Below are 113,372 nucleotides of genomic sequence, written 5' to 3'. Positions count from 1 at the left end.
GATCGAGCCGGGCGACACGCTGCCCGACGAGCATCACCGCGCGCTGTTGCTCAACGCGTTCGCTCAGGGGGCGGCGTTGATGGCGGGCAAGCAGGTCGAGGATCCGGCGCGGAGCTATTCAGGCGACCGGCCGTCTTCGACGTTGCTGCTGGATGATCTGGATGCGCGGACTTTGGGGGCGCTGATCGCGTTTTATGAGCACCGGGTGTTCGTGAATGGCGTGCTGCTGGGAATCAATTCGTTCGACCAGTTCGGGGTCGAGCTGGGGAAGGAAATGGCGAAGGCTGCGGAGAAGGGCGGGCAGACGTTCGATCCTTCGACGGACGATCTGATCAAGCGCGCGTTTGGGTGAGAGTTGGGAGGCTGCCCTCCCCTCACCACCTAAATCTTGCTCCCCCGCGGAGGCGGGGGCCCAGGATACCATCCACAGCGATTGTGATCCTGGGCTCCCGCCTTCGCGGGAGAACAAGCGAAGGTGGCGCGTTCAATCGTGATGACCGTCCTTCTTGCCGTCGCACTCGCCGCTTCCCCTACCCTCGCGCAGATGAAATGGGAGCGGCGCGTGCTGATTGTAGCCGCCGTCTCCGGCGAAAACGTGGCGCTTGCCGAGCAGCGCCGCATCCTCGCCAAATGGAAGGCAAACAGCGACGACCGCGACCTCACCGTTGTCGAAGTGATCGGCGACCGGGTCCAAGGCGCCGGTGACACCGCTGCAACGATCCGCCGTAAATACCGTCTCCCCGTCACGTTCACCGCGATCCTGATCGGCAAGGACGGTGGCGAGAAATTGCGGAGCAGCAAGCCCTTCCCCGCCGCCGTGCTGGAGCAGACGATCGACGCGATGCCGATGCGCAGGGCCGGCCAGCGATAGACCCGGCCGATCAGCGTGATCGCCGCGCCGGGGTTGTGGCGTCGCGCGCCCTGCCCCAGATGGCATGCAAAGCCGCTCCCAAGCGGCGCGTGACCTGCAAGGACTGCCTGTGACCGATACCCAATTCGACTATGACCTCTTCGTCATCGGCGCAGGCTCGGGCGGGACGCGAGCGTCGCGCGTCGCCGCGGCTCATGGCGCGCGCGTCGCAGTGGCCGAGGAATACCGGGTCGGGGGCACCTGCGTCATCCGCGGCTGCGTGCCGAAGAAACTGCTGATCTACGGCGCGCATTTCGCCGAGGATCTGAAGGACGCCAAGCGCTTCGGCTGGCAGGTGCCCGACGACTGCGCGTTCAGCTGGCCGACGTTGCGCGACAACGTCATGGAGGAGGTCGACCGGATCAACGGCGCCTACACCACCACGCTCCAGAACAATCACGTCGACATCATCCACCAGCGCGCGGTCGTCTCCGGTCCCAACGAAGTCACGCTCGCCGACGGCAGCGTGAAGACGGCCGCGAAGATCCTGATCGCGGTCGGCGCGCATCCGCTGACCCCCGAGTTCCCCGGCTCGGAACACGGCATCACTTCGAACGAGGTCTTCCATCTCGACGACGTGCCGAAGCGCGTGCTGATTGCGGGCGCGGGCTATATCGCCAACGAGTTCGCCGGGATCTTCCACCAGTTCGGGGCGCACGTCACGCTGGTCAACCGGACCGACGTTATCCTGCGCGGCTACGACGAGTCGATCCGCGACCGCCTGCTCCAGATCTCGATGAGCAAGGGCATCGACTTCCGCTTCAACGCCGCGTTCGAGAGCATCGAGAAGGATTCGAACGGGTGTCTCACCGTCCGCATGAGCGGGCACGAGCCGATCACCGTCGACCTCGTGATGTTCGCGACCGGGCGCCTGCCGAACACCAAGGGCCTCGGGCTCGAAACCGCGGGCGTCGAAATGGACGCGGCGGGCGCGGTGATCGTCGATGAGGACAACAAGTCGAGCTGCGACTCGATCTTCGCAGTCGGCGACGTCACCAACCGGATCCAGCTGACCCCGGTCGCGATCCGCGAGGGGCAGGCGTTCGCCGACACGTTCTTCGGCGGCAAGTCGACGCGCGTCGATTACGCCAACGTCCCCGCCGCCGTGTTCAGCCACCCACCGATGGCCGGTGTCGGCATGACCGAGTCGCAGGCCAAGCAGGCGCTGGGATCGGTGAAGGTGTACACGTCCGACTTCCGGCCGATGAAGAACGTGCTGGCGGGGCGCAACGAACGCTCGCTGTACAAGATGATCTGCGACGGCGAGACCGACCGGGTCGTCGGCATCCACATGATCGGGCCCGACTGCCCCGAGATCTTGCAATCCGCCGCGGTGGCCGTGAAAGCCGGGCTGACCAAGGCCGACTTCGACGCGACCGTCGCACTGCACCCGACGATGGCGGAAGAGCTTGTCTTGATGAAGTAAGGCGGTGTTTTCGCCTGAAACAACGATCCTTCCTGACAATAATACTGCCGAAATGACGTCAGCGCCGCCGCGAACACATCCCGTTCGTAAGGGCCGGAACCGAAATACTGCCGACGCCATTCTGCATCGCGTCGGCAGTCGTTCAGGCCGTTGCTGTCGAATGAGACACGGGAAACATGGATTGTGGCGATAATGACACGGACTGTCGCCGAATCGGTCACTTGCTTGGACAAGCCATTGGCAGGCGTCGGAAACCGGGCGTAGAGCCTCCCTCCCGGCAGCCATGCAAACATGCGTGCTGCCCAACCGACTCCATCAGGAGCGGTTAATGGAGAGGTCCAGGGCATGGGGTCGCGACCGTCGCGAGCATTACGATCGGGCGCTGCCATGGCTTTGGGCAGAACCGCCACGATCGTGCCCAAGCCATTTGCCGATCCCGCGATCAAACGCAGGGGACTATTCGACATGAAGACCATGATGGTCGCGGCGCTGCGCGCTGCGCTGGTGACGACGACGATCCTCGGATCGGCTGCGGCTCTCACGACGGCCGCGACCGCCCAGACGACGATCGCCTCGATCCGCGGGCAGGTCCGCGATGCGGCGGGCGCGGCAGTGGCAGGCGCGACCGTGGTGGCGGTGAACGGGGGGACCAACCAGAGCTTCCGCACGGTGACGGCAGCGAACGGGAGTTACATCCTCAACGGGCTGCGGCCGGCGCAGTACACGATCACCGTCACGGGCACGAACGGGGACGTCTCGGTACAGCGCATCATCGTCTCGATCGGCCAGTCCGCGACGCTCGATGCGACGCTTGCTCCCGCGGCTGCGGCGCCGGCCCCCAACGGCGACGCGACCGCCCCCACAACTGGCGCCGTGACAGGTGATGCGACACCGGCCACCGGCGATGGCCAGGAGATCGTCGTCACCGGCGGGCGACTGGTCGAGACCAGGACCAGCGAAGTCGCGACCAACGTCAGCCAGCAGCAGATCCGTAACCTGCCGCAGACCGATCGGAATTTCCTGTCGTTCGCAGCGCTGGCGCCGGGCGTGAAGTATAACGACAGCGAAACCAACAAGGGGTTCCAGTCGGGTGCATCGACCGCCAGCCAGGTGAACGTGTTCATCGACGGCGTCAGCCTGAAGAACAAGCTGCGCGAGGGCGGTGTCGCGGGCCAGCAGAACAGCCGCGGCAATCCGTTCGGCCAGCTCGCAGTACAGGAGTTCCGCGTCCTGACGCAGAACTACAAGGCCGAGTACGAGCAGGCCGGCGCCGCGATCATTACCGCCGTCACCAAGTCGGGCACCAACGAATTCCACGGCGAGGTCTTTGGCCAATATACGGACAAGAGTCTCAGCGCGAAATCGTACCTCGACAAGGTCAACAACCGCGCCGAACCCGCCTTCGAGCGCAAGCAATACGGCGTGTCGCTCGGCGGCCCGATCATCAAGGACAAGCTGTTCTTCTTCGCGACGTACGAGGGCAACGACCAGGACCGTGCGTTCAACGTCGACAGTACCGGATCGACCGCGGCGGTCGCCGATTTCGAAGCCAATTCGGGGCGCCGCCTGAGCGACTTCGAGGGTGCGTTCGTCAGCCCGTTCCGCGGCGATTTCTACTTCGGCAAGCTGACCCTCACGCCCGACAGCAACCAGGTGATGGACCTGTCGTTCAGCCGCCGCCAGGAAACGGACATCCAGAATTTCGGCGGCAACGTCTCGTACGAAAACGCCGAGAACAAGATCAACGTGGTCGACACGTATCTGTACAAATGGACCTATACCGGCAGCAACTTCATCAACGAGTTCAACGCCAATTATCTGAGCTACACGTTCAATCCAACGTCGCTCAACCCCGACCTGCCGACCTACGACTATGACGGCGTGATCATCTTCGGCGGCAAGGATTCGACCCGTCGCGAGGTCCAGCAGGGCTACACGTTGCGCGACGACGTCACCTACACCGGCCTTCAGAATCATTCGTTCAAGGCGGGCGCCCGCGTCGAGATCACCGATATCGAGTTCGACAACCAGTCGTTCATCCAGCCGCGCTACACCTACCGCCGCGAGCCGCAGAACGGGCTGACCTTCGCGTCGCCGGCCGAAGCACGACTGGGACTCGGCAGCGGCAAGATCCTCGCCTCGAACACCCAGGTCGGCCTTTATCTGCAGGACGACTGGGACGTGACGAGCAAGCTCCAGCTCAACGTCGGCGTACGCTGGGATTACGAGACGAACGGCTTCAACAACGAATATCGCACGCCGGCCAACGCCGCGGCCGCGCTGCGCGCGCTGCCCCGGACGGCCTATTTCGACCCTGAGAACTACATCACCGACGGGAGCAATCGCAGCCCGTTCGCCGGCGCGATCGCGCCCCGGTTCGGCTTCTCGTATGACGTGAAAGACGACCAGTCGACGGTCATCTTCGGCGGGATCGGGCGCTATTACGATCGCAATAATTTTAACAACACGGTCGACGAACTCAGTCGCACGATCAATCCGATCGGCGTGTTCCGCTTTTCGCCGACCGGTACGCCGCGTGAGGGCCTGCCGACCGTCCAGTGGGATCCCGCTTATCTGACGCGCGACGGTCTGCTGCAGCTCGCCGCGACCTCGACGCAAGGGCTGCCGGAGCTGTTCGCCGTGAAGAACGACGCCCGCCCACCGGTCAACGACCAGGCGAGCATCGGCATCCGCCAGAAGGTCGGCATCTTCCAGGCCGCGTTGACCGCCTCCTACATCCGCGGGCGCAACGGCTATACCAACATCTTCGCGACGCGGACCCTGAACGGGCTCGGCGGCTGCTGCGACACCGCGCCGCTGCAACCGTTCGGTTATGCGAACGCGATCGTCGGCCTCGACGGACTCGATACGCGGTACAAGGCGATCTATTTCACGCTCGACAAGAATTACACCAAGTCGTCGGGCTGGGGCCTGAACGTCGCCTATACCTTCTCGAAGGGTGAGCAGAACGGCGGCGACCTGTTCAGCCTCGATGCGATCACGCCGGACGATTATGGCTGGCGCCCGCGAACCGGCGACGAACGTCACCGGGTTGTGATCTCGGGCATGGTCGACCTGCCGCTCGGCTTCCAGTTCTCGATGCTCAACACGCTGGGTAGCGGCCAGGCGTTCCAGGTCACCGATGCGACCAACGGCGCGGATTCGGGCTTCAATCGGTTCACCGCGCGTTACCCCAGGAAGAACTGCATCAAGGGCGTGTTCGCCTATTGCGAGGTCAATCTGACGCTCGCCAAGCGCTTCAGCGTGCTCGGCAAGGAAGATCAGTTCGAGGCTGCGGTCGACCTGCTCAACGCGTTCAACAACAAGAACTTCGAGGGATTCGACGCGTCGTTCAACGACACGATCGACCCCGCCACTGGCCAGGCAACCGATCCGCTCGAGCCTGCCCGGATCGGCACGAGCACGCTAACCCTCCCGCGTCGCATCCAGTTCAGGGTGGGTTATAGGTTCTGATGCATTTATGGGGGCGGCCGTTCTGGCCGCCCCGCCAGCCTTCCATGGTCAATGGCGGTGACCCTCGACCAGGAGTTCGGATGCTCGATCGACGGCAGTTTCTCGGCACCGGGGCGATCTCGCTCGGGGGACTTACCGCGGGATGCACATCGGTCGGGCGGCCGCTGATGGAGGCGATCGAAAGCGTTACCCGCACGCCGCCGCCCGAACCGCCGCCATCCGCCAACCCGCTGATCGACAATCTGCAGGAGCGTGCGTTCCTGTACTTCTGGGACACGACCGACCCGGTCACTGGGCTCGCCCTCGATCGGTGGCCGACGCCGTCCTTCTCTTCGATCGCCGCGGTCGGGTTCGCGCTGACCGCGTATCCGATTGGCGTCGTCAACGGCTGGGTCACACGCGAGCAGGCGCGCAAGCGGACTCTGGCAACGCTGGAGTTCTTCGCGATCGCACCGATGGGCCCCGAGCCGACCGGCAAAAGCGGATACAAGGGATTCTTCTACCACTTCCTCGGCATCACCAAGGGCCAGCGGTTCGCGCGCGCGGAACTGTCGACGATCGATACCGCGCTGCTGCTCGGCGGGATGCTGTTCGCGCAGAGCTGGTTCGATGGCGACCATCCTGAGGAACAACGGATCCGTGCCCTGGCGGACCAGATATACGGCGCGGTGGACTGGACGTGGATCACGCCGCGTGCGCCGTTCCTGTCGATGGGCTGGCATCCCGAAAGCGGCTTCATCCCAAGCGACTGGAATATCTACAACGAGGGGATGCTGATGTATCTGCTTGCGCTGGGGTCGCCCACACATCCGCTGCCGCCGTCGACCTGGGGTGCGCTAACTGAAAAGTTCGAGCCGTCGTGGCGCGGCGATCATCTCCATTACCCACCGATGTTCGTGCATCAATACAGTCATGTCTGGGTCGATTTCCGTGGCATTCGCGACGCCTATATCGCGACCAAAGACATGGATTATTTCGAGAACAGCAAGCGGGCGACGATCGCTCAGCGCGACTATGCGATCGCGAACGCAAGTGGATTCGCCGGCTATGGCCCCGACGTCTGGGGCCTGACCGCGTGCGACGGGCCGGGCGATTTCAAGGCGGCGATCGGCGGGCGGCCGCGCGAGTTCTTCAGCTACTCCGAACGGGGCCCCGGCGCGCGCGACGACGGGACGCTGGCGCCGACCGCCGCGGTCGGATCGATCGTGTTCGCGCCGGATCTCGTCGTCCCCGCGATCACTGCGATGCACGATCGTTATGGCAAGGGGATTTATGGCAAATACGGCTTCTTCGATGCGTTCAACCCGACGCTGACCGAGGTGCGCGAGCCGCTGAAGCATGGCCGGATCGTACCCGGTGTTGGCTGGGTCGACGTCGATTATCTCGGCATCGACCAGGGACCGATCGTCGCGATGATCGAGAATTGGCGGACCGGCATGGTGTGGAACACGATGCGGCGAAACCCGCATATCCGCCGTGGGCTGGACCGCGCGGGATTTACCGGTGGCTGGCTGGCGCGGGTGCCCTAAGGCCTTTCCCCGACGCTGTGGACCGTATAGATCTCACGCATACCCGATCCTCGAAAGGTTCCAGCATGCGTGAAGCCGCCATCGTCTCGACTGCCCGTACCGCCATCGGCAAAGCATATCGAGGCGCGTTCAATGCGACCGAGGCGCCGGTGCTGGCGGGCCACGTGATGAACGCGGTGGTCGAGCGTGCGGGGATCGACCCGGCGCGGATCGACGAGGTGTTCTGGGGCGTCGGCAACCAATGGGGCACGCAAGGGGGGAACGCGGGGCGGATGGCGATCTTCGCCGGCGGGCTGCCGGAGTCGGTGCCGGCATTCACGCTCGATCGGAAATGCGGATCGGGGCTGACCGCGGTGGCGCTCGCGGCGCGTACGATCATCTGCGACGAGGCCGACGTGGCGCTGGCGGGCGGGATGGAGTCGATCAGCTACACCGTGACCAAGGACGCACCGCGCTTCGTCAATGCGAGCGTCGTGGCGAAGGAGCCGACGGCGTATATCCCGATGATCGAGACCGCGGAGATCGTCGCGGAGAAATACGGCATCAGCCGCGAAGCGCAGGACGAATATGCCGCGATGAGCCAGCAGCGTGCTGCCGCTGGCCTCGCAAGCGGGGCGTTTGCCGAGGAGATCGTGCCGATCACCGTCGAGAAGGCGTTGTTCGACAAGCAGGGCGCACACGCGGGGATCGCGAGTGTCACTTTGTCGCAGGACGAGGGTATCCGGGCGGGCACCACGCTGGAGGGTTTGTGCGGGCTGACGACGGTATGGCCGGGCGGTGAATTCTCCGGGCCCGGGTCTAGCGTGACGGCGGGCAATGCGAGCCAGTTGTCGGACGGGGCTTCGGCGCAGTTGCTGATGGACCGCCGGACTGCGGAGGCCGAGGGGAAGGACATTCTCGGCATCTATCGCGGGTTCCAGGCGGCAGGGTGCGGCCCGGCGGAGATGGGGATCGGGCCGGTGTTCGCGATCCCGAAGCTGTTGGAACGCGTTGGGTTGTCGGTGGGCGATATCGGGCTTTGGGAGCTGAACGAGGCGTTCGCGTCGCAGTGTTTGTATTGCCGGGATTTCCTCGGGATCGATCCGGAAAAGTATAACGTCAACGGCGGCGCGATCGCGGTCGGGCACCCGTTCGGGATGACTGGGTCGAGGCTGGTTGGGCATGCGTTGATTGAGGGGCGCAAGCGCGGCGTGCGCTATGTTGTCGTGTCGATGTGCACGGCTGGGGGCATGGGTGCGGCGGGGCTGTTCGAGATCGTTTGATGTTGAACCCGACGCAGGCGTGCCCTCACCCTTCCCACAGCCAAGACGCCGTGGGCCCCTTCCCTCTCCCCGACGGGAGAGGGAGATGTTGCCGGGACATTCGTGGCGGCGCAGGTTCGTGGCTTCTCGGATAGGGGTGTGGGGCTATGACAACGGCATTGATCACCGGCGCGTCAGCGGGGTTAGGCGAAGGCTTTGCCAGAGCGCTGGCGGCTCAGGGCAACGCGCTGATCCTGACCGCGCGTCGGGTCGATCGGCTCGAGGCACTGGCGGCCGAACTGCGGGCGGCGCACGGCGTCACGGTGCATGTCTTTGCCGCCGATCTTGCGGATCAGGATGGTCCGGCTGCGCTCGTTGATACCATTGCGACCGCGGCGTTGCCGATCGACGTGCTGATCAACAATGCCGGGTTTGGTGCGCGGGGCGATTTCGCGGAGCTGGATAGCGCACTGCAACTGGGCATGATTGACCTCAATTGTCGGGCGCTGGTGGCGCTGACGCACGCTGTGTTGCCGCAGATGATCGCGCGCGGGTCTGGCGGGATCCTCAACCTCGCTTCGGTCGCGTCGTTCCAGCCGGGGCCGTGGATGGCGGTCTATTATGCGAGCAAGGCGTTCGTGCTGAGCTTTTCCGAGGCGCTGCACGAGGAGGTGAAGGGCAAGGGCGTGCGGGTCGCGGCGCTGTGTCCCGGCCCCACGCGGACCGAGTTCGCGGATGTTGCGGGGCTGGGCGATACCGCGCTGTTCCAGCGATTGGCGAGCGACCCGGCGGCGGTGGTGCGCGACGGGTTGGCGGCGCTGGCGGTGAACCGCGCTGTGAAGGTGTCGGGTGCGCTTAACTTTGCAATGGCCGAGGGCATACGGTTTACCCCGCGGAGTCTTGCGCGGCGGATCGCGGGGTCTTTGCAGAAAACGCGGGGGTGAGGTGGACCTAAACGCTGGTCCCGCTTGCCGCCCCCTCCGTCAGGGTTTGCCTGCCACCTCCCCCTCGCGGGGGAGGATTGTTTGGGCGCTTCACCTCTGAAACGGAGCGCGCTCGACGGCTAGCGGCCTAGCATTCCGGTTACGGTGATGTGGCCGCCGCGATCGATGATATTCCCGTCGACCATGCCACTGATAAGGACGGTCGCGCCCGGCTCGACGATCAGCGTACCGTCGATCATCCCAGCGATCTCGGCGGTGGCGCCGGGCCGGGACGATCGCGGTACCGTTGAGCATCCCCTCAAAACGACCTTCGATCGTCAGGTCGCCGTGGTGAATGCCCTTCATGCTCGTTCAGTCCGCGAAGAGAAGGACGGGCGTTTCGAGGTACTTCTTCAAGCCCTGGACGAAGCTTGCCGCATCCCAGCCGTCGACGACGCGGTGGTCGCAACTGATCGACAGGTTCATCAGCTTGGCGCGGACCACTTCGTCGCCCTTGAAGACCGGGCGTTCGACGATCTTGTTGGGGCCGATGATCGCGACTTCGGGACGGTTTATGACCGGGGTCGTAGCGATGCCGCCGAGCGGGCCGAGCGAGGTTACGGTGATCGTCCCGCCGCCCATTTCGCTTGGGGCGAGCTTGCCGGCGCGGGCGGCTTCGGCGAGGCGCGTGATCTCGGTTGCGAGTTGCCAGACGTTGCGGTCCTGTGCGTCGCGGATCACGGGGACGGTGAGCCCCGCGTCGGTCTGGGCGGCCATGCCGAGGTGGATGGCGCCGTGGCGCGTGACCACGCCGGCTTCATCATCGTAGCGCGCGTTGAGCATCGGGAAGTCGGGGATGGTCTTGCAGATCGCAACGATCATCAGCGGGAGCATCGTCAGCTTGGGACGGCCGCCGCGGTTGGCGTTGAGGTCGGCGCGCATCGCTTCGAGCGCGGTGACGTCGATCTCGTCGACATAGGTGAAGTGCGGGATCGCGCGCTTGGATGCGGCCATGTTCTCGGCGATGCGACGACGCATGCCTACGACCTTGATGGGCTGGTCTTCGCGGGCGCGGCTGGCGCGCGGGGGGTGGTAGCCCTCGCCCGAGCCGTAGCGGAGATAGGCGTCGAGGTCTGCGTGGCGGACTCGGTCTGAGTCGGTTTTGACCGAGGCTAGGTCGATGCCGAGGTCAAGGGCGCGGGCGCGGACTGCGGGGGATGCGAGGGCGTGCGGCTTCTGCTCGGTCTCAGCCGCAGCGAGGGCGTGCGCCTTCTGCTCCCTCTCCCCTGCGGGGAGAGGGCTGGGGTGAGGGGTTGTTCCGGGCGCAGCACTGCTTGGCTGCCCCTCACCCCGACCCTCTCCCCGGAGGGGAGAGGGAGTTGCTTCCATCACCTCTTCGACGCCCGGGTTTTCGGCTTCGTATTGTTCGGCGGTTTCGACCTGGGCCGAGGTCAGCGGCGCGGCGACGACTTCGTCCGCGGCGTCAACCGCATCCGTCTCGATCACCACCAGCGCGGCGCCGATCGACACCTGGTCGCCGACTTCGCCCGCGAGTTCGACGACGACGCCCGTCACCGGCGACTCCATCTCGACGGTGGCCTTGTCGGTCATCATGTCGGCGATCGGCGAATCCTCCTCGACGCGGTCGCCGATGGCGACGTGCCACGCGACGATCTCGGCTTCGGAGATGCCTTCGCCGATGTCCGGCAGCTTGAAGGTGAAGCGGGCCATTATGCGTCCTTCATGATCTTTTTCAGGGCTTCGCCGATGCGGACGGGCCCTGGGAAATACGCCCATTCGAGGCTGTGCGGGTACGGCGTGTCGAACCCGGTCACACGCTCGATCGGCGCCTCGAGATGGTAGAAACAGCGTTCCTGGACGATCGCCGATAGCTCGGCGCCGAAGCCGCTGGTGCGAGTCGCCTCGTGGACGATCATGCAGCGGCCGGTCTTCTTCACCGACGCCTCGATCGTCTCGATGTCGAGCGGGACGAGCGTGCGCAGGTCGACGATCTCGGCGTCGATGCCTGCCTCGGCAACCACGGCCGTGCAGACGTGCACCATCGTGCCGTAGGCGAGGATCGTCAGCGCTTCGCCCGCCCGGACGATCTTCGCCTTGCCGAGCTCGATCTTGTAATAGCCGGTCGGGACTTCGCCGGCGGGGTGCTTCGACCAGTTCTGCGACGGGCGATCCCAATAGCCGTCGAACGGGCCGTTGTAGATGCGCTTGGGTTCGAAGAAGAGCGTCGGATCATTGTCCTCAATCGCGGCGATCAGCAGGCCCTTGGCGTCGTAGGGCGTCGACGGGATGACCGTCTTGATCCCCGACATGTGGGTGAAAAGCCCCTCCGGGCTTTGGCTGTGCGTCTGGCCGCCGAAGATGCCGCCGCCGAACGGCGAGCGCACCGTGATCGGCGAGGTGAACTCGCCAGCGGAGCGGTATCGGAGTCGCGCGGCTTCGGATACGAGCTGGTCGAGCGCGGGGTAGATATAGTCGGCGAACTGGATCTCGGGGACCGGGCGCAGGCCGTACGCGCCCATGCCGACCGCGACGCCGATGATCCCACATTCGGTGATCGGGGTGTCGAACACGCGGGTCTTGCCGTGCTTGGCCTGGAGGCCGGCGGTCGCGCGGAAGACGCCGCCGAAATAGCCGACGTCCTCGCCCATGACGATGACGTCGGGGTCGCGCTCCATCATGATGTCCATGGCGGAATTGATCGCCTGGATCATGTTCATCCGCGCGGTGGGTTCTGCGCCCGCTGCTTCGGACCCGGGTGCCTCGATCATGTCGCTCATGCCTTGATATCCCAGGGGCGGCCGCTCGCGGATTCCTCGTCGAGCATCTGCTGGCGTTGCTCCTTCAGATGCCAGGGCATTTCCTCGAAGACGCCGTCGAACAGCGATTCGAGCGGCTGGTGGAGGCCGTGACCGAGGATGCCGTTCTTCTCAGCTTCCTTCTGCGCGGCCTTCACCTGCTCGGCGAGTTCCTTGTCCTGTGCCGCGTGGCGCTCCTCGTCCCATTCGCCGATCGCGATCAAATGGTCCTTCAGGCGCTTGATCGGATCGCCGAGCGGCCACGCATTGGGCTCGCCTTCGCTGCGATACTGGCCGGGATCGTCGGAGGTAGAATGGCCTTCCGCGCGGTAGGTGAAGTGCTCGATCAGCGTCGGGCCCTGGTTGGTGCGGGCGCGTTCGGCCGCCCACTCCGTTGCGGCGTAGACCGCCAGCGCGTCGTTGCCGTCGACTCGCAAGCCAGCGATGCCGTAGCCTACCGCGCGCGCCGCGAACGTCGTCGCCTCAGCACCCGCGAACCCGGAGAAGCTCGAGATCGCCCACTGGTTGTTGACGATGTTGAAGATCACCGGCGCGCGGTAAACCGTCGCGAAGGTCAGCGCCGAGTGGAAGTCGCCCTCCGCGGTCGAGCCTTCGCCGCACCACGTCGCGGCGATCCGCGTGTCGCCCTTGGCGGCGGACGCCATCGCCCAGCCGACCGCCTGCGGGTACTGCGTCGTGAGGTTGCCCGAGATCGAGAAGAACCCGGCTTCCTTGACCGAATACATGATCGGCAGCTGCTTGCCGCCGAGCCGGTCCGCCGTGTTCGAGTAGATCTGGTTCATCATGTCGACGAGGCTCCAGCCCCGCGCGATCAGCAGGCCCTGCTGGCGGTACGAGGGGAAGCACATGTCCTCGTAATCGAGCGCATAGGCCGCCGCGACCGCGACCGCCTCCTCGCCGAGCGCCTTCATGTAGAAGCTGGTCTTGCCCTGCCGCTGCGCGCGGAACATGCGCTCGTCGAACGCACGGAGCAGCGCCATGCTGCGCAGCATGCGGCGCAGCACGTCGGGCGACAATTTCGGATCCCAAGGGCCGACCGCGTTGCCGTCGTCGTCGAGCACGCGGACCAAGGTGTAGGCGAGATCGATGAAGTCGGACGCCTTGTCCGCGGTATCGGGGCGGCGTGCTTCACCTGCGGGGGGCACGTCGACTTCGGCAAAGTCCACCGCGTCGCCGGGGCGGAACTTTGGCTCGGGGATATGCAGCGTGAGCGGCTGCAAATTGGCGCGCGGATGCTCGCTTGCCATCGTCATTCCATCTCCATGAGGCCGCTGTGATCGCGGAACACTCTTACCGAGGCTTGTTATTAAATTTCAACGGCGATTGCGAGGGGATTTTCGGGCGGGCCGGTTTTCAGCCTAAGTCAGATACCTGCATCAACTGCTCCGCCACATCCTGTTCTCCCGCGAAGGCGGGAACCCAGTCTGGGCCCCGCCTTCGCGAGTGCACCTACTCGACGGTCTGCTCAATTACGCCGAAGATCGGATGGCGCTTGTCGTCCTCGGCCCAGATGCGGACGGTGTCGCCCTTCTTAAGGAACGGCGTGACCGGTTTGCCACCCTGGATGGTCTCGATCGTGCGCACTTCGGCGAGACAGGAATAGCCGACACCGCCCTCGGCGACGGACTTGCCCGGGCCGCCGTCGGGGCCGCGGTTGGAGACGGTGCCCGAGCCGACGATCGTGCCCGCGCCGAGCTTGCGCGTTTTTGCGGCATGCGCGACCAGCGTGCCGAAATCGAACGTCATGTCCTCGCCCGCCTCGGCGCGACCGAGCGGCTGGCCATTGAGATCGACCATCAGCTTGCGGTGCAGTTTGCCGTCCTTCCACCAGTCGCCAAGCGCGTCGGGCGTGACGAAAACCGGCGAGAACGCACTTGCCGGTTTCGACTGGAAGAAGCCGAACCCCTTGCCGAGCTCACCGGGGATCAGGTTGCGGAGCGAGACATCGTTGGTCAGCCCGACCAGCAGGATCGCCGCCAGCGCCTCGTCGCGACTCGCGCCGAGCGGTACGTCGCCGGTCACGACGACTACCTCGCCCTCCATGTCGCACCCCCAGGCCTCGTCGGCGAGCGGGATCGGATCGCGGGGTCCCAGGAACCCGTCCGAACCGCCCTGATACATCAGCGGATCGTGCCAGAAGCTGTCGGGCATTTCCGCTGCCCGCGCCTGCCGCACGAGCGCAACATGATTCACGTACGCAGAGCCGTCCGCCCACTGATACGCACGGGGTAGCGGCGACTCGGCGTCATGCTCGTGGAAGCGCCGCATCGGGATCATCTCGTGCTCGAGATCGGTCGACAGGTTCTTCAGGTCGATCGAAAGCCGGTCCCAGTCGTCGAGCGCGGCCTGAAGAGTCGGCGCGATATGGCTTGCATCGGCATACCAGGCCAGGTCGTTGGAGACGACGACGAGCCTGCCGTCTCGCCCTTGGGTCGCATTGCCACGCGTAGCGTCGGGATGCTTCAGGCTGGCCAGTTTCATGGGCGGATCCTCTCTATGGTTGCTCGCATCCTACGCCCGTGACGGAGTTCAAGTCGAGCATCCACCGTTCGGCAAACCTGATTTTGGTAAGAGCGGAGCCAATGTCGACCTGATAGGTTCGAACTCACGAAGCGATCGAGGAAGGTGAGCATGCCCAGATACTTCTTCGATATCGACAACCATAAACACGTCGACGACGACGAAGGCACGAACCTCACGGATGACGAGGATGCCCGCGTCCAGGCAGTCATCTTCGCGGGCGATTACCTCAGCGATCACCCGGCGATCGCGCGCGGCGGTACACGGTTCAGCGTTGCGGTGCGGGACGAAGGGGGCAGCGTTCTGCTGACGGTCATGGTGACTATCGACGAACCCGGTGACGAACTCAGCTAGCCGGCCCCGTTGTTCGCCGCATTCCGAGGACAGCGTGCATGATTGTCATAACATGGGTTTTGTCGCCTCGGTCAATCCTGGGATAAGGTGCAGATTGTTGCAACGCGCTATCCCAGAGAGGGTGACAGCGAGAAACGAGTGCTCCTGCACTGGATGCGGAGAGTGCACGTGGATATCTCCATCGTGACTGAACAGGTTATACGGAAGTTCGAGTCGCGGACGGCGATGAGTGCGGATAGCCGTGCCCAGATCGCCGCGTTGCCGTTCAAGGTACGGACGATCGATGCGTCGACCTATATGCTGCGCGAAGGTCAACGCCCGACGCGGTGCGCGTTCATTGTCGAAGGGCTTGCCTATCGGCAAAAACTCACGCCGAATGGCGAGCGCGAGATCGTGTCGATCCTGATGCCCGGCGCGTTCGTCGATCTGCAGAACCTGTTCCTCGACGAATCCGATCACGACATCCAGGCGCTGACCCGGCTAACGCTCGCCGAGGTGCCGATCGCGGCTCTTCGTCAGTTCATCGAGGCTTGCCCGGCCGCGGGCCAGGCCCTGTGGGTCGATGCGCTGGTAGAAGCGTCGATCCACCGCGAATGGCTGCTCAATGTCGGGCGGCGCAACGCGCGCAGTCGGCTGGCGCATCTGCTGTGCGAATTCTCGGTCCGGCTGAAGCAATCGACGCCGGGCGACGCGATGGCGTACGAGTTGCCGATGACGCAGGAGCAACTCGGCGATGCACTCGGCTTGACGCCGGTGCACGTCAACCGCGTGCTAAAGTCGCTTGAGACCGACGGGCTGATCGCGCGCAAGAAACGACAGGTCAGCGTCATCGACTGGGCTGGTCTGCGCGATGCCGCCGAGTTCAACGAGCGCTATCTACACCTCGGTCAAACCCGAGCCTGATCTCCGTTCCGGCTTCGCACAGTGCGCGAGGTTGACTTTTCGACGTCGATACACGAGATAGCGGCCATCGAGGTGTCATGCAGCGTGATCGGACCTGAATAAGGTCCAAGCTCCGCCTCGGTCGTTTCCAACGGGCTTCCCTTTTCACGCGGGGTGTCAAAACACCACCGCCCCTCGCGCGTCCTTGTGTGGATTCGCGAGCCCGGCATCTATTGAGAGACTATTCATGTCATTTGCAAACCTCGGCCTTGCCGAGCCGCTCGTCCGTGCGCTCGAAGCCAAGGGCTATACCGAGCCGACGCCGATCCAGGCGCAGTCGATCCCGATCCTGCTCGAGGGCGGCGATCTGCTCGGCATCGCGCAGACCGGCACCGGCAAGACCGCGGCATTCGTGCTGCCGTCGATCCAGCGGCTGACCGAAAACCAGAAGCGCGTCCTGCCGACGCATTGCCGTATGCTGGTGCTCGCGCCGACGCGCGAACTTGCCAGCCAGATCGCCGACAGCGCCCGCGCCTATGGTCAGTTCAGCAAGATGTCGGTGACGACCGTCTTCGGCGGCACCAGCATCAACAAGAACCGCCAGGACATGAGCCGCGGCGTCGACATCCTGGTCGCCACGCCGGGCCGCCTGATCGACCTGATTGAGCAGGGCTTCGTGAACCTGTCGATGATCGAGATCCTCGTGCTCGACGAAGCCGACCAGATGATGGACCTCGGCTTCATCCACGCGCTGAAGAAGATCGTCCGCATGCTGCCGAAGAAGCGCCAGACGCTGTTCTTCTCGGCGACGATGCCGGTCGCGATCCGTGAGCTGGCGTCGCAGTTCCTGCTCGATCCGAAGACGGTGTCGGTAAAGCCCGCTGCGACGACCGCCGAGCGCGTCGACCAGTATGTCACCTTCTGCAACCAGTCGGAGAAGCAGGCGCTGCTGACGATCACGCTGGCCGATCCGGCGATCGACCGCGCGCTCGTGTTCACGCGCACCAAGCATGGCGCCGACCGCGTCGTGAAGCTGCTCGCGGGCAACGGCATCGCCTCGAACGCGATCCACGGCAACAAGAGCCAGGGCCAGCGCGAGCGGGCATTGGGCGAGTTCAAGCAGGGCAAGGTCAAGGTCCTGATCGCGACCGACATCGCCGCGCGCGGCATCGACGTCTCAGGCGTCAGCCACGTCATCAACTTCGAGCTGCCGAACGTCGCCGAGCAGTATGTCCACCGCATCGGCCGTACCGCGCGGGCTGGCGCGAGCGGCATCGCCGTCGCGTTCTGCGCGGATGATGAGAAGGCGTACCTGCGCGACATCGAGCGGATCACCCGCCAGAAGGTCCAAGTCCGCTCGCTGCCGGAAGATTTCGTGAACCTGTCGAACCAGATCAAGCAGACGCGGGTCAAGACAATGGGCGCCGATCCCGAGGTTCGGATCGATCGTCCGCGCGATCCGGCACGTCCGCGTGCGACGCATTCGCCGAGGGCGACCGGGTCGACCGGCCGCAACTATGCGGGCGCCAGCCGTGGTGGCCAGGGTGGCGGCGGCGGCCAAGGTGGCGGCGGTCGTCCGCAGGGCGGTGGTCGTCCCGGTGGGCAAGGCGGCGGTCGTCCGGCTGGCGGCGGCGGCCGGGGTCCTGCGCGTGGCGCGGGTTCGGGCCCGGCACGCTAAACGGAGCATTCGTTCGCCTCGCGGGTTTGGTATAGACCAGTCCCGCGAGGAGAATGCTCATGGACGTTTCCACTACACCTGTTGCCGAACGCGTCGCGCGCGTGTTGGCGGGACAGCGGATCAGCGCGAATGCCGGCGGCGATGCCGAGTCGGCGTCGCGGTTGATCGATGCGGCGTGGGCGGATTATTTGCCCGATGCGCTGGCCGTGCTGAAGACGTTGCGCGAACCTGACAAGGCGATGGCCGCAGCGGGTGATCCGGCGGTTTGGGAGGCTATGATCCTTGCGGGGATCAAGGGTGCGAAGCCGGTTACGGTGGTTCTCTAGTCCCATCATTCTGACGAAAGTCAGGCTGACGGCTTGATAGTCGTTAGCCATTCCGCTTCGTTTGCGCGCTCGGTCCGCAGGGCGTTGGCCGGGGCGGTCTTGTCCTCGTAGCCGATCGCCATACCGCAGAAGAGTGTGCGGTCTTCGGGGATGTCCAGGAAACTCCCGATGGTTTCGGGATACATCGCCCAGCATTCCTGCGGGCAGGTGGCGAGGCCGGCGTCCACCGCAAGCAGCATCAGATTTTGTAGGTACATTCCCAGGTCCGACCATTGCGGCGGGCCCATGCGCTTGTCGACCGTGCAGAAATACGCGGCGGGGGCGCCGAAGAATTCGAAGTTTCGGGCGAACCATTCTCGGCGGGCCGGCTTGTCGTCGCGGGAGATGCCGAGGTGGGCGTACATCGCTTCGCCGACTGCGTAGCGGCGGTCACGGTAGGGGGCGGTCAGGTCTTTCGGGTAGATGTCGTAGGCTGGGGTTTCGGTGGCGCCTGTTGCGATCTTTTCGGCCATTATTGCCTTGAGGCGGGCCAGCGGTTCGCCTTGGACTATGGCTATGTGCCAGGGCTGGAGGTTGCCACCGGTTGCCGCTCGGGATGCTTTTACTGCGAGGTCGTGGAGTAGAGTCGGGTCGACGGGGGTGTCGAGGAAGCCTCGGACGGAGCGGCGAGCGGCTATGGCTTCGGTCACGTCCATGGTTTTCTCCTTGTAGTCCCCACCTACCCCGTTCGCCCTGAGCGAAGTCGAAGGGCCTTTGCCCCATGTGCTTCGACTTCGCTCAGCACGAACGGAAGGTGTAATTACAGCACGAAGCGGCTTAGGTCGGTGTTGCGGGCTATTTCCTTGAGCTGGCTGTCGACGTAGGCGCCGTCGATGACGAGGTTCGAGCCGCCGCGGTCTTCGGCGTTGTAGCTTACCTCTTCGAGCAGCTTTTCCATTACCGTCTGCAGGCGGCGGGCACCGATGTTTTCGATCTCCGAATTCACTTCGGCGGCGATGCGCGCGATCGCGGCGATGCCGTCTTCGGTGAATTCGATGCCGACGCCTTCGGTGGCGATCAGCGCCTTGTATTGCAGCGGCAGCGACGCCTTGGTGTCCGACAGGATCGCGACGAAATCGGCTTCGGTCAGGCCCTTCAGTTCGACGCGGATCGGGAGGCGGCCCTGCAATTCGGGGAGCAGGTCGCTCGGCTTGGCGACGTGGAACGCGCCCGAGGCGATGAAGAGGATGTGGTCGGTCTTCATCGGGCCGTACTTGGTCGCGACGGTCGTGCCCTCGATCAAGGGCAACAGGTCGCGCTGGACGCCTTCGCGGCTGATCGAGCCGCCGCGGCCATCGGAGACCGCGATCTTGTCGATCTCGTCGAGGAAGACGATGCCGTTGGCTTCCGCATCCGCCAGGGCAGCGCGGCTGACCTCGTCCTGGTCGAGGCGCTTGTCGGCCTCTTCCTCGACGAGCTTGTCCCACGCCGCGTGGACGGTCAGCTTGCGTCGCTTGAGCTGCTGACCGCCGCCGAACGACTTCATCATCTCGCCGAGATTGATCATCTGCGGCGCGCCGCCGGGGATGTCGAACGGCATGGCGGGGGCCTGCTCGATCTCGATCTCGACTTCGGCGTTGTTGAGGTGGCCGTCGAGGAAGCGCTGCTTGAAGCTCTCGCGCGTCGCCTCGCTGGCGTTCTTGCCGGTGAGCGCGTCGAGCAGGCGCGACATCGCCGCCTCCTCGGCCTTGTCCTTGACGGCGACGCGGCGGCGTTCCTTTTCGAGGCGGATGGCTTCCTCGACGAGGTCGCGGGCGATCTGCTCGACGTCGCGGCCGACATAGCCGACCTCGGTGAACTTGGTCGCCTCGACTTTCACGAACGGCGCGTCGGCGAGCTTGGCCAGACGGCGGCTGATCTCGGTCTTGCCGCAGCCGGTCGGTCCAATCATCAGGATGTTCTTGGGCGTGACCTCGTCGCGGAGGTCTTCGCTGAGTTGCTGGCGGCGCCAGCGGTTGCGCATCGCGACGGCGACCGCGCGTTTGGCGGCGGCCTGACCGATGATGTGGGCGTCGAGCGCGGCGACGATTGCCTTGGGGGTGAGCTGGTCGTTCATTCTGATCTCGCTCCCCGCCCGCTTGCGGGAGGGGTTGGGGGTGGGCTCGCGCTTCCCTCGAACGGTAGCGCTGGAGGTGAGCAGGCGCCCACCCCCTGCCCCCTCCCGCTTGCGGGAGGGGAAGAAGGGATTACGTGGTCGAATCCATCGTTTCGACCGTGAGGCGGTCGTTGGTGTAGACGCAGAGTTCGGACGCTATGTGCATCGCCTTGCGGCACAGGACCTCCGCGTCGGTCTCGTACTCGACCAGCGCTCGGGCGGCGGCGAGGGCGTAGTTGCCGCCGGAGCCGATCGCGGCGACGCCGTTTTCGGGTTCTAGCACGTCGCCGTTGCCGGTAAGAATCAGCGTCACATCCTTGTCGGCGACGATCATCATCGCCTCGAGATTGCGGAGGAACTTGTCGGTGCGCCAGTCCTTGGCGAGTTCGACCGCGGCGCGCAGGAGCTGACCCTGATGCGCTTCGAGTTTGCGTTCGAGGCGTTCGAACAGCGTGAACGCGTCGGCGGTGGCGCCGGCGAACCCGCCGATGACGCTGCCGTCACCGAGGCGGCGGACTTTGCGGGCGTTGGGTTTCATGACGGTCTGGCCCATCGAGACCTGGCCGTCGCCGATGACGACGACCTTGCCGCCGCGGCGGACCGAGAGGATCGTGGTGCCGTGCCATGTCGGCATGGCGTGGGGGTCGTTGCTCATGCGAGCGATGTAGGGTTTGGTTTTGGAGGTGCAACGGTCGGGGGTCGGAGAGACAACACAGGTATACCACCGCCACTGCCCCAACGCCGTCATCCCCGCGCAGGCGGGGATCCAGACCCTTGGACCTCAGCCCTTCATCGCCGAGTTCAGCCAATATGGGTTCCCGCCTCCGCGGGAATGACGGAATCGGTGAGTCTGCCGGCTCCAACGGTTTGGGTGGTCACCGTCCCTTTCCCCATTCCCGCGCCACCGTGTAGCCGAGGTAGCCGGTGCCGAAGAGGGCGTAGAGGGGTTCGGGGATTGCGTTGAGGTATGCCGCCATTCCTGCCGCGATCGCTTGGGCCATTTGCGGGCGGACGGCGGCGATCAGGCCTGCGGGAATTGCGCCGAGAAGCAGCGTGTACATGACGTAGAGGAAGGTCGGGCGGGCTCTGGTGACCCACAGGTCGGCCGGGGCGGGATTTGGTGCTGGATCAAGGGGTTGCGGGGTCATTGGCTGCCTCCGGCAAAAGTGAAGTATAGGAAGTATAGACGCTGGGAGCGTTTCGTTCCGCGGTCTCAGGTGCGGTTGGCGAGCCAGCCGTAGAGGAAGGCTTCGTTGGCTGGGCGGGTTTCGGCGAGGGCGACGTAGCGTTCGCCCTGGAGCGCCTCGATCGCTTTTAGGAGCACGGTTTCTCCGCCGGGTTTTCGGCGCGCGAGGAAGGCGTCGAGGGCGGTGAGCGTGGCGGGGCCGATGCGGCCGTCCAGGGTCATATCGGGGTAGTCGGTGGCGCCGCGGTTCAGTGCGTTGAGCGCGCGTTGGAGGAAGGTGGCGGCGACCGCGGGGCCCATGTTTACGCCGGTGTCGAAGAGTTCTTCGGCGATTTTGGGGGCTCGGGGGGCGATCTGGTCGAAGCCTGGGCGGGTCCAGTAGAGGCGGCGGTAGATGTCTTCGGCTTGGTGGCGGGGGAAATTGCGCATGTCGCCGGGGTAGCCGTTGGTGCGGGCTACGCTTTCCGTGATGCCGTAGCGGGTGGGGCCGCCTCGGTCTGCGGGGTGGTTGGTGTAGCCGCCTTCGCGGTCGATTACGGCTTCGATTAGGGTGTGGATGGTCATGGTGTGGTCCCCGGCTTTATTGGGGGGGAGCGAACCATATTGGTTCGTTGTAGGACAGGGGTTTTGGTGTTTGCCTCCCGCCTTCCTTGCTCCCCTCCCTGGAGGGGGGGGGTTGGGGGTGGGTTGGCCTGCTTGGGTCGCGACGGGTTTGTATGCGGAAGCCGACCCACCCCCGGCCCCTCCCTTCCAGGGAGGGGTGAAGTCTAGGAGCTTGCCCGACCCTTTCCGCGTCTGCCCCGCCCCGGCGGAGGCCGGGGTCCAATTGGGGGACGGGGCTGGCTGAGGGCGGCGCTTCGTTATTTCCGACGTTCCAATTGGGCCCCGGCCTTCGCCGGGGTGGTGGTAGGGTTGGGGTGACGGTGCGCCTCCCCCCCCCGCCTATCCAAACCGACGCTACGTCCGCGCGGGGTTGGCGGATTGGTGCCCCTAAGGCTATGCGCTCCCTTGAACATTCGATGCCGCGGGTCCTGCCCGTGCGCTCTGGATCCACCCGGTCGCCGCCGCGGCCGACAGGTTAGGAAGACCATGGAAGACGATTTCCGCAAGGCCGCGCTCGATTATCACCGCTATCCGAAGCCGGGGAAGCTCTCGGTCGAGGCGACCAAGCGGATGGCGACGCAGCGCGATCTGGCGCTCGCCTACTCGCCGGGCGTCGCCGCTGCGTGCGAGGAGATCGCCGCGGATCCGGACAAGGCGCGTGATTATACCGCGCGCGGCAATCTGGTCGCGGTCATCACCAACGGCACTGCGGTTCTGGGGCTCGGGGCGATCGGCGCGCTGGCGTCGAAGCCGGTGATGGAGGGCAAGGCGGTGCTCTTCAAAAAATTCGCCGGGATCGACTGTTTCGACATCGAGATCGACCAGCTCGATCCGCAGGCGTTCATCGAGGCGGTCCGCGTGCTGGAGCCGACGTTCGGCGGGATCAATCTCGAGGACATCAAGGCGCCCGAATGCTTCGAGATCGAGACGAAGCTGCGCGAGGTGATGAACATCCCGGTGTTCCACGACGACCAGCACGGCACCGCGATCGTGTGTGCAGCGGCAGTCCGCAACGTGCTCGAACTGCGCGGCAAGCGGCTCGACCAGATGAAGCTCGTGACGTCGGGCGCGGGCGCCGCGGCGCTGGCGACGGTCGATCTGCTGGTGTCGATGGGGCTTAACCCCGAGAACGTGACGCTGACCGATATCGCCGGCGTCGTGCATGCCGATCGCGGCGACGTGATGCCGCCGAACATGGCGCGCTATGCACGCAAGACGAATGCGCGGACCTTGCCGGACGTGCTGGAGGGGGCGGACATCTTCCTCGGGCTGTCCGCGCCGCGCGTGCTGAAGCAGGAATGGCTGCATCTGCTCGCGCCCGATCCGCTGATCCTGGCGCTGGCGAACCCGGAGCCCGAGATCCAGCCGGCGCTGGTGCATGCGACGCGGCCCGATGCGATCATCGCGACCGGGCGTTCGGATTTCCCGAACCAGGTCAACAACGTCCTGTGCTTCCCGTTCATCTTCCGCGGTGCGCTCGATGTCGGCGCAACCGAGATCAACGAGGCGATGAAGGTCGCTGCGGTCGATGCGATCGCTGCACTCGCGCGCGCTACGGCTTCGGACGTGGTCGTCACCGCATACGGCGGCGCGACGCCCGTGTTCGGGCCGACCTACATCATTCCCAAGCCGTTCGATCCGCGGCTGATCCTGCACGTCGCGCCGGCTGTGGCGAAGGCGGCGATGGAGTCGGGCGTGGCGACGCGGCCGATCGAGGATTTCGACGCGTACCTGCGTGACCTCGAAGTGTTCGTGTACCGCTCGGGCCAGCTGATGCGGCCGATCTTCGCGCGTGCCAAGCAGGCGGGGCGCTCGATCGCGTATGGCGAGGGCGAGGACCCGCGGACGCTGCGCGCGGTGCAGACGGTGATCGACGAGGGCATCGGTCGGCCGGTGCTGATCGGGCGGCGCGAGGTGATCGCCGAGAAGATCGAGTCGAGCGGTCTGCGCATGACGATCGGCACCGACGTCGAGGTGCTCGATCCGGCTACCGATCGCGAAGTCTTCGAGCCGCTGCTGGCGGGCTATAGCGCGCTGGTCGGCCGTCGCGGCACGCCGCCCGACAGTGCCGAGCGTGCGCTGCGGACGCGGCCCAGCGTGGCGGCAGCGATGCTGTTGCGCGAGGGGCGCGTCGATGCGGCCTTGTGTGGCGGGATCGGCGACTGGTGGACGCAGATGACCTACGTCATGCCGCTGTTGCCGCGGATGCCGGGCGTGTCGCGGCTGTATGCGATGTCCGCGGTGATCCTGCGCACCGGAAGCCTGTTCTTCTGCGATACGCACGTGACGGTCGATCCGACCGCCGAGCAGATCGCCGAGATGACGATGCTGGCGGCCGAAGCGGTCCGTGCGTTCGCGATCGAGCCGAAGGCGGCACTGTTGTCGCATTCGAGCTTCGGTGCGTCGCGGTCGCCGTCCGCACAGAAGATGCGCGCGGGGCATGCGTTACTGAAGGAGTTCGCGCCGGAGTTCGAGTTCGACGGCGAGATGCACGGCGATGCGGCGCTGTCCGAGGCGCTGCGGCGGCGATTGGTGGGGGATAGCCCGCTGACGGGGTCGGCGAATTTGCTGGTGATGCCGAATATCGACGCGGCGAACATCGCGGTGTCGCTGTTGTCCGCCTCGACCGAATCGGCGCCGATGGGGCCGATGTTGCTGGGGCTCGCCAAGCCGCTGCAGATGCTGGTGCCAAGCGTGACCGCACGCGGGATCGTGAATTTGAGCGCGATCGCGGTGGGTCAGGCGGCGACGGTGAGCGAGACGGCGTAAGTCCTCGTTCCTTCTCTCCTTCTCTCCTTCTTCGCCCCTCCCTGGCAGGGAGGGGTTGGGGGTGGGTCGGTTTCCGCGGGTTCGAACGGGGGTGGCTCAAGCTGGTCTACCCACCCCCAGCCCCTCCCTTTCAGGGAGGGGAGCGCGTTGTGGAAGTGCGAGCGTGGCGCACGATCAAGGGAATGGCCGCCTTGGCAGCGCCGCGTCTTTTTTACCGATGTAAGAAAATGGTCGGAGCGACAGGATTCGAACCTGCGACCCCCACACCCCCAGTGTGGTGCGCTACCAGGCTGCGCTACGCTCCGACCGAACGGGCCGCATAGCAGCCCGAGCCGCGCGCTCTACGCAGGGTCGGCGCGCGATGCAAGTCGCAACGCCGCTTGCCCGCGAGAATTGCCTTACTCGCCCATCAGCGTGCGCCAGAAGCTGCCGTCATAGGCCTTCACGCTGACCTGCTCGATGGTGAACCCGCCGAGCGCGCGGCCGAACGCCTTCTGGTGATCGGCCTGGCCGTGCGCGGCGAGGGCCTCGGGGCTGGCCCAGCGTTCGGATATCCGGATCAGGTCCGGATCGACGAGATCGAGCGCGAGATTGTAGAACTCGCATCCGTCCTCCGCGGCGCAGGCGGCCATGTGCGCGATCAGAATATCGGCGATCTTGGCGCCTTCGCCGGCGGCCAGCTTGATATGTCCCATCACCAGAATCATCGCGTCTCTCCTGTTTCGTAGCGGTTTCGCCCGAACTTCGTCGTGGTCTCTACACGAACCGTCCGCCGCCACCTCAGTTGCACGCGACACCAAGCGATGATAGCGGGCGGACCATTGCGACCGGCCGCGCGGCGCGCGAACCGAGCCACCCTTCACAGATACGGAACTCCATGTTCATCTCACCAGCATACGCCCAGGCCGCAGACGGCGCCGCCACGGCCGGGGGCGGGATCGCCTCGTTCCTGAGCCTCGCGCCGCTCTTCCTCGTGTTCGTCGTGTTCTATTTCCTGATGATCCGCCCGCAGCAAAAGCGCATGAAGGCGCTGCAGGCGTCGGTCGCCGCGGTCAAGAAGAACGACAGCGTCGTCACGTCGGGCGGCATCCTGGGCAAGGTCACCAAGGTCGAGGATAACGTCGTCGAGGTCGAGATCGCGCCGAACGTCCGCGTGCGAGTCGTCAAGGCGACGCTGACCGACATCACCAGCCCGAACACGAAGCCGGCAAACGACTGATGCTGGATTTTCCGCGCTGGAAGGTCGGGTCGATCATCGGGTTGCTGGTGGCATTGTGCCTGCTGGCGGTCCCGAGTTTCCTCCCCGAGAGCACCACGAGCAAATGGGGGTGGATCCCGCATTCCCGCGTCAATCTCGGACTGGATCTCGCCGGCGGCAGCTATCTGCTGCTCGAGGCGGATACCGCCGACCTCGCCGCGACGCGGATCGAGGCGATGCGCGACAGCGTCGCGGGGACGATGCGCAACGGAACGCCGCGGATCGAGATCGGGGATATTTCGACGCGGGGCGGCCAGCTGACCTTCCTGCTTCGTGACCCGAGCCAAGTCGATGCGGCACGCGAGCGCCTACTGGCGATCACCGGCGGTGGCGCGGGCATGAGCGGCCAGCGCGAATGGGACATCAACGTCGTCGACACGAGCCGCTTCGTGCTCAAGCCGACCGAAGCCGGCCTGACCCAGGCGATCGACACGGCGATGAACGATGCGACCGAAGTCGTCCGCCGTCGCATCGACGAACTGGGCACCAAGGAGCCGACGATCGTCCGCCAGGGCGCGACTCGGATCGTCGTCCAGGTGCCGGGGTTGAAGAACCCGCAGGCGCTGAAGGATCTGCTCGGCAAGACCGCCAAGCTGGAATTCAAGCTGGTCGACGAGACCGCGAACCCGGCCGATCTGGTCAAGGGCATCGCGCCGATCGGCAGCCAGGTCCTCCCCTACCCTGGCAATCCGCAGGGCGTGCCGTTCATCGCGGTCAAGCGCTCGGTGATCATCTCGGGCGATCAGCTCGCCGATGCGCGCCAGGAGTTCGAGCCGCAGACCAACGCGCCGCAGGTGGCGATCACGTTCAACGCGGTTGGCGGACGTCGCTTCGCCAAGGTCACGACCGAGAACACCGGCAAGCCGTTCGCGATCATCCTCGACAATTCGGTGATCTCCGCACCGAACATCAACGAGCCGATCCTTGGTGGGCGCGCGTCGATCTCGGGCAACTTCACGGTCGAGTCGGCGAACGCGCTGGCGATCACGCTGCGATCGGGCAAGCTGCCGGTCGCACTGAAGACGATCGCCGAGAGCACCGTCAGCCCCGACCTCGGCAAGGATTCGATCCGTGCGGGCGTGTTGGCGTCGATCGTCGCCGCGCTGCTCGTGATCGTGTTCATGTTCGTGACCTATGGCCGGTTCGGCCTGTATGCGAACCTCGCGGTGGTCATCAACATCCTAGTCATCGTCGCCGTCATGGCGATGCTGAACGCGACGCTGACCTTGCCCGGTATCGCCGGCTTCGTGCTGACGATCGGTACCGCGGTGGATGCCAACGTGCTGATCAACGAGCGGATCCGCGAAGAGCGGCGACGCGGGCGTAGCGTCGTCCAGTCGGTCGAGCTCGGCTACAAGGAAGCGAGCCGGACGATCTTCGAGGCGAACGTGACGCACGCCATCACCGGCGTGATCATGCTGCTGCTCGGCTCGGGTCCGGTGAAGGGCTTCGCGGTCGTGCTGTTGATCGGGATCTGCACCTCGGTGTTCACCGCCGTCACGTTCACCCGGATGATGGTCGCGCTGTGGCTGCGGAAGAACCGCCCCACCACGATCAATATTTGAGGCGGGAGATTACCATGCGCCTGCTGAAACTCGTACCCGACAACACGAACCTGAAGTTCGTTTCACTCCGCAAATGGGCGTTCGGGCTGACCCTGCTGCTGTCGTTGCTGGCGGCCGGACTCGTCGTCACCAAGGGCCTCAACATGGGCGTCGACTTCGTCGGCGGCGTGCTGATCGAAGAGAAGTTCGCAACCGCGCCGTCGATCGACGCGGTCCGTACCGAAGTCGACCGGCTCGGCGTCGGCGAAGCCTCGATCCAGTCGTTCAGCGATCCCAAGACGCTGTCGATCCGCCTGCCCGTCCCCGCCGGTGACGAAGGCGCGACCAACCGCCTCGTCAAGAAGGTGTCGGACGACCTCGCCGTGAAGTTCCCCGGCGCGACGTTCTCGAAGTACGACACGATCTCGGGCAAGGTTTCGGACGAGCTGATCAACAAGGGCTTGCTGGCCGTCGGCCTCGCGATCCTCGGCATCGCATTGTTCGCGGTGGTGCGGTTCGAGTGGCAGTTCGGCGTCTCGACCGTCGTCGCGATCGTCCACGATCTGTTGATGACGCTCGGTTTCTTCGCGCTGACTCAGTTCGAGTTCGACCTGAACATCGTCGCGGCGGTGCTGACGATCATCTCCTATTCAATCAACGACAAGATCGTGATCGACGACCGTATCCGCGAAAACATGCGCCGGTATCGGAAGATGGACATGCGCGAGATCATCGACCTTTCGGTGAACGAGACGCTGCCGCGGACCGTGATGACCTCGGTGACGATCCTGCTCGCGCTGTTCGCGATGCTGATCCTCGGGGGCCACGTGCTGCGCGGGTTCACCGCGGCGATGATCCTGGGCATCGTCGTCGGGACGTACTCGTCGATCTACGTGTCGTCGTCGCTGCTGATCACGCTGGGTCTGCGCGCCGACCCTGCCCCGCGCAAAGGCGGCGTCCAAGACGGGGCGGAGCGCGTGGGTCCAAAGGTCGAGCGTTGATTTCCACGCCCCTGTCATTCCGCGCAGGCGGGAACCCATAGTGGCTGCCGTCTCGATCGAGTCGCTGGCGGTTGCCAATCTGAGTCCCCGCCTCCGCGGGGATGACGGACGTTATTTGACCAAAACGGTGGCGTTATGAGGATGGACCGCGAGAAGACCGATGGGCCGATAATCTCGGCGATCGGTCCGGCTGGGTTCAAGGTCGACGACGGCTATTACACCGCGTTGTCGATCAGTCCCGAGCGCGCGGACGGCTGGGAGCCACCGGCGTTCGAGGCGCTCGGCGAGGCGGATGTTGCGGCGTTGCTGGCGCTGGATCCGGCGCCGGAATTTCTCTTGCTGGGGACCGGTTCCGCGCTGCGTCAGCCGCCGCTTGCTTTCAAGCGGGCGGTCGAGGCGCGAGGGTTCGGGATCGAGGCTATGGACAGCCGTGCTGCCGCTCGGGCTTGGGCGGTGTTGCGTGGCGAAGGGCGTTGGATCGTGGCGGCGCTGTACCCGCTCGAGGGCTGATCTGAGACTGTTGATCCCCCCCCGCGGGGGAGGGTTGTTTAGAAGCGTCTCGCGGCTAGCGTCGCGAGGTGTTCGTAGAGTGCGGCGGTGTTGGTTTCCCAGGTGAAACTGGCGACCGTGGCGCGGGTCGCCTGGGGCGATGGTGGGTCGGCCAAGAGCGTGCCGATCGCGGCGGCGAACGCTAGCGGGTCGGCGATCGTTACGCGGCCTGCTTCGGCTGATGTCACCATGTGGTGCGCGCCGCCGACGTCGGTGATGACGATCGGGGTGCCGCAGGCGAACGACTCGATCCAGGCGTTGGCGAGGCCCTCCGAACTCGACACTAGCGCGGTGACGTCGGCGGTTGCGATCAGCCTGGGGACTTCGGAGCGGGCCGAAGATGCCGAGTGCTGCCTTGGGCGCTGCGCGGTCGATGGGGTGGAAGCGGTCCTGGTCGACGCCGGTGTTGTGGACGCGGATACGGTCGGCGGGCAGTCCCATCGCGACCATGTAGGCCTTCATCGCGGCGCTGACCGCGAGCATGCCCGCGGCGTCGCCGCCTGCGTCGCGGACCTGGGCGGCGGTGGCGGGCGCGTTGCCCCAATGGTGGATGTCGGATCCGCGCGCCTTGATCGAGACGGGGACGTCGTAGCGCCGGCCGAGCGCGATGGCGGCGGGGCGTCGGGGAAGATGAACCAGACGTCGATGACGTCGAACGCGAAGTCTTCGCGGATTGTGCCGACGATGGGGATGAGGGCGCGCTGCAATGCTGCGGCGTGGTGGCGGCCCTGGAAGAACGGTTGGACGGTGAAGCGGAGGCGGTGCAGTTGGATGCCTTTCCACCGTTCTTGCTTCGGGAGTTTGGCTAGGGCTGCGTAGTGGCCGAGGTGGCGGAGTGGGCCTGGGGAGAGGCCTATGGGTGCCACCGCTTGGAGGGATATTTTCGGGTGGGCGGCCAGGCCTAGCGTCTGGCGTTCGACGAAGATGCCGAAATTTGGGCGGGTGGCGTCGGGGAATAGCGTGGATAGGGTTAGGATGCGGAGCATTGTTTTGGGGTTAGTGGGGGTGGGTTAATTCGGGGTGAGTTTGGGGGGCTTGGTTTTGAGGTGCGAGCTCGATGGTAACTGCCGCCCCGGCGGAGGCCGGGGCCCAGTTGGGGGACGTAGCTAACGGAGCGTGGCGCTTCGTTATTGCCACCTTTCCACCTGGGCCCCGGCCTTCGCCGGGGTGGTGGTAACTTGAGGGAGCGTCATCGCTCGATCACTATGTTTCCCCGCGGAGGCGGGGACCCAGGCTGGGCTCCCGCCTTCGCGGGAGAACGAGGAAGTGCAGTGGAACGGGCGTTGGAGCGTCGTGCCCTCAGATCCGCTTTGCTAGCGGATAGGCGAACAGCACGTCGGCGTCGGGGCTTGTCGAGACCGTTTCGCTGCCGGTCATCGTGGCGCATTCGCCGGCCTTGAACGCGACGCCCGCTACGTCGCCCGAGCCGGTGATCGGGATCACCCAGCCGGTCGTGCCTTCGGGCAGGTTGACGACGTGGTCGCCGCCCTTCCAGCGCTCGAGTACGAACTTGGGGCCCTCGACCATGATCGTACGGCCCGTCTCGATCTCGATCGGCGGCGCGACGGGGACGTAGGGCGTGGGGTCGGCGACGTCGACGCCGTCGTCCAGGTGAAGCTCGCGGTCGCTGCCGTAATCGAAGAGGCGGTAGGTCGTCTCGGAGTTCTGCTGGACCTCGATGACCGTCAGGCCGCCGCCGATCGCGTGGATCGTGTCGGACGCGCAATACATGAAGTCGCCGGGCTGGACCGGCTTCCAGTCGAGCTTGTCCTCGATCGTGCCGTCGATCGCCGACGCCCGCAGGTCATCCTTCGACATGGGCTGCTTCGTGCCTACCGCGATCGTCGAGGTCGGCTCGGCGGCGAGGATCGTCCAGCACTCGTCCTTGCCGCGCGGAAGGCCGCGTTCATGTGCCTGTTCGTCGTTGGGATGGACTTGGACCGACAGCTTCTCGCTGGTGAACAGGTATTTGATCAGCAGGTCGGGCGTGGTGTTGCCGGGTTCCTGGAACCAGACTTCGCCGATCGGGGGCGAGCCGGCGGCGGGATCCTCGAAACCGGGCCAGAGCGTGTCGCGACCCCAGGGCTTCTCGACGCGGTGGGTGTGCAGCAGGGTGGCGGGCATGGAAAATCCTCGACTGGAATGACGTGTCGGCAACGCACGACTATTGCCGTGCGATCCGGTCCACGGAAAGCCCCCATGGACGGCGGCCACATCGCGGGCTTCCAGGGCCCGGGCGGGGTCGGCGAAAGGGATTGTTCGTGAAGCCCCGCATACGCTAAGGACAACGCCGATGCGTATCCCCCAGTCCCTTCCGAGCGTGCCGCGTGCCCTTGCCGTCACGCTCATCGCCGCGCTTGCGCTCCCCATGGCCGGTTGCGCGGGTCGTTCCGCCAAGGGCGACCTGCCCTATGTCGCGCGCGACGTGGGGACGCTGTACTCGACCGCCAAGGCGCGGCTCGACCAGGGGCGGTACAAGGAAGCCGCTCAGTTGTTCGACGAGGTCGAGCGCCAGCATCCGTATTCGATCTGGGCGCGCCGTGCGCAGATCATGTCGGCGTTCAGCTATTACCTCGCCAAGGATTACACCGCGTCGATCAGCTCGGCGCAGCGCTTCCTCGCGGTCCATCCGGGTAACCGCGATGCGCCCTACGCCTATTATCTGATCGCGCTCGGCTATTACGAGCAGATCACCGACGTTACGCGTGACCAGAAGATCACGCGGCAGGCGCTCGATTCGCTCGGCGAGCTGATGCGTCGCTATCCGAACACGCGCTATGCATCGGATGCGCGGCTGAAGATCGATCTGGTCAACGACCATCTCGCCGGCAAGGAGATGGAGATCGGGCGGTTCTACGAGACGCGCGGTCAGTGGCTCGCGGCGAACGGCCGGTTCCGCACTGTGGTCGACAAGTTCCAGCAGACCACGCACACCCCGGAAGCGCTGATGCGGCTGACCGAGACGTATCTGCAGCTCGGCGTGCCGATCGAGGCCGAGAAGGCCGCCGCGGTGCTCGGCCGCAACTATCCGGGCACCGACTGGTACGATCATGCCTACACGCTGATGCAGGAGCATCCGGTAAAGCCGATCGCGCCGCTGGCGCCGGGCGAGGTCGCCGTGCCGACCGGGACCGCGGGCGCGCCGGCGACCGGGCCGATCGATATCCCCAAGGTGAAGGACGGCTCCGGTGGTACCGGCTCGGGCAGCGTCTCGACGCCGGCGCCGGTCGGTCCGGGCAGCGCGACGCGGACGACTCCGGGGACCTGAGTCCACGAATACGAGAACAATTGGGGATCAACATCCCATGCGAATGGTTTAGGACGCGCGTGATGTTGACAGACCTTTCCATTCGCGACGTGGTGCTGATCGAGGCGCTGGATCTGGGATTCGGCGAGGGGTTGGGCGTGCTCACCGGCGAGACCGGGGCGGGCAAGTCGATCCTGCTTGACGCACTGGGGCTGGCGCTTGGTGGGCGCGGCGATAGCGGGCTGGTGCGGCATGGCGCGGCGCAGGCGGTGGTTACCGCGACGTTCGATGCCCCTGCCCCCGAGTCGCCGCTTGCCTTGTTATTCGACGAGAACGGGCTGGAGATCGAGCGCGGCGAGCCGCTGATCGTGCGGCGCATCGTCAAGGCGGATGGCGGCAGTCGCGGGTTCGTCAACGATCAGCCGGCCTCGGCGGGTTTGCTGCGCGAGATGGCGCCTCATTTGGTCGAAATCCACGGGCAGCATGACGAGCGCGGGTTGTTGAATGCGCGGGGGCATCGGGCGTTGCTCGACATTTTCGGGCGGACCGAACCTGGGGCTACGGGCAAGGCTTATGCGGCGTTTCGCGCGGCCGAGGCGGAACTGGCGGCGGCGCGCGCGGATATCGAGACGGCGGCGCGGGATCGCGAGTGGTTGGAGCATACGGTTGCCGAGCTGACCGCGTTGGCGCCCGTCGCGGGCGAGGAAGAGACGCTGGCGGATACGCGGCGCTCGATGCAGCGCGCCGAGAAGATCGCGGACGACCTCGCGGCGATCGACGACTTCCTCGAGGGCAAGGACGGCGGGATGGCGAAGCTGCGCCAGGCCGCGCGGGTGCTCGAGCGGATCGCGGAGGATCACGTGGCGCTGGGCAATGCGCTGGCGGCGGTCGATCGCGCGGTGATCGAGGCGTCGGTGGCAGAGGAGAGCCTGCGCGATGCTCGGGCGGACATGGCGTATGATCCGCGGGCGCTGGAGGATGACGAGGCGCGGTTGTTCGAGCTTCGGGCGATGGCGCGGAAGCACCGCGTGCAGCCGGACGACCTGGCGGCGCTGGCGGACGAGATGCGCGCGCGGCTGGAGCGGCTCGATGCGGGCGAAGGTGGGATTGCGGTGATCGAGGCTCGGGTGGCGGCGGCGCGGAAGGCCTTCGATACGGCGTCGGATGCGTTGACGAAGCGGCGGCTGGCGGCGGCCAAGCGGCTCGATGTGGCGGTGGCGGGGGAACTCGCGCCGTTGAAGTTGGATGCGGCTCGGTTCCAGACGGTGGTGGCGCCGCTTGGTGAGGACGGCTGGTCGGCGGCGGGCAAGGACCGGGTGGAGTTCGAGATCTCGACCAATCCGGGGGCGCCGTTTGCTGCGCTGACCAAGATCGCGTCGGGCGGCGAATTGTCGCGCTTCATCCTGGCGCTGAAGGTGGCGCTGGCGGAAGAGGGCGGCGCGTCGACTATGGTGTTCGACGAGATCGACCGCGGGGTCGGCGGCGCGGTGGCGAGTGCGATCGGCGAACGACTCGCGCGTCTGGCCTTGAGTACGCAGTTGCTGGTGGTGACGCATAGCCCGCAGGTTGCGGCGCGGGGGGCGAAGCATCTGCTGATCGCCAAGAGCAGCGACGGGACGGTCACGCGGACGGGCGTGCGGGCATTGTCTGAGGACGAGCGGCGGGAAGAGATCGCTCGGATGTTGTCGGGGGCGCAGATTACGGACGAGGCGCGGGCTCAGGCGGAGCGGTTGTTAGAGCGGGCTTGAGTTTTGGGGGTATCGCCGCGACCTCCCGAATCCTTCTCCCCCCCCTGGAAGGGAGGGGCCGGGGGTGGGTCGGTTTCCGAATTATGGAACGTCGGCGGCACAAGCCGACCTACCCACCCCCAGCCCCTCCCTTTCAGGGAGGGGAGCCGACATTTCCCGGGGATAGGTCAGCTGAAGTTGGCCAGCTTGCCTACGGGCATCCGATTGGTCAGGGCATTGCCTGCCGCGGATGACCCAGGTGGATCTTCAGCACCGGCACGACGATGTAGTCGCCGCCGACTTTCCGCAGGCCGTGGAGGGCTCGGCTACCGAACGCGCCATCTTCGTGGATCGCGGCGTGGATCGGAGCCTGCTCGGTGTGGATCATGTCGTCGAGGCCGGCGGCACTGGCGTCGGAGCGGGGCCATAAAGATTGCTGGACTCGGTCGTCAGACGAGGAACCGTCGTTCCAGTCGTAGCCGATCGCTGGGGCTGGTGCGGGGGAGACGTGGGTTTGCTGGCCGGTGGCGGGGGCGGCGAGGCATAGGGCGGCCGAAACGAACGAAATCGTTTTCATCACACACTCTTCCTCATGCCACCTTGGCGAAGGCCGGGGCCCAATTGGGAGACGTCACTTGGTGAACGTAGTACCTCGTTACACCGGCCTTGCCAATTGGGCCCCGGCCTTCGCCGGGGCGGAGTGAGGTACCGGGGGGGGAGTGCGGTGCCGGGGTGGAATGACGCGGCGGCATCCCAGCGTTACAGCACCCCGCTGCCACCCGTGGCCGCGAAGGCGCTGCCACTGGTGAAGCTCGTTCCCGTCTCCGCCAGCGTCACGAACAGCGACGCCAGTTCCGCCGGCTGACCCGCACGGCCGAGCGGGGTGTCCTGGCCGAACTCGCCCATCTTGCCGGGAAGCTGCCCGCCCGCGACCTGGAGCGGCGTCCAGACCGGGCCCGGCGCGACCATGTTGACGCGGATACCCTTCTTGCCGAGCTGTTTCGCCAGCCCCTTGGTGAAGATCAGGATCGCGCCCTTAGTGGTGGCGTAATCCAGCAGTTCCTCGCCCGGATCGACCGAGTTGACCGACCCCGTGTTGATGATCGACGCGCCCAGCTTCATCAGCGGGATCGCCGCCTTGCAGAGGTGGAACATCGCATAGACGTTGGTCTTCATCGTGCGGTCGAACTGCTCGAAGCTGATCTCGGCGATCGATGCCTTCGACTGCTGGTACGCCGCGTTATTGACTAGGATGTCGAGCCCGCCGAGCTCGCGGTTCGCGCGCGCGATCAGGTCGTTGCAGAACTTCGCGTCGGTCAGGTCGCCGGGGATCAGCACGACCTTTCGCCCCTCGGCACGGAGCAGCTTAGCGACGTCCTGCGCATCGGGTTCTTCGGTCGGGTAATAGTTGATCGCGACGTCGGCGCCTTCGCGCGAGAATGCGATGACCGCAGCGCGACCGATGCCCGAGTCGCCGCCGGTCACCAGCGCCTTGCGGCCCTGGAGACGTCCGGAACCGCGATAGCTAGTCTCGCCGCAATCGGGGACGGGACGCATGTCGCGCTGGAGTGCCGGCCATTTCTGGCGCTGTTCGGGGAAGGGCGTCGAGGTGAACCGCGTCTGCGGATCGGCGAGTTGCGCCTGGCCCGCCCCCTGCCCTTGCGCGAAGGCCGGCGCGGCGGCTGCGGCGAGCCCGGTGACGGCGGCGCCCTTGAACAGGTCTCGGCGGCTGGTGTCGGTCATGATTGCGTGTCCTGCAAAAAATGTCTTGCGATGTCAGCGCGCAAGTCGGGCGAATGTTCACGCGATGTTGATCCAGGTCTTGTCGAAAGGTGGCGCCCTCCCCTAACCCGGCGCGATGCCCGACCTTCCCGCGACCGAGACCGAAGCCGCCGCCGAGCTGGAGACGCTCGCCGCGCAGATCGCGTATCATAATGCGCGCTATCATACCGACGACGCGCCCGAGATCAGCGATGCCGAGTATGACGCGCTGGTGCGGCGCAACACGGCGATCGAGGCGGCGTTTCCGGGCGCGGTGCGGAGCGATTCGCCGAGCCGGACTGTGGGTGCGGCACCCGCCGGGCATCTGGCAAAGGTCGCGCATGCCAAGGCGATGATGAGCCTCGACAACGCGTTCGCGGACGAGGAGGTCGAGGAGTTCGTAGCGCGCGTGCGCCGGTTCCTGAAGCTGGCGGAGGATGCACCGGTGGCGCTGACCGCGGAGCCGAAGATCGACGGGTTGTCGTGTTCGCTGCGGTATGAGGACGGGCGGCTGGTTCAGGCGCTGACGCGGGGCGATGGGCAGGTCGGCGAAGATGTCACCGCCAATGTGCGGACCATTGGCGATATTCCTCAACAGCTGAACGGCGAAGCACCCGCGATCTTTGAGGTTCGCGGCGAGGTTTATATGGCGAAGGACGACTTCGCCGCCTTGAACGCGCGCCTGCTCGCCGAGGCCGAAGAGACCGGCAAGGACGCGCGGCAGTTCGCCAATCCGCGCAACGCCGCCGCGGGGTCGTTGCGCCAGAAGGATGCGACGGTGACCGCGAGCCGGACGCTGCGATTCCTCGCACATGGCTGGGGCGAGGCGAGCGTCGTGCCGGGCGAGACCCAGGCCGAGGTCGTCGACACCTTGCGCGGTTGGGGCTTTCCGATCGCCGATGCGTTCGCGCGGGTCGAAGGAACGGCGGCGGCGCTCGACGTGTATCGGCGGATCGAAGCCGAGCGCGCGGACCTGCCGTTCGACATCGACGGCGTGGTCTACAAGGTCGATCGGCTCGACTGGCAGGCGCGGCTCGGCCAGGTTGCCAAGGCGCCGCGCTGGGCGATCGCGCACAAATTCCCCGCCGAGCGCGCACAGACGTTGCTCGAACGGATCGATATCCAGGTCGGGCGGACCGGCGCGATGACCCCGGTTGCGAGGCTGTCGCCCGTGACCGTCGGGGGTGTCGTCGTGACCAACGCGACGCTGCACAACGCCGACGAAATCGAGCGACTCGGCGTGCGGCCGGGCGACCGCGTGCTCGTCCAGCGCGCCGGCGACGTGATTCCGCAAATCGTCGAGAATTTGACGCCGGACGCCGAACGCGAGGCGTATGTCTTCCCGCACACCTGCCCCGAATGCGGGTCCGCCGCCGAGCGCGAAGAGGGCGAGGTCGTCTATCGCTGCACCGGGGGGCTGATCTGTCCGGCGCAGCGAGTCGAACGGCTGATCCACTTCGCCTCGCGCCACGCGTTCGACATCGGCGGGCTCGGCCAGACGCTGATCGAGGCATTCTTCCGCGACGGGCTGATCGAGTCGCCCGCGGATATCTTCCGCCTGACCGAGGAGCAGCTCGCCGCGCGGAAGAAGGACGGGCGCGTGTGGGCCGCCAAGGTCATCGCGGCGATCGAGCAGAAGCGGACGATCCCGCTCGATCGGTTCCTGTTCTCGCTCGGCATCCGCCACGTCGGCGAGATTACCGCGCGTGACCTCGCGCGACGGTATGTGTCGGCGCGCGCGCTCGGCTCGGTGTTGCGCCACGCGGTATTCCTGCGCGGCCAGATCGAGCCCGTGATGGGCGAACCAGAGCGCAAGTTCGTTCTCCGCCGCGACAAGCTCCTGGTCGGCGCGATCGAGACCGCGGGGATCGGCCCCGAAGTGGCGAGTGCGCTGGTCGGATTCTGCGCCGAACCGCACAACCGCCGAGTCGTGTTCGACCTGTTGCGCGAAGTGAAGCCCGCAGATGTCATCCACGAAACCCGCGAGTCGCCGGTGACGGGCGAGATCCTGGTCTTCACGGGCAGCCTCGAAACGCTGAGCCGCGACGAGGCCAAGGCGCAGGCCGAAGCGCTCGGCGCGCGGGTGGCGGCTTCGGTGTCGAGCAAGACGGGGTTGGTGATCGCGGGCCCCGGTGCAGGGTCGAAGCTGAAAAAAGCCACGGATCTCGGCATTCGCGTCATTACAGAAGCTGAATGGGCTGAGATCGTTACTGCAAGCTAAAGCCGAACACGCCTCTGCGCGAAGTCGGTTCCAGAGCCGCGGACTTGGTTCAACTGCGTGGCTTTTTTGCAACGCACCATCACCGAGTGCGTATGTGACGCTTCGCGACTCGCCAATGTCACAGAACCGAAATATCCCGCGTGCAGGGGCACGGATGTCCGGTGGGAAGCCGACATTCAGAGCCAAGGGCTCTAAGGGGACATTATTCAGATGCGTACCATGCTTGCTTGCGGCGTTGCATTCGCCGCGCTCATGATTCCAGCCGCGGCCTTCGCACAGTCGACCGGTTCACAGTCGTTTGACGAGTCGTCCGAGATCGTCGTCAGCGGTCGCAAGGAAAAGGCCGTAGGCGGCGTCGAGATTCCCGACTCGCCCAAGGCGAAGGTCCTGATCACCAGCGAGCTGATCCAGCGCCAGCGTGTTGGCCAGTCGATCAACGAAGTCCTCAACCTCGTCCCCGGTGTCAGCTTCACCAACAACGATCCCTGGGGTTCGTCGGGCGGCTCGTTTACGATCCGCGGCTTTAACTCGGACCGCATCTCGCAGACGTTCGACGGCGTGCCGCTCAACGATTCTGGCAACTATGCAGTCTATACGAACCAGCAACTCGACAGTGAGCTGATCGAGAACGTCAACGTCAACCTCGGTTCGACCGACGTCGACAGCCCGACTGCTTCGGCTGTCGGCGGCACCGTCAATATCAACTCGCTCAGGCCGAGCGACACGATGGGCGGACTGGTAACCGGATCGTACGGCAACATCATTGCACCCGGTTCGGGCGACCGTCCCTACACGCGCGTCTTTGGCATGATCCAGACCGGCGACTTTACCGGCCACGGCACGAAGGCTTGGTTTGCTGCATCCAACCTGCACAACGAGCCGGCGTTCGCAAACTATGGCGGAGTCCAAAAGTCGCAGTTCAATGCCAAACTCTGGCAGGACATCGGCAGCAACGGCGACTTCGTCTCGATTGCCGGTCACTACAACGTCAACCGTAACAACTTCGGCGGCTCGCCGCTGACGGCAGCTGGTTTCGTCGACGCGAACGGTAACATCAACGTCGACAAGAGCCGTCGTTTTTACAACATCGGTTATGGCACCGGTGCGGCAGCGGCCACCGGTGGCGCCCCCTGCAACACGGCAGCAGCGCGCCCCGGACTGGCCGATCTGCCGAACGCATGCGGCACTTCATTCGAGCGTCGCTACAACCCATCGAACACGGGCAACGCACGGTTCAACTCGCGCTTCACGCTCGCCGAAGGCCTGATCTTCTCAGCCGATGCTGCCTACCAGACGAGTAAAGCGAATGGCGGCGGCGTGACGACGAGCGTCAATGGGACGACGGGCGCCATTACCGGCAACGCTCGTGAGGGCGCATATGTACTGAATGGCCAATCGCTCTACGGTTTCTACGGCGGCGGCTATTATTTCGGTCGCGACCTGAATGGCGATGGCGACATCCTCGATCGCGTCACTCTGCTCAACCCTAGCCAGACGAAGACGAACCGCTACACCGCGGTCGCCAACCTGAGCTACGAACTGAACGACCAGAACCGTGTCCGCCTGTCGTACACGTTCGATCGTGCCAACCATCGTCAGACGGGCGAACTGGACTTCATCGATGCCGGTGGCGAGCCGTTCGATGTGTTCCCGGTCAACGAGCCGATCTTCGACGTGAACGGAAACGTGGTGCAAAAGCGCGACCGCAAGTCCTTCGCGACGCTGAACCAGGTTTCCGGCGAGTATCGCGGCCAGTTCCTCGAAGAGAAGCTGACTGTGCTGCTGGGTGTCCGAGCGCCGTTCTTCAAGCGCGAACTGAACCAGAACTGCTTCACCACGGGATCGAACGGCAACGTTGACTGCCCGTCGAGTGGGGCTTTGGCAGCGTATCAGGCGGCAAACCCGTATCTGGTCAATGCTACGACTGGTGTCATCACCGGCGCCGCTGCACCGCAGCAGCGCAACTACAAGTACGACAAGCTGCTGCCGAACATCGGTGCGACCTTCCACCTGACGCCGACGACGAGCGTTGCCGCCAATTATGCTAAGAACATCTCGGTTCCGAGCACCGATACACTGTACAATGCAGTGTATGTGCCCCTGAGCAGTGATGCATCGCAGCCGGCGGCGGAAACGTCGGACAGCTACGACCTGAGTCTGCGTTACCAGCGCAGCATCGTCCAGGCTGGCATCACCGGGTGGTATTCGAAGTACGTCAACCGCATCGTGTCGGCCTTCAACGACGACTGCCAGTGCAGCGTCGATACGAACCTGGGCGCCGTCAAGAAGTACGGCATCGACGGCAGCGTATCTGTCCGTCCGATCCCGCAAGTCTTGGCTTATGTCTTTGGTTCGTACATTCACTCGGAAATCGAGGATAACGTTGCCGGGGTCGGCGGAACGCTGGTCGCTACAGCCGGCAAGCGCGAACGCAATACGCCGAAGTTCATGTACGGTGGCCGCTTGCAGGGTTCGCTCGGTAACCTCGATGTCGGCGGTCAGGTCAAGTACACCGGTTCGCGCTTCTTGAACGACATCAATACACAGAAGTTCGGCGGCTACACGGTCGTCGATCTTGACGTGCGCTATTCGCTGGCATCGTTCGGCATGCCGAAGACGGCGATCCAGCTGAACCTGACGAACCTGTTCGACAAGTTCTACATCGGATCGTTCAGTGGCGGCCTCACCACGGCGAACTCTACCAACGTGAACTTCGGTTCGCCGCGTGCGATCAGCGGCTCGCTCATCGTCGGCTTCTAAGCCTTCGACATAGAGAAGAACGAAGGACGCCGCTCCAGCGATGGAGCGGCGTTTCTCGTTATGGTCCAGGAGAGCGACTGTCACCCTGCGATCAGACCGGGGCCCTCGCACTCGCAGGCATCGTGCGAAGGCGAAGGGTCTGACCGATGTATGCTCGGCTTTTGCCTGGGGTAGCGTCGACGTGTAAGAGCGCAGGCCGATGGCTAATTCTTCCGCCCCGCACCCTGGCTCCTCCGCCTTGAACTCCGCCCGGCGACTGCCCTTCACGGCGCGGCCGTTCTTCGAGAACAAGGCGCGGGCGTTCTGGATTTTGCAGGCGGTCGGGTGGAGCGGGTACCTGCTGTTGCGCGGGGTGGTGTCGATCTCGAACGGCCTGTCACTCGACGGGGTGATCCCGGTGATCGTCGAGGCGATCGTCGGGTATTGCATCACGCTGCTGCTCTCGACGATGTACGGCCAGTATCGGCGGATGAACCGGCTTGTCGGGATCTTCCTGACGATCGCGACGCTGGCCGCCGCGACGTTCCTGTATGCGGTGCTCGACGCGTTCACCTTCTCGTTCATCGCGACCGCGACGCCGGGCGTGACTCTCACGCGGCTGCTCGGGTCGGTGTACGTCACCTTTACCGTGCTGTTCGGGTGGTCGGCGCTGTATTTCGGGATCAATTTCTACCTGATCGTCGAGCAACAGATCGACCAAATGGAGCATCTGGAGAACCAGGCGTCGTCGGCGCAGCTGGCGATGCTGCGCTATCAGCTCAACCCGCATTTCCTGTTCAACACGCTGAACTCGATCTCGACCTTGGTGCTGCTCAAGCAGACCGAGCGGGCGAATGCGATGCTGAGCCGGCTGTCGTCGTTCCTGCGCTATACGCTGGCGAACGAGCCGACCGCGCACGTCACCGTCGCGCAGGAGGTGGACCAGCTGAAGCTGTATCTGGAGATCGAGAAGATGCGCTTCGAGGATCGGATGCGGCCGAAGTTCGACATCGATCCGCGTGCCGAACGCGCCCGGCTGCCGTCGCTGCTGCTCCAACCGCTCGTCGAAAACGCGATCAAATATGCCGTCACGCCGCAGGAGGAAGGCGCCGAAATTTGCGTCGAAGTGCGGCTCGCCGGGGAACGCGTGCAGATCGCCGTATCCGATACCGGTCCGGGCTTGATCGAGGGCCGGATCGGTTCAAGCCATTCGACAGGCGTGGGGCTCGCTAATATTAGAGACAGGTTGGCTCAGGCATATGGGCCCGACCACCGTTTCGAAACGCGCTCCACGCCCGCTGGCGGCTTCTCGGTCGAGATCGAGATTCCGTATCAGCTTGAAGACGTGAACAGAGAGGCCGCATGACCATCCGTACCATTCTCGTCGACGACGAGCCGCTGGCGATCCAGGGGCTGGAACTCCGACTCCAGGCCCATGAAGACGTCGAGATCATCGAAAAATGCTCGAACGGCCGCGAGGCCATCCGCGCGATCAAGACGCACAAGCCCGACTTGGTCTTCCTCGATATCCAGATGCCGGGGTTCGACGGGTTCTCCGTCGTGCAGGGCCTGATGGAGGTCGAGCCGCCTTTGTTCGTGTTCGTGACCGCGTATTCGGACCATGCCTTGCGCGCGTTCGAGGCTCAGGCGGTGGATTATCTGATGAAGCCGGTCGAGGAATCTCGGCTGGCCGATACGATCGAGCGGGTTCGCCAGCGGCTGAGCGAGAAGCGCGGCGTCGAGGAGGTCGATCGATTGCGCGAAGTGCTCGCCGATGTGGCGCCGGATGCGGCAGCAGACATGCCGGACGGGGATGCGGTGTCGGCGAACCGGTTCGAGAAGCTCATCAACATCAAGGATCGCGGGCAGATCTTCCGCGTGGATGTGGATACGATCGAGCGGATCGATGCAGCTGGCGATTACATGTGTATCTATACTGGCGATAATACGCTGATTTTGCGCGAGACTATGAAGGATCTGGAGAAGCGGCTCGATCCGCGGCGTTTCCAGCGGGTGCATCGGTCTACGATCGTGAATTTGGATCTGGTTAAGCAGGTTAAGCCGCATACTAACGGGGAATGCTTCCTGGTGTTGAATTCGGGGGCTAGCGTGAAGGTTTCTCGGTCGTATCGTGATGTGGTGGCGCGGTTCGTTCATTGAGGTGAGGCTGCGGGCGTGACCTTGCCCCCACGTCCCGTCATCCTACCCCCTCCCGTCATCCTGACGAAAGTCAGGATCCAGGTAACGGGCGTCGCCCTCGATGGCTCTGGATCCTGACTTTCGTCAGGATGACGGACGATGGGGGAGGATGTTGGGGGCGCGCTTTCGGGGGCGCCCTTTCCGAGTCCGTCCTTGCCGATCTAGGTCCCAACTTTCGTCGGGATGACGGGGTTGCGTTTCGTTAGCGGACGCTCTCCCCGTTTCCTCGACCCAATTAACCAGTCCCTAAACCCCTCGGCGTAGAGTGGGGGGATGAAGACGTCGGGTTACGGCCTTTATCCCCATGCCTCGATCAGTTTGCCCGCGTTTGGTGATGGCGACGTCGTGCGTGCCGGCGGATCGCCTCGCTGCGGTCGCGCAGGTTCAGCCCGAGCGTAATTTTCGCGCGCTGGAGCGGATGGCGCTGCATGTGCCGGATGACATCTCGGCGAAGATCGCAGCGGCCACGCCTGAGGCGGCCTTTGCGGCGGTTGTGCCTGCGGTTGCGCCCCCCTTTGTAACTTCGAACTCCGTTGACGACGCGAGTCGTGCGGCGGAGGTGCAGCGGGCGGTGGCGCAGGTGGTGTTGAACCGGGTGCGCGACCGGGCTTTTCCGAACAGCGTGTGCGGGGTCGTGTATCAGGGGGCCGAGCGGCGGACCGGGTGTCAGTTCAGCTATACGTGCGATGGTTCGATGAACCGTGCGCGGGAGTTGGGGGCTTGGGATCGCGCGCGCGGTTGCGGCGGCGGCGCTTGGTGGGAGCGTCTTTGCGCCGGTCGGGGCGGCGAGTTCGTTTCATACGACGAGCATTTTGCCGTGGTGGGCGTCGAGTCTGGCGCGGATCACTAAGGTCGGGACGCATGTGTTCTATCGGTGGCAGGGGACGCTGGAGCGGGCGCTGACGTTTCGGCAGGCTTATGCCGGGGTTCGGGGGTGCGGGTTCATGTTGGTGGGCGGGCTGCTGGAATACTTGGCGGTGGCGAGGGTTCGGATGATCGTTTCGGACGAGAGCTGATAATCTCCCTCCCCTTTAGGGGAGGGTTGGGGCGCCGCGGCGTGCGAGACGTTTTTGGCAATGCCCCACCCCTACCCTCCCCTGACGGGGAGGAAGTTTGGTTCGTTTGCCGTTCCGATAGCTGCACCACCCCGGCGGAGGCCGGGGCCCAGTTGGGTGACGTCGCCAACTGCGGACCGCGCCTCATCATCACGGCCTTTCCACTTGGACCCCGGCCTTCGCCGGGGTGGCGGTAGGAGGGAAACCTGCCCTTGCTGTTGCTCCCGCGCGACCCTCCGGCTGCCCCGTTCAAGCTACGTCCAGCCGGATGACGCACCGGTGTTGGCTGGAATGTCTTCTCCCCTCCCTGAAAGGGAGGGGTCGGGGGTGGGTCGGGTTCCGCGCGGTCCTTCGGTCGTGGCTCGAACCGGCCTACCACCCCCTGCCCCTCCCTTTCAGGGAGGGGGGCGCGGCTCGACCTTGGGGGGCTTGAGCCCCCCCTTCCCCTCCCCTCGCAAAACCATGCTGCATCTGCTAACGGCAGCCCCATGCTGAATCTGAACAATATCACGGTGCGCCTGGGCGGACGCGTTATCCTCGATGGCGCCACGGCTGCGTTGCCGCCGGGCTCGCGCGTCGGGCTGATCGGGCGCAACGGCGCGGGCAAGTCGACGATGGTGCGCGTGATCGCAGGGCAGCTGGAGCCGGACGACGGTTCCGCCGACATGCCGAAGGGCGCGCGGATCGGGTATCTCGCGCAGGAGGCGCCGCACGGCGTGAAGACGCCGTTCGAGACGGTGCTCGAAGCCGACCTGGAACGCGCCGCGCTGATGATCGAGAGCGAGACGAGCGAGGATCCCGACCGGCTCGGCGACGTGTACGAGCGGCTGATCGCGATCGACGCGTACACCGCGCCCGCGCGCGCCGCGCAGATCCTGCTCGGGCTCGGGTTCGACGAGGATATGCAGGCGCGCACGCTCGACAGCTTCTCGGGTGGCTGGAAGATGCGCGTGGCGCTCGCCGCCCTGCTGTTCTCGCAGCCGGACCTGCTGCTGCTCGACGAGCCTTCGAACCATCTCGATCTCGAAGCAGTGATGTGGCTCGAGGACTTCCTCAAGGGCTACAAGGCGACGATCGTGGTGGTCAGCCACGAGCGCGATTTCCTCAACAACGTGGTCGATCACATCCTGCATCTGCAGGGCGGCAAGATCACGCTGTATCCGGGCGGCTACGATGCGTTCGAGCGGCAGCGGGCCGAGCGGCTCGCGCAGATCGAGGCGGCCCGCGCCAACCAGGCGGTGCAGCGCGAGAAGCTGCAGGAATATATCGCGAAAAATAGCGCCCGCGCTTCCACGGCGAAGCAGGCGCAGTCGCGGCAGAAGATGCTGTCGAAGATGCAGCCGATCGCCGAGAGCTATAACGATCCGACGCTGTCATTCGGCTTCCCCAACCCGACCGAGTTGCGTCCACCTTTGATCACGCTCGACATGGCGACCGTGGGTTACGCCGACGTGCCGATACTGAAGCGGCTCAACATGCGGCTCGATCCCGACGACCGGGTCGCGCTGCTCGGGCGCAACGGCAACGGCAAGACCACGCTCGCGCGGCTGCTGGCGGCGCAGTTGACGCCGATGGACGGCGAGATGTCGTCGTCGGGCAAGATGAAGGTCGGGTATTTCACCCAGTATCAGGTTGAGGAACTCGATCCGACCGATTCGCCGATCGAGCATATGTCGCATCTGATGAAGGGGGCGACGCCGGCGGCCGTCCGCGCGCAGTTGGGGCGGTTCGGGTTCTCGGGTGACAAGGCGACGACGCGGGTCGGCAAGTTGTCGGGTGGCGAGCGCGCGCGTCTGGCGCTGGCGCTGATCACGCGGGATGCGCCGCATCTGCTAATCCTCGATGAGCCTACCAACCATCTGGACGTTGATGCGCGCGAGGCTCTGGTGCAGGCGCTCAATGCGTATACCGGCGCGGTGGTGCTGGTCAGCCATGACCGGCATATGCTGGAGCTTACCGCGGACCGGCTGGTGCTGGTCGACGACGGCACGGCGAAGGAGTTCGACGGCAGCCTCGACGACTATATCGCGTTCGTCCTGAAGGGCGACGGCGGCAAGGGCGACGCGGCGTCGAAGGCCGACAAGAAGGCGGGCAAGAAGGCCGCGGCGGATGCGAAGAGCAACGATGCGGCGTTGCGGAAGGCTCTGCGCGAGATCGAGGAGCAGACCGCGAAGTTCACCAAGGAGCGGAATGCTCTGGATCGTGCGATGGTCGACCCGGCGAGTGCTGAGCCGCGGTTCTCGCGGATGTCCATGGGGGACCTGAGCAAGCGTCGTGCCGAGGTGCATGCAAAGCTGGAGGCTAGCGAGGCTAAGTGGCTGGAAGCTAGCGAGGCGCTGGAGGGGGTGGCGGCTTAAGCGGCTTCTGCGCCTCCCCTGGGGGAGCCGCCTAGTCCGTTCTTGCCCCCCTCCCTGGAAGGGAGGGGTTGGGGGTGGGTCGGGTTCCGCGTGTTCAGGCGGTTGCGGCACAAGCTGGCCTACCCACCCCCGGCCCCTCCCTTTCAGGGAGGGGGGAAGATCGGGTCAGCCTTCGTCTGTATCTGACGTGGCAGGGCGCTCGAACCAGGCCTCTACCGGGCCGACGAGCTTCAGCGTCAGGGGATTGCCGTTGCGGTCCACCTTCTTGCCGAGTGCGACTCGGATCCAGCCTTCCGAGATGCAATATTCCTCGACGTCGTGGCGGACCTTGTCCTTGAAGCGGATGCCGATGCCGCGTTCGAGCAGGTCCTGCTGGAAGAACGGGCTGCGCTGGTTGATCGAGAGGCGATCGGGGGGCGTGTCGCCGGTTGCGGCCGGGGTGGCGGCGGCTTCGGTCTCGGGCGTGTTGGGCGTGTCGGTCATGGTCGCGCGTCTAGCGGCAAGCGCCTGCCCCGCGCCAGAAAAAAGCACGTGACGCGAAAGGGGCGCCGGGATTGCTCCCGACGCCTCCTTGCTGTCGTTCGATCGGGTCAGCTGCAGACCTGTACCGATACCCGGTCGCCGTAATAGGGATCGACCCGCCACTCGTTCCAGCACCGCGGACGATAGTCCTCGCGGTAATAGGTGCGGACCGGTGGGTTGTAATAGGCCACCGGCGGCGGGGCGTAATAACCGCCATTGTAATAGCCGCGGTCGTAATAGCGATTGCGGTTGTTGCTGCTCGCGATCGCTGCGCCGACGCCCAGGCCTAGGATACCGCCGAGCACGGCTGCACCGGCTGCGTTGCCGCCGCCGCGATGACCGTGCCAGCCGCGACCATAGCCGCCGCGGCCCCAGCGCTGTGCATCGGCCGGTACCGCGGCTGTCAGCGCGGTCGCTGCGAGGGCTACCCCCAAACCTGCCTTCTTCAAAAATCCGTTCATCATCCGAACTCCGTTACTAGTTACGCCCGGTCCGCCTGGGACAAACGCATAAGTGTCCGGCCGTGTTTCAGGCTGTAGGTGATTCGGTCTGAACTGCGGCGGAACGGGCTGTTAACCCACGGTATATCTGTGTGGGCGTGTCCCGTGCGGGGACGCGGGAGCAGGCGAACGATTGGGCGTTGGTGATCGGCGGGCTGGCGCTTTCCGGGTCGCCGGTGAAGTTGCGGGCGGTCGACGCGCCTGCGCGGACGGCCCAGGTCGTTGCGGAGGTTCCGCCGAGGCCGGTTGCCGTCGCTGCCCAGGAACCGGTCGATGCGTATGTCGTGAAGCGGGTGCTGGATGTGCCCGAACCGCTGCGCAACGGGGCGTATTACTGGGATACGGAGGGCGTGCCCGAGGGGCCGATCGTGATCACCGTCGATCTGGTCGCGCAGACCTTGTCGATCTTTCGCGCAGGGTACGAGATCGGGACGGCTGCGGTGATCTATGGCGCGGACGAGAAGCCGACTCCGCTGGGGGTGTTCACGGTTACGCAGAAGGACGCGCATCATGTGTCGAACCTCTACGGTGCGCCGATGCCGTATATGCTGCGGCTGACCAATGATGGGGTTTCGATCCATGGCAGTGCGCTGATGGATGGGAAGTACGCTACGCATGGATGCGTGGGGGTGCCTACTGCTTTTGCAAAATTGATCTTTGGGCGGGTTGGGGTTGGAGATCGGGTTATTGTTACGAGTGGGGAGATGTTGGAGCGGGGTGGGCGGATTACTGCTGCGTGATTGCGCGTGGTTTCGGCCGTTAGCGCGCCGTGCCCTCACCTTTCGCCGCCTTGGCGTCTTTTCCTCTCCGCGGGGGAGAGGATTTTAGTGCGCGGGTGGTTGCCCGGGGGCGACGTTCCCCCCTCCCTGGAAGGGAGGGGTTGGGGGTGGGTTGGCCGGCTTTGGCCATCGCCGCTCGATAATGCGGAAGCCCACCCACCCCCGGCCCCTCCCTTTCAGGGAGGGGGGAAGGAGTGGGCTGGTCATGTATTCACGCACAAACGAAAAGGGCCGGAGGTTTCCCTCCGGCCCTTCTTCATTTCCTAGCAAGCGCGACACGGCGAAGCCGTGTCGTCGGACCCGCTTTAGCGAGGCCGGCCGAGCGCCTGAGGCTCAGCCGGCTTCGCCGTGCTGGCCTCAGGCGCTCTGCTTAGCCCGGCTCGCGCGCTTACGCTCGTTCGCATCAAGGAAGCGCTTGCGCAGGCGGATCGACTTCGGCGTCACTTCGACCATCTCGTCGTCGTCGATGTACGCGATCGCCTGCTCCAGCGTCGCGCGCTTCGGCGGGGACAGGCGGACCTGGTCGTCCTTGCCGCCCGAGGCGCGGAAGTTGGTCAGCGCCTTGGTCTTCATTGGGTTGACCTCGAGGTCGTCCGGCTTGGCGTTCTCGCCGACGATCATGCCCTCATAGAGAGCCTCGCCATGGCCCACGAACAGGATGCCGCGCTCTTCGAGCGGACCCAGTGCGTAGTTGTTGGCTTCACCCGAACCGTTCGAGATCAGCACGCCGTTCTTGCGACCCTCGATCGGACCCTTGTGCGGGCCGTACTTCTCGAACAGCCGGTTCATGATGCCCGTGCCGCGCGTGTCGGACAGGAACTCGCCATGATAGCCGATCATCCCGCGCGACGGCGCCGAGAAGGTGATGCGGGTCTTGCCGCCGGTCGACGGACGCATGTCGGTCATCTCGGCCTTACGCGTGTTCATCTTCTCGACGACGGTGCCCGAATGCTCCTCGTCGACGTCGATGATGACGGTCTCGTACGGCTCGGTCTTCTTGCCGTTCTCGTCCTCGCCGAACAACACGCGCGGACGCGAGATGCCCAGCTCGAAGCCCTCGCGGCGCATCGTCTCGATCAGCACGCCGAGTTGAAGCTCGCCGCGGCCGGCAACTTCGAAGCTGTCCTTGTCGGCCGCCTCGGTCACCTTCACGGCGACGTTCGACTCGGCTTCGCGGAACAGGCGCTCGCGGATCATGCGCGACGTCACCTTGGTGCCTTCGCGGCCCGCCATCGGCGAATCGTTCACGGCAAAACGCATCGACAGCGTGGGGGGATCGATCGGCTGCGCGTGCAGCGGCTCGGTCACCGTGATGTCGGCGATCGTGTCGGCCACGGTCGCAACCGAAAGCCCTGCGAGCGAGATGATGTCGCCGGCCTTGGCTTCGTCGACCGGCACGCGGTCGAGACCACGGAACGACATGATCTTCGAGGCGCGACCGGTTTCGATGATCTTGCCGTCGTTATCCAGCGCGTGGATCGGCTGGTTGGTCTTCACGGTACCCGAATTGACGCGGCCGGTGAGGACGCGGCCGAGGAACGGATCGCGGTCGAGCAGCGTGACGAGGAAGGTGAACGGCACGCCGGCGACTTCCACGGCGGGCGGCGGCACGTGCTTCACGATCGTCTCGAACATCGGGATCAGCGTGCCTTCGCGCGCGTCCATGTCGGTCGAGGCATAGCCGTTGCGACCCGATGCGTAGAGCACGGGGAAGTCGAGCTGGTCGTCGTTCGCGTCGAGCGACACGAACAGGTCGAACACTTCGTCGAGCACTTCCTGAATGCGCGCGTCGTTACGATCGACCTTGTTGACGACGACGATCGGCTTCAGGCCGAGCGCGAGCGCCTTGCCGGTGACGAACTTGGTCTGCGGCATCGCGCCTTCCGACGAGTCGACCAGCAGGACGACGCCGTCGACCATCGACAGGATGCGCTCGACTTCGCCGCCGAAATCGGCGTGGCCGGGCGTGTCGACGATGTTGATGCGGATGCTCTCGGACTCGCCGGGAGGGGTCCAGTCGACCGAGGTCGGCTTGGCGAGAATGGTGATGCCACGCTCTTTTTCGAGGTCGTTCGAATCCATTGCGCGCTCTTCGACGCGCTGGTTGTCGCGGAAGGTGCCGGACTGGCGGAAGAGCTGGTCGACCAGCGTCGTCTTGCCGTGATCGACGTGCGCAATGATCGCCACGTTGCGGAGGCTCATGAATGTATTCTCTTGAAACGAGGAACGGGGTTGGCGCGCGCCATAGCGTAATTGTTGCGCCGCGGGAAGCCGCAGCGGCATTTCGTCGCCTTTAGAGGGAACCTCCGCGGCGCTTGTATGTTCCGGCGGCGAGAATCGCGCGGGGATCGCGGACCGCCAGCATCGCCCTGAGCGCGGCGTGTTTGTCGGGGGCGGCGGCGTAGTAACGCTGCCAGATCCGCAGGCCCATCCAATAGCCGAGTTCGGGCGGCCAGCCGGCGGGCGGCGTGGAGTAGTTGCCGATCCAGCGGGCGTACGCCTTGGCTTCGGGCGAGCCTTCCTCCGGGTCGACCTTGTCGGTGAGCTTGCGGGTGAGCGCGATGTCGGCCTGCATCTGGCGCCAGAGTTCGGCCTCGCGGGGGGTGGCCCAGGCGGCGCGCGCGGCGTCGGGCTCCTCGCCGGTGACGAGTTGGGCGATGAAGTCCGCCGCGCCCTCGACGAGGATCGCGGTGAGAAGCGGGTCGCGGGCGAGCGTCATCCCGGCGTCCTGCTGGAAGGAATGCACCGTCTCGTGCGCGAAGAAATGGCAGAGCGTCTGGCGAAGTTTCTCGGGTGTGGGGGACATGCGGCACAGCACTTCGAGGCCGAGTACCTGCGCGCCGGGCTTGGCCGTGCCGCCCGAGGTGTTCGCGCCGAAGACTATATAGACTTGGGGCAGCTTCACGTCTGGGAGCGCGCCGTGGAGGCCGAGATAGATCGACCGGAGATCGGCGGTGGCGGCCTTCGCGGCGGGGAGGCACGTCTTGATCGCCTGCGCGTATCGGGTCGGGTTGGCGGCGATCGCGCGCGCGAGATTGTCGGCGTCGACGATCCGGCCGGGGGTGAAGACGCCGATCCCGAAACTGCCCTTGTCGAGATAGTCGCGTTTCAGTTGCGCGGCGCTGGGTTTGCCTTTGGTCTTGGCGAACAGGGTTGCGAAGCGGTCGGCGTCTTCGGTGTGGATCGTGGCGGTTAGTGGGTCGGCTGGCGGGGGACGATTCGTGGCGGCCGCGGGGAGGAGGGCGAGTGCGAGGATCAGCGGGCGGAGCATGGTCCGCAGCGTATCGTGTGGTTTGGTCGCCGCCAGTCTTATTCGGCCGTGAGATGCCCCACATCAGCCCAAAGCCGTTCCCCCGCGTTCGCGGGGGAACGAGAAGAGGGTTTAGGACAGCCCTTCAACGGCACCACCCCGGCGGAGGCCGGGGCCCAATTGGAAAGGTCGCAATGATGGTGTGCTGCCATCCGTTAGCAGTGTCCCCCAATTGGGCCCCGGCCTTCGCCGGGGTGGTGGCCTAGGTTAACGGGACGCGCTGGAAAATCGGAAAGGCTCAGAACCCCTCCAGCACGATCTTACCCTTCGCCGTATGGCTCTCGATCCGCTCATGCGCCCGCCGCAAATTCGCTGCGTCGATGGTCCCGAAATTCTCCGCCAGCGTCGTCCGGATCGTCCCCGCATCGACCAACGCCGCGACCTCGTCGAGCAACCGCCCCTGCTCGCCCATATCCGGCGTCTGGAACAGCGAGCGCGTGTACATCAGCTCCCAGTGGACCGAGATCGACTTCTGCTTCAGCGGCGCGATGTCGAGCGTCTTGGGGTCGTCGATCAGCGCGAGGCGGCCCTGCGGCGCGATCAACGTGGCGATTTCAGCGATGTGCTCGTCGGTATGCGTCGTCGAGAACACATAGGCAGGAGCCCCCAGCCCGAGCGCCTCGACCTGTTCGGCGAGCGGCTTGCGGTGGTCGATCACGTGGTGCGCGCCGAGATCCTCGACCCAGCCTCGCGTCTCGTCGCGCGAGGCGGTGGCAATGATGGTCAGGTCGGTGAGCTTGCGCGCGAGCTGAATCGTGATCGACCCTACCCCGCCCGCGCCGCCGATGATCAGGATCGCGTTCGCCGCACCGGGCACGGGCTTGCGCACGTCAAGCCGGTCGAACAGCGTCTCCCACGCGGTGATCGAGGTCAGCGGCAGCGCCGCCGCCTGCGCCCAATCGAGCGACTGCGGCTTGTGGCCGACGATCCGTTCGTCGACGAGGTGGTATTCGGCATTGGTGCCGGGCCGGTCGATCGCACCGGCGTAGAACACCGCGTCGCCGACCGCGAACCTGGTCACATCGGGGCCGACTGCGACGACGATGCCCGCTGCGTCCCAGCCCAGCACCTGCGGCTTGCCGTCGGGATCGGCGCGGTTCTGGCGGATCTTGGTGTCGACCGGGTTGACCGACACCGCCTTCACCTCGACGAGCAGGTCGCGGCCGGTCGCTTCGGGCTTGGCGATGTCGAGATCGACGAGCGACTGCGGATCGTCGATCGGAAGCGACTTGGTGTAGCCGATGGCGCGCATGCTGGAACTCCTGTGATGTCGGCCCCAAGCTGTCGACGCCGTCCCTTGGTTTCAAGGCGCGGTTGGCAAGAGCGGTGTGTTATCTATATATGCCACTTGAACGCGGGACGGGTTGCAGCCACCATGTCCCATCGAACGGAGATTACGCATGGCGACGACACCCGAGACGCTGAACGAAGAGCCGGGCCTGGTTTTGACGCCGCCCGATCCGGTGCCGACCGTGGCCGCCTCAAAGGCCGCCGGACTGGTGCCGGTCGATGCCGGCGTGAAGTCGCAGCTGGAGGAGCGCGTGTCGGGGTTCGTCACCGATCTCGTCGCGCAGGACGTCAACTCCCCAGAATTCGGCAAGCGGGTCGATGCGATCACGGCGATGGGCGCGAAGGAAATCCGCGAAGCCGCCGGCCAGTCGAACCGCTTCCTCGATCGCCCGGTCAAGGCGATGGATCAGGAGACCGGCGTCGGCAAGGACCTCGCCGAGCTGCGCCGCGTCGTCGAGGATCTCGATCCCGGCAAGAAGGGTAACCTCACCGCGCCGCAGAAGCTGTTCGGGATCATCCCGTTCGGGGGCAAGATGCGCAATTATTTCGACGGCTATAAGTCGTCGCAGACGCACATCGCGCAGATCCTAAAGAGCCTCGGCTCGGGCAAGGACGAGCTACTGATGGACAATGCCGCGATCGATACCGAGCGCGCGAATCTGTGGGCGGCAATGGGCCGGCTCGAGCAGATGATCCATCTGTCGAAGACGATGGACGCCAAGCTGGAGGACGTCGCGAACGAGCTCGATCACACCGATCCGGCCAAGGCGAAGGCGATCCGCGAGACGGCGTTGTTTTACACGCGCCAGCGGACGCAGGACCTGCTGACGCAGATGGCGGTGACCGTGCAGGGCTATCTCGCGCTCGATCTGGTAAAGAAGAACAATGTCGAGCTGGTGAAGGGCGTCGATCGCGCCTCGACCACGACCGTGTCCGCGCTGCGCACCGCGGTGACGGTGGCGCAGGCGCTGACCAACCAGAAGCTGGTGCTGGAGCAGATCACCGCGCTCAACACGACGACCGCGAACATCATCGATTCGACCGGCAAGCTGCTGAAATCGCAGACCGCGCAGATCCACGAACAGGCCGCATCGGCGACGATCCCGCTGGAAACGCTGCAACGCGCATTCCAGAACATCTACGACACGATGGACGCGATCGACGTGTTCAAGCTGAAGGCGCTCGATTCGATGAAGGTCACGGTCGGCGCGCTGTCGAACGAGGTCGACAAGTCCCGCGGCTATATCGCGCGGGCTGAAGGCGCGACGCAGGGCCAACTCGGCGGACCTTCCGCTAGCCCGTTCAAGCTGGAGGCGATGTAACCGCCGTGAGCGAAGTCGACGACGCCATCGCCAGCGCCCGCGCCTCCTGGTCGCGCATTTCGGACGACCGGACGGGCACGGTGATCGGGCGCGTGCCGACGCGGGGACGGGCACGGCAGACGCAGGCGATCGGCAAGCGCCTGACCCGGATCGCAGTCGCCGACGTGTCGATCTTGATCGCGGCGATGGTGATCGGCTGGATCGTGCCGCTCGGGATCGGCGGCGCGATGCTGGTGATGGCGCTGCTGGTCGCCGCGACGGTGTTGTTCGCGGTATGGCCGGCGGAACGCGCGCCGACGCCGGAGCGGCTCGCCGCGGTGGATATCCGCGCCCTCCCCGCGCAGACCGAACGCTGGCTGGAGGCGCAGCGCCCTGCCCTCCCCGCGCCGGCGATGACTTTGGTCGACCGCATCGGCCTGCGTCTAGAAACGCTGACCCCACAGTTGGCAACGCTCGACGCCAATACGCAGGAAGCTGTCGACGTGCGGAAGTTGATCGGCGAGCAATTGCCCGCCTTCGTCAAGGATTACGAGAAGGTCCCGCCGTCGCTCCGCAACACGCCGCGCAACGGTCGCACGCCCGATGCGGAACTGGTCGACGGGCTTAAGCTGATCGAACAGGAAATCGGCGAAATGACCGCGCGCCTCGCGCAAAGCGATCTGGACAATCTGTCGACGCGGGGGCGGTTCCTGGAGATGAAGTACAAGGAGTGAAGCGCACCCGACTCAGCGTATGCCGTCGCAAGGCGCGCTTCGTATCCGAAGCCGACGCGCTCGTGGTGGCGCAAACCGGACGCGTACCGCTCCGACCGTATCGCTGCGACCGGTGTCTTCACTTCCACCTGACGAGCCGGACGAAGGGCAAACGCCGCCCCAGCCCGGACTGCTGAAAGCTCTCGACAGAGCTGTTTACCCGCCGCCCCGTGAAGGGCGGGCGAGTCGACTGATGCAGAGGTGTCTAGTCGTCCGCCTTGCTGGGAAAGGCGAACCCGAGAGGTTGGATGGCGGTCGCGTCCTGCTTCAGGCGCGCGGCCATTTGTTCGTATTCGCGTTCTGTTTCCGGGGTCACGCTGGCGCGCGACTCTTTCAGCGCGCCTTCGAAATCGGCCATCGTCACGTCGGTCGAGTCGATCGAACGACGGAGTGCGACGAGGCCTGCGCGGCGAACGACGTCCTCCAGGTCCGCGCCGGAAAAGCGATCGGTACGGTCGGCGAGGCGATCGAGATCGACGTCGGACGCGAGCGGCATCTTCTGGGTCTGGATGCCGAGGATACGGCGGCGACCGGCCTTGTCGGGGACGCCGACATAGACGAGTTCGTCGAACCGGCCCGGCCGGAGCAACGCAGGGTCGATCAGGTTCGGGCGGTTGGTCGCGCCGATCACGACGACCGATTGCAGTTCCTCCAGCCCGTCCATCTCGGCGAGGATCGTGTTGACGACACGCTCCGTCACCTGCGGTTCGCCCGCACCTGAGCCGCGCGCAGGCACCAGCGAGTCGAGTTCGTCGATGAAGATCACGCACGGTGCGACCTGGCGTGCGCGCTGGAACAGACGGGCGATCTGCTGCTCGCTTTCGCCGTACCATTTGCTCAGCAGGTCGGACGATTTGGTGGCGATGAAGTTCGCCTCCGCCTCGCGTGCGACCGCCTTCGCGAGCAACGTCTTGCCGGTGCCGGGCGGGCCGTAGAGCAGGAAGCCCTTGGCCGGGCGGATCCCGAGACGGCGGAACGCATCGGGGTTCTTGAGCGGGAGTTCGACGCCTTCCTTTAGCCGCATCTGTGCGTCGTCGAGACCGCCGACGTCCGCCCAGCGCACGGTCGGTGCCTGCACCATGACTTCGCGCATCGCCGATGGCTGGACGCGTTTCAGGGCACCGAGGAAATCCTCGCGGGTGACCGACAATTCGTCGAGCACTTCGGGCGGGATCGTCCGCTCTTCGAGGTTCAGCTTCGGCATGATCCGGCGGACCGCCTCGATCGCCGCCTCCCGTGTCAACGCGGCGAGATCTGCACCGACGAAGCCGTAGGTGGTGCGCGACAGTTCATCGAGATCAACGCGGTCGCCGAGCGGCATGCCGCGCGTGTGGATGCCTAGGATCTCGCGGCGGCCACGCTCGTCCGGCACGCCGACGACGATTTCGCGGTCGAACCGGCCGGGGCGGCGGAGTGCTTCGTCGATCGCCTCGGGACGGTTGGTAGCCGCGATCACGACGAGGTTCGCGCGTGATTCGAGGCCGTCCATCAGCGTCAGCAACTGTGCGACGAGACGCTTTTCCGCTTCGCCCGACACCTGGCCCCGCTTGGGTGCGATCGAATCGATCTCGTCGATGAACACGATCGAGGGTGCTGACTTCGCCGCTTCCTCGAACACTTCGCGGAGACGCGATTCGGACTCACCATAGGCCGAGCCCATGATCTCGGGGCCGTTGATCAGGAAGAACTGGGCGTCGGATTCGTTGGCGACGGCGCGCGCGAGGCGCGTCTTGCCGGTGCCGGGAGGACCATGCAGCAACACACCCTTGGGTGGATCGACGCCGAGCCGCTGGAACAGTTCGGGGTAACGGAGCGGCAGTTCGACCATCTCGCGCAACTGGTCGATCGTCTGCGCCATGCCGCCGATATCGTCATAGGTGACGTCGGCACGGCGTGCGGCCTGCGGCTCCTCATATTCGGAGCGCAGTTCGATCTCGGTATTCTCGTCGATATGCACGACGCCCTTGGGACTGGCCGCGATCACCGCGAGGCGGATCTCCTGAAGCGCGTAGGCCGGTGCGTTCATGAACTGCTGGACGCCCGGCGGCATGTTGCCGACGCGCTGATGCCCAGCGGTCGCAACGATGTCGCCCTGGCAGATCGGTCGGCCTAGGAACGTGCGCTTGAGCGCATTGGTCGAGCCCTGGAGGCGGAGGTTCTGCTGCGCCGGCGCGAAGACGACGCGCGTGGCCGGCTTCGACTCGGCTTTGCGCACCTCGACGAAGTCGCCCGAGCCTACGCCGGCGTTCGCGCGCTGGAGGCCGTCGAGGCGGAGGATGTCGAGGCCTTCGTCCTCCGGATACGGACCGACGGCGCGCGCCGGCGTGTTCTGCTTGCCGAGAATCTCGATCACGTCGCCCTCGCCGATGCCGAGAGTCGCCATCAGCGCGCGCGGCAAATGCGCCAAGCCGCGGCCGCTATCCTCGGGACGCGCGTTGGCGACCTGGATTTTCCGCGTGGGGATTTCGCTATCGGGCATCTCGACTCCTTCGAACTCGAAGCGTGTCAGATGGGGGCGAGGTTCCGGGCTTGCGAGGCATTGCCTCACCCGCGTGCTGTAAAACGCACAAAAAAAGGGCCGGCCAATGAAGGCCAGCCCATGAAAGTTTTTAGGAGAGGATGCCTGAAAGGCGAGGTCTTTTTGCGTCGAGACGGTTCGTGTTGCAAGTGCGAAGGGATCAGCTACGATTGCGCTAACTGCAATCGCGTGCATGAATGCGTCCAGCGGTCATTGTCACACTCGTCGAGTCGAAAGAGGAATCATGCGCAGGCTGCCGCCACTGGGGGCTATCGAGGCGTTCGTACAGGTCGCGCGGCTGGGGTCGATCAAGGCCGCGGCCGAAGATCTGGCATTGTCCGCACCTGCGCTCAGCCGACGCGTGCAGAGCCTCGAGCGCTTCATCGCCAAGCCGCTGTTCGCACGCCGGCATCAGGCGATGGTGCTGAATGCGGATGGCGAACGGCTGCTCGCGCAGATCGCGCCGGTGCTGGACTCGCTGTCGGACGCGGTCGAATCGCTGACCAGCACGACCGAGGTGCTGCGGCTGCGTCTCGGCATCCTGCCGCTCTATGCGTCGCAGAAACTGTTCCCGCGGCTGGGCGAGTTGCGGACGACGCACCCCGAGCTGCATCTCGACATCGATACCGCCGCGCATCTGGTGTCGCGACTCGGCGACGGGCTCGACGCGGTGATCGCCCTGTCGCGCGAGATCGACCCGGCGTTCTACGCGCGGCGGCTGGATCGCAATTCGGTGTATGTGATCGGTGCTCGGAGCCTGCTGGAGCGGGCGGATCCGGTTACGCGACCCGAACAGCTCTCGACGCTGACCGCATTGGTCCACCGCGACATGACGGACACGTTCACGGCGTGGCGGACGGCGGCGGGGCTCGACGATATCGAGCCGCTGGCGATCGATCATTTCGATTCGGGCGCACTGATGCTGGAGGCAGCCGCGCAGGGACTCGGCGTCGCGTTCATGCATGCGAGCCATTTCGACGATGCGAACGATCCGCGACTGGTCCGGTTGTTCGATATCGAGGTGGAGAGTCCGTACAGCTACTGGTTCGTGTGCCGCCCACGGGCGTTGCAGACCAAGCCGGTGAAGCTGTTCCACGATTGGCTGATACGGACGGTGGCGGAAGTCTGACGCTGCTGCGGTGAACTTACTCCAAACCGGATGTTGTCGACAACATCGCGGCTGACCACCCCGTTATACTTGGCTCCCATAACATTTTCGGGAGCGATCGTGATGGTGATGGATCCAAGCAAAGTCGACGGCCAACTGTTTCTCGGTGACAACCTGCCACCCGACAGTACGACCCGTCACCAGCGCGCTAGCGCAGAAGATTTCGCCTGGGGTACTCAGGCCGCCTACGAACTCGTCGAGCCTGATAGCGGCATCATCTACGAACGCGTTCTGCTCGTCACGAAGGACCCGACAACGCTACCGCATAGCCGCGCAAAATGCGCCAAATGGGTGCGGATCGGACCGATCAAGACTTGCATCGGCTGGACGGTCAACTTGCAATGGTATTACGTCCGCGCAGTGCTGCGGGTTTCGACTGCCAAGCCGATAGACATCAAGGACATCGTCGAAGATTGTTTGCGCGAAGGGGCAATCGCCGCTGCAATCGCTGCAATCATCACCGGAGGAAGCGCCGCCGCCGCCGCCGCGGCGGGCGCGGTCGAAGTTTGTCTTGCGCGAAAACTGGGCGATCAGTTGCTGACCGTGTCCGTCAGTCTCGAACATTACTGGGGCGAGTGGCAATAGGGTCCGCCCGGAATAACCGATACCGGGGCGGCGCGACGCCACCCCGGTACCCCTTATCAGGCAGCGCGTGCCTTGACGATCTTGCCCGGCGTACGCGGTGGCTCGCCCTTGGGAAGCGCGTCGACCAGGTCCATGCCGTCGGTGACTTCGCCCCAGACGGTGTACTGCTTGTCGAGGAAGCGTGCGTCGTCGAACACGATGAAGAACTGCGAGTTCGCGGTGTCGGGCTGGTTCGTGCGCGCCATCGAGCACACGCCGCGGACGTGCGGCTCGGCCGAGAATTCCGCCTTGAGGTTGGGCTTGCTCGACCCGCCGGTGCCGTCGCCGCGACCACCGTCACCGCCCTGCGCCATGAAGCCCGGGATCACGCGGTGGAAGGGTACGCCGTCGTAAAAGCCTTCGTTCGCGAGCTCGACGATCCGCTCGACGTGCTTGGGCGCCAGATCGGGGCGCAGCTTGATCGTGACGTCGCCACCTTCGAGGGTCAGCGTCAGCGTTTCGGGGGTGTCAGCCATTCATGTTCTCCTGAATTGATGCGCGGCAGATAGGGAGCCGCACTCCGACTGGCAAATGCACGCGCGTCGCGTTAGGGCCCAAACATACGCTTTTTAAGGGAGGCAGCCATGAGCGAACTCGAGCTTCCCGAGGTCGAAACCGAGACCCAACCCGAAAATCAACTCGATCGCGACGACCATTTGCGTCCCGAATTCGTCCGTGCCGTCCTGGATGCGGTCGAGAATGGCGACGACGAGGGCGCGCGTGCGCTGGTCGAGCCGCTGCATCCCGCCGACATCGCCGATCTGTTCGAGCTGACCCCGCAGGAGGATCGTGCGGCACTCGCGCGGGCGGTGACCGACCTGCTCGGTGGCGACGTGTTCGCCGAGATGAACGATTACGTCCGCGAGGATCTGATCGATGCGCTCGAGCCGCACCAGGTCGCCGATCTCGCGTCCGAACTCGATACCGACGATGCCGTCGCGATCATCGAGGACATGGACGAGGACGAGCAGCGCGCGGTGCTGCGCGCGCTTGATCCCGACGATCGCGCCGCGATCGAGGAGGCGCTGAGCTACGCCGAGGAGTCGGCAGGTCGCCTGATGCAGCGCGAGCTGATCGCTGTCCCTGAACATTGGACCGTCGGCGACGCGATCGATTACCTGCGCGGCCACGAGGAACTGACGACCGATTTCTGGGAAATCTTCGTCGTCGATCCTGCGCACAAGCCGATCGGTACCTGCCAGCTGTCGTGGATGCTGCGCACGCCGCGCGGGATCGCGATCGCCGACGTGATGAAGCGCGAGCAGACGCTGATCCCGGTCGACATGGACCAGGAGGAAGTCGCACTGCGCTTCCAGAAATACGCGCTGATCTCGGCCGCGGTGGTCGACCATGGCGGCCGGCTGGTCGGGATGATCACGGTCGACGACATCGTGCACATCATTTCCGAAGAGGCGGGCGAAGATACGTTGCGTCTCGCGGGTGCAGGCGATGGCGACATCAACGAGCCGATCCGGCTGACGGTGCGGACGCGGTTCATTTGGCTGGTCGTCAATCTGGGCACGGCGATGGTCGCGTCGTCGGTCGTGGGCTTGTTTCAGGGGACGATCGCGAGCTTCGCGTTGCTCGCCGTGCTGATGCCGATCGTATCGGGGATGGGCGGCAATGCGGGGACGCAGACGCTGGCGGTGGTGGTGCGCGCGCTGGCGACCAACCAGCTGACGAGTTCCAACACCACGCGGATGATCGGGCGCGAGTTCCGCATCGCCGCCGCCAATGGCGTGATGCTGGGGACGCTGATCGGCCTTGGGACATACGTTATCTTCCGCAACACCGACCTGTCGCTGGTAATCGCCGCGGCGATGCTGGTGAACAACCTCACCGCCGGGCTGAGCGGCGTGCTGGTGCCGGTAACGCTCGACAAGTTCCGGATCGATCCCGCGGTGTCGTCCGCGGTGTTCGTGACGACGATGACCGATACGATGGGATTCTTCTCGTTCCTCGGGCTGGCGAGTCTTTGGGGCCTTCACGGTTGATCGTCCGGCTTTAGCGCCCATTTCCAGCAACATGCCGCTCCACCTCACCAAAGTCGCGTTCGGCGCGGAAAGCGTCGATCATCTCGCCGAGCGGTTGCGCCTGCGCGGCGAGGAGGGGCCGGTGTTCCTCACGACGCGCTATTTGCCCAAGCGTCATGAGGAGGTAACCGGTCAGGGCTCGATGTTCTGGATCCTCAAGCACCAGCTGATCGCCCGCTCGCCTATCCTCGGGTTCGACGAGGCGGAGGAGGGTCGCGTGGCGATTCACATCGATCCGAAACTCGTGCTGGTACAGGCGCGGCCCAAGCGCGCGCATCAGGGCTGGCGGTATCTGGAGGGGGCGGATGCACCGCTCGATCTGGGCGGCGACGCGACCGGTCTGGACGTGATGCCGCCGGCGTTGATGACGAAGCTGGCGGAACTGGCGCTGATCTAGGCGCGCGCTCTGTGAGCGCGGCTACGGCGCTCCACGCGTAGCCGCCGTCCCGCATGTCACTGGCCCGCCGGCTGCCGCATTCACTCGACATTTCGCGTTGCCGGTGACCGTCACCATGCCCAGCCCGGTGTTCGTCACTTGCGCGGTATAGCGCGCCGCCGCCCTGGTCTCGCCGACGCCGTCGAGATGGACGGTCAGGTCGTTCACCGCCAACGCCGACGCATCGATCGCCCCCGGTCCGCTGGTAACCAGCCGCGCTCGCGCCGCTCGGCCCGCGAGGCTCATCTGACCGGAGCCGATCAACGTCGCGTTCAGCTGATCGGTGTCCGCCGCCGCCAGCGCGAGGCTGCCATCGCCGCTGACCGTCACATCCACGCGCATCCCGCGCATCTTCGCGATCGTCAGTCGCCCACCTGCGGCAACGCTCGCCGAGGTCAGCCCAGGCGTGGTGAGCATCACGACGATCGGTCCTGCGCTTGCATTGCGGGGCTGTTCTCCAGCCGCCTATATCCCTGCGGACCGACAGCGCCGTCCCATCGACGGGCACCACGACGGCATTGTCGGAACGCGACCCGACTATCGTGGCGCGCGGCGAGCCGATCGTGACGCGAACCTCGAACGGCCCCTCGACATGAACGCGATCGAAGCTGCCTACCGATACCGTACGAGTCGCCGCAGACGATTGGGCGAATGCCGGCGAGGATAGCAGCAGCGACGCGGCGAGCAGGTATTTCATACCCGCGAAACTGGACGCGATACGGGTCACGTCACGAGGCCCGGTCGGGAAGCTCGGGGACGCGTAGCATCGCCAGTGCGGCAAGCGCCATGACGAAAGCGGCGAACGCCATCGTCCAGATCGGCTCGGTCGGGAAGAGCGCCTTCAGCACCGACCCCATCAGCGTCGCGACCAGCAGCTGTGGAAGCACGATGAAGATGTTGAACAGGCCCATGTAGATGCCGAGCTTGGCCTGCGGCAGGCTGGAGGCCAGGATCGCGTAGGGCATGGCGAGGATCGACGCCCAGGCGATGCCGACGCCCACCTCGCTGACGATCAGCAGGGTCGGGTCGCGCACCACGAGGAAGCTCGCAAACCCGGCGGCGCCGCAGAGCAAGCACACGATGTGGGTCTTCACGCGGCCGATCCGCTTCGCCAGCCGGGGCAGGATCAGCAGCGCGACCAGAGCGGCGACCGCGTTGTAGACCGCGAACAGGACGCCGACCCAGTCGCTGCCGGCGTTGTACGCAGCACTCGTCGCGTCGCTCGATCCGTACATATACTGCGCCACGACGGGTGTGCTGAAGATCCACATGATGAATAGCGCGGACCAGCTGAAGAACTGGACGAGCGCTAGACGTTTCATCACGTCGGGCATGTCGCCGAAATCGCCGACGATCTGGGCTAGAGCGTTGTCGGTGTTGCCGCTGCGCGCGAGGCTGATCGCTGCAAAGCTGGCTGCACCATATGCGACGAGCAGGCCCCCGAGGAGGTACACTTCCTTCTGGAGCGCCAGTTCGGGCACTGCGATGATGACCGCGATCCCGGCGACGATCCAGGCGATGCCGCTCGCGAAGCCGCGGCTGGCGAGCGCACGGACCGGTGTTGCGAGCGCTTCGTCGGGGTCGTGTTCGCCGAACGCCGCCATCTCCGCCGGGCTGTATTCGCGCGTGTTGCCGACCGTCCAGAGTACCGCCAGCAACAGGGCGGCCCCACCGAACCAGAAGCTGTACCGCACCGTATCGGGTACGCCCGCCAGCGCATTGCCCGACACGCCGAGATGCGCGAGCACGAATGGGAAGATCGAGCCGACCACCGCGCCGGCACCGATGAACGCGGTCTGCAGCGCATAGCCTGCGGTGTGCTGGTCTTTCCGCAGCATGTCGCCGACGAACGCGCGGAACGGCTCCATCGAGACGTTGACCGAGGCGTCGAGCACCCACAGCGTCAGCGCGGCGAGCCAGAGCATCTTCGCCTCGGGCATCACGAACAGCGCGAGCGCGGCGAGCACGGCACCGGCGAAGAAATACGGGCGACGACGGCCGAAGCGGGTCCAGGTCCGATCGCTGTAATGGCCGATGATCGGCTGAACGAGCAGCCCGGTCAGCGGCGCGGCGACCCATAGATAGGAAAGGTCGTCGAGCGATCCGCCAAGCGTCTGGAAAATTCGGCTCATATTGGCGTTCTGCAACGCGAAGCCGATCTGGATTCCGAAAAAGCCGAAGCTGATATTCCAGAGACCGCCAAAGCCCTGGACTGGTTTCTCGGTCAAATGCGGCTCTCCTGATCGGCCGTCGCTTGTTTACGCGGCGGTCCTGACGAGGCGGCTTGCCGTCAAGCGACCGGCAAAACAACCATGCATACGAATACCTTGCGCAGGGCCTTGCCGCCACGGCATGACCGGAAGCGATGATCGACACGACGAGAGCCATTCTTCACCACCAGGGCAGCGAGCGACGGCCGTTGATCGCGATCGACGATTTCTGGCCCGATCCGGATGCGCTGCGCGAGGATGCGGCGAGCCTGCGCATGACGGCGATCGGGCCACATTATCCAGGTGTCCGCGCCGAAGTACCGCCGCGCCTGGCCGAGACGATGCGCCGCCGGATCGCACCGTTGCTCGCGGAGCATTTCGGCCTCGATCCGGTGCCTGCGGTGTCGGAGGCCTATTACTCGCTCGTCACTACGGCGCCTGCCGATCTGGCACCGATCCAGCGGCTGCCACATTTCGACGGTGTGGAGTCGCGGCGGATCGCGGTGTTGCTGTTTCTGGGCCACGGGGAGCAAGGCGGCACCGCCTTCTACCGGCAGCGCGCGACCGGGTTCGAGAGTGTCGATGCGGGGCGGCTGGATCGGTTCAGGACGGAACTGGAGCATGATGTGCAAGCGCATGGCGTGCCGGACGCGGAGTATATCGCTGGGGATACGCCATTGTACGAGTGCATCGCGGTGCAGCCGGCGCGCTTCAACCGCGCGCTCATCTATGCGGGGAATACGCTGCACTGCGCCTATCTGCCGCCTGAAGTGGTCCTCAACGCTGATCCGCTAGCCGGGCGGCTGACGCTGAACCTGTTCCTGTTCGACGACTGATCCAGAGTCATGACGGACAGGGCCTTATGGCTCTGGATCCTGACTTTCGTCAGGATGACGGGATTGTGGACTCTCTTCTAACGCAAGAGGGGGAGATGAAGTCCTGGGTTACGCACCACTGCTCGCGCGCACCACCAGATGCGTCGGCAGCGGGGCGTCGTTGGACACTTCGCCGCGAAGTTTTGCTAGCAGGGTCCGTACCAATGCCTCCCCTGCCCGACGCGCGTCCTGTGCGACTGTCGTCAGCGGTGGGTTGGTCAGTTGCGCCGAGGCGATATCGTCGAAGCCCACGATCGCGACGTCGTCCGGGATCGATCGCCCCGCGGTCGCCAGCGCGCGCATCGCGCCGATCGCAATGCTGTCGCTTGCCGCGAAAATCGCGTCGTAGTCCGCACCGCGACGCGCGAGTTCGGCAATGGCATCCTGTCCGGCATCTTCGGTGGTGATCGCGTCGACCTGCAACGCCACGTCCGCTTCGATTCCGGCGGCGGCGAGCGCGTCCAGATACCCGCGATAGCGATCTTCGAGTTCGGGATACCGTCCATCCGCCGCGCCGAGGAACGCGATCCGCCGCCGGCCGCGGGCGATCAGGTGGGCGGTCGCCGCTTCACCACCGCCGCGATTGTCCGAGCCGACCGTGATCCCCGCCGGCCCCGTTCCGACCGCGCCCCAGCGGACGACCTTGGTCCCCTGTTCCGTCAGGTGATCGAGCCGGGCGCGGTAGGCTTCGTAATCCCCGTAGCCGAGCAGGATGATACCGTCGGCCTTGCGGCTGTCCTGGTAATCGACGTGCCAGTCGCCCGACAATTGCTGGAACGAGATCAGCAGATCGTAGCCGGCGCGGGCACAGGCGTGCGTGATCGACCCCAGCATCGAGAGGAAAAACGGGTTGATCGTCGACTCGTCTTCGGCTGGTTCCTCGAAGAACAGGAGCGCCAGCGTGTTCGCCGATTGGCTCCGCAACGACGACGCGTGCTTGTCGACGGCATAATGCAGGCTTTGCGCGATCGCCTCGATCCGCTGCCGGGTCTGGGCGTTGACCGACTTCGATCCGCGGAGCGCACGCGACACGGTCGGCTGCGACACACCCGCCAATTGCGCGATGTCGAACGAGGTCGGTCGGCGGCCCATTATCGGAGCCTTGTCGGGCGAAAGTGGTCCAAAAGAGACAGGGACTGCATGAACCAGTGAATACGTATGCCCGTCCCTTTTGCAACGCCCCGACCCGAAATATAGCCGTCTTGCGACAATCGACGCGAAAGCACGACGTCGAGGCTACCGACACAAGTCATTGAGGATGCGCGGGATCATTCCCGCCAAAGGGGTATTCATGAGCAATTTTGCACCGTGCCGCGCGCGCGCCACGACCCGCGTTTCCGCGCACAGCCGCCTCGCGCTCCGCGTCAGCGCGACCGCACTGGCCGCCGCGCTGATCCTGCCCGGACAGGCCGTGTTCGCGCAGGCGATCCCCGGCACGCCGAACGCAAATCCGACCGCGCCAGCGCAGATCGATGCGGTCCCGACCGTCGCGGCACCAACGCCACAGCCCGCCGATGCCGCGCCCACCGCATCGCAGGACGATGCCGCAGGCGGGAATGAGGCGGGCGGGAATGAGGCGGGCGGGGACGAGATCGTCGTCACCGGCATCCGCGCCGGCCTGGAATCTTCCGCCAAGATCAAGCGCCAGTCGGTCCTGATCGTCGACTCGGTCTCCGCCGAGGACATCGGCAAGCTGCCCGACGTATCGATCGCGGATTCGCTTGCCCGCCTCCCGGGCGTCACCGCACAGCGCCTCGAAGGCCGCGACCAGCGCCTGTCGATCCGCGGTCTCGGCCCCGATTTCTCGACCACGCTGCTCAACGGCCGCGAACAGGTGACGACCGGCGACAACCGCGGCGTCGAGTTCGACCAATATCCGTCGGAATTTTTCAAGACCGTCAACGTCTACAAGTCGGCCGACGCATCGCTGATCGCCGCCGGTATCGCCGGCACGGTCGATTTGCGGATGCTGCGTCCGCTCGACCAGCCCAACCGGATCGTCGCGATCAGCGCGCGCGGCCAGATGAACGGCATCGACAAGCTCAACCCCGACGGCACGCGCTACGGCTATCGTGCGTCGGCGACCTATGTCGACAAGTTCGCCAACGACACGCTCGGCATCGCGATCGGCGTGTCCGCGACGCAGACGCCGTCGCAGAACGAGCGCTACAACGCCTGGGGCTATAGCGGCACCGGCACCGCGGCCGACCCGTTCCTGGTCAACGGCGCCAAGCCCTATGTCCAGTCGAACGAACTGAAGCGCTACGGCGGCGTCGCGACGATCGAGTGGCAGCCGTCCGACAGCTTTCATTCGACGTTCGACGCGCTGTATTCGCACTTCGAGGAAACGCAGATCCTGCGCGGCATCGAATTTCCGCTGGCTGGTCAGTTGACGACCCCGACCGCGCCCGGCGGCACGACCGTTTCCGGCGTGACCGTCGCCAACGGCTTCGCGACCGGCGCGACGTTCAGCAACGTCTTCGCGGTACAGCGCAACGACTACAATCAGCGCAAGGCGGACAATTACTCGTTCGGCTGGAACAACGACCTGAAGCTGACCGACACGATCCACCTGAACGTCGACGCGAGCTGGAGCCGTGCGGATCGCACCGACTTCCTGCTCGAGACCAACACCGGCACCGGCTTCGCCAAGAGCGGCGCGGCGGATACCGTCACCGTGAAGCAGAACGGCAACGGCACCTACACCTTCTCGCCGACGCTCGATTACACGGACACCAACGTCTTCAAGCTGACCGACCCGCAGGGTTGGGGCAACAACGGCACGCAGCAGGTCGTCCAGTCGGGCTTCCTCAACCGGCCGAGCTTCAAGGACGATCTGAAGTCGCTCCGCGCCAGCCTCAACGGCGAGTTCTCGAACAGCGTGCTCAAGGGCTGGGAAGCGGGCGGCAATTACAGCCAGCGCGAGAAGACCAGCGCGTACACCTCCTATTTCCTCTGCCCGACCGGCGGCGGCACAAACTGCACCGAGGCAAGCGGTTCGCCGCTGAGCGGCAACGTGCCGAGCGAAGCGCTGCTCGGCTCGAACGTCGCACTCGGTTATCTTGGCATCCCGCAGATGCTGACGCTCGACCCGCTGTATCTCTACAATAATTCGCTGAATGCAGCGTTCGACGGCCGTCCGTCCTCCCTGGTCCGCGACAATGTCGTGCTCGAAAAGATCTGGACCGGCTATGCCAAGGTCACGATCGACGGACTGGTCGGCGACAAGCCGTTGAAGGGCTCGATCGGCGCACAGGTGGTGCATTCGGACCAGAGCTCGACCGGCCAGATCGCCAGCGTCGTCGGTGGCGCGGTGACGATCGCACCGGTGAAGGAGTCGGTGAAATACACCAACTTCCTGCCGTCCGCGACGATGTCGGTCGAGCTGATCCCGCTGGGCTTCGTCAAGGTCGGCGCATCGCAGACGATGGTGCGCCCGCGCCTCGACCAGGAACGCATCACGCAGGACGTCGCCATCAACCTAACCAACATCGGCCAGACGCCTGCCGGCCTGTTCCCGGTGTTCACGTCGACCGGCGGCAACGTCAATCTGAAGCCCTATCAGTCGACCAACATCGACCTGTCGTTCGAGAAGTATTTCAGCGGTGGCGGCTATGTCGCGCTGTCGGGGTATTTCAAGCACCTCACCGACTTCGTCGATCCGAACAACTCGCTGCCCTACGACTTCTCGGCACTGTTGCCGGCGCTGACTCCGGCGCAGCAGGCGCAGGTAATCGCGGCGGGCCAGACCATCGGCAACGTCTCGTTGCCCGACAATACCGGCCGCGGCGAAGTGCTGGGCGTCGAAGGCACGCTGTCGCTGCCGTTCAAGGCGATCACCTCCGCGCTCGACGGGTTCGGCATGTTCGCGAGCGGCAACTATACGCAGTCGACGATCAAGTACGGCAGCAATCCGACCGAGGCGATCACCCTGCCAGGCCTGTCCAAGTGGACCGGCAGCGGCACGATCTATTTCGAAAAATGGGGCTTCCAGGCGCGCGCGAATTATCGCTACCGCTCGAGCTTCCTTGCCGAAGTCGCCGGTCTGTCGGCTACCCCGACGTATCGCACCGCGCGGTCGGAAGGGATCCTGGATGCGCAGATCGGGTATGAGTTCCAGAGCGGCCCGCTCGCGAACTTCGCGATCCTGGCGCAGGCGAAGAACCTGACCGACCGGCCGTTTGTGACCTACCAGAACGGCGACCAGCGCCAGGTGATCGACTACCAGCGCTATGGTCGCGACTACTATGTCGGCATCACGTACAAGTTCTAACGGGCAAGTTCTGATGTCGATGGCGGGGCGGTTCACGCCGCCCCGTATTTGCTCCGCAGTGGCGGCACCTGACGGTTTCGAAGCGGGGACGTAAACCATGGCCAATCACCCTTTGCGTATCGTGATCGCCGGTGGCGGTACCGCCGGCTGGATGGCGGCGGCAACCTTCGCGCGGTTCCTGGAGACGGGGTACGAGATCGACCTGATCGAGTCCGACGACATCGGTACCGTCGGCGTCGGCGAGGCGACGATTCCGCAGATCCATCTGTTCAACGATGCGCTCGGTCTCGACGAGGACGCGTTCCTCCGCGCGACCGGGGGCACGTTCAAGCTCGGGATCGAGTTCGTCGACTGGTTCAAGCCGGGCCATCGCTACATGCACGCGTTCGGCGATGTCGGGCGTGACGTCGGCCTGTTGCCGTTCCACCAATATTGGCTGCGCGCGCGGTCGCTCGGGCTCGCCGGCGATCTGGGCGCCTATTCGTTGAATACGCACGCGGCGCTCGCCGAGCGGATGCAGCGGGGGCCAGCTCGTACCGCGCGGACGCTGCCGTCGATGCCGTACGCCTATCATTTCGATGCGGGACTCTATGCGCGCTACCTGCGGCGCTATTCCGAGACCCGCGGCGTCAATCGGATCGAGGGCAAGATCGTCCGCGTCACCCGCGATGGCGAGAGCGGCGATGTCTCCGGACTCGTGCTGGATAACGGTACGACCGTCGCCGCCGACTTGTATATCGACTGCACCGGCTTTCGCGGGCTGCTGATCGAGGAGGCGCTGGGCACCGGCTACGAGGACTGGACGCACTGGCTGCCGTGCGACCGTGCCATTGCGGTGCCATCGGCGCGGAGCGAAAAGTTCACGCCGTACACGCGCTCGACCGCACACGCCGCCGGCTGGCAGTGGCGGATCCCGTTGCAGCACCGGACCGGCAACGGCGTCGTCTTCTCCAGCGCGCACATCAGCGAGGACGAGGCGACCGCGACGTTGCTCAGCGGACTCGACACCTCGGCGATGGCGGACCCGCGGACGATCGCGTTCCGCACCGGCCGCCGCAAGCGGATGTGGAACCGCAACGTCGTCGCGATCGGGCTCGCTGCCGGGTTCATGGAACCGCTCGAATCCACCAGCATCCACCTGATCCAGTCGGCGATCTCGCGCCTGCTCAAGCTCTTGCCTGGCCGCGTCATCGCCGACGCCGATCGTAGCGAGTTCAACCGCCAGAGCGACTTCGAATACGAGCGCATCCGCGACTTCATCATCCTCCACTACAAGGCGACAACGCGCGACGACACGCCGTTCTGGCGCCAGTGCCGCGACATGGCCGTGCCCGACACGCTCGCCGCGAAGATCGAACTTTGGCGCGGCAACGGCCACATCGTCCGCGAGCATGAGGAGCTGTTCACCGAAGTCGGCTGGCTTCAGGTGCTGGCGGGACAAGGCATCATACCGGCGGGCCACCATCCATTGGCGGACGCGATATCGACGAGCGACCTGGGGGAATTCATGGACACGATCGACAAGCTCAACGCGCGCGAGGCGGGCCAGATGCAGGATCACGCGGCGTTCGTCGCACAGCATTGCGCGGCACCGGCAGGGCTCGGCGCATGAGCATCGCCGCCGCCATCCTACTCGCGCTGTCCGGCGCGGCCGCCGTGCCGCCCGCCGACTACCGCGCGCGTGCGCCGCAGGACGAGGTGATCTATTTCGTGCTGCCCGACCGGTTCGAGAATGCCGACCCGTCGAACGATCGCGGCGGGATCGCCGGCGATCGCCTCAAGACCGGTTATGACCCAACCGCCAAGGGCTTCTATCACGGCGGCGATCTGAAGGGCCTGACCAAGCGGCTCGACTATATCCAGCATCTCGGCGCGACCGCGATCTGGCTCGGGCCGATCTTCAAGAACAAAGCGGTGCAGGGTTCGCCGGGCCGCGAGTCCGCGGGCTATCACGGTTACTGGATCACCGACTTCACGCAGGTCGACCCGCATCTCGGCACCAATGCCGACATGACCGCCTTCGTCGATGCGGCGCACGCGCGCGGGATGAAGGTGTATATGGACATCATCATCAACCACACCGCGGACGTGATCCAGTACCGCGAATGCGCGGTCGGCATGCCCTGCCCGTACCGCGACCGCGCGACCTATCCGTACCAGCGCAAGGGCGGCGTCGGCGGGAAGGCGATCAATGGCGGGTTCGTCGGCGACGACGTGCGGACCACGGCGAACTTCGCCAAGCTGACCGACACGACCTATGCCTACACGCCGTACGTGCCCGCTGCCGAGCGGACCGTGAAGGTGCCAGCGTGGCTCAACGACCCGATCTATTACCATAATCGCGGCGACACCACGTTCATGAACGAGAGCTCGACGATGGGCGATTTCTCGGGGCTCGACGACGTGATGACGGAGAACCCGCGCGTCGTGAGCGGGATGATCGACATCTTCGGATCATGGATCGACCGGTTCAAGGTCGACGGCTTCCGCATCGACACCGCGCGTCACGTGAACCCCGAATTCTGGGCGCAGTTCGTGCCGGCGATGCTGACGCGCGCGCAGGCGAACGGCATCCCGAACTTCCACATCTTCGGCGAAGTCTCCGATCACGAGGTCCGTCCGGCGGTGCTCGCGCAGCACACGGTCGTCGACAAGCTGCCCGCAGTGCTCGACTTCGCGTTCCGCCAGGCGGTGGTCGAGACGGTCGCCGGCACGCGCGGTACCGATGCGTTCGAGGCTTTGTTCGACGGCGACGTGCTGTATGCGAAGGGCGTCGACACCGCGGCGATCCTGCCGACCTTCACCGGCAACCACGACGACGGCCGCTTCGCCACCTACGTGCGGAAAGCGTTCCCGCAGGCATCCGACGAGGAAGTGCTGAAGCGCGTCCTGCTGTCGAACGCGATGCTGCTGACGCTGCGCGGCGTGCCGACGATCTATTCGGGCGACGAACAGGGCTTTGTCGGCGACGGCAACGATCAGGACGCGCGCGAGGACATGTTCGCGTCGAAGGTCGCGATCTACAACGACAACCGCCTGCTCGGCACGACCAAGACGACCGCGACCGAGAGCTTTGGCGAGACCAATCCGCTGTTCCGCCAGATCGCCGAACTGTCGAAGATCCGCGTCGCGCATCCGGCGCTCACGCGTGGCCGGACGGTGATCCGTAGCCGTAGCGAGACACCGGGCCTGCTCGCGGTTTCGCGCTTCGATCCGTCGACCGGCGCGGAAATCCTGATGGCGTTCAACACCTCCGCCAAGCCGCTGACGCAGGCGGTGCAGGTCGAGATCGGCTCCACGCGCTTCGCTACGCTCGCCGAGAAATGTGCGTCCCGCGCTGCCGCCCCCGGCAGTGTAACCCTAACCCTGCCCGCGTTCGGCTATGCCGTCTGCGCCGCGGAGACTCGTTGATGCCTGCACGATTGCCTGAGTCCGCTGCCGACCACCCGTGGTGGAAGGGCGCGACGATCTATCAGATCTATCCCCGTAGTTTCGCGGACTCGAACGACGACGGGATCGGCGACCTGCCGGGTATCACCGCGCATCTCGATTATGTCGCCAGCCTCGGCGTCGACGCGGTGTGGCTGTCGCCGTTCTTCACCTCGCCGATGGCGGACTTCGGCTACGACGTGTCGGATTACCGCGACGTCGATCCGATCTTCGGCACGCTCGCCGATTTCGATGCGCTGATCGCGCGCGCGCATACGCTCGGGCTCAAGATCATCATCGATCAGGTCTATTCGCACACCTCGGAGGAGCATGACTGGTTCCGCCAGAGCCGTGCGTCGCGCAGCGGCGACAAGGCGGACTGGTACGTCTGGGCGGATGCCAAGCCCGACGGCACGCCGCCGTCGAACTGGCAGTCGGTGTTCGGCGGCCCAGCCTGGACCTGGGACGCGCGACGCGGCCAATATTACATGCACAATTTCCTGAAGGACCAGCCGCAACTCAACGGGCATAATCCCGCGGTGCAGGACGAGCTGATCGCGACGGCGCGGTTCTGGCTCGATCGCGGCGTCGACGGCTTCCGCCTCGATGCGATAAACTTCGCGATGCACGACCCGGCGCTGACCGACAATCCGCCCGCGCCAGCGACCAATCGCGCACGCACGCGGTCGTTCGATTTCCAGCTTAAGCTGCACAACCAGAGCCATCCGGACATCGTCGGGTTCATCGAGCGGATCCGCGCGTTGCTCGACGAATATGGCGCGGGGTTCACGGTCGCCGAAGTCGGCGGCGACGACAGCGACCGCGAGATGAAGCTGTTCACCGGCGGCAATGGCCGGCTCAACAGCGCGTACGGCTTCGACTTCCTGTACGCGGACCGGCTGACGCCCGACTTGATCGTCGATGCGGTCGGCAACTGGCCCGATACCCCGGGTCTCGGCTGGCCGAGCTGGGCGTTCGAGAACCACGACGCGCCACGCGCGATCTCGCGCTGGACGACGCCCGACCAGCGCGAGGCGTTCGCGCGGATGAAGATCCTGCTGCTCGTCGCACTGCGCGGCAACATCTTCCTGTATCAGGGCGAAGAGCTGGGGCTGACGCAAGTCGACATCGCCTTCGCCGACCTGCTCGATCCCGAGGCGATCGCGAACTGGCCGTTGACGCTGTCCCGAGACGGCGCCCGCACCCCAATGCCGTGGATCGGCACGGCGCCCGATCTCGGGTTCGGCAGCACCCAGCCGTGGCTGCCGTTCGGGGAGGACCACCGCGCGATCGCGGTCGACGCGCAGGAAGCGGATGCGACGTCGCTCCTGCACTGGACAAGGACGCTGATCGCCGCACGGAAGGCGCATCCGGCGTTGCGGCTGGGCAGCCTTCGGATCGTCCACAGCGACGATGCAGTGATCGCTTTCGAGCGCGAGGCTGACAACGAGACGCTGCTCTGCGCGTTCAACCTCGGCGACGAACCGCGCGGCTGGCCAACCGGCATTGCCACCGACGGCGACATGCTGTTTGCGACCGATGGCGCCGACACGACGACGCTGCCGCCGCTGTCCGGGCTGGTGCTGCGGCGGTGATCGACGGGCGCGGCCAGCACATCGTCATCCTCGGCGGCGGCACCGCCGGGTGGATGACCGCGTGCCTGGTCGCGCATCGCTGGCGCGCGCGCGGCGTTCGCGTCACGCTGGTCGAAAGCCCGGAGATCGGCATCGTCGGCGTCGGCGAAGGATCGACGCCGCAGTTAAAGCACTTCTTCGACACGCTCGGCATCGCCGAAGCCGACTGGATGCCCGCATGCGATGCGACCTACAAGCTCGGGATCGGCTTCGAGGGCTGGTCCGACCGTGCCGGGTACGAGCGTTATTTCCACCCCTTCCCCACCGCGCTCGACGGCCACACCGCGCCGCAATTCTTCTACAACACGCGGGCAAGACGAACAGGACGCGACGTCGAGGCGCACCCCGACCAGTTCCTGCTCCCCGCTCGCCTCGCCGCCGCGAACTGCGCGCCGCAACCTGCCGCCAACTTCCCGTTCGAGGTCAGCTACGGCTATCATTTCGATGCGTACAAAGTCGGGGCTTTCTTAGCCAAGCACGCGACCAAAGCGCTTGGCGTCGTCCACCTCCAACGGCGGATCGCCAGCGTCGAGCGCGCCCCGAACGGCGACATCGCCGCGCTGATCGATACCGATGGCGAGCGCATCGCAGGCGACATCTTCGTCGACGCCAGCGGGTTTCGCAGCACGATCTTCGGCGCGCTGGAAATGCCCTTCGTCAGCTACGCCGACGCGCTGTTCAACGACCGCGCGGTGGTGATGCCGACCGCGCACGCCCCCGGCGCGCCGATCCCCAGCCAGACCCGTGCGACCGCGCTGTCGGCGGGCTGGGCGTGGCACATCCCGCTGACCAGTCGAAACGGCAACGGCTACGTCTATTCCAGCCGCCACCTGACCGAAGCGCAGGCCGAAGCAGAACTCCGCGCACATATCGGCGTCGAGACCGGCGAAGCGCGCCATCTCAAGATGCGCGTCGGCCGCGTCCGCGACAGCTGGTCGCATAACGCGCTCGCGGTAGGGCTGGCCCAAGGCTTCATCGAACCGCTCGAAGCAACCGCGCTGCACCTCGTCATCGCCACCGTCGAGGCGTTCCTCGACATGGTCGATCAGGGCGGCGCGACCGACGCGGTCCGCACCGCGTTCAACACCCGGATCGCCGCGCGCTACGATGGCGTCCGCGATTACATCGTCGCGCACTACCGCCTGAACCAGCGCCACGACGATCCCACCGGCTATTGGGCGGAAGCGCGCGGCGTGGACGCCCTGTCCGACGACCTGAAGATGCTGATGTCCACCTGGTTCACCGGCGCCGACATGGTCGCGGCAATCGATCGCGCCGGGCTCGCGCGCTATTATTCCGCGATCAGCTGGCACTGCCTGTTCGCCGGTTACGGCACCTTTCCCGACACCGCGCGGCTCACCCCGCCCGGTCCCGATATCGATCCGGTCGATATGCCGCGGATCGACGATTTCCTGACCCGCTGCGCATTGAATTTCGGGTCGCACGCCTCTCGCCTCCGCCGCCTGGCGGACCACAAGGATCACGTATGAAACGCATCGCCCTCCTGCTCGCCGCCACCGCCGCCATCTGCAGCACGCCCGTCCAGGCCCAGACTAGCGTCGTCGCAGCGCCCAAGCTGATCCCGAGCCGCGACGGCGTCGAGGTCCAGGTCGGGACGACGGTTACGCGGATCACCGCGATGACCGACGGACTCGTGCGCGTCCGCGTCGCGAAGAACGGCGTGTTCCCGGAGGACGCCAGCTGGGCCGTCCCCGCCGCGATCCGCCACCAGAAGATCGCCGTGGCCGCCGCCCCCGACGGCTTCGCCACCGCCAGCGTCCGCGTACGCGTCGGTGCCGGCGGCGCGATCACGTTCGAGACGCTCGACGGCAAGATCATCTCCGCAGACGCCGCCCCAGTCGCGACCGACGGCAAGGCGTTCGCGATCTCGAAGACGCTGCCGATCTCGGAGCATTTCTACGGCCTGGGCGACAAGACGCAGGGCCTCGACCGGCGCGGCCACGGTTTCGTCGACTGGAACACCGACGCGTTCGGGTTCAGCAGCGCGGACGATCCGATCTACAAGTCGATACCCTTCTTCATCGGCACCGGCGGCGCGGGCGGCAGCTACGGCATCCTGCTCGACAACACCTACCGCACCTGGTTCGACTTCGGCCACCGCGATGCCGAGACGCTCTCGTTCGGCGGCCCCGACGGCCCGATCGACTATTACTTCATCGCCGGGCCATCGATGGCCGAGGTCACGCGGCGTTATGCCGACCTGACCGGCCACGCCCCGCTCGCACCGAAATGGGCGCTCGGCTATCAGCAGTCGCGCTACAGCTATGGCAGCGCCGACGAGGTTCGCCAGATCGCCGCGCGCCTGCGCAGCGACCGCGTACCGACCGACGTGATCTGGCTCGACATCGGCTATCAGGATCGCAACCGCCCGTTCACCACCGACGCCAAAACCTTCCCCGACCTCCCCAAGCTCGCCACCGAGATGAAGGCGGACGGGATCAAGCTGGTCGCGATCACCGACCTCCACATCGCCGCGGTCGAGCAGGGCTATGCGCCGTACCAGAGCGGGATGAAGGCCGACGCGTTCATCAAGAACGCCGATGGCAGCCCCTATGTCGCGCCGGTCTGGCCAGGCCGGTCGGTGTTCCCGGACTTCACCAAGACCGCCGCAAGGACGTGGTGGGGCGAGCAGTATAAGGGCTTCCTCGACGCCGGGATCGCAGGCTTCTGGAACGACATGAACGAGCCGGCGATCTTCGAGACGCCGACCAAGACGATGCCGCTCGACACCCGCCACCGTATCGACAGCGACGATTTCGCCGCGCGCATCACCGATCACCGCGAGGCGCACAACGTCTACGGCATGCTCAACACGCGCGCGACGTTCGACGGCCTGCTCAAACTGCGTCCCGACGAGCGTCCGTTCGTGATGACGCGTGCGAGCTATGCCGGCGGACAGCGTTATGCGGTCACCTGGACCGGCGACAACAGCGCGACCTGGGATCACCTAAAGCTGTCGGTGCAGCAGATCATCAACCTCGGCCTGTCGGGCTTCGGCTACAGCGCCGCCGATGTCAGCGGCTTCGCGGGCGGCCCGAGCCCCGATCTGCTCACGCGCTGGACCGAGATCGGCGCGTTCACGCCGGTGTTCCGCAACCACTCGGCGACCGGCACGCCCCGCGTCGAACCCTGGGTCGACGGCCCCGACCACCTCGCGATCCGCCGCCGCTTCATCGAGGAGCGCTATCGCCTGATGCCGTATTTCTACGCGCTGGCGGACCAGAATGCGCGGTTCGGCGATCCGATCATGCGCCCTGTGTTCTACGATTACCCGGCCGCCGCGACCGCATCGTGCGACCAGTCGATGGCGTTCACGCTCGGCAAGTCGCTGCTGATCGCGCCGCCGCCCAAGCCGGAGTCGCCGCAGGTCTACGACGTCTGCCTCCCCGCTGGTGGCTGGTATGATTACTGGACCGGGCAGCGCGTCGGCACGCCCGAGCCCGCCGCCGCCGGCCCGATCCAGTCAGCGACGCAAGCCGTGCCGACCGCGCGCACGCTCGGCGACCGCGTCACCGAGACGCCGCGGCTCGATCACCTGCCCGTGTTCGTCCGCGCCGGCACGATCCTGCCCCGCCAGCCGCTGGTCCAGAGCACGACCGAGACGCCGAACGGCCCGTTGCGGCTCGATGTCTATCCCGGCGCGAACTGCACGGGGACGCTTTACGAGGATGACGGCCGCACCTTGGCGTACACCCGCCGCGGCTATTTCCGCCAGACAGTGCGCTGCACGATCACGCCGACCGGCCTGTCGATCGACTTTGCCAAGCCCGAGGGTGGCTTCAAGCCGTGGTGGAAGTCGATCGCCGTCACCGTCCATGGCTGGAACGGCACCGGAGTCGCACGATCCAAGGGTAAGAGCGTCGCCGTCGTCCAGGACAAGGCAACCGCAACATCGACCTTCGTCGTTCCACCTGCACGCGTTGCCAGCACGCTTCTTTTGGAGGGGGCGGGGGCATAGTCGAACGGGTGCCGAGAGGGCAGCGTTGCCTTGCACCGCTGCCCTCTCGGCACCATCGACCGGCGCGGCAACGGCACGCCGTTAATCTGCGTCCAACGACGTATCGGCGATGCCCGCTTTTCGTTTGACGCAGTGCAGCATAAAACCTACCAGCGCGCGCTCGCAATACGCTAAGCCTATCCGGCGCAGCCTAGCTCAGCGCTGGAGGCGCCGCGTACCATGACCACGACATTCGCAGATCTCTCGCTGGCGCCCTTCTTGCTGCAGGCGCTAGCCGAAGAGGGCTATACCAACCCGACTCCGATCCAGGCGCAGTCGATCCCGATGCTGCTCGAGGGCCGCGACATGCTCGGCATGGCGCAGACCGGCACCGGCAAGACGGCAGCCTTCGCACTGCCATTGTTGCACCGTCTGGCCGCCGATCCCCGTCCGGCGCCCAAGGGTGGCGCCCGCGTACTGGTATTGGCGCCGACGCGCGAATTGGTGTCGCAGATCGCCGCCGGCTTCGAAAGCTTCGGCCGTCATGTGAAGCCGAGCGTGATGACGATCTTCGGCGGCGTCAGCCAGTTCCATCAGGTCAAGGCGCTCGAGGGTGGCGTTGACATCATCGTCGCCGCTCCCGGGCGCCTGCTGGACCTGATCGAGCAAGGTCTGTGCGACCTTTCCCGACTCGAAGCGCTCGTGCTGGACGAAGCCGACCAGATGCTCGACATGGGTTTCGCGAAGCCGATCGAGCGCATCGTAGCGACGCTGCCGCGGGATCGCCACACGCTGTTGTTCTCGGCAACGATGCCGAAGTCGATCGCCGCGCTGGCCGACAGCCTGTTACGCGACCCGGCAAAGGTCGAGATCGCACCGCCGTCGACTACCGTCGATCGCATCAATCAGTCCGTGATGTTTCTCGACGCAGCCGACAAGAAGGCGGCGCTGCTCGCGCTTCTGCAAACCCCCAACATGGGGCAGGCGGTCGTCTTCACGCTTCAGAAGAACATCGCCAATGACGTCTGCGCGTTTATCGGCGAAGCGGGCATCACGGCCGAGGCATTGCACGGTAACAAATCGCAGGGCCAACGCGAACGTGCGCTCGACGCATTTCGTGCCGGTACCGTCCAGGTGCTCGTCGCGACCGACATCGCGGCGCGCGGCATCGACGTCGATACGGTGACCCACGTGTTCAACCACGACCTGCCGAGCCTGCCGGAAAGCTACGTCCACCGGATCGGCCGCACCGGCCGGGCCGGTCGAAGCGGCTTCGCCATCACGCTGTGCGATGCCGAACAGCGCGCCTGGCTGCACGACGTGGAACGGGAGATCGGTCGTACCTTGACCGTTCAGGACGATCACGAATGGCATTGCGAAGTGGCCCGCCACTCGACCAAGCGCGCGCCCGTGCTTGGCGGCGGTCCGGTGAAGCAGGTCAAGCCGACCAAGCCACCGCGCGAGCGCAAGGTCTGGACCGAAGAAGAAAAGCTCGCTGCGCGCATGGCGGCAAAGGCCGCCTGACAGGGCTTCAAAGAGCGCGGTTCTTTGCTTGCGAATCCTATCGTTTGACCAATCGATTGGTTGCTTCAAAGGACGCACGCTTGTCCATGCCGGGCCGACTATGTTGTCCGAGTTGCGAACAGACGGCTATGGCCGGCGTTTGGTCACTGAAACCTACTACGCTTGGTTCTACCGGAACGCTTCGGGCAGAGAGCGACGGTAGTCGATACTTCGGTGGAACGATGTCGCTGTCCGATCTGAGGCGACGGCTGTGCAGCAAAACTCATCGAGAGTGTGGTGATCGACCTGCGCGGCGAGTTGGTGTCGATGCGGAGCTATGTGCCTGCGGCAAACAAGAAAATGCCCCGGAGCGGATGGCATGCCGACGATTCAATCTTCCACTTCGCGTTCCAGCGGGACGATTTCAACCTACTGGCGGCGCTGGACGTGCCGAGCGTGATCGTGATGGAAGGCGGCTACGCAACCGCCGCGCTAGGGGACAACGTGGCGGCGTTTCTGCGGGACGACGCGTGGAGGTGCCGTGACACGGACTGACGTGTAACATACGGTTTCTCGGACTCATGCCTACGGCTTATAGGCTGACGCTCCGTTGCGAAATCCGCGTAAGTTCGATCGTTTGCGATCAGGCTATCCTTTAGCAGACCGAATAGCTGTTCACACCGGCCCCGTTCAAATCGAGGAAGATTAGTTAGACTGCGGGCGCATACTTGGCGGCACGACGACCCATAACCGGGCGTTCGAAGGCAATGAGCCGGTATTTGCCGGTTGCCGCGCCTGATGATGATCGAGCGATCGTCACTTCGGGCGTTGAGGGTAGCGTCCGCGTTCAAGCGCCTGCCGGGTATGACGGCGCAGCCCACTCGCCGAGCACCGCGGCCGTCCCATGGTAAGCAGTGGCATTCACCAAGCGCTCTTTGCCGATTGATCCGATTCAGGGCAGGTCTTTTTGCAAGACGCGTGCGCGCTGAAGCAGCCGTTCCATTTTCTCCATCGCAGTTCCCGACAGAGTCAATTCGTCGTCCAGATCCCCGCTGCCATCTCCAATGATGAGACCTTCCGCGGTAAGATACATGAGCCACCGCGAGGCGACCGACGAAGGTATGTGTGCCCGCTCGCTAATCTGCCGCCCGGTCATCCGTACACCGCGGGCATCCGCGATGAACAGTTCGAGAAGATATTCCCAGCCCGGTTCGCCAAACAGGGCCTGAGGAAACTCCTCGGTACGCATCTGCCTGAATGACAGCATCAACGCCGCCAGATTGGCGACCTGGTCGTTATCGATCACCACCGGCCTCTCAAATTCGTCACTCCGGCAAAGAGCATGTCGCGACGATAAATTGCTGCAAGTCAGCGCTCGAGAGGCGCTTGCCGATCTTTGAGCGGCTCAAGATGGTCACGCGCCGTGCACAGAAGCGCGCTGAGCACGAAGTCGCTATGACTGTCCGCCACCACGATCAGCCGATCGATCTCGCTTGCCATCGTCCGTGCTTTTTCAGGGGGGATGTTCGTCAATCCACTACTCCTGCAGCATGTGCGATATCGTCATGGCAAGCCTCGCGACCGCAGGGTTTCAACCGCCTTCGCCGATGCGAAGTTTCCCCGAGACGCGAAGCTCGAACGCCTTCGACCCCGTCGTTGGGGGAATGAAAAGACCGCCGATCGACGCGGTCAGACGTCGCGCCAAGCCCAAGCCAAGCCCGCCCTGACTGGGCTGCAGTATTTCGGGAAGCGGCAAGCCATCATCGTCGACGACGATCGAGATATCGCCATTCGCTGCCCTGCCGAGCGTGACGCGAATATGTCCAGGCTTCCCGTCCTTATAGGCGTGCTTGATCGCATTCGTGGCCAGTTCGTTCGTGACGAGGGCAAGCGCAGTCACCTCGTCCGACGTCAGGCCATCGACGTGATCCGTTACCTGCAGGGACACTAGAATGGACCGCAGTTCCGCTTGCGCATGCAGTGCCTCGCAGACCTGGCGTAGCGCAGCCTCGATCGACGGCTTTTGATCACCGTGAATGGTACTGCGCGCGCGCGCCAGGATCGTAACGCGCTCCACGGCGTCGGTCAGGGCCTGACGCGCCTCGGGGCTCGTCACGCGCTGGCTCTGCAGGGACAGCAGGCCGACGACAAGCTGCAGGTCGTTGCTACACCGATGATTGGTCTCCCTGAGAAGGAGATCGCTGTCCCGAACGGATCGCCGGGCCGCGCCGGCCTCCTTCGAACTCGCGCGCGAGCGATGCGGGTCGCCGATCATATAGGCTCCGCTATCGGACGTGCGGCGGAATCGATCACGCGATCCATATGCAGATAAGACGGATCGAACCCGGCGACATACCGCAATGCCGCGACGTCGGGGATAGTCAGCACACGATCGGACAATTGGATCAAGCCGCTGGCCAGCAACTGACGGATCATCCGGTTGACGTGAACATTGGTCAGTCCGAGCACGTCGCCAATCTGTTCCTGACGCAACGGGAACGGGAACGTGATCTCGGTATCGTCCTCGACACCGAGGCGAATACCGATTTCGCAAAGCAGGTGCGCGATGCGCGCGCGCGCCGGTCGCCGACCAAGCGATACGATCCATTTTCGCGAGATCGCGTTCTCGACCATCGCCATGCCCGTGAAGGTCCGCGCGATGCCAGGATGCGTATCGGCGAGAGCGAGCGCCTGGGATCGGGGCAGCGCGACGATCGTCGCCTCGGTTAGCGTTCGCACGCTATAGCTGACCTGATCGAAGAGCAGCGTATCCAGATTGGCGACTTCGCCGGGCACGACCAGCCCGGTAAGCTGGCGGCCCCCGTCGGCAACGCACGAGTAGCGGTAAGCCCAGCCGCTGGCGACGATCAGAAGATCGTCCGCGTTCGTGGCTTCGCAGATAAGGTCCTTCTGCGGATCGAACCGCTTTGACCACGTAACCGATTGCTCGAGGGCACGCCGTTCCTTCGCTGCAAGGAAGGGGGAGCGACAAAGCTCGGTATCGCGAAGATGACGCGCGGGCCGAAACCCGCTTCGCTCCAGCGGAGTGTGAGGTGTGTCGGCAAGCGCGATCACAACGGATTATCCCTACGACCATCTTTTCTACGCATATTCGGGCTCGAAACGATATCGCCTTCCCCATGAACAGCATTCCGCGACGGGGCGCGCGACGCAGAACCGCTGCCGTTCCTGTTCATATCGGGCGCCAATATCATCGATTGCAGACGCCCGAGATAAGCGTCGGCCAATTTCCGATGCGCGACCGCCGCTTCGGGACAAGTTGCAATACGGGTTCGGTCCTGTTCGACCACCAATCGTGCTACCAGGTAGCTGTAATCGTTATCGAACATAGGACTTCTCCAGCTGACGACGCTAAGGAAACATATGTTATCTGAGTCGCCAACCGTTAAACCGAGTTTGGTCCGATAGGTGACGGAGACCATTGCTGACGCCGATGCGGATATCGGCTACCAACGTCTCATCACCTGCGGGCGTCTCCGGGCGTAGGTGGCTGAAAGCTGGCTTCTTTCGCCCATCGTGCCAAGCAGGGGGCTTATGCCGCAACCGACCCAATCCTTCGTTCGGAACTGCCTGCTCTCGGTTCTCGATGCTGATGGCTATGCCGCGATCGCGCCGCATCTCGAACCCATCGCTCTGCCCAAGGGCATCGTGCTCATCGAAGGAGGAATGCCGTTCACGCACGCGCATTTCTTCAACAGCGGCATTGGTTCGATCGTGATCAGTACGGCGGACAGTCGGCGGGTCGAGGCGGGGCTTGTCGGGCGTGAGGGATTGTCGGGCTTCGGGTGCCTGCTCGGGGCCGATCAATGCCCCCAGACGACGATGGTGCAGGTCGAGGGTGACGGCTACCGCGTAGCGATCGATGCGCTCCGCAGCGCCTGCCGGGAGTCTCGTTCGTTGCACGAGACGATTCTGCGATTCATCCACGTGTTCATTTCGCAGACCAGTTTCACCGCGCTGTCCAACGTCAGCCAGTCGATCGAAGGACGCCTCGCTCGATGGCTGCTGATGTGCCACGACCGGGTAAGCGGCGACGACATTGCCCTTACGCACGAGTTTCTCGCGATCATGCTGGCGGTACAGCGACCCAGTGTCACGACGGCGCTGCACATGATCGAGGGCTACGGGTTCATCCGGGCCCGGCGCGGCAACATCAAGATCGTCGACCGTGACGCTCTCGTCGAGTTTGCCGATGGCATGTACGGTGTCCCGGAAGCCGAGTACCGCCGCCTTATCGGTCCTTTCAGTTGAGCCGCTTCTATCTGCACCAGCAGATCGGGACCGGTATCATAGAGGATCCAGACGGTACCGAGCTCGCCGACCTGGCCGCGGCACGATGCGAGGCGATCCTGGCCGCGCGCCAGCTTCTCGCCGCTGCCCTGTTGGCAGGGATCGCGCCGCTGGGCACGGCGTTCCGGATCAGCGATGACATCGGCAACCTGCTGTTGACCATACCGTTCGGCGACGCCGTACCGGACGGTTTCCCTACAAGCGCCTGAGGAGCGATTGGTAAGATATCGAACAAAACGGCTCTCCCCTCTCGCGCATACGTCGATCAGCATCTAGCTTCGTTCGAGTTCAAACAGCTACCGGCTTCGATGCCGGTCGTCAGACGCGAAAGATTGCGCCGCTAGGGCCCCGCTATGGTCTTTAACAATCGACTTCTTCGTGCCCTCTCGCCTGCCGACCAGGAGGTGCTGCGCCCGTATTTCCAGTGGTCGGAGCTTGATCGCGGCCGGGTTCTCGTTTCCCCCGACGAACCGATCACGCGCGTATGGTTTCCCGAGAACGGACTGAGTTCGATCATAGCCATGTCGGGCACCGACCAGGGTATCGAAGTCGGCATTGCCGGGCGCGACGGCCTGATCGGCGTGCCTATCCTCCTCGATGCCGATCGCACCCCGCACCGCATTTTCATGCAGGTCGCCGGTGCGGGTCACAGCATCGACCGCGATGATCTTCGCCGGACGCTGGATGAAAACGCGAGCATTCGGAATCTGCTGCTGCGCTATGTCCAGGCGTACTCCACGCAAACCACGTACACGGCCTTGTCGAACGCGATCCACACGATCGAAGAGCGCCTGGCGCGCTGGCTTTTGATGAGTCACGATCGCCAGGACGGCGACGAGATTCCTCTTACCCATGATTTCCTGGCCTTGATGCTCGGCGTTCGCCGGCCGAGTGTCACGATCGCCCTGCACTCGCTCGAAGGCCTCGGCTTCATAAAGGCGACGCGCGGTCTGATAACCGTGCGCAAGCGCGCAGATCTCATGGCGTTCGCAGGGACCAGCTACGGCGTGCCCGAAGCAGAATATGATCGCTTGATCGGCCCGCTACGCTGAACCATCTGCCCACCCCACCGCTTTGTTTACGGATACCGGTCCATGCCTCGTTACTTCCTTCACATCGATGATGGGACTCAGCGGATCGAGGACCATGAAGGTAGCGAGCTGCCTGATCTCGCAGCGGCCCGAAACGAGGCGCTCGGCGCGGCGCGGCAGTTATGGGCGGCCGCCATCCTCGACCAGCGCGATATCGGCGTGCGCAGCTTTTCGATTGCCGATGGTAACGGCACGGTGGTCGATACCGTTAGGATGGACATGGCGTTGCCGCGCAGCTTGCTGGACCGCTTGGCCGGGCTTCATCGTTGACCCTTAAACGGGCGTTTCGTAACACGTTGGTGCCATCGCCCGTCTTTTAACTCTTGAGACTTGCCGACGCCGACGGAATTGAATTCGAAGCCGAACCACCGCCCAATCGCAAGGGCGTCTGTTTCAGGCAACGTCGCCACCCGTGCAATCGTAAGGGGTGCGGAGATCAGGCCGGTCGATTAAGGACATACTATGCTAGAGCGTCATTTCGCCAGGTTGCGCGCGCGCGACGAACTTTCGGTCGAAGAAGAGCAGGCAATTCGCCAAGCGATCGATGAATGTCGTGATTACCCTGCCGACTATGTCATGATCAAGCCCGGGGTCGAGTTGACGCACAGCACGCTGCTCCTCGACGGCATAGTGTGTCGCTACAAGGATCTCCGCAACGGACAGCGCCAGATCACCGAACTTCACGTCGCCGGCGATTTCGCCGATCTCCACAGCTTCACCCTCAAGCGGCTCGATCATACGATCATGTCCCTCACGCCGTGCCGGGTGGCGACGGTACCGCATACCGGTCTGACGGAAATAACCCGGCAATCGCCGCATCTCACCCGCCTCTACTGGTTCTCGACGAACCTCGACGCCGCCATCCACCGCGAATGGGAAATCTCGCTTGGCAGGCGGACCGCACGCGCCAAGATCGCGGCGTTGTTTTGCGAGCTGTTCATTCGCCTCGAAATCGTCGGGCTAACCGACGGCTTCAGCTACCATCTCGGACTGACCCAGACCGATCTCGGGGATTGCACCGGCCTCACCAACGTTCACGTCAACCGTACCCTGAAAGAGCTTCGGGACAGCGGGCTGGTCACGTATCAGGACGGCAAGGTATCGATCCTTGACTGGGATCGACTTGCTCACGCGGGGGAATTCGACCCTGCCTATCTGTACCTGGAAAAGCGCCACCGATAGCCGCGAGACGTGGTGCAAGGGCGCGCGATTCCACTTCTGATGATGTTTCAGGCGTTCTCCAAGTTCGAGATATCGCGCCGGACAGCTCAGGTACAAATGCCCATACGCTTCGCTCAACCACCCCGGCACTTGCTGCCGTAAAAACGTTTTAACCTACAGCAAAGCCAGGAACCTCGGGGTTCGCTTGTTCCTTTTGAAAGGATACGAAGCAGGACATCCTGTCAGTCGCCAATACTGAACCGAACCGGAGCAGCGTATGCTGGCAATGAATTATCGTGGCCCTTACCGGGTTCGTGTCGATGAAAAGCCGATGCCGGCGATACTCCATCCCGAGGATGCGATCGTTCGGGTTACGCGGTCGTGTATTTGCGGGTCCGATCTTCATCTGTACCACGGCATGGTACCCGATACGCGTGTCGGTACGACGTTCGGTCACGAATTTTGCGGCGTCGTCGAGCAGGTCGGGCCCGAGGTTCGCAACTTGAAACCAGGCGATCATGTCTTGGTCCCGTTCAACATCGCGTGCGGAAAATGCGAGTTCTGCCAGCAAGGGCTGTTCGGCAATTGCCATGAGTCGAACGCGCAAGCGACTGCGGTCGGCGGCATCTTCGGCTATTCGCATACCGCTGGCGGCTATGACGGCGGTCAGGCCCAATATGTCCGCGTACCCTATGCCGATGTCGGGCCGATGGTCATCCCCGACTGGATGGATCCCGACGACGCCGTGCTGCTGACGGACGTGGTGCCGACCGGCTATCAGGCTGCCGAAATGGGCGGTATCCGCCCCGGCGATACGGTCGTCGTCTTCGGTGCCGGTCCCGTCGGACTGATGGCGGCGCGATCGGCATGGTTGTTCGGTGCCGGGCGGGTGATCGTCATCGATCATATCGAATACCGGCTCGATTTCGCCCGCACCTACTGCCCGGCGGAGGTCTACAATTTCCGCGAGATCGACGACATCGTCGTGTTCCTGAAGAAGCAGACAGACTCTCTCGGTGCGGACGTGTGTATCGATGCGGTAGGCGGTGACGCGGCGGGGAATGCCCTGCAAACGCTGATCGGCACCAAGCTGAAACTGGAGGCGGGCAACGCGATCGCGCTTCATTGGGCCATCAACTCCGTCAAGAAAGGCGGCGTGGTGTCGATCGTCGGAGTTTATGGTCCGACCGGCAATATCGTTCCGATCGGTAACGTCGTGAACAAAGGCATCACTCTGCGCGCCAATCAGGCATCGGTGAAGCGCCTGCTGCCGCGCCTCGTCGAGCATATTCGGGAAGGACGTATCGACCCCAAGGCGATGATTACGCACCGCGTGCCATTGGCCGATATCGCCGACGCCTATCACCTTTTCTCGGCAAAACTCGATGGCTGCATAAAGCCAGTCCTGTTGCCGAATGGCGCATGAGGAGAACGGCAGTGAGCGAGAATCTTGTCGATACTTCGACGATCCGCGGGTGGGGCGCTGATGCGAATTCGGACAACGACCCGACCTTTCCCATTCGGCACCGCGAAGCCCAGGAAACGCGCGGGCTGACATGGACCCGACCGACGCAACAGGATGCCGACGTCGAAATCCTCCAGTCGGTCGAACACAACCGACGTCCGGCCGTCATCGGCACATCGACGCCGCCGAGTGGCATCAGCGGGATGATCCGTCGCTACGCCTTTCGTCGCAGCGAGTCCGACTGGCTGCACTGGCTGCTCCTGATGGGCGCGGACCGGCTGAACGTCGTCGAAGGCGTGATCGACGATCTCGGCAAGGGCCATGTGCCGAACATCCCGGCAGAGATGGGCGCACGGGCGGAATGGAAGCACAATAAGAAGGGGCTCGTCACGAAAGCCGCAGTCCTGGCGGGGCTCACGACCGCGACCATACTCGTCTTTCGCGCGAGACGTTCCAAGGATGAGGCGAAGCCCGGCGACGCCGATATGCTTGCATTGAGCCCTCCGGAGACGTTCTCGTAAGTAACAACGGTCCTTTATCCTCCGCGAGTCAGATCGACTCTTCACGGACGGCTGGCAATCAGACGGAAAATAGGATGGCGAAGAAGAACGATGCCCGACCGCAACGCGGAATGCTGATCGGCCTAGCAATTGGATCCATCCTGATGGCGGTCCTGCTCATCCTTTTCGACGAAAACGTACACAAGCCGGCCGTGCAGACAAAACCAAACCAAGCACCATTGGCAACGCAGAACTGATACACCATTTCCTGTCGTCTGTACTGTATCTGATACCCTTCCACTGAGGAAACGATGGTCGCCCAACACGCGAATGCACTGACCACGATAACCGATAAACTACAAAGCCTGGGGATACTCGATCAATCCGATCGAGACGCTTTGGGCTCCTTGGTGTTTACCGTGAACACCGCCCCGGCGAACCATGATCTCGTAAGACAGGGTGAGGCAGCAACGAGTCTTCAGGTTCTGCTGGACGGCTACGCATGTCGATACAAGATCACCGCGGGAGGAGCGAGACAGATCGTTTCGTTCCATCTCCCCGGCGACATTCTAGACGCACAGCAACTGCTGCTCGGATCTGCGGACCACTTCGTTCAAACGATCACCAGTGCGACCATCGGTGTCGTTCCCCTGGCCGAGTTTCGCCGTATCCTGAAACTCAGGCCCAATATCGCTGAGGCATTGTGGCGCGACACGTTGATCGACGCGTCGATATACCGCGAATGGGTGCTGAACGTGGGCAAGCGCGATGTGACGTCGCGGATTGCGCACATGCTGTGCGAATTTGCGTTCCGACGCGAAAACGCAGGGCTGGGACCGCCGGAACGGTGCGAACTGCCGATGACTCAACACCAGATCGCCGACGCCACCGGCTTGTCCGCGGTCCATGTAAACCGCGTGCTCCACGAATTGGCGCGCAATGGGCTCATCGCTGCCGACAAACCGGAAGTGAAAATCGTCGACTGGTCGCAACTTTGCCGGATCGGAGATTTCGATCCGAGCTATCTGCACGGAGCGGCCTAGTGGTGCTCTCTTTCCAAGCCGTGACCCTGGACAGCAGCTCGCCCGATCAGGAGGGCAGCTTGGTCTTCCGTGATGGCCGGCTGTTGGCCGTGATCACACGCCTGAGCGACATTCATCCCGAACTTGCCGGACGGTGGTTCGTCGAAGCGACATTCGGGATGGTCCCGATCGTTCATCCGCCCGCATTCGAAACAATCGATGAATTCGAAGACTGGATTACGAATTCCGAATAACCCGACCGTTCAGCACGGTCCGAAGCCGCTCCGATCCGCGATGCCGGACCCGACGGCGGCATAACGCTGGTGCGGTACAATGCCGTGACAGCATCTCGGTGACGAGAGTGACGACGCCGTGACGGCCGAACCTGGATTCGAACCGTAGATCGGTACGACCCAGGAAATCGCGCAGCCGCCCGGTCATCTGCGCGCCGCCGGCATACTCGCTCGAAACCTGCGCCTGTTTGGTTTCGTAAGAGACTTTGATGGCCGCAAAGACCTTCCCTTTGTCACTCTCCAGTTCGGCTATAGCCGTTTGAGCGACATCGATCGCGGCACTCCGATCGCTATGACGTTTTTTCTCGGCGACTACGTCATCCGCAAGCGCCTTGTTCTATTCACCAATGATGAGGATAGGACGGAGCGGAGCGTGAAACTGTCCGATATTCGTTTTCACATAGTCCGAGTTGAACACGCGAATTTCGCGCATAGCGCTGCCCTCTGACGAGCGCCCCAGACTGACTGTCGATCGAGAATTGAAGGTCGGTATATTCAGAATGCTCGCCGGCCTGCAGGCAGCCGAAAAGTCGAGAGAGTGTCGTCTTGCCTGAGCCGTTCTCACCATAAACGACGTTGTAGCGGCCGAATTCGGGCAGCTCCGCCGCCGCTGCGAAATCGCCGAAAACACCTAGGCCTTCGATACGCTTGATCGCTGTCAGCGTGACGCACCAGCAGCGCCCGGCTTGACCCGGATGTCGATGCCAATAGATGGCGCCAAGGAAGGCACCTGTGGCGCCGTACGCCAGGGGAGGCGACCCGCGATTATCTTAAGAATGTGCAGTCCTTCACGCGACTCGGTCTGCTCACCAGCCGGACATACCCTTGCTCCGCAAGGTATTCTGGAAGGCCCGGCAAGCAAAGTCCGGAAGGATTCGAGCTGCGTGCCATTGCGTTCAGCCATTCCTCGCACGGCATGTCGCCTGTGAGAGGCGGCCGATTGATGGTTCAGCAGTCCGCGTAGACCCACATTCCCATGGAACACAGCGATCTGCCGCCGGCAAAGGCGAAGCACGCCCAAGGCGTACTCCTGTCACGGAGGTCCGGTTTCGGTGTCAAAGGATAAAGCGCTGGATGCCCCGTGAGGATCATAACTACCTGTTCGCCATAGATCGCCCCCGGCCGTCCCCTCCTCGTGTGGCGGAACATGAAGGGCCCATATGTTCCGCCATTGTTCGCTAGCGTTCGCCATCAGCCGTGTTATTATGAGGGAACGGATGAGGGCATATGGGCAAGCTGACGACACTGACGGTCAAGAACGCAAAAGCGGGGCGCCACGCCGATGGCGCCGGGCTCTATCTGCTGGTCAAGCCCTCCGGCGCACGGTCATGGCTGCTCCGGGTGCAGCAAGACGGTACGCGTCGCGATGTTGGCCTTGGGGCAGTCGATCTAACCCCGAAGCGCGACAAGGATGAGGAGAACGCGCCGCCCCTCCTTAATCGTCGAATCCTCTCCCTGACCGAGGCTCGCGAAAAGGCAACGCTTCTCCGAAAGTTCACGAAGGCGGGACTCGATCCGATCGTAGAGCGTGACCGCGAGCGTAAGAAGGTCCCAACGTTCCAGGAAGCCGCCATCGCCTGCCACGCCGAACTGAAGGGCGGCTGGACGGCAAAGCATGCTGCCTCCTTCCTCGCGTCCTTGAATGAGCATGCGTACGGCTTGCTGGGTAAGCACCGTGTCGACACGATCGAGGCCTCACACGTTCGAGATACCCTGGCGCCTATCTGGCAAGATATTCCTGTCATGGCGCGCAAGGTCCGCCAGCGGATCGGGACAGTGCTGCATTTCGCCAAATCTAAAGGGTGGCGAACATCCGAACCGCCGGGCGCGTCCGTTACCATGGGCCTCGCACGCCAAGGGCGCGGAGGTCACTTTCCTGCGATGCCGTACGCCGACGTGCCGGCGCTGATGGCAGCGCTTCGTGCCGCACCGCCGACCACAGGTCGAACCGCGTTGATGCTCACAATCCTCACCGCAGCGCGCTCTGGCGAAACACGGTTCACGCGCTGGGGGCATTTCGACCTCGAAAAGCGCCTCTGGAACAGGCCCGCCGATATAATGAAGGAAGGCGAGGCGCACACGGTCACTTTGAACGAACCCGCGATGGCTATCCTTCGGTCAATCAAGCCGGAAGACGCGAAGCCGGATCAACTCGTATTCGCTGGTAAGTCCGGGAAGGTAATCTCAGACATGACCATGATTAAGGTATTGCGCGACTCAGGAATTAGCGATGCCGTCCACGGCTTCCGTAGCTCACTCCGGGATTGGGCCGCGGAGAAGATGCCCCATGTGCCAGATCCCGTTGCTGAAGCCGCGATCTCACACAAGGTATCTGATCAGGTGATCGCCGCGTACAAGCGAACCAAATTCATCGACATGCGGCGGGACCTGCTCGAAGCTTGGGGCGAGTTTGTTACCGGGCGGGTTAGCCAGAATGGCTGATACGACATGGATCACTCCGGCCGCAGCAGAGCGACTGGTGGCCTCGTACGTCGAGGCTGACAGCATCGTTTCAGTCGAAGCCATGTTCCAGCTTTCGGCCTGGATCATCCACGAACAGCTTTCCACGCTATCGCTCGAGGCAACCCGGTGGGAAGACAAACCTGCCGCGATTAAACAAACGGAAAATAACGGGACCGGCAAACCAGAGGCACAGCAGGCGCCGGCACCACCGTCTGCATCCGAGGACGGCTCTGCTAGCCCCCTCGTCGCATACAGGGTCAACCCGACCTATCGTCCGGTAAGCGCGGAGCAATTGCCCCTCCATAAGATCAGGGTCACCAATTACGTGCTCACGCCGCGAGATTGGCACGCAATCAACACCTCAGAAGCCGACCAAACGACCATGTGGGCATCGAGCGAGATCACCCACACGTTGGCCGACCAGCGCCATCCGCACGCTCGAGTCACCTACTCTGGTATCAGGATGTCGAGGGAGGACATCGAGAACCGCATCGCCATCGCCGGCTGGCCGGAGCCGACGCCCCAGTCTGCGGTCTCTGTCGGGCAACCCGATGCACAAGGTGCCGCCCCGGCTACCCCAACACCCGCCCCGCCCGCGACCAAGGGCGGCCGCAAGCCACATGCGTTCTGGGAGCCTCTACTCGTCGAAATGGCCCGCCAATTGTACGTTGGTGATCTAGACCCCAAGGCACAGGCGGACATCGAAAAAGCCATGCATGACTGGCTGGTGGCCAACTCCTACGAGGCGGGCGAGACGGCCGTCCGAGAGCGGGCGTCACGCCTATGGGCGGAGATCCGATAGGTCGTTAATTCGATTCGCGACCCTTTCCGACCCCATCCGACCGACACGCGCTCGATCTTGGCCGAAACCTTCAGTCGTTCCGCTGTGGCTCGCTAGCCGCCGCGGTTGACCGGAGGATCGAATATGAAAGTCACGGCGACAGTTAAAGAGGCCTGCGCAATGTCAGGCATCGGAAAAACGAAGCTCTACGAGCTGATTGGATCGAACGAAGTCGATACGGTTGCGGTCGGCCGGCGGCGTCTCGTCAAGGTCGATAGCCTGCTCAAGCTGCTGCAGGCTGCGTGATCGAGCATGATGACAGCAACGGCTCTGGCGCCGCAGCCAGATAAGCGAAGGGGCGCCCCTACCACAGCGCGCCCCCTCACCGAATTCATCAACAGCAACGCCAACACAGATAGCGCGACCGTACTCCGTCTGCAACGGCTTCGTCCGTTCGGCCTGGTCGGTCAGCGTGCCAATCTCATCGCCGAAATGGCATGGGAGGTGGCCCGTGGTTAACCATCAGCAATCCGCGATGTCGCTGCTCACCGCCGGCGTCACCCTCAAGCCTCGTGAGGGTCAGTTTCTCGGCCGCGTCGCATTCGATGCGAACCCCCTGACCGAGAAACAGCGCAACTGGCTCGTGATCTTGCTCGACAAGCACGGCCTTCCCCCTCTCGCCGATGGAGGCGACGCATGAGCCGGCATCGTACTGACACCAGCGCCGCGGCGTATGCAGGTATCGCCCCGATGGCCGATCACCTCCGCGCGATCGTCCACAAGGTACTCTGCGCCCATCCCGACGGTCTGACGGTCGATGAGACGTGCGCGATCGCAGACTACAAGCGGTATTCGCTCCAGCCGCGGTTCACCGAGCTGCTCAAGAAGGGGATGATCCGGGACACCGGTCTCCGCCGGCGGAACGTCTCGGGTGCCAACGCTATCGTCTGGCGCGCCACCGTTCTCGACCGACAGGAGGACGCGGCATGACCTCCCTTTGCACATTCCCCGGTGAGATCGTCCGCGCGATCGTCATCGAGCAGCTGAACCCCGACCAGTGGCACGCCACCGTGCAGGGTGAGGAGGTGCCTGGCGGGTCGTTGGAGGCCGCAGGTACAGGAGTCGGCTCTTTTGCCTCAACAGCATCGCGCGCCGTCGATGTTGCTGATCTGACTGGGTTGCCGGTCATGGTCGCGCGGTACAACGATGTGCCGAAGCCCCTCGGGCATTTCGAGCCGTCGCGCGCCTTCTGGCACCAGCGGTTCCGCGGTCGGTCAGACCTCGACCATATTCTGTACGGATCGTACGGGGAGAGCGCAGCATGACGGCGCAGGTTTACTCGGCAGCTGCATGGGTTCGCGCTCGCGCTGATCGTGCACTGTCCGGCAAGGCTCCGCGGCTCGCGGTGATCCGTATGCTCGTGATCCGGCAACGCCCGGATGGCGGGTGGGGCGTCGGACTGATGGAACGTCGTTATGGCGTCTGGAAGAAGCCGGAGTGGTTGTGCGGTGCCACGTCCTATGCCGCCGCCCGCGCTGTAGCGGAGAAGGCTTGGCGGAAGCACCGCCTGCCGATCGCCTATGTCCGCCCCGGCGAGCGTAGCATGCGGCCTTTCCATATCAATCGGCCTGAGCCGATCGGGGGTGTCGCATGACCGAGCGCATGGACAGCACCGCTTTTGCGGCAGTCACCCAGCAGATCCGCGACCGTTTCCCGGTGTCCGGCGTCGCGAGCAAGGCGGGCGTGAAGCTATCTCGCGCCGGACGTGAGTGGAAAGGCTGCTGCCCGTTTCACCCGGACAAGTCGCCGTCGCTGACGATCTACGCGGACGACCGCCGGTTCCAGTGCTTCGGGTGCGGCGCCCAGGGCGATGTCATCGACTTCGTGATGCGAGCCTATAACGTGAAGACCCGCGAGGCGATCGGCATGCTCGACGGCGGCGCCTTGCGCGAGCTGGAGCAGCAGCGCGCACCAGCGAAGCCCAAGACCGACATGCGTCCGATCGCCCAGCGGATCGTCAAAGAGTCGGTGCCGATCGAAGGGACGCCGGCAGCGATCTATCTGCGGTCACGCGGGATCACGATCGACCTGCCACACACGTTGCGGTTCTCGCGACTGCCGCCGCCCAAGATCGAAGGGAACGGCGTGTTGGCCGCGAACGGTCCAGGGCTGCTGCCGACGCTCATCGCGATCGTGACGGACGCGGCCGGCGAGCTCGTCGCGCTGCAGCGCACGTATTTGACGGAGGACGGGCGCAAGGCTGCAACCAAGGCGACGGGCACAGATCGCAAGCCGAAGGTGAAATACAGCCTGGGCAACGTCATCGGCGGCTCCATCCAGCTCGGGCCACCGTCGGCGAGCATCCTCGTGTGCGAAGGGCTCGAGGACGGGCTGACGCTCGCACAGGGGCTCGGGCGCTCTGTCTGGGTCGCGGCAGGTACGTCAATGATGCCAGCGATGATCTTCCCGCCGGTCGTGCGCTCCGTCGTGATCGGGGCGGACGGCAACGCACCCGGTGAGGCGGCTGCGCAGAAGGCGGCCGAGGCGTACACGACGTCAGGCCTGTCGGTCCGCATCATGCGCCCGACTCCGCCCTTCGTCGACTTCAACGCCGAATTGATGGGGGTGCGGTCATGAACGCCACCGCGATGCAGGCGAGCTACGAAGATGCCCGCCCGTTCTGTCCCACCCCGATGATCGGCGGCGGCGCTCAAAAGCCAAAGCCCGAACCCGTCAAGGTCGTCGCCACGCCCTACGTCTGGCGCGACCCGACCACGATCAAGCCCCGCGAGTGGGTTTATGGCCGGTCCATTCAGCGTGGGCATGTCCGTGCGATCCTTGCACCTGGTGCCGCCGGCAAGACCATCCTGAGTGTCGGTGAGGCGCTCGCAATGGCGACGGGCCGTAACCTGCTTGGGCAGGAAGTCCCGGGCGGTCCCAAGCGGGTCTGGCTGTGGAACCTGGAGGACGACGGCGAGGAACTGTCGCGCATCATCCAGGCGGCGTGCAAGCACTGGTCGATCGGACCTGAGCATATCCGCGATCGCCTGTTCGTAGACAGCGCGCTCGAGGGGGCAATCCTAAAGCTTGCAACGTCGACCGCGGCGGAAGGGTTCTTGATCAACCGCCCGCTGGTCGCTGGTCTGACGGACGAGCTGCTGGCCCGCGGCTGCGACTATCTCCACGTCGATCCCTTCGTGTCGTCACATTCCGCGAACGAGAACGACAATATGGAGATCGACACCATAGCCAAGGAGTGGGCGATGGTTGCGAAGAACGCCAAGTGCGGGATCGGCCTGGCGCACCACGTCAGCAAGGCTGGCGCAGCGGAGGTTACGGCGCTTTCGGGCCGCGGTGCCGTTGCGCTTATCAACGCCTGCCGGTCGGTCCTCGTCCTCAACCGCATGAGCGAGCAAGAGGCGAAACGATATGGCATCGAGGACGAGAAGAGGCGCCGGTACTTCCGGACCTACGACGACAAGAACAACCGTGCGCCGCCGTCCGATGCCTCCGACTGGTACACCATGGCCTCCGTATCCCTCGGCAACGGGGCGAACGACGACGGCGACAATATGGGCGTGGTCATTCCGTGGTCGCCGCCTGACGCATTTGAGGGCGTCTCTGTCGAGCATCTGCGCCGGGTCCAGGCCGTAATCGCTAGCGGGGAATACAAGGCACACCACTCCGCGACGGATTGGGCCGGGATCGCCGTTGCTGACGTGCTGGGGGCTAACGTTGCCGACAAGGGCGACAAGGCGCGGATCATTCGGATGCTCACCGAATGGATCGAAAACGACGTTTTACGGGTCGAGGAACGCAAGGACGGCAACCGCCAGATGAAGAAGTATGTGGTGGTCGGAAGGGCCGCGGATGACCTCTCTGCTACACCTGCGCGGGGTGTAGCATCGCAAGGTGTAGCAGCAGAGCCATCGAGCGCTACGCTACACCCCTCCCCCTTAAAGGGAGGGGGTGTAGCAATAGCAGATAGCGGGGGTGAAAAGACCGACCGCAACGTCGCAGGCAATCCGGCTTTGGAGCCCGCTCCGCGTGACATGTCGAGGACCGTGTTTTGAGGGCTCGAGCGGGGGCCATGCCAATAGCGTCAATAGGTCGAGCGCAACGCAGCGGCCCCGATTTAATCCCGATCATATCGCGAGCTGAGAGAGGAACAGCAGCATGACGAAACGCAAATCCGAAGAGCGTAGCCCTGTGAAGGCGGCGCCCGGTCCAAGGACCAGTCAGGCTATCGAACAAGCGCAAGCCAAGCGCGATGCCCTACCTCTCCGCCCGTTCATGGAAGTAGAAGAGAGCGAAAGTGGAACGCGGCAGATGGCAGCGACCCATTCTGACGCCGCGGGTCACTCGGCATGGCTGATGTCGTCCTTGGGGACCTCGTCGACGTCGTTTCTGATTCAGCAGCTTAACTCGCTAGAGGTGGCTACCGCAGGAACTGCACCGGGAACCGACCCGAACGTGTTCGGCATAAACGCAGCGTTGGCGATGCTGGGCGCGATCGATCCTCAGGATGAACTCGAGGGTGCATTGGCGACGCAGATGGTGGGCTGCCATTCCTTGTCGATGGCCATGCTCTGCCGCGCCAAAAGCACGACCCGCACCGACCAGCTCCAACTGTACGGCAACCTGGCAGTGAAGCTGCAGCGGACCTTTACCGCGCAGATCGAAGCGCTTGCCCGAATGCGCGGCAAGGGGCAGCAGACCGTGCGTGTTGAGCACGTCACCGTGCACCCGGGCGGCCAGGCGATCGTCGGCGACGTCAATTACCACCCGGGGGGACCGGGGGCACACGGAAAAAGCGAGGTTCTACCCCATGAAATGCCAGCAGCCGGACTCGCTGCGCCAAGCTCGGCGCTGCCAAGCCCGAACCCGCTCGGGGACGCTGTGCCGCTCCCCGTCCATGCCAAACGGAAGGTGCCGGCTGCACGGCGGGCTAAGTCCAGGACCGCCGCAAGGGAATAGCAACGCGCTGAAGCATGGACTCTACAGTCGGGCATATCTTGATGCTCGGAGGGCAGCGGCGGCCATCCGGCGGGAATGGCGGGAGTTGGCGGACGAGATACGCTGATGCGGCTTCAGGTCCTCTCGATCCGAACCCCATGGAGGGCTGACAAATGTTGACATTGGACCCGCGTGAGAGTGTCCGCTTGCGGCGGTTCTGGCGCCATCATTTCGAGGAATGTTCCCGATTGTCACAAGCGTATGAAGCCGCATGCAACGCGTTCATTGAAAGCGGGGGAGCCACTCGGAACCCCAGGCCACCAGCCTACCCGCCCTTCCCTAACAAGCTTCGGGGCTTACCTTGCGGCACCAGGAACCGGCAGGGAGAGCCCTGCAAGCGTACCGACCTCATGCTCAATGGTCGGTGCAAGTTTCATGGTGGTATGTCCACGGGGCCGCGGTCTGCTGCAGGGCAATCTCGAGCGCTGGCTAATCTTGCGAAGCGGTGGGCGCCCGATCGTCACGAGGCATGGGATGAGCGACGCCCATGACGGACTGGCGCGGTCAGTTCGAATCGACGTTGCACCCAACGACTGTAGTGATCGGCCGGGGTACGTTGGTGACAGAACGGGGTTCGTTCCCTGCCGTCTATACACGGAACATCTACGGTCAGGATTGGGTCTGGGCACCGACCGGCCGGAGCGGCGCGCCTGAGAACCACCGGCGGGACGGCACATTCCGCAATGGGTGGTATAGGTTGAGTAGCGGAAGGCATGTCCAACTAGATGGCTTCCCTAGTGAATGAATCCGACGTACCGACTAATCTACCTTATCTTCAGTGTCCCGAGGGCCGTGCCGGTGGCAGTGACCATGCCCTTTATCATTCCCGGCCATTCTCTCTCGTCCATCGGATTGAGATCCTCCTCATTATTGAACACATCGTCGTAAAAGCCGACAAAATATCCGATCTCTTTCCGCGCGTCCTTGATGGTTTCCCGCTGTGAAAAGTCGAGCGTACGAGCATGGCCAATCACTTCGTCGAGGAAGCGTGCAGTGCCGCTAGCTATGTCTCCCAGAGCGTAAATCGACGAGCGCCACTCATCTGTCCACGCCGTGTCGTTCGGGTAGCGGTTCAATGCCGTTTCGGAAGCGTCAAGCAACGTAGCCAAGTCCGCGCGGATCAACGACTGCTCCTTGCGCTGTTCTTTCGTCGCAGTGCGATCTGTAACCCATGCAGCGCCAGCCACGGTTCCGGCGGCGCCGATCAATGCACCTGAGAATGCGAACACATCTTCGCTTTTAAAGCCGAGATTGATCAGGATCACGATCGCCGCACCGGCGCCGCCCGCAGTCACGCCCAGCAACGCCAATTCTACAAACTTGTCCCGCACAACATCGTCCTCGAGCCGCCCCGCGCTAGCATAGCATACGCGCGCCGCGTTGACGGCGGTAGCAGCCCTTTCCCGGCACGAGAATATTGCGACATGGCCACGCAATTTCCCCTCGACCCTGTCGGGGCCGAGCGCCGTGCCGACTGGCCCGCGGCCTTCCAGCAGCTATCAGAGGCTCGGGACGCGGCGATTTGGGCAGTGGCCGATCTGATCGCAGGGGCGCACCGCGAGGGGGACTGGCGGCACAACGACCGAGATAGCGGACATCGACAGCAAAAGACTTAAAGTTGCTCCGTGTTGTAACTATAGTGCTTACATTATCCGTTTTATGACGTATTAATGTGGGGCCGAGGCTGATCTCCAGAGTGACATGCGCTTATGCGCCGGCGGCTGTGGCTGCACGATCGATCACAAGAACGATTACTCGGGGGATTAGCATGGCTGATTTTACGCTTACGCCAGACGAGTGGACGCAGATCGTTGCACCCGGTGGAATCGATAACGTCGACATCCGGTCGAAGGCTGGCTCGTTCTGCACCAGCATCAAGACGCCTGGTTTCGGGGCGTCGATCATGCCGGCTCTCCGCAAAGGCGCCTTGCACCGGACGCAGGTGAACGCGGGCGTCGCGGTTTATGCGAGGGCCGTCGACCAGTCGGCCATAGCCACCGTTTTGACGGTGCCGCAATGAGCGCATTTTACGATCAAATCGACGAAGTCATGGGCAAGGCCGAAGACGTTACGGACATCGTGGCGTGCGTTCGCAAATGCTGGCTCTATGACTTCAAGACCGAGCCTGTCTATCTGTGGGACGGACAGGGCACCTTCACCGACAGCAAGGGCCGCGAATGGATGGGGACCATTGATGGCAATGGCGCCAACATTCACAAGACGCCAAGCCTTCAGGACGGGCGAGACGGCACCAGCGCGACTTACAACTTCTCGTTCAACATCCCGACGCTTCCCGGAAAAGAGTTGGAGATCAACGAGCTATATAACGGGCTCAAGTCGGAGCAGGGCAACGTATTCGGACGAACCCTAACTTGCTACCTCGTTCTGTTTGTCGAGGGCGAGGGCGTCCGCCCCGATACGCCACTTTCGTTTTACAAAGAACTGGTGATGTTCTCGCCGAAGTTTTCGGAGACGGTGCAGCGATCGAGCGCGGGAACCGTCACTAAAAACTACCAGGTGACGATCACAGCCAAAGACAACAACGACGGGCGCAGTGAAACGCCGGACCGCACCTATGAGGACACCATGCAGAAGCGCCGCGCCGCACAGCTGGGCGTCCCGCTTGACCGCGGATGTGAGTTTGTCGCTGGCCTTGCAAACCGCACGTATCAGATCCCCTGATGGGCTTTCTCAAGAAGCTGGTCGCGCTCGTCGCGATCGCCGCCCTCACCTATTACACCGGGGGTATTGGCGGCGGGTGGGCGGCATCGCTCGCTGGATCGATTGGCGCGGCCGGTAACGCGTTCGTCATTAGCGCGATCGGCGCGACCATCATTGCAGCCGGCGCCTTTGCGATCGGGACGATCTTGGGCGGCGGTTCGCGCGCGCCGTCGATGGAGGCGGGCAAGACAAACGTCAAAATCCCGAACCCGCCCCGATGGCTCAACGCGGGCGAGGCGCGATCGGGTGGCGGCGCTGTTTTTGGCGAGTTCGATGCGCAGGGGCGCTTCTGGTACATCATCGTCAATAGCGAAGAGATTCTGCACGCGCCGTATAGTTACTTTCTGGACGATGAGCCTGTGACGGTCGGTGCCGATCGATACGTCACGCAAAATGAATTCCGTCTCAAGACGAACAAGGAGAAGGACCCAGCCGACACGGATGGTCAGGGTAAAGGATATATCAGGCTGTGGACGACTACCTACAGCGAGACGAACCCGGTCCCTCCCCGGATTGCTGAGCTGGACGCGGCCTTCCCGTCGCTGTGGACGTCCGAACATAAGCTGGCGGGAACCACGTTTACCGTCGTTTGCATGGATGCCCTCAAGGTGGAGCATCGCCACAAGATATACCGCTGGCGCGGACCGTTCGGCCTTGGCGAGCCTGCCGTCAGCGTGTTGGGCGAATGGGCCACTGCCTACGACCCGCGCGACCCGGCGCAGACCTTGGGCAACCGATCAACTTACAAGCCAACGAAGAACGCGGCTCTTATCTGGGCTTGGTTCCGCACCCACCCGTTCGGGCGCAACAAGCCGGAGCGATCGATCAACTGGCAGCGGATCGCTGAGCAGGCGACCTACTGCGACGAGACGGTCAGCGGCATCGAAGGCGATCAGCCGCGGTACGAAGCGAGCGTGTCGATCGTCGACAGCAAACGCCGCGTGGATGCCGAGCTAGAGATCATGCGGGCCTGCGACGGGCAGATCGTATTTGACGAGGCGGGAAAGTCGTGGCTCCGCGTCGGGCATTACTATGCTCCCGAACTGTCGTTCTCCCGCAACCGCGACATCATGACTTGCTCGACCTACGGCGCGCAAGACGGCGAAAGCGCCACGCACGGCGTCATCGTGCGCTATACCGAACCCAAAGCGAACTACACGGTGCAGGCGTCGGCGGCTTGGCTGAACCCACTGTACTATGACCCTCTGACGACACCGAAGTTCCTGACCGTGGATATTCAAGCCTGTCAGAACCACAACCAGGCTATGAGACTGGCCAAGGGCATTGGGATGCGGTCGCAGCCGCAGCACAAGATCGGGCCCGTCGTGAACCTTCGGGGTTTCCAGGCACGCGGCGAGCGCATCGTGGAGATCCGTTACGATAACGTCTATGACGGCATCTATGAGATCGCGACGCCGGTCGAACTGGACAACGCCGGCATCTTCACCAGCATCGGCGCGGTTCCGATCGATCCGAGCCGGTGGACTCTCCTAGCCGGCGAGGAACAGCCGGCGCCCGTCGTGGATGGCAGCGACACTGTCGTCTCTTACCCAGCCATCGCTGGCGAGAACGTCTATCTCTCAGGCGGCGCGATCCGCATCGACTTCCCGCCATCGCTTCGTGACGACGCGACATACCTTGGCGAATATATCCTGACTTCGGACATCACCGGAGGCGATAGCGACCCGTGGGTTTCCATGTCCGTGAACGACGATACGGCGGTAAGCAACCTCCTACTGGAGGGTGAGGACTATACCGTCCGCTATCGCTACCTGACGACCGCAGGACGCGGACCCGCCTGGGAGTATTCTGTCCTGTCCACTGTTGCCGTCCTGCCCCCTGCGACGAACCTGACGGTGCAGGGTGGCATCGGGCAAGCGCAGGTGACCTGGAAAAACCCAACCGACTCTCGCTTTTTCGCGTCCGACGTGTGGCGCGGATCGTCGGCTACGTTTTCAGCCGCCACCAAGATCATCGACAGCTACGGCGGGGGGTTAGGGCAAGTCCAGTTGGTCACGGACATGGTTGCGGCCGGCACGTGGAACTATTGGATTGTCGCCACCGATGGCGCGGCGCTGGAGGCAATTACAATCGGCCCGGTCGCCGCGTCGGTAACCTGATGAGACGCGTGGCGACGCTGGGATACGCCGCTGCGATCGAAGCCTCGTCCCCCGTCGAAGGCTGAAACAGACAACCGGGTAGGCGCGATTGCATGCGCTCCAGACTCGTGCGACCAATCCGCCCGCTGACTTCAGCAGATTAAAAGGGGGATCTATGAAATTTCACGCGCTTTGTGCGGTGGTTGTGCCTGCTATGCTGTTGTCCGCATGCTCGGTAGCTCCGTTGAACTTTTCACCAGCCAATGTTGCACCAAGCACCAAGCGGCTCGACGCGGCCCTTCTATCGACGAACGTGACCGTCGCTTCGAAAGAGGAGGCTGTCGGCAAAATGAACACTGCCGGCGCAGAGGCTGACGTATCGTCTCTTTGGAAAAGCACCCTAGACGATTCGCTCGTGCGCATGGCGCTGTTTCGGGACGACTCCACCCGGAAGGTTTCTCTCATCGTGAAGATACTGGAACTCGACTCTCGCGGGCTTGGCTACGGCGCACGCACAACGGCCCGGTACGAGCTGGTCGACCGGAACAGCGGCGCGACCGTGTTCAAGACCGATGTGACGACAGACGGAAAAGCCTCCGATTATTCCGGCGCAAACAGAGCTCGCAAGTCTGCCAGCAGGTCTGTTCAGGCCAATATTGAAGAGTTTCTGAGGCAGATTGCCGTGGCCGATCTGCCGGCACGGTAAACGAAAATGACGGTACCAGGCCGTTAGTGACCGAGATGGCGCTAAGGGCCTGATACTGTATTGATACGCTAGAGTATCAGGTCGAGACGCGGCTCAGGATCCGGCCAGCGCTCGCGAGGGACCGCGATGGGGGTAAGCAAACAGGGGTAAACAGGATTGCCGAGGCGAGGCTCGTCCAGACGGTGCCGTGGCGATCGTAGATGAGGGCGCTGGACAGGTCCGGTGGCGTTCGACAGCATGGCCAGATGGCCACACCACCTACCGGCGCACCGCGCTATATGCCCACGAAAGGCGACCGAGCGTATCGTGATTTTATGTTCGCGGATGGCGACCGGAACCCATTTGAAGAGTCGATCCTGTTGCAGGACATCAGCCACGCCTATCTTGCGGCTATGCTATCGAGCAATTCCGGCCCAACGTCGATGAGCATCAAGGCGCTGCTGGATGCGGAGATGACCCGGCGCGGGGGCCTCGTCGCTCACCGAGCGAATCTTATTGCCTCCCTGTCTCTGGGTATCTCCGGGGTGTCGTTGATCGTGGCGATCGTTGCTGCGGTGATTGCACGATGACCCTCTGCTCCCTCACTCCCGCAAAGCATTGTTCTCTCTGAGCAGAAATTGAAAGAATAGTACGTAAATACGTAATATTATTGTTTCAAAGCAGTTTATAGGGGTGTAATAGCTCCCTTGTCCCGAGCGGGCACGGAGGCGAGCATGCACCTTGAGACTAGTCCACCACTGACTTGCACCATCGCGGTCGCTGCCAAGTCGCTCGGTATTAGTCGCCGGCAGATTTACCGGCTGATCCAACGCGGTACGCTGAGGAAGGTTAAGGCCGGGCGCCGCTCGTTGGTACCCGAGGCCGATGTGCGCGCATTCGCGCGGGGAGTTCTCGACGCCCCGCAGATACTGGAAAGCGAGACCGCGTCATGAGCGTCAAAGAAACTAGCGCCGAGCCGTACCAATCCTTGGTCGCGGATTTGCACGCTATCGTCATCAATGTCGCTATCTCGGGACCTTTGGGGCTTAATCGGGCCAAGGTCGCGGTAAACGAGGCGTTCAACGCACAGGACGCTCGGGAGCTAAGGATGTCGAACCGGGAGGCAGGCGCATGAGCGTGGTCGGAATCTACCGTGACGCGTTGTTTGGCAACCCGCCGTCGCCTAGCACCAAGCCTTCGCGCGAAGGATCGCTGGCGGCATTTACGATGTTGGCTCACTCGGTCTCCGGTGCAGTCGCCGGCATCGTTTATTACGCGACAGGAGCCGCGCGGGCAGCCGATACCGCTAAGCCAGTCGGGACAATCGGCAAGGCGGCAGATGAGGCGGACTATTACCGGCGTGAGAGCGACGGCTGGGTCGTGGACAACACAGTTTATGAAGGCGTGGCCGCGGTCGTACAGCCGCTAGTGGATGATGCCGAGCAGTTCAGCCAGTCCGCAGGGGCGGCTAGTCTGGCTTCGGAATCCGCCAAAACCATTATTGAGCAATCAGCCAGCTTTTCACCGCGCCAGTTGTTTGGCTCGGATACAAAGGGTGGGTGGTGGGATCCGTCCGACCTGACAACCCTATACCAGGACGTAGCCAAGCAGATACGTGTCGGCGTCGGGGACCCTGTTTCTGTAATCCTTGATAAGTCAGGCAACGGCAATCATCTGGTATGTCCAGGTCTAGAGCCGCGGCGCCCAACGTTGCAACGCGATACAGGGGGGCGGCTGTATCTCTCGTTTGACGGCATAGACGACTTGGTGCGGGTCAACTTCGCCACGAGTGTTGCCGTTGACCGCGTATCTCTCGTCCAGCCCGAAGCGTGGACTGCAGAGGCGCAGCTATTCAGCGGCCCCTCTGGTAGCGGCATCCTCATTATGCGCCCCGCTTCGCCCTCGATTGAGATGTTCGCGAGTTCAGACGGCCCCTCGCTGCCTATCTCTTTGACGAACCCTACAATCGTCACCGAGCGGTATTTCGGAGCCTATAGCAAGCTGAGCTTGGGGGCAGGTTTGCCGAATATCGCAGCTGCCGGAGTGTCCCTTGCGAATGGCTTCATCGTTGGCGGGTCGGCCATCAACACCAACTACGCTCAGTTCCGCTGGTATGGCTCTGTAATGGTCGACCGGCAGCTCTCGTATAGCGAGATCGGACGGGCTCAGGCATACTTGAACCGCGCCCCGCTTGCGATGCCCGTCATTATCAGCGGGGATAGTACCGTCGCCGACAACGGGACGGAGCAGCCGGCCATCGCGACATTCCTCGCCAGCGACTTGAATGTGGTCGCGTCGATCGCCACGCCAGGTGACACGATTCAGGACCAGCAAACAAAGTTCAACGCTCTGTCTGGTTCGGTGAAGCAGTCGGCGCGCGTGATCATCGTTCAGATCGGCCTTAACAACGTCATCAACGCCTCGACCAGTCCGGCAACGGTTCCGTCTTCATCGGTCAACGTCGCGCTATTGCAGGCGTACATCAACACCATCCGGGCATCGATCCACCGGGAGGCTTGATCTACGTCGGAACCATGACGCCTGCTAACGACCGCTGGGCGGCGGCGATGTTCGGCTTAGACGCGGCGGGGATCGTGGCAGCGCAAAAGGGCTGGCGGGAACTCAACCTAGCTATCGCCGGCGAGGGTCCGGCGCCGATCGTCGGCGTAGATGGCAGGATCGTCAGCCACACGGACCAGATGGCCTACCCGCCTGAGATTCTGTCGCGAGACTACGACAGCGGCGATCACATCCACCCAACGAACTTCGGCCGGCGCGTGAACGCGTATTCGTGGCGGCGACAACTGGTCGATGATGGACTGCTTGCCTGATCCGCGTCTTTTACAACGAAGGCGTAGTCTTACCGGCTTGTAGCGCGTCGTTTACACTAAGCATTCGGTCAGCAACTAGGTTAACGCCTAAGGGTGATTTGGATCTGATCGAAGCATAGGAATTCGTTAAGGGGCCTGCGCGCCGTTGGAGCCCTTTTCATGGCCATGCCATAGGCGCGCAGACACCTATCTCGATCGATCGTCAGACGATCACGAAGACCGAATTGTCAATGTGGGTGAAGGCAGTGGTGTCGTTCCAGGCCCTGATTTAATACCAACGCAGCATCGCCATGGCCCATGCTGTCCGCAACGAATGCGGCGGGCAGGCCCGAGTCATGTGGCACCATATCCGTTGGAGTTGCCCCTGTAGCGATTGCTATGGATACCGACGTGCTGGTTCCAAGCGCCCGGCCCTCTGCAAAGCCGTACGTAACGTAGTGGCGGGCCAGTGCTTCCCGATCAGAACCAAACGCCGCAGCCAGGTCGGGGTTGGCTGCCGCATATCCGACCGCGTCAAAGCTGGTCGCCCGGTTCTCATCAGCGCCATATTTAATGAAGTGCTCTGCTGCTGCCGTCTCGTTGGCACCATACGCCCGGATAAGATCGTTATAGGACGCGAGATAGGCCCAGCCATCGAAAGTGACGTCACGGTTTTCGGCCGTGCCGTACTCGATAAAGTGCCGTGCCCCGGCGGTTGCGTCGGCGCCAAAGGCTGAACGCAGGTCGCCCCACGAAGCGATGTAGTCGAGCGCATTAAACGACAAAGACCGGCCTTCAGTAAAGCCGTACTGTAAGAAGTGCTGCTGCCCCGCAGCGGCATCCGTACCGTATACGGCGCGCAAATCACTGTAACCGGCGATATAGCTCAAGCCGTCGAACTTCGACGTGCTCGTCAGTACGTTTGACCACGATTGCACTGCAGTTATGCTGAATGCGCCCTGCTCTACGCCCGTTACCTCGGTCGCACCGCGCGCGGTTACGAGGAAAGTGGATCCGCCTTCGTTGAGCACATGATAGTCCGACTGGACCCCGCCCAGCACCAGCGTATCGAAGCCGCTACCGCCATTGATCCGGTCGAAGCCCGCATCCGGCTTGATTCCAGTAATGCCGGTGACTGTGACGATGGTGTCGTCACCCGCACCGCCTGCCAACACGTTGTTGCCGGCGGCGCCGATGATCGTGTCTGCATACGCCGAACCGATAACGGTCTCGAAACTCGCGAGCGTATCCCTACCGGCGCCCCCGGTCGCCAAGCCAGTTGCCAAGTCTATCCGTACCGCTGCGGCCGCATATTCATAGCTCAAGGTATCGAGCCCAGAGCCTCCCCGGAGAACGTCGTTTCCGGAGCTACCAGAAATATAATCATCGCCGGCGCGGCCATCGAAGGTTACGCCTGCTTTACCATCATCCAGTAAAGAACTGACGCGCATGATGTTGGTCGACCCATCGCCCAAACCCGTAGAGGAATAGCCGTTCGTGTTGAATTCAAGGATCTCAAAATCTGAGACTTGGTAATTAGCACTGAACGAGGTTGCAGTTCCGGCGGCGAGATCGACCGAGAATCCGATGTTCATCCTAAGCGTGTCAATGCCCGAGCCACCGTCAATCAACCCAGTGACAGGGTTGTCGAACGTGCCGGAGATGAAGAACCGATCGTCTCCTGCTTCGCCGTAAATTGAATTACCTGCGGCTGTGTAAATATCATCCGAACCGCCGCCTGCATGTATTTCTAAACCGGTAGTCGTACTATTGAGGGAGATATAATCGCTGCGATCTCCAAACAATATTCTCTCAACGTCACGAATTTCAAATTGCTGCGACCCGACGTATGCCCCAGCAACGATATTCCCAGCAGCGTTGCGAATGGAACCAAAAGTGATTGGAGAAATATGCGACCAGTCGATCGTATCGGAGCCTTCGCCACCGTCAATGAGGCCAGTGGCTGTTGGCGCCGGCGACGATACCTGTACTGCGCTAAAATTAAAAAGATCGTTTCCACTGCCCCCGTACAAAGCGTCAGCGCCGAGGACCCCGTCGATCGTGTCATCGCCAGCCAGACCGAAGATCGTGTCGCCCTCGTTAGTTCCTGTTAAAACGTCGTTACCCGTCGTACCGCTGATCGTTGCCATGTTAAATCCATTCTCGTTTAGTTTTGCAGTCTAACCGATTGCCCGATCCCTAAAGGTGCGATCTGGCTTCAATAGTATGCGTATGGGGCAGTAAGAGGCTTGGCAACCGAGGGTGTTCCCGGTTTTCTCACCCAGTGCGGGAAGACCGCCGTAACCCCCCGATACCAGGAATTTCGTGTAGCGCTCTCATGCCCATGATAGCGACAAACCTAAGCTGCTGCTCAACCTGGGGCGCATGCTAAAGCGTTCGAGCGGCCGCTAGAACGGATTCAAGATAATCGACCGCCACGGTGGCAAGTACAGGCACCGATGAGATACCTTCTGGCGGTTGATACGACTGCCCGCGGTCCATCACATTAATGGCCATGACTTCCCCCGGTACGAAAAGAACTGGAATTTTTCGACCAGGCGCGCCGTCCCATCCCCGAAGCTCCTTAATGTGCCCCTTCGCATCAAAGGTCATTTTTTCAATGTGAAGAAACCCTTTAGGAGTACCAAGTGCTATACCGTTTGGCTGAATCTTGGTGATCGTCAAATGACCGTGTTCATCGGCGTTCCGAGCATGCATCAGATACGACATAGTCTTGTCCGTTTTTCGGGCAGCCAAGGCTCGATCGAACCAGCCCTTTTCGCTCGCGGCCTCCATCGCATTGCCTAGCCTATTGAAAAACCTTGAATGCTCGGTCAGGAACTCGGACCAAAGCTCGGTTATCTCGTCAAGAGATCGACTATTCTTTATTTCCGCCGCTTTCTTCCGTGCAGCGCCAAGCCTTTTTTCGGCCTGGCCAAAAATACCTCTGTTCATTTTACGGATGTGCCCCATCGCGGGAGAAGCGTCTAGCTAACTACGGAATCCTTCGAGCCTAATACTGCAGCTCGAAAACCAAGCAACGGCGCTCACCACGCCGCGAAACTCTGCCTCATCAGACAGAGGCCCTCGGCTATTAGCTTTATAGAGTTCCAGCTGTTGCATTTGCGGATCACGCATCGCTGCCTGATGTAGCGCGCCAGCGATGCTGTAGGGAACCGCTGCGAAAGCCACGTCCATAGCTGTCGCTACACCAGCTCATGCGTGAGGACGTGCTAGCGCAGGCGGCGATCATGCGCGGTGACTTCAGCGAAGGCCGGTTTCTCGTGATCGCACCTGAACTGAACCTGCCAATGCAGGGCGCCTGTCGCCGGTACGTCGGGCACTTCATGCCGCTGGCCGACCAACGAGCAGGTTTCACGACGGTGACTCTGGAAGCGTTCATTGCCGCTCTGCATGAGCACGGTGACCCGAGCTACGCGGACGCGCTTTTCCGCCGCTACTGCGACTGGTCGCTGATCGGCGACGAGATCGAAGCGAACTCCCTGCGAAGTTGGAAGGATGATGGCTGGGCGCCCGTCGGCGGCTCGGCGTGCGCCCCTACTATGCTCGTCTCGTCAGCGCTTGGATTGCAGACCGAGGGCGATCAGTTGCCGGATTGCCTCGGCCCTGGTCGGAACGCGGTTTTCAAACCTCCAGTCGTCGATCGCTGTGGCCTCCTGTTGAGTGACCATGATCGGCAACCGGACGTCTTTGGGCTCCTTGTCCATCACCATCGGCTACCGAGTTTACGCCGCTTGCACAAGTTCGTTGACATCCGCCAGCGTTCGCCATAGTTCGGTGCCGCTTGCACAAGTAGCACAGTTTGCACAAGCGACCGGCTCAGAGGATTAGGCCCCTCCGTTCCGGTCTGACCACCACCGATCCGAAGGAGATCGATTATGGCTACCCAGGCCCATAGCATCGCCCCGCGCGCTGCTGCCACTACGCATCGAGCGATTGTTTCCTCGGCTATGACCGCTGGCAGTTCGTCGGCCTGCTGGACCGCGGACCCGCGAGCCATAAAGCTGCTGGACTCGTGCGCCGCGCTTCCCCCCGCCCTTCTCGAACAGCGCAGCCGTTACGGCAACGCGGTCGACAAGTGGACGGCCTTTGCGGGCTACCGCGTCGAGGCGCTGGAGGCCATTCGCATGGAGCTCGGCGACCGACTGTTGCAGGCCCACATGCAGCACGGCGATGCGGCCTATGAGCCCTTCCGCCAGTGGTGCGACCAGCCGACCGCAAGCGACGCCGTTGCAGCGCTCTTTGTCTCCAGCACGGAGCATTGAGAGATGGCGACCAAGCCCAACGCCGCCGCCGCAGTTCCGCCCGCCACTCCGTTTGAGGTTGCCGAGGCGCATTATCGCCGGATGCAAATCGCCATTAACAAGCGCGGTAGCAGCGATGCGGACACCAAGGCGTTTCTCGATGCCGTTGACGTTATCGACAGCACCCCGGCCAGCACGCTCGAAGAGTTTGCGCGATCGTTCATCATCGCTCTGGACGACGGCGGCAGCTTGCCGCGTGAAGAGATACTTGACCGTCTCCTTGCCGACGCCCGCCGCCTCGTAACGTCGCGGTTCGAAACACTCCGCCTCGAATATGCCGAGCTGAATACGAACCGTAATCTTAGCGAAGAAGGTTGCGCCCGTTCCAGTGCGATCGAGCGCATTATGGCCAATGAACCGTGCCAGTCGGTCGCCGACGCCCGCGCCAAGCTGCGCTTCATAGTCGACGCCGACCAGTGCGGCGTCAGGCTCGACGGCGAAGAGGCCGCACAGATCGCGACCGACGCCGCCCTCTACCTCGCTCCGGAGGCTTGAATCATGGCCATTAAAGCTGTCCAGACCGCCGCCACGTCGCCTGTCATTGCCGCACTGTTCGCCGCCTGCGATGCCGCTAACGACAAGGCAGAACGTCACCAGCGCGAAGTGCTGGAGGCAGACACGTTCAAGACCGTCAGCGCCGACCAGCGCGGCGCACACGTCACCGCGAACAATGCCCTGAATGACGCATGGGTCACGACGATGTACGCCGTTTGCCAGCATCCCGTCAGCACAGCTCCGGACTTGCGCGCCAAGCTCGCCTTCATGGTCGAGTTTGAAATGGGCGACGGCATGGACTGGTTGCCGACCATCTTGGAGGACGTGCAGCGGATCGCGGGGACCAGTAGCACCGATTGGGATGATGCACTCGCCACCGTTCGGACCGCAGCGGAGCCGATGCGCGAAACAGGCAAGGCGTTTCACGCTATTGATGCGACTTGGTGCGCCGATCGCAAACAGGATCCGGATACGGGCACCACATGGGATGTGGCTTGGGAATCCTACAGCGTAGCAATGGACCGATACCACGCTGAGTTGCGTAATCTCGTCGTCACGGTTCCCGCGCCTAACGCGGAGGCGGCAGCGATCAAGGCGCAAATCTTCCTCGACGCCCAGCTAACCGACGACAAACTGAGCGAGCTCGTCGCGGCTGATCTACGCCGCTTCACCGACCACGCAAATCTGGAGCGTTGAGCATGAACACTCACACCACCCGCCGCGCTCTGATTGGTGGCGCTGGCCTCTTCGCTGTCGCTGGCGGCCTCGCGATTACGTCGCAGGCCAAAGGCGCTTCCCTTCCGGCCGTCGATCGCACGGCATGGGACCAGGCGTTCAAGGAGATGACGATCGCGGCGGCCGAGGACGACGCCAACGCCGCCGGCTTCGACGCGCTCCACGACGCCGCGGACAAGGAAACCCAGGACATCCTTTATGCCGAGTTCGAGCGGCTGGGCGAGGTTCGCCATGATGCGACGTGGGCGCTGTTCGCAATACCCGCACCCGACCACGCCGCGCTCTTGTGGAAGACGGAATATCTTTTCGGTGACGATATGGCGGCAAGCGGTTCCAGCCCGTCTTGGGCGGCGCACGTCATGGACTGGTACATGGCCGACCAGCGCCGCCTCCTTGGTCCGGAGGCGCGCTGACATGACAACCCAATCGATCCAGGAAGAGGCCACGGCTTATTCCACGTTCAACCCGGCACGCTGGCTGCACTCACTCGTGCAGATCGGTGGCGGCTACGCCCTCGCGTCCGATCGCAAGCTCTGGCTCGTCGTTGCTGAATGCCCCGCCGACGAACTGACCGACGTCATGGCGCAGGTCGTCGGTTATCCGGAGCGACAAGATGCGGTGCGGCTCACCATTGAGCGGCGCCAGAATGGGGAACTCGCATGACCAAGATAGTATCGACGACCCGCATGTTGCTGTTCGTTCGGCGCCATTGTCGGAGACATCGCATCACCGAGACACGGTTTAGCCGCGAAACCCTTGGCGATGCCCAGTTCGTAGCAAAGCTACGGCAGGGGCGTAGACTGCAGCGTAAGGCGTTGGTTCTCGCCCGGGAGATTGTTTCGCCGGCTGCGTCACGCGCGGGGAGCGCACGGTGATGGGGCAAGTTTCGATCACATGTTCGCCTGTGCGGCGGACTGCGCGACCCTGGATGCGAACACGCAACCGGCCATGGGCACGACCGAACGATGTGGCCTCGCCGGCGAGGCTGTTCGCTGCAATCCCGTCGTTGCCCCGTGCTGAACTTGCGCAGCTCACCATGCGCATGATCGACCGCGTGGACGACATCGACGGCGATCCGGACCTCGAACACCTTCGCGAAGACGACGAGGACGGCCACGATCATGAACGGGAGCAAGCATACGAATAGCACCGCACTCTGGCCGGCGGCATCGCCCCGACCGCTACAACACCAGCCCGTTGCCCGCAGAACCCGGTCGGCGGGTTTGGCGCGTGTTCATAGGTTCCAGGAAAGCCTCGACCTGTCCGCGGAGTACGGGTCCGACTGGTGGATACCGATATACCGCCGCGCCTTCCCGACACTGATGTCCGCGGTCGCGGTGTCGGACGACGGCTGGGCGCAGCGGGGCGGAATCGATCGGCTACTGACGCTAGCCTGCGGGCGGACATTCACGGTCGACGAGAAGATCCGAACACAGGACTGGCCCGACGTGCTGCTCGAGCGCTGGTCGGACGAGACGCGGCGATCGCCGGGATGGGTGCAGAAGCCGCTGGCCTGCGACTTCATCGCTTATGCCTATGCGCCGGCAGCGACCTGCGTGCTGCTGCCTGTCCCTGCGCTGCAGCGCGCGTGGCGGCAGCACGGCCGGCAGTGGATCGGGCTGTACGGGACGAGACGGGCGGCCAACCAAGGCTACACCTCGGTCAGCGTTCCCGTGCCGCGTGGAGTGCTTATGCAGGCGATCGTTGAGGCAATGTTTGTGTCGTGAGGATAGCTGCAGACGTCATAGCGGAGACTCATCGTCTTCCGGTGGGAAGCCCACCTGAACAGTGTACCCCTGGCCTAGGCCCCGAA

110 protein-coding genes, 1 tRNA gene and 1 pseudogene (2 of these 112 cut by a window edge) are annotated in these 113,372 nt (G+C 64.0%); 77 read left to right on the top strand and 35 right to left on the bottom strand.

All coding sequences use genetic code 11. The features are described 5' to 3' along the window. From pgi to QFZ54_RS16350, 7 genes are all read left to right on the top strand, one after another. On the top strand, nt 1-352 hold the final stretch of the coding sequence (pgi, locus tag QFZ54_RS16380; protein WP_307088857.1) for a glucose-6-phosphate isomerase. Its footprint begins 1,139 nt before the window's first position; 352 of the gene's 1,491 nt are visible here — the last part of the coding sequence; its start codon lies beyond the left edge, outside the window; the stop codon is at nt 350-352. A gap of 123 nt (nt 353-475) precedes the next feature. Beyond that, nucleotides 476-871, top strand: coding sequence for a DUF4174 domain-containing protein (locus QFZ54_RS16375; protein ID WP_307088855.1), 396 nt, complete (start codon nt 476-478; stop codon nt 869-871). 109 nt (nt 872-980) lie between these two features. Beyond that, the gene (gorA, locus tag QFZ54_RS16370) at nt 981-2,336 is read left to right on the top strand and encodes a glutathione-disulfide reductase (RefSeq protein WP_307088853.1); all 1,356 of its coding nucleotides are present in this window, start codon (nt 981-983) and stop codon (nt 2,334-2,336) included. A 387-nt stretch (nt 2,337-2,723) separates the two neighbouring features. After that, nucleotides 2,724-5,810, top strand: a complete 3,087-nt coding sequence (locus QFZ54_RS16365; protein ID WP_307088852.1) for a TonB-dependent receptor — start codon at nt 2,724-2,726, stop codon at nt 5,808-5,810. Between the two features lie 80 nt (nt 5,811-5,890). After that, nucleotides 5,891-7,339, top strand: a complete 1,449-nt coding sequence (locus QFZ54_RS16360; RefSeq protein ID WP_307088850.1) for a glucoamylase family protein — start codon at nt 5,891-5,893, stop codon at nt 7,337-7,339. Between the two features lie 65 nt (nt 7,340-7,404). Beyond that, complete coding sequence (locus tag QFZ54_RS16355) at nt 7,405-8,601, top strand: thiolase family protein (protein ID WP_307088848.1); 1,197 nt, start codon at nt 7,405-7,407, stop codon at nt 8,599-8,601. Between the two features lie 146 nt (nt 8,602-8,747). Next, the gene (locus tag QFZ54_RS16350) at nt 8,748-9,524 is read left to right on the top strand and encodes an SDR family NAD(P)-dependent oxidoreductase (protein WP_307088846.1); all 777 of its coding nucleotides are present in this window, start codon (nt 8,748-8,750) and stop codon (nt 9,522-9,524) included. 351 nt (nt 9,525-9,875) lie between these two features. On the opposite strand, the gene QFZ54_RS16345 is transcribed toward QFZ54_RS16350, so the two are convergent. The 4 genes from QFZ54_RS16345 to QFZ54_RS16330 all read right to left on the bottom strand — a co-directional run bounded on the left by QFZ54_RS16345 (nt 9,876) and on the right by QFZ54_RS16330 (nt 14,821). Next, a complete protein-coding gene (locus QFZ54_RS16345) occupies nt 9,876-11,234 on the bottom strand; it encodes a dihydrolipoamide acetyltransferase family protein (RefSeq protein WP_307088844.1) in 1,359 nt (452 codons plus the stop codon). Beyond that, on the bottom strand, nt 11,234-12,241 hold the full coding sequence (locus tag QFZ54_RS16340) for an alpha-ketoacid dehydrogenase subunit beta (protein WP_253072416.1): 1,008 nt from the start codon (nt 12,239-12,241) through the stop codon (nt 11,234-11,236). The genes QFZ54_RS16345 and QFZ54_RS16340 overlap by 1 nt, the downstream gene beginning before the upstream one ends. 56 nt (nt 12,242-12,297) lie before the next feature. Continuing rightward, nucleotides 12,298-13,587 carry a thiamine pyrophosphate-dependent enzyme gene (locus QFZ54_RS16335; protein ID WP_307089508.1) on the bottom strand — a complete coding sequence of 430 codons (1,290 nt, stop codon included), beginning with the start codon at nt 13,585-13,587 and terminating at the stop codon, nt 12,298-12,300. 202 nt (nt 13,588-13,789) lie between these two features. Beyond that, on the bottom strand, nt 13,790-14,821 hold the full coding sequence (locus tag QFZ54_RS16330) for a fumarylacetoacetate hydrolase family protein (RefSeq protein ID WP_307088842.1): 1,032 nt from the start codon (nt 14,819-14,821) through the stop codon (nt 13,790-13,792). A gap of 150 nt (nt 14,822-14,971) precedes the next feature. Here QFZ54_RS16330 and QFZ54_RS16325 point away from each other — a divergent pair, with 150 nt between their 5' ends. The 4 genes from QFZ54_RS16325 (at nt 14,972) to QFZ54_RS16310 (ending at nt 18,100) form a co-directional block, all read left to right on the top strand. Then, on the top strand, nt 14,972-15,214 hold the full coding sequence (locus QFZ54_RS16325) for a DUF6894 family protein (protein ID WP_307088840.1): 243 nt from the start codon (nt 14,972-14,974) through the stop codon (nt 15,212-15,214). A gap of 168 nt (nt 15,215-15,382) precedes the next feature. Next, nucleotides 15,383-16,117, top strand: coding sequence for a Crp/Fnr family transcriptional regulator (locus QFZ54_RS16320; protein ID WP_307088838.1), 735 nt, complete (start codon nt 15,383-15,385; stop codon nt 16,115-16,117). A gap of 226 nt (nt 16,118-16,343) precedes the next feature. Continuing rightward, entirely contained in the window at nt 16,344-17,774 is a 1,431-nt protein-coding gene (locus QFZ54_RS16315; protein ID WP_307088836.1) for a DEAD/DEAH box helicase, read from the top strand. Between the two features lie 59 nt (nt 17,775-17,833). Beyond that, nucleotides 17,834-18,100 (top strand): hypothetical protein, encoded by a 267-nt coding sequence (locus tag QFZ54_RS16310; RefSeq protein WP_132896051.1) that lies wholly within the window; start codon nt 17,834-17,836, stop codon nt 18,098-18,100. Between the two features lie 20 nt (nt 18,101-18,120). Here the strand turns inward: QFZ54_RS16310 and QFZ54_RS16305 are convergent, their stop codons facing one another. From QFZ54_RS16305 to QFZ54_RS16285, 5 genes are all read right to left on the bottom strand, one after another. After that, on the bottom strand, nt 18,121-18,795 hold the full coding sequence (locus QFZ54_RS16305) for a nitroreductase (RefSeq protein WP_307088833.1): 675 nt from the start codon (nt 18,793-18,795) through the stop codon (nt 18,121-18,123). Nucleotides 18,796-18,899: 104 nt separating this feature from the next. After that, the gene (hslU, locus tag QFZ54_RS16300; protein WP_132896049.1) at nt 18,900-20,195 is read right to left on the bottom strand and encodes an ATP-dependent protease ATPase subunit HslU; all 1,296 of its coding nucleotides are present in this window, start codon (nt 20,193-20,195) and stop codon (nt 18,900-18,902) included. A gap of 130 nt (nt 20,196-20,325) precedes the next feature. Continuing rightward, nucleotides 20,326-20,868 (bottom strand): ATP-dependent protease subunit HslV, encoded by a 543-nt coding sequence (gene hslV / locus QFZ54_RS16295; RefSeq protein ID WP_056053053.1) that lies wholly within the window; start codon nt 20,866-20,868, stop codon nt 20,326-20,328. Between the two features lie 241 nt (nt 20,869-21,109). Then, on the bottom strand, nt 21,110-21,382 hold the full coding sequence (locus tag QFZ54_RS16290) for a 3TM-type holin (protein WP_307088830.1): 273 nt from the start codon (nt 21,380-21,382) through the stop codon (nt 21,110-21,112). Nucleotides 21,383-21,447: 65 nt separating this feature from the next. Further along, the gene (locus tag QFZ54_RS16285; protein WP_307088829.1) at nt 21,448-21,984 is read right to left on the bottom strand and encodes a glycoside hydrolase family 108 protein; all 537 of its coding nucleotides are present in this window, start codon (nt 21,982-21,984) and stop codon (nt 21,448-21,450) included. Between the two features lie 525 nt (nt 21,985-22,509). Between QFZ54_RS16285 and QFZ54_RS16280 the strand changes: the two genes are divergently transcribed. Next, nucleotides 22,510-24,792, top strand: a complete 2,283-nt coding sequence (locus QFZ54_RS16280) for an NADP-dependent malic enzyme (RefSeq protein WP_307088827.1) — start codon at nt 22,510-22,512, stop codon at nt 24,790-24,792. Nucleotides 24,793-25,020: 228 nt separating this feature from the next. On the opposite strand, the gene QFZ54_RS16275 is transcribed toward QFZ54_RS16280, so the two are convergent. Further along, nucleotides 25,021-25,097 (bottom strand) — tRNA-Pro (locus QFZ54_RS16275). Nucleotides 25,098-25,190: 93 nt separating this feature from the next. Then, nucleotides 25,191-25,499: a putative quinol monooxygenase gene (locus QFZ54_RS16270; RefSeq protein ID WP_307088825.1), complete on the bottom strand. Its 309-nt coding sequence runs from the start codon at nt 25,497-25,499 to the stop codon at nt 25,191-25,193. A gap of 170 nt (nt 25,500-25,669) precedes the next feature. Between QFZ54_RS16270 and yajC the strand changes: the two genes are divergently transcribed. From yajC to QFZ54_RS16250, 4 genes are all read left to right on the top strand, one after another. Then, nucleotides 25,670-26,011 (top strand): preprotein translocase subunit YajC, encoded by a 342-nt coding sequence (yajC, locus tag QFZ54_RS16265; protein ID WP_056416442.1) that lies wholly within the window; start codon nt 25,670-25,672, stop codon nt 26,009-26,011. Next, the gene (gene secD, locus QFZ54_RS16260) at nt 26,011-27,615 is read left to right on the top strand and encodes a protein translocase subunit SecD (protein ID WP_307088822.1); all 1,605 of its coding nucleotides are present in this window, start codon (nt 26,011-26,013) and stop codon (nt 27,613-27,615) included. The genes yajC and secD overlap by 1 nt, the downstream gene beginning before the upstream one ends. Nucleotides 27,616-27,629: 14 nt before the next feature. Continuing rightward, the gene (gene secF / locus QFZ54_RS16255; RefSeq protein ID WP_307088821.1) at nt 27,630-28,595 is read left to right on the top strand and encodes a protein translocase subunit SecF; all 966 of its coding nucleotides are present in this window, start codon (nt 27,630-27,632) and stop codon (nt 28,593-28,595) included. Nucleotides 28,596-28,730: 135 nt separating this feature from the next. After that, nucleotides 28,731-29,105, top strand: coding sequence for an Mth938-like domain-containing protein (locus QFZ54_RS16250; protein WP_307088818.1), 375 nt, complete (start codon nt 28,731-28,733; stop codon nt 29,103-29,105). A gap of 38 nt (nt 29,106-29,143) precedes the next feature. On the opposite strand, the pseudogene QFZ54_RS16245 reads toward QFZ54_RS16250, so the two are convergent. Together QFZ54_RS16245 and QFZ54_RS16240 are read right to left on the bottom strand one after the other, a co-directional pair. Then, nucleotides 29,144-30,130 (bottom strand): annotated as a pseudogene (locus tag QFZ54_RS16245) (glycosyltransferase). Nucleotides 30,131-30,443: 313 nt separating this feature from the next. Continuing rightward, on the bottom strand, nt 30,444-31,268 hold the full coding sequence (locus QFZ54_RS16240; protein WP_307088816.1) for a class I mannose-6-phosphate isomerase: 825 nt from the start codon (nt 31,266-31,268) through the stop codon (nt 30,444-30,446). A gap of 169 nt (nt 31,269-31,437) precedes the next feature. Here QFZ54_RS16240 and QFZ54_RS16235 point away from each other — a divergent pair, with 169 nt between their 5' ends. Both QFZ54_RS16235 and recN read left to right on the top strand, forming a co-directional pair. Then, on the top strand, nt 31,438-32,412 hold the full coding sequence (locus QFZ54_RS16235) for an outer membrane protein assembly factor BamD (RefSeq protein WP_307088815.1): 975 nt from the start codon (nt 31,438-31,440) through the stop codon (nt 32,410-32,412). 62 nt (nt 32,413-32,474) lie between these two features. Continuing rightward, entirely contained in the window at nt 32,475-34,139 is a 1,665-nt protein-coding gene (recN, locus tag QFZ54_RS16230) for a DNA repair protein RecN (protein ID WP_307088812.1), read from the top strand. A gap of 208 nt (nt 34,140-34,347) precedes the next feature. On the opposite strand, the gene QFZ54_RS16225 is transcribed toward recN, so the two are convergent. Together QFZ54_RS16225 and QFZ54_RS16220 are read right to left on the bottom strand one after the other, a co-directional pair. Continuing rightward, nucleotides 34,348-34,695 (bottom strand): hypothetical protein, encoded by a 348-nt coding sequence (locus tag QFZ54_RS16225; protein WP_307088810.1) that lies wholly within the window; start codon nt 34,693-34,695, stop codon nt 34,348-34,350. A 182-nt stretch (nt 34,696-34,877) separates the two neighbouring features. Continuing rightward, nucleotides 34,878-35,861, bottom strand: coding sequence for an SDR family oxidoreductase (locus tag QFZ54_RS16220; RefSeq protein WP_307088808.1), 984 nt, complete (start codon nt 35,859-35,861; stop codon nt 34,878-34,880). Between the two features lie 115 nt (nt 35,862-35,976). Here QFZ54_RS16220 and ligA point away from each other — a divergent pair, with 115 nt between their 5' ends. The 6 genes from ligA to QFZ54_RS16190 all read left to right on the top strand — a co-directional run bounded on the left by ligA (nt 35,977) and on the right by QFZ54_RS16190 (nt 46,450). Next, nucleotides 35,977-38,100, top strand: a complete 2,124-nt coding sequence (gene ligA, locus QFZ54_RS16215; protein WP_307088806.1) for an NAD-dependent DNA ligase LigA — start codon at nt 35,977-35,979, stop codon at nt 38,098-38,100. Nucleotides 38,101-38,310: 210 nt separating this feature from the next. After that, nucleotides 38,311-40,860 (top strand): TonB-dependent receptor, encoded by a 2,550-nt coding sequence (locus tag QFZ54_RS16210; RefSeq protein WP_307088804.1) that lies wholly within the window; start codon nt 38,311-38,313, stop codon nt 40,858-40,860. Between the two features lie 199 nt (nt 40,861-41,059). Next, nucleotides 41,060-42,205 carry a sensor histidine kinase gene (locus QFZ54_RS16205; protein WP_307088802.1) on the top strand — a complete coding sequence of 382 codons (1,146 nt, stop codon included), beginning with the start codon at nt 41,060-41,062 and terminating at the stop codon, nt 42,203-42,205. After that, the gene (locus tag QFZ54_RS16200; protein WP_031393111.1) at nt 42,202-42,999 is read left to right on the top strand and encodes a LytR/AlgR family response regulator transcription factor; all 798 of its coding nucleotides are present in this window, start codon (nt 42,202-42,204) and stop codon (nt 42,997-42,999) included. The genes QFZ54_RS16205 and QFZ54_RS16200 overlap by 4 nt, the downstream gene beginning before the upstream one ends. 373 nt (nt 43,000-43,372) lie before the next feature. Continuing rightward, a complete protein-coding gene (locus tag QFZ54_RS16195) occupies nt 43,373-43,888 on the top strand; it encodes a cell wall hydrolase (protein ID WP_307088796.1) in 516 nt (171 codons plus the stop codon). 693 nt (nt 43,889-44,581) lie between these two features. After that, a complete protein-coding gene (locus QFZ54_RS16190) occupies nt 44,582-46,450 on the top strand; it encodes an ABC-F family ATP-binding cassette domain-containing protein (RefSeq protein ID WP_307088794.1) in 1,869 nt (622 codons plus the stop codon). Nucleotides 46,451-46,615: 165 nt separating this feature from the next. Here the strand turns inward: QFZ54_RS16190 and QFZ54_RS16185 are convergent, their stop codons facing one another. Beyond that, complete coding sequence (locus QFZ54_RS16185) at nt 46,616-46,933, bottom strand: DUF3297 family protein (RefSeq protein ID WP_307088792.1); 318 nt, start codon at nt 46,931-46,933, stop codon at nt 46,616-46,618. Nucleotides 46,934-47,040: 107 nt separating this feature from the next. Next, entirely contained in the window at nt 47,041-47,436 is a 396-nt protein-coding gene (locus QFZ54_RS16180; RefSeq protein ID WP_373458559.1) for a hypothetical protein, read from the bottom strand. Between the two features lie 128 nt (nt 47,437-47,564). Between QFZ54_RS16180 and QFZ54_RS16175 the strand changes: the two genes are divergently transcribed. After that, nucleotides 47,565-48,212, top strand: a complete 648-nt coding sequence (locus QFZ54_RS16175) for a L,D-transpeptidase family protein (RefSeq protein ID WP_307088790.1) — start codon at nt 47,565-47,567, stop codon at nt 48,210-48,212. Nucleotides 48,213-48,608: 396 nt separating this feature from the next. Here the strand turns inward: QFZ54_RS16175 and typA are convergent, their stop codons facing one another. From typA to QFZ54_RS16160, 3 genes are all read right to left on the bottom strand, one after another. After that, nucleotides 48,609-50,453, bottom strand: coding sequence for a translational GTPase TypA (gene typA, locus QFZ54_RS16170; RefSeq protein WP_307088789.1), 1,845 nt, complete (start codon nt 50,451-50,453; stop codon nt 48,609-48,611). 91 nt (nt 50,454-50,544) lie between these two features. Continuing rightward, nucleotides 50,545-51,522 (bottom strand): hypothetical protein, encoded by a 978-nt coding sequence (locus QFZ54_RS16165; protein ID WP_307088787.1) that lies wholly within the window; start codon nt 51,520-51,522, stop codon nt 50,545-50,547. Nucleotides 51,523-51,799: 277 nt separating this feature from the next. After that, the gene (locus QFZ54_RS16160; RefSeq protein WP_307088785.1) at nt 51,800-52,813 is read right to left on the bottom strand and encodes a zinc-binding alcohol dehydrogenase family protein; all 1,014 of its coding nucleotides are present in this window, start codon (nt 52,811-52,813) and stop codon (nt 51,800-51,802) included. A 148-nt stretch (nt 52,814-52,961) separates the two neighbouring features. Between QFZ54_RS16160 and QFZ54_RS16155 the strand changes: the two genes are divergently transcribed. Then, entirely contained in the window at nt 52,962-54,173 is a 1,212-nt protein-coding gene (locus QFZ54_RS16155) for a toxic anion resistance protein (RefSeq protein WP_307088783.1), read from the top strand. Between the two features lie 5 nt (nt 54,174-54,178). Further along, the gene (locus tag QFZ54_RS16150; protein WP_307088781.1) at nt 54,179-54,886 is read left to right on the top strand and encodes a hypothetical protein; all 708 of its coding nucleotides are present in this window, start codon (nt 54,179-54,181) and stop codon (nt 54,884-54,886) included. A gap of 244 nt (nt 54,887-55,130) precedes the next feature. Here the strand turns inward: QFZ54_RS16150 and QFZ54_RS16145 are convergent, their stop codons facing one another. Beyond that, on the bottom strand, nt 55,131-57,404 hold the full coding sequence (locus QFZ54_RS16145) for a CDC48 family AAA ATPase (RefSeq protein ID WP_307088780.1): 2,274 nt from the start codon (nt 57,402-57,404) through the stop codon (nt 55,131-55,133). Between the two features lie 283 nt (nt 57,405-57,687). Between QFZ54_RS16145 and QFZ54_RS16140 the strand changes: the two genes are divergently transcribed. After that, complete coding sequence (locus QFZ54_RS16140; RefSeq protein WP_307088778.1) at nt 57,688-58,572, top strand: LysR substrate-binding domain-containing protein; 885 nt, start codon at nt 57,688-57,690, stop codon at nt 58,570-58,572. A gap of 108 nt (nt 58,573-58,680) precedes the next feature. Then, complete coding sequence (locus tag QFZ54_RS16135) at nt 58,681-59,196, top strand: hypothetical protein (protein ID WP_307088777.1); 516 nt, start codon at nt 58,681-58,683, stop codon at nt 59,194-59,196. Between the two features lie 56 nt (nt 59,197-59,252). On the opposite strand, the gene QFZ54_RS16130 is transcribed toward QFZ54_RS16135, so the two are convergent. After that, entirely contained in the window at nt 59,253-59,711 is a 459-nt protein-coding gene (locus tag QFZ54_RS16130; protein ID WP_307088776.1) for a peptidylprolyl isomerase, read from the bottom strand. Nucleotides 59,712-59,819: 108 nt separating this feature from the next. Between QFZ54_RS16130 and mgtE the strand changes: the two genes are divergently transcribed. Both mgtE and QFZ54_RS16120 read left to right on the top strand, forming a co-directional pair. Further along, a complete protein-coding gene (gene mgtE / locus QFZ54_RS16125; protein WP_307088775.1) occupies nt 59,820-61,229 on the top strand; it encodes a magnesium transporter in 1,410 nt (469 codons plus the stop codon). 31 nt (nt 61,230-61,260) lie between these two features. Further along, complete coding sequence (locus QFZ54_RS16120; protein ID WP_307088773.1) at nt 61,261-61,665, top strand: DUF1489 family protein; 405 nt, start codon at nt 61,261-61,263, stop codon at nt 61,663-61,665. Nucleotides 61,666-61,686: 21 nt separating this feature from the next. Here the strand turns inward: QFZ54_RS16120 and QFZ54_RS16115 are convergent, their stop codons facing one another. Both QFZ54_RS16115 and QFZ54_RS16110 read right to left on the bottom strand, forming a co-directional pair. Next, nucleotides 61,687-62,121 carry a GIN domain-containing protein gene (locus tag QFZ54_RS16115; RefSeq protein ID WP_307088771.1) on the bottom strand — a complete coding sequence of 145 codons (435 nt, stop codon included), beginning with the start codon at nt 62,119-62,121 and terminating at the stop codon, nt 61,687-61,689. Nucleotides 62,122-62,432: 311 nt separating this feature from the next. Then, nucleotides 62,433-63,932, bottom strand: coding sequence for an MFS transporter (locus QFZ54_RS16110; protein WP_307088769.1), 1,500 nt, complete (start codon nt 63,930-63,932; stop codon nt 62,433-62,435). A 137-nt stretch (nt 63,933-64,069) separates the two neighbouring features. On the opposite strand from QFZ54_RS16110, the gene QFZ54_RS16105 reads away from it, so the two are divergent. Then, a complete protein-coding gene (locus QFZ54_RS16105; protein WP_307088768.1) occupies nt 64,070-64,750 on the top strand; it encodes a DUF6445 family protein in 681 nt (226 codons plus the stop codon). Between the two features lie 108 nt (nt 64,751-64,858). Here QFZ54_RS16105 and QFZ54_RS16100 read toward each other — a convergent pair whose 3' ends face one another. Further along, nucleotides 64,859-65,881: a LacI family DNA-binding transcriptional regulator gene (locus tag QFZ54_RS16100; RefSeq protein WP_307088767.1), complete on the bottom strand. Its 1,023-nt coding sequence runs from the start codon at nt 65,879-65,881 to the stop codon at nt 64,859-64,861. Between the two features lie 199 nt (nt 65,882-66,080). Between QFZ54_RS16100 and QFZ54_RS16095 the strand changes: the two genes are divergently transcribed. The 8 genes from QFZ54_RS16095 (at nt 66,081) to QFZ54_RS16060 (ending at nt 80,141) form a co-directional block, all read left to right on the top strand. Continuing rightward, complete coding sequence (locus QFZ54_RS16095) at nt 66,081-69,062, top strand: TonB-dependent receptor (RefSeq protein ID WP_307088765.1); 2,982 nt, start codon at nt 66,081-66,083, stop codon at nt 69,060-69,062. 97 nt (nt 69,063-69,159) lie between these two features. Beyond that, a complete protein-coding gene (locus QFZ54_RS16090) occupies nt 69,160-70,674 on the top strand; it encodes a tryptophan halogenase family protein (protein ID WP_307088763.1) in 1,515 nt (504 codons plus the stop codon). Then, a complete protein-coding gene (locus tag QFZ54_RS16085; protein WP_307088761.1) occupies nt 70,671-72,473 on the top strand; it encodes an alpha-amylase family glycosyl hydrolase in 1,803 nt (600 codons plus the stop codon). Before QFZ54_RS16090 ends, QFZ54_RS16085 begins: the two co-directional genes overlap by 4 nt. Further along, nucleotides 72,473-74,086, top strand: coding sequence for an alpha-amylase family glycosyl hydrolase (locus tag QFZ54_RS16080; RefSeq protein WP_307088759.1), 1,614 nt, complete (start codon nt 72,473-72,475; stop codon nt 74,084-74,086). Before QFZ54_RS16085 ends, QFZ54_RS16080 begins: the two co-directional genes overlap by 1 nt. Continuing rightward, on the top strand, nt 74,083-75,615 hold the full coding sequence (locus QFZ54_RS16075) for a tryptophan halogenase family protein (protein ID WP_307088758.1): 1,533 nt from the start codon (nt 74,083-74,085) through the stop codon (nt 75,613-75,615). Before QFZ54_RS16080 ends, QFZ54_RS16075 begins: the two co-directional genes overlap by 4 nt. Further along, nucleotides 75,612-78,104 carry a glycoside hydrolase family 31 protein gene (locus QFZ54_RS16070; protein ID WP_307088756.1) on the top strand — a complete coding sequence of 831 codons (2,493 nt, stop codon included), beginning with the start codon at nt 75,612-75,614 and terminating at the stop codon, nt 78,102-78,104. The genes QFZ54_RS16075 and QFZ54_RS16070 overlap by 4 nt, the downstream gene beginning before the upstream one ends. Before the next feature lie 219 nt (nt 78,105-78,323). Continuing rightward, a complete protein-coding gene (locus QFZ54_RS16065) occupies nt 78,324-79,607 on the top strand; it encodes a DEAD/DEAH box helicase (protein WP_307088755.1) in 1,284 nt (427 codons plus the stop codon). A gap of 276 nt (nt 79,608-79,883) precedes the next feature. After that, nucleotides 79,884-80,141, top strand: a complete 258-nt coding sequence (locus QFZ54_RS16060) for a hypothetical protein (RefSeq protein WP_307088753.1) — start codon at nt 79,884-79,886, stop codon at nt 80,139-80,141. A 397-nt stretch (nt 80,142-80,538) separates the two neighbouring features. Here the strand turns inward: QFZ54_RS16060 and QFZ54_RS16055 are convergent, their stop codons facing one another. The 5 genes from QFZ54_RS16055 to QFZ54_RS16035 form a co-directional block, all read right to left on the bottom strand. Continuing rightward, nucleotides 80,539-80,892, bottom strand: a complete 354-nt coding sequence (locus QFZ54_RS16055; protein ID WP_307088751.1) for a hypothetical protein — start codon at nt 80,890-80,892, stop codon at nt 80,539-80,541. A 62-nt stretch (nt 80,893-80,954) separates the two neighbouring features. Next, nucleotides 80,955-81,119 (bottom strand): hypothetical protein, encoded by a 165-nt coding sequence (locus QFZ54_RS16050; protein WP_307088750.1) that lies wholly within the window; start codon nt 81,117-81,119, stop codon nt 80,955-80,957. A 58-nt stretch (nt 81,120-81,177) separates the two neighbouring features. After that, nucleotides 81,178-81,861 carry a sensor histidine kinase gene (locus QFZ54_RS16045; RefSeq protein ID WP_307088749.1) on the bottom strand — a complete coding sequence of 228 codons (684 nt, stop codon included), beginning with the start codon at nt 81,859-81,861 and terminating at the stop codon, nt 81,178-81,180. Further along, entirely contained in the window at nt 81,858-82,661 is an 804-nt protein-coding gene (locus QFZ54_RS16040; protein ID WP_307088747.1) for a Crp/Fnr family transcriptional regulator, read from the bottom strand. The genes QFZ54_RS16045 and QFZ54_RS16040 overlap by 4 nt, the downstream gene beginning before the upstream one ends. Next, entirely contained in the window at nt 82,658-82,936 is a 279-nt protein-coding gene (locus QFZ54_RS16035; protein WP_307088745.1) for a hypothetical protein, read from the bottom strand. The genes QFZ54_RS16040 and QFZ54_RS16035 overlap by 4 nt, the downstream gene beginning before the upstream one ends. 205 nt (nt 82,937-83,141) lie before the next feature. Here QFZ54_RS16035 and QFZ54_RS16030 point away from each other — a divergent pair, with 205 nt between their 5' ends. The 10 genes from QFZ54_RS16030 (at nt 83,142) to QFZ54_RS15985 (ending at nt 89,390) form a co-directional block, all read left to right on the top strand. Continuing rightward, nucleotides 83,142-83,858: a Crp/Fnr family transcriptional regulator gene (locus QFZ54_RS16030; RefSeq protein ID WP_307088743.1), complete on the top strand. Its 717-nt coding sequence runs from the start codon at nt 83,142-83,144 to the stop codon at nt 83,856-83,858. Next, entirely contained in the window at nt 83,855-84,106 is a 252-nt protein-coding gene (locus QFZ54_RS16025) for a DUF6894 family protein (RefSeq protein WP_307088742.1), read from the top strand. The genes QFZ54_RS16030 and QFZ54_RS16025 overlap by 4 nt, the downstream gene beginning before the upstream one ends. Before the next feature lie 312 nt (nt 84,107-84,418). Beyond that, nucleotides 84,419-84,949 (top strand): Crp/Fnr family transcriptional regulator, encoded by a 531-nt coding sequence (locus tag QFZ54_RS16020; protein ID WP_307088740.1) that lies wholly within the window; start codon nt 84,419-84,421, stop codon nt 84,947-84,949. A 42-nt stretch (nt 84,950-84,991) separates the two neighbouring features. Next, entirely contained in the window at nt 84,992-85,258 is a 267-nt protein-coding gene (locus QFZ54_RS16015; RefSeq protein WP_307088738.1) for a DUF6894 family protein, read from the top strand. A 192-nt stretch (nt 85,259-85,450) separates the two neighbouring features. Further along, nucleotides 85,451-86,170, top strand: a complete 720-nt coding sequence (locus tag QFZ54_RS16010) for a Crp/Fnr family transcriptional regulator (protein WP_307088736.1) — start codon at nt 85,451-85,453, stop codon at nt 86,168-86,170. Nucleotides 86,171-86,426: 256 nt separating this feature from the next. Continuing rightward, a complete protein-coding gene (locus QFZ54_RS16005) occupies nt 86,427-87,575 on the top strand; it encodes a zinc-dependent alcohol dehydrogenase (protein ID WP_307088734.1) in 1,149 nt (382 codons plus the stop codon). 11 nt (nt 87,576-87,586) lie between these two features. Continuing rightward, nucleotides 87,587-88,135 carry a hypothetical protein gene (locus QFZ54_RS16000; protein WP_307088732.1) on the top strand — a complete coding sequence of 183 codons (549 nt, stop codon included), beginning with the start codon at nt 87,587-87,589 and terminating at the stop codon, nt 88,133-88,135. 74 nt (nt 88,136-88,209) lie between these two features. Then, nucleotides 88,210-88,371, top strand: a complete 162-nt coding sequence (locus QFZ54_RS15995; RefSeq protein WP_307088731.1) for a hypothetical protein — start codon at nt 88,210-88,212, stop codon at nt 88,369-88,371. A gap of 54 nt (nt 88,372-88,425) precedes the next feature. Next, nucleotides 88,426-89,157 (top strand): Crp/Fnr family transcriptional regulator, encoded by a 732-nt coding sequence (locus tag QFZ54_RS15990; RefSeq protein WP_307088729.1) that lies wholly within the window; start codon nt 88,426-88,428, stop codon nt 89,155-89,157. Continuing rightward, nucleotides 89,157-89,390, top strand: a complete 234-nt coding sequence (locus tag QFZ54_RS15985; protein WP_307088727.1) for a hypothetical protein — start codon at nt 89,157-89,159, stop codon at nt 89,388-89,390. Before QFZ54_RS15990 ends, QFZ54_RS15985 begins: the two co-directional genes overlap by 1 nt. 380 nt (nt 89,391-89,770) lie before the next feature. Here QFZ54_RS15985 and QFZ54_RS20485 read toward each other — a convergent pair whose 3' ends face one another. Continuing rightward, nucleotides 89,771-90,073, bottom strand: coding sequence for an AAA family ATPase (locus tag QFZ54_RS20485; RefSeq protein WP_373458605.1), 303 nt, complete (start codon nt 90,071-90,073; stop codon nt 89,771-89,773). 583 nt (nt 90,074-90,656) lie between these two features. Here QFZ54_RS20485 and QFZ54_RS15980 point away from each other — a divergent pair. From QFZ54_RS15980 to QFZ54_RS20475, 12 genes are all read left to right on the top strand, one after another. Then, nucleotides 90,657-91,871 carry a tyrosine-type recombinase/integrase gene (locus tag QFZ54_RS15980; protein ID WP_307088725.1) on the top strand — a complete coding sequence of 405 codons (1,215 nt, stop codon included), beginning with the start codon at nt 90,657-90,659 and terminating at the stop codon, nt 91,869-91,871. Then, nucleotides 91,864-92,694 carry a hypothetical protein gene (locus QFZ54_RS15975; RefSeq protein ID WP_307088723.1) on the top strand — a complete coding sequence of 277 codons (831 nt, stop codon included), beginning with the start codon at nt 91,864-91,866 and terminating at the stop codon, nt 92,692-92,694. The genes QFZ54_RS15980 and QFZ54_RS15975 overlap by 8 nt, the downstream gene beginning before the upstream one ends. A 123-nt stretch (nt 92,695-92,817) precedes the next feature. Then, nucleotides 92,818-92,979, top strand: coding sequence for a helix-turn-helix domain-containing protein (locus QFZ54_RS15970; RefSeq protein ID WP_307088721.1), 162 nt, complete (start codon nt 92,818-92,820; stop codon nt 92,977-92,979). 205 nt (nt 92,980-93,184) lie between these two features. Further along, on the top strand, nt 93,185-93,373 hold the full coding sequence (locus QFZ54_RS15965) for a hypothetical protein (RefSeq protein WP_307088719.1): 189 nt from the start codon (nt 93,185-93,187) through the stop codon (nt 93,371-93,373). After that, nucleotides 93,370-93,663 carry a hypothetical protein gene (locus QFZ54_RS15960; RefSeq protein WP_307088717.1) on the top strand — a complete coding sequence of 98 codons (294 nt, stop codon included), beginning with the start codon at nt 93,370-93,372 and terminating at the stop codon, nt 93,661-93,663. Before QFZ54_RS15965 ends, QFZ54_RS15960 begins: the two co-directional genes overlap by 4 nt. Continuing rightward, nucleotides 93,660-93,998 (top strand): hypothetical protein, encoded by a 339-nt coding sequence (locus tag QFZ54_RS15955; RefSeq protein ID WP_307088716.1) that lies wholly within the window; start codon nt 93,660-93,662, stop codon nt 93,996-93,998. The genes QFZ54_RS15960 and QFZ54_RS15955 overlap by 4 nt, the downstream gene beginning before the upstream one ends. Continuing rightward, nucleotides 93,995-94,327: a hypothetical protein gene (locus QFZ54_RS15950; protein WP_307088715.1), complete on the top strand. Its 333-nt coding sequence runs from the start codon at nt 93,995-93,997 to the stop codon at nt 94,325-94,327. The genes QFZ54_RS15955 and QFZ54_RS15950 overlap by 4 nt, the downstream gene beginning before the upstream one ends. Beyond that, complete coding sequence (locus QFZ54_RS15945; RefSeq protein WP_307088713.1) at nt 94,324-95,310, top strand: CHC2 zinc finger domain-containing protein; 987 nt, start codon at nt 94,324-94,326, stop codon at nt 95,308-95,310. Before QFZ54_RS15950 ends, QFZ54_RS15945 begins: the two co-directional genes overlap by 4 nt. Next, nucleotides 95,307-96,746, top strand: a complete 1,440-nt coding sequence (locus tag QFZ54_RS15940) for an AAA family ATPase (protein WP_307088711.1) — start codon at nt 95,307-95,309, stop codon at nt 96,744-96,746. Before QFZ54_RS15945 ends, QFZ54_RS15940 begins: the two co-directional genes overlap by 4 nt. Nucleotides 96,747-96,849: 103 nt before the next feature. Further along, nucleotides 96,850-97,650: a hypothetical protein gene (locus QFZ54_RS15935; protein ID WP_307088709.1), complete on the top strand. Its 801-nt coding sequence runs from the start codon at nt 96,850-96,852 to the stop codon at nt 97,648-97,650. Then, on the top strand, nt 97,571-97,756 hold the full coding sequence (locus QFZ54_RS20480; RefSeq protein ID WP_373458604.1) for an HGGxSTG domain-containing protein: 186 nt from the start codon (nt 97,571-97,573) through the stop codon (nt 97,754-97,756). Before QFZ54_RS15935 ends, QFZ54_RS20480 begins: the two co-directional genes overlap by 80 nt. Before the next feature lie 46 nt (nt 97,757-97,802). Then, on the top strand, nt 97,803-98,180 hold the full coding sequence (locus tag QFZ54_RS20475) for an HGGxSTG domain-containing protein (RefSeq protein WP_373458556.1): 378 nt from the start codon (nt 97,803-97,805) through the stop codon (nt 98,178-98,180). 273 nt (nt 98,181-98,453) lie between these two features. Here the strand turns inward: QFZ54_RS20475 and QFZ54_RS15930 are convergent, their stop codons facing one another. Then, complete coding sequence (locus QFZ54_RS15930; protein ID WP_307088707.1) at nt 98,454-99,020, bottom strand: hypothetical protein; 567 nt, start codon at nt 99,018-99,020, stop codon at nt 98,454-98,456. Between the two features lie 437 nt (nt 99,021-99,457). On the opposite strand from QFZ54_RS15930, the gene QFZ54_RS15925 reads away from it, so the two are divergent. The 8 genes from QFZ54_RS15925 to QFZ54_RS15895 all read left to right on the top strand — a co-directional run bounded on the left by QFZ54_RS15925 (nt 99,458) and on the right by QFZ54_RS15895 (nt 106,025). Further along, entirely contained in the window at nt 99,458-99,709 is a 252-nt protein-coding gene (locus tag QFZ54_RS15925) for a hypothetical protein (RefSeq protein ID WP_307088705.1), read from the top strand. Continuing rightward, on the top strand, nt 99,706-100,371 hold the full coding sequence (locus QFZ54_RS15920; RefSeq protein ID WP_307088701.1) for a hypothetical protein: 666 nt from the start codon (nt 99,706-99,708) through the stop codon (nt 100,369-100,371). The genes QFZ54_RS15925 and QFZ54_RS15920 overlap by 4 nt, the downstream gene beginning before the upstream one ends. Beyond that, nucleotides 100,371-102,530: a hypothetical protein gene (locus tag QFZ54_RS15915; protein ID WP_307088699.1), complete on the top strand. Its 2,160-nt coding sequence runs from the start codon at nt 100,371-100,373 to the stop codon at nt 102,528-102,530. The genes QFZ54_RS15920 and QFZ54_RS15915 overlap by 1 nt, the downstream gene beginning before the upstream one ends. A 154-nt stretch (nt 102,531-102,684) precedes the next feature. Beyond that, nucleotides 102,685-103,215 carry a hypothetical protein gene (locus tag QFZ54_RS15910; RefSeq protein WP_307088697.1) on the top strand — a complete coding sequence of 177 codons (531 nt, stop codon included), beginning with the start codon at nt 102,685-102,687 and terminating at the stop codon, nt 103,213-103,215. A gap of 245 nt (nt 103,216-103,460) precedes the next feature. After that, complete coding sequence (locus tag QFZ54_RS15905; protein WP_307088695.1) at nt 103,461-103,784, top strand: hypothetical protein; 324 nt, start codon at nt 103,461-103,463, stop codon at nt 103,782-103,784. 144 nt (nt 103,785-103,928) lie between these two features. Further along, the gene (locus QFZ54_RS20470) at nt 103,929-104,147 is read left to right on the top strand and encodes a helix-turn-helix domain-containing protein (protein WP_373458554.1); all 219 of its coding nucleotides are present in this window, start codon (nt 103,929-103,931) and stop codon (nt 104,145-104,147) included. A 178-nt stretch (nt 104,148-104,325) separates the two neighbouring features. After that, on the top strand, nt 104,326-105,714 hold the full coding sequence (locus tag QFZ54_RS15900) for an SGNH/GDSL hydrolase family protein (protein ID WP_307088692.1): 1,389 nt from the start codon (nt 104,326-104,328) through the stop codon (nt 105,712-105,714). 14 nt (nt 105,715-105,728) lie between these two features. Beyond that, the gene (locus QFZ54_RS15895) at nt 105,729-106,025 is read left to right on the top strand and encodes a hypothetical protein (protein WP_307088691.1); all 297 of its coding nucleotides are present in this window, start codon (nt 105,729-105,731) and stop codon (nt 106,023-106,025) included. Between the two features lie 227 nt (nt 106,026-106,252). On the opposite strand, the gene QFZ54_RS15890 is transcribed toward QFZ54_RS15895, so the two are convergent. Beyond that, entirely contained in the window at nt 106,253-108,154 is a 1,902-nt protein-coding gene (locus tag QFZ54_RS15890) for a calcium-binding protein (RefSeq protein ID WP_307088689.1), read from the bottom strand. A gap of 238 nt (nt 108,155-108,392) precedes the next feature. Next, entirely contained in the window at nt 108,393-108,959 is a 567-nt protein-coding gene (locus tag QFZ54_RS15885) for a hypothetical protein (protein ID WP_307088687.1), read from the bottom strand. Between the two features lie 263 nt (nt 108,960-109,222). Here QFZ54_RS15885 and QFZ54_RS15880 point away from each other — a divergent pair, with 263 nt between their 5' ends. The 7 genes from QFZ54_RS15880 (at nt 109,223) to QFZ54_RS15850 (ending at nt 113,286) form a co-directional block, all read left to right on the top strand. Continuing rightward, the gene (locus QFZ54_RS15880; RefSeq protein ID WP_373458553.1) at nt 109,223-109,798 is read left to right on the top strand and encodes a hypothetical protein; all 576 of its coding nucleotides are present in this window, start codon (nt 109,223-109,225) and stop codon (nt 109,796-109,798) included. A 105-nt stretch (nt 109,799-109,903) separates the two neighbouring features. Beyond that, nucleotides 109,904-110,290, top strand: coding sequence for a hypothetical protein (locus QFZ54_RS15875; protein ID WP_307088684.1), 387 nt, complete (start codon nt 109,904-109,906; stop codon nt 110,288-110,290). A gap of 3 nt (nt 110,291-110,293) precedes the next feature. Further along, nucleotides 110,294-110,824, top strand: a complete 531-nt coding sequence (locus tag QFZ54_RS15870; protein WP_307088682.1) for a hypothetical protein — start codon at nt 110,294-110,296, stop codon at nt 110,822-110,824. Nucleotides 110,825-110,827: 3 nt separating this feature from the next. Then, nucleotides 110,828-111,520 carry a hypothetical protein gene (locus tag QFZ54_RS15865; RefSeq protein ID WP_307088680.1) on the top strand — a complete coding sequence of 231 codons (693 nt, stop codon included), beginning with the start codon at nt 110,828-110,830 and terminating at the stop codon, nt 111,518-111,520. A 2-nt stretch (nt 111,521-111,522) separates the two neighbouring features. Beyond that, complete coding sequence (locus QFZ54_RS15860; protein WP_307088679.1) at nt 111,523-111,972, top strand: hypothetical protein; 450 nt, start codon at nt 111,523-111,525, stop codon at nt 111,970-111,972. A 1-nt stretch (nt 111,973) separates the two neighbouring features. After that, on the top strand, nt 111,974-112,222 hold the full coding sequence (locus tag QFZ54_RS15855) for a hypothetical protein (protein ID WP_307088677.1): 249 nt from the start codon (nt 111,974-111,976) through the stop codon (nt 112,220-112,222). A gap of 560 nt (nt 112,223-112,782) precedes the next feature. Beyond that, complete coding sequence (locus QFZ54_RS15850) at nt 112,783-113,286, top strand: hypothetical protein (protein WP_307088676.1); 504 nt, start codon at nt 112,783-112,785, stop codon at nt 113,284-113,286. Nucleotides 113,287-113,301: 15 nt separating this feature from the next. Here QFZ54_RS15850 and dinD read toward each other — a convergent pair whose 3' ends face one another. Then, a protein-coding gene (gene dinD / locus QFZ54_RS15845) for a DNA damage-inducible protein D (RefSeq protein ID WP_307088674.1) crosses the window boundary here: on the bottom strand, nt 113,302-113,372 show its end. The gene runs 1,372 nt beyond the window's last position; 71 of the gene's 1,443 nt are visible here — the last part of the coding sequence; its start codon lies beyond the right edge, outside the window; it ends in the stop codon at nt 113,302-113,304.

Source organism: Sphingomonas faeni (genome assembly GCF_030817315.1).
Taxonomy (GTDB): domain Bacteria; phylum Pseudomonadota; class Alphaproteobacteria; order Sphingomonadales; family Sphingomonadaceae; genus Sphingomonas; species Sphingomonas faeni_C.
This window is presented reverse-complemented; position numbering and strand designations above follow the sequence as displayed.

What these genes read in the sequence shown, in the direction of transcription:
- QFZ54_RS16365 (WP_307088852.1), top strand. Translation starts at nt 2,724, where the DNA reads ATGGCTTTGGGCAGAACCGCCACGATCGTGCCCAAGCCATTTGCCGAT.
- QFZ54_RS16360 (WP_307088850.1), top strand. Translation starts at nt 5,891, where the DNA reads ATGCTCGATCGACGGCAGTTTCTCGGCACCGGGGCGATCTCGCTCGGG.
- QFZ54_RS16355 (WP_307088848.1), top strand. Translation starts at nt 7,405, where the DNA reads ATGCGTGAAGCCGCCATCGTCTCGACTGCCCGTACCGCCATCGGCAAA.
- QFZ54_RS16350 (WP_307088846.1), top strand. Translation starts at nt 8,748, where the DNA reads ATGACAACGGCATTGATCACCGGCGCGTCAGCGGGGTTAGGCGAAGGC.
- QFZ54_RS16345 (WP_307088844.1), bottom strand. Translation starts at nt 11,234, where the DNA reads ATGGCCCGCTTCACCTTCAAGCTGCCGGACATCGGCGAAGGCATCTCC.
- QFZ54_RS16340 (WP_253072416.1), bottom strand. Translation starts at nt 12,241, where the DNA reads ATGAACATGATCCAGGCGATCAATTCCGCCATGGACATCATGATGGAG.
- QFZ54_RS16335 (WP_307089508.1), bottom strand. Translation starts at nt 13,587, where the DNA reads ATGGCAAGCGAGCATCCGCGCGCCAATTTGCAGCCGCTCACGCTGCAT.
- QFZ54_RS16330 (WP_307088842.1), bottom strand. Translation starts at nt 14,821, where the DNA reads ATGAAACTGGCCAGCCTGAAGCATCCCGACGCTACGCGTGGCAATGCG.
- QFZ54_RS16325 (WP_307088840.1), top strand. Translation starts at nt 14,972, where the DNA reads ATGCCCAGATACTTCTTCGATATCGACAACCATAAACACGTCGACGAC.
- QFZ54_RS16315 (WP_307088836.1), top strand. Translation starts at nt 16,344, where the DNA reads ATGTCATTTGCAAACCTCGGCCTTGCCGAGCCGCTCGTCCGTGCGCTC.
- QFZ54_RS16310 (WP_132896051.1), top strand. Translation starts at nt 17,834, where the DNA reads ATGGACGTTTCCACTACACCTGTTGCCGAACGCGTCGCGCGCGTGTTG.
- QFZ54_RS16305 (WP_307088833.1), bottom strand. Translation starts at nt 18,795, where the DNA reads ATGGACGTGACCGAAGCCATAGCCGCTCGCCGCTCCGTCCGAGGCTTC.
- hslU (WP_132896049.1), bottom strand. Translation starts at nt 20,195, where the DNA reads ATGAACGACCAGCTCACCCCCAAGGCAATCGTCGCCGCGCTCGACGCC.
- hslV (WP_056053053.1), bottom strand. Translation starts at nt 20,868, where the DNA reads ATGCCGACATGGCACGGCACCACGATCCTCTCGGTCCGCCGCGGCGGC.
- QFZ54_RS16290 (WP_307088830.1), bottom strand. Translation starts at nt 21,382, where the DNA reads ATGACCCCGCAACCCCTTGATCCAGCACCAAATCCCGCCCCGGCCGAC.
- QFZ54_RS16285 (WP_307088829.1), bottom strand. Translation starts at nt 21,984, where the DNA reads ATGACCATCCACACCCTAATCGAAGCCGTAATCGACCGCGAAGGCGGC.
- QFZ54_RS16280 (WP_307088827.1), top strand. Translation starts at nt 22,510, where the DNA reads ATGGAAGACGATTTCCGCAAGGCCGCGCTCGATTATCACCGCTATCCG.
- QFZ54_RS16270 (WP_307088825.1), bottom strand. Translation starts at nt 25,499, where the DNA reads ATGATTCTGGTGATGGGACATATCAAGCTGGCCGCCGGCGAAGGCGCC.
- yajC (WP_056416442.1), top strand. Translation starts at nt 25,670, where the DNA reads ATGTTCATCTCACCAGCATACGCCCAGGCCGCAGACGGCGCCGCCACG.
- secD (WP_307088822.1), top strand. Translation starts at nt 26,011, where the DNA reads ATGCTGGATTTTCCGCGCTGGAAGGTCGGGTCGATCATCGGGTTGCTG.
- secF (WP_307088821.1), top strand. Translation starts at nt 27,630, where the DNA reads ATGCGCCTGCTGAAACTCGTACCCGACAACACGAACCTGAAGTTCGTT.
- QFZ54_RS16250 (WP_307088818.1), top strand. Translation starts at nt 28,731, where the DNA reads ATGAGGATGGACCGCGAGAAGACCGATGGGCCGATAATCTCGGCGATC.
- QFZ54_RS16240 (WP_307088816.1), bottom strand. Translation starts at nt 31,268, where the DNA reads ATGCCCGCCACCCTGCTGCACACCCACCGCGTCGAGAAGCCCTGGGGT.
- QFZ54_RS16235 (WP_307088815.1), top strand. Translation starts at nt 31,438, where the DNA reads ATGCGTATCCCCCAGTCCCTTCCGAGCGTGCCGCGTGCCCTTGCCGTC.
- recN (WP_307088812.1), top strand. Translation starts at nt 32,475, where the DNA reads ATGTTGACAGACCTTTCCATTCGCGACGTGGTGCTGATCGAGGCGCTG.
- QFZ54_RS16225 (WP_307088810.1), bottom strand. Translation starts at nt 34,695, where the DNA reads ATGAAAACGATTTCGTTCGTTTCGGCCGCCCTATGCCTCGCCGCCCCC.
- QFZ54_RS16220 (WP_307088808.1), bottom strand. Translation starts at nt 35,861, where the DNA reads ATGACCGACACCAGCCGCCGAGACCTGTTCAAGGGCGCCGCCGTCACC.
- ligA (WP_307088806.1), top strand. Translation starts at nt 35,977, where the DNA reads ATGCCCGACCTTCCCGCGACCGAGACCGAAGCCGCCGCCGAGCTGGAG.
- QFZ54_RS16210 (WP_307088804.1), top strand. Translation starts at nt 38,311, where the DNA reads ATGCGTACCATGCTTGCTTGCGGCGTTGCATTCGCCGCGCTCATGATT.
- QFZ54_RS16205 (WP_307088802.1), top strand. Translation starts at nt 41,060, where the DNA reads ATGGCTAATTCTTCCGCCCCGCACCCTGGCTCCTCCGCCTTGAACTCC.
- QFZ54_RS16200 (WP_031393111.1), top strand. Translation starts at nt 42,202, where the DNA reads ATGACCATCCGTACCATTCTCGTCGACGACGAGCCGCTGGCGATCCAG.
- QFZ54_RS16195 (WP_307088796.1), top strand. Translation starts at nt 43,373, where the DNA reads ATGGCGACGTCGTGCGTGCCGGCGGATCGCCTCGCTGCGGTCGCGCAG.
- QFZ54_RS16190 (WP_307088794.1), top strand. Translation starts at nt 44,582, where the DNA reads ATGCTGAATCTGAACAATATCACGGTGCGCCTGGGCGGACGCGTTATC.
- QFZ54_RS16185 (WP_307088792.1), bottom strand. Translation starts at nt 46,933, where the DNA reads ATGACCGACACGCCCAACACGCCCGAGACCGAAGCCGCCGCCACCCCG.
- QFZ54_RS16180 (WP_373458559.1), bottom strand. Translation starts at nt 47,436, where the DNA reads ATGATGAACGGATTTTTGAAGAAGGCAGGTTTGGGGGTAGCCCTCGCA.
- typA (WP_307088789.1), bottom strand. Translation starts at nt 50,453, where the DNA reads ATGAGCCTCCGCAACGTGGCGATCATTGCGCACGTCGATCACGGCAAG.
- QFZ54_RS16165 (WP_307088787.1), bottom strand. Translation starts at nt 51,522, where the DNA reads ATGCTCCGCCCGCTGATCCTCGCACTCGCCCTCCTCCCCGCGGCCGCC.
- QFZ54_RS16160 (WP_307088785.1), bottom strand. Translation starts at nt 52,813, where the DNA reads ATGCGCGCCATCGGCTACACCAAGTCGCTTCCGATCGACGATCCGCAG.
- QFZ54_RS16155 (WP_307088783.1), top strand. Translation starts at nt 52,962, where the DNA reads ATGGCGACGACACCCGAGACGCTGAACGAAGAGCCGGGCCTGGTTTTG.
- QFZ54_RS16145 (WP_307088780.1), bottom strand. Translation starts at nt 57,404, where the DNA reads ATGCCCGATAGCGAAATCCCCACGCGGAAAATCCAGGTCGCCAACGCG.
- QFZ54_RS16140 (WP_307088778.1), top strand. Translation starts at nt 57,688, where the DNA reads ATGCGCAGGCTGCCGCCACTGGGGGCTATCGAGGCGTTCGTACAGGTC.
- QFZ54_RS16135 (WP_307088777.1), top strand. Translation starts at nt 58,681, where the DNA reads ATGGATCCAAGCAAAGTCGACGGCCAACTGTTTCTCGGTGACAACCTG.
- QFZ54_RS16130 (WP_307088776.1), bottom strand. Translation starts at nt 59,711, where the DNA reads ATGGCTGACACCCCCGAAACGCTGACGCTGACCCTCGAAGGTGGCGAC.
- mgtE (WP_307088775.1), top strand. Translation starts at nt 59,820, where the DNA reads ATGAGCGAACTCGAGCTTCCCGAGGTCGAAACCGAGACCCAACCCGAA.
- QFZ54_RS16120 (WP_307088773.1), top strand. Translation starts at nt 61,261, where the DNA reads ATGCCGCTCCACCTCACCAAAGTCGCGTTCGGCGCGGAAAGCGTCGAT.
- QFZ54_RS16115 (WP_307088771.1), bottom strand. Translation starts at nt 62,121, where the DNA reads ATGCTCACCACGCCTGGGCTGACCTCGGCGAGCGTTGCCGCAGGTGGG.
- QFZ54_RS16105 (WP_307088768.1), top strand. Translation starts at nt 64,070, where the DNA reads ATGATCGACACGACGAGAGCCATTCTTCACCACCAGGGCAGCGAGCGA.
- QFZ54_RS16100 (WP_307088767.1), bottom strand. Translation starts at nt 65,881, where the DNA reads ATGGGCCGCCGACCGACCTCGTTCGACATCGCGCAATTGGCGGGTGTG.
- QFZ54_RS16095 (WP_307088765.1), top strand. Translation starts at nt 66,081, where the DNA reads ATGAGCAATTTTGCACCGTGCCGCGCGCGCGCCACGACCCGCGTTTCC.
- QFZ54_RS16090 (WP_307088763.1), top strand. Translation starts at nt 69,160, where the DNA reads ATGGCCAATCACCCTTTGCGTATCGTGATCGCCGGTGGCGGTACCGCC.
- QFZ54_RS16085 (WP_307088761.1), top strand. Translation starts at nt 70,671, where the DNA reads ATGAGCATCGCCGCCGCCATCCTACTCGCGCTGTCCGGCGCGGCCGCC.
- QFZ54_RS16080 (WP_307088759.1), top strand. Translation starts at nt 72,473, where the DNA reads ATGCCTGCACGATTGCCTGAGTCCGCTGCCGACCACCCGTGGTGGAAG.
- QFZ54_RS16070 (WP_307088756.1), top strand. Translation starts at nt 75,612, where the DNA reads ATGAAACGCATCGCCCTCCTGCTCGCCGCCACCGCCGCCATCTGCAGC.
- QFZ54_RS16065 (WP_307088755.1), top strand. Translation starts at nt 78,324, where the DNA reads ATGACCACGACATTCGCAGATCTCTCGCTGGCGCCCTTCTTGCTGCAG.
- QFZ54_RS16045 (WP_307088749.1), bottom strand. Translation starts at nt 81,861, where the DNA reads ATGATCGGCGACCCGCATCGCTCGCGCGCGAGTTCGAAGGAGGCCGGC.
- QFZ54_RS16035 (WP_307088745.1), bottom strand. Translation starts at nt 82,936, where the DNA reads ATGTTCGATAACGATTACAGCTACCTGGTAGCACGATTGGTGGTCGAA.
- QFZ54_RS16030 (WP_307088743.1), top strand. Translation starts at nt 83,142, where the DNA reads ATGCCGCAACCGACCCAATCCTTCGTTCGGAACTGCCTGCTCTCGGTT.
- QFZ54_RS16020 (WP_307088740.1), top strand. Translation starts at nt 84,419, where the DNA reads ATGTCGGGCACCGACCAGGGTATCGAAGTCGGCATTGCCGGGCGCGAC.
- QFZ54_RS16015 (WP_307088738.1), top strand. Translation starts at nt 84,992, where the DNA reads ATGCCTCGTTACTTCCTTCACATCGATGATGGGACTCAGCGGATCGAG.
- QFZ54_RS16010 (WP_307088736.1), top strand. Translation starts at nt 85,451, where the DNA reads ATGCTAGAGCGTCATTTCGCCAGGTTGCGCGCGCGCGACGAACTTTCG.
- QFZ54_RS16005 (WP_307088734.1), top strand. Translation starts at nt 86,427, where the DNA reads ATGCTGGCAATGAATTATCGTGGCCCTTACCGGGTTCGTGTCGATGAA.
- QFZ54_RS15995 (WP_307088731.1), top strand. Translation starts at nt 88,210, where the DNA reads ATGGCGAAGAAGAACGATGCCCGACCGCAACGCGGAATGCTGATCGGC.
- QFZ54_RS15990 (WP_307088729.1), top strand. Translation starts at nt 88,426, where the DNA reads ATGGTCGCCCAACACGCGAATGCACTGACCACGATAACCGATAAACTA.
- QFZ54_RS15980 (WP_307088725.1), top strand. Translation starts at nt 90,657, where the DNA reads ATGGGCAAGCTGACGACACTGACGGTCAAGAACGCAAAAGCGGGGCGC.
- QFZ54_RS15975 (WP_307088723.1), top strand. Translation starts at nt 91,864, where the DNA reads ATGGCTGATACGACATGGATCACTCCGGCCGCAGCAGAGCGACTGGTG.
- QFZ54_RS15970 (WP_307088721.1), top strand. Translation starts at nt 92,818, where the DNA reads ATGAAAGTCACGGCGACAGTTAAAGAGGCCTGCGCAATGTCAGGCATC.
- QFZ54_RS15960 (WP_307088717.1), top strand. Translation starts at nt 93,370, where the DNA reads ATGAGCCGGCATCGTACTGACACCAGCGCCGCGGCGTATGCAGGTATC.
- QFZ54_RS15955 (WP_307088716.1), top strand. Translation starts at nt 93,660, where the DNA reads ATGACCTCCCTTTGCACATTCCCCGGTGAGATCGTCCGCGCGATCGTC.
- QFZ54_RS15950 (WP_307088715.1), top strand. Translation starts at nt 93,995, where the DNA reads ATGACGGCGCAGGTTTACTCGGCAGCTGCATGGGTTCGCGCTCGCGCT.
- QFZ54_RS15945 (WP_307088713.1), top strand. Translation starts at nt 94,324, where the DNA reads ATGACCGAGCGCATGGACAGCACCGCTTTTGCGGCAGTCACCCAGCAG.
- QFZ54_RS15940 (WP_307088711.1), top strand. Translation starts at nt 95,307, where the DNA reads ATGAACGCCACCGCGATGCAGGCGAGCTACGAAGATGCCCGCCCGTTC.
- QFZ54_RS15935 (WP_307088709.1), top strand. Translation starts at nt 96,850, where the DNA reads ATGACGAAACGCAAATCCGAAGAGCGTAGCCCTGTGAAGGCGGCGCCC.
- QFZ54_RS20475 (WP_373458556.1), top strand. Translation starts at nt 97,803, where the DNA reads ATGTTGACATTGGACCCGCGTGAGAGTGTCCGCTTGCGGCGGTTCTGG.
- QFZ54_RS15925 (WP_307088705.1), top strand. Translation starts at nt 99,458, where the DNA reads ATGGCTGATTTTACGCTTACGCCAGACGAGTGGACGCAGATCGTTGCA.
- QFZ54_RS15920 (WP_307088701.1), top strand. Translation starts at nt 99,706, where the DNA reads ATGAGCGCATTTTACGATCAAATCGACGAAGTCATGGGCAAGGCCGAA.
- QFZ54_RS15915 (WP_307088699.1), top strand. Translation starts at nt 100,371, where the DNA reads ATGGGCTTTCTCAAGAAGCTGGTCGCGCTCGTCGCGATCGCCGCCCTC.
- QFZ54_RS15910 (WP_307088697.1), top strand. Translation starts at nt 102,685, where the DNA reads ATGAAATTTCACGCGCTTTGTGCGGTGGTTGTGCCTGCTATGCTGTTG.
- QFZ54_RS15905 (WP_307088695.1), top strand. Translation starts at nt 103,461, where the DNA reads ATGGCCACACCACCTACCGGCGCACCGCGCTATATGCCCACGAAAGGC.
- QFZ54_RS20470 (WP_373458554.1), top strand. Translation starts at nt 103,929, where the DNA reads ATGCACCTTGAGACTAGTCCACCACTGACTTGCACCATCGCGGTCGCT.
- QFZ54_RS15900 (WP_307088692.1), top strand. Translation starts at nt 104,326, where the DNA reads ATGAGCGTGGTCGGAATCTACCGTGACGCGTTGTTTGGCAACCCGCCG.
- QFZ54_RS15895 (WP_307088691.1), top strand. Translation starts at nt 105,729, where the DNA reads ATGACGCCTGCTAACGACCGCTGGGCGGCGGCGATGTTCGGCTTAGAC.
- QFZ54_RS15890 (WP_307088689.1), bottom strand. Translation starts at nt 108,154, where the DNA reads ATGGCAACGATCAGCGGTACGACGGGTAACGACGTTTTAACAGGAACT.
- QFZ54_RS15885 (WP_307088687.1), bottom strand. Translation starts at nt 108,959, where the DNA reads ATGAACAGAGGTATTTTTGGCCAGGCCGAAAAAAGGCTTGGCGCTGCA.
- QFZ54_RS15880 (WP_373458553.1), top strand. Translation starts at nt 109,223, where the DNA reads ATGCGTGAGGACGTGCTAGCGCAGGCGGCGATCATGCGCGGTGACTTC.
- QFZ54_RS15875 (WP_307088684.1), top strand. Translation starts at nt 109,904, where the DNA reads ATGGCTACCCAGGCCCATAGCATCGCCCCGCGCGCTGCTGCCACTACG.
- QFZ54_RS15870 (WP_307088682.1), top strand. Translation starts at nt 110,294, where the DNA reads ATGGCGACCAAGCCCAACGCCGCCGCCGCAGTTCCGCCCGCCACTCCG.
- QFZ54_RS15865 (WP_307088680.1), top strand. Translation starts at nt 110,828, where the DNA reads ATGGCCATTAAAGCTGTCCAGACCGCCGCCACGTCGCCTGTCATTGCC.
- QFZ54_RS15860 (WP_307088679.1), top strand. Translation starts at nt 111,523, where the DNA reads ATGAACACTCACACCACCCGCCGCGCTCTGATTGGTGGCGCTGGCCTC.
- QFZ54_RS15855 (WP_307088677.1), top strand. Translation starts at nt 111,974, where the DNA reads ATGACAACCCAATCGATCCAGGAAGAGGCCACGGCTTATTCCACGTTC.